This window comes from Streptomyces wuyuanensis (assembly GCF_900103455.1).
Taxonomy (GTDB): domain Bacteria; phylum Actinomycetota; class Actinomycetes; order Streptomycetales; family Streptomycetaceae; genus Streptomyces; species Streptomyces wuyuanensis.
Map to the genome: position 1 here is coordinate 55,984 of NZ_FNHI01000009.1, position 90,071 is coordinate 146,054.

A 90,071-nucleotide genomic window follows, 5' to 3' on the forward strand; every position below is an offset into this window, starting at 1 on the left:
GTGGGCGACCAGGAGTTCGCCGTCGACCAGGAAGACGTCTGCCTCGACGCTGGTGAAGCCGTGGTCCAGCGCGTCGTGGAGGGGCCGGGTGTGGAGGTAGTCGTTGTGGGCGTGGGCCCGGCGCAGCGGGCGTATGACGCCCGGCCGCGCCCCGGCAGGGGGCGCGGCGGCCTGAGCGGGCACGCTCGTGGCCACGGCTCCGGCGAGGGCTGCGGCGAACGTCGTGACGGCGCGGCGACGGGTGGTGGGGACCATGGTGCCTCCGGGCTCTGCGGTGCGGGCGGGGTGCCAGGACAGGGCGAGTATCGGTGCCGTGGGGCCGCCGGGGCAGTGGGCCGGGCAAGAGTTCGGCCGGAAGTCATCTGCTGCTCAACGGGGTTGTGCCGGGCGGCAGCCCGGTGACCGGCGTCGGGCCCGGCAGCACGGCCCCGTCCCGTCGGCGGCCGAAGGCCACGACGGCCGCTCCGAACGCGGCGCCGGCGACGGTGGCGGCGAGTGCGGCGACGAGCCCGACGAGCAGGGAGATCGGCAGCCCGTGGACGCAGCGCGGCAGCAGGTCGCGGCCGACGTCGCCGGTTCCGGGGAGGCGTTCCCGGGAGGGCGGTCGCAGTTTCGTCGACGCGTCGACCGCCTGCCCGTCGAGTCGCGCCAGGGGCGGCACGACGAGCGCGGCCAGGGCGGCCCCGGTCGCGATCGCGGCCGAGGCCGCCACCCGGACGGGTACGGGCCTAGCGGCGGTGCCAGAGTCGGTCGGGGCCCGGTCAGACGCGGTCCCGAGGCCCGCCGGTCACCGCGGGCCGGGCAGCGAAACGAGTTCCGCCAGCACCTCCTTGTGGCGGCCCGGAGTACCGAGGGCGATCTCGTCCGCCTTGGCCCGCTTCAGGTACAGGTGCGCCGGGTGCTCCCAGGTCATGCCGATGCCGGCGTGGAGCTGGACGCACTCCTCGGCGGCGCGCACCGCCACCCGGGAGCAGTGCGCCTGGGCGACGGAGACCGCGAGCGGCACCTCGGCGCTTCCGGTCGCCAGCGCGTCCGCGGCGTTCCGCGCCGCGGCGCGCGCTCCCGCGACATCGAGCCACAACTGCGCCATCCGGTGCTTCAGCGCCTGGAACGAGCCCACGGGCCGGTTGAACTGGTACCGGTCGCGCGTGTACCGGACCGTCTCCTCCAGGCACCACTCGGCGATGCCCAACTGCTCCGAGGCGAGCAGGCCGGCGCCGGCGAGCAGCCCGCGGCGCACCGCGGCCCGGGCCTGCTCCGCGTCCGCGATCCGCGTACCGGAGCCCTCCGGCGCGGTGACGGAGGCGAGAGGGCGGGTGAGGTCGAGGGGGACGAGCGGTTGGACCGCGGCGTCCCCGCGCTCCACGGCGTGGAGGCCGTCGGGCCGGAGCACGAGCAGCACATCGGCGGCAGCCGCGTCGGCGACCCCCGTCACGGTCGCTCCGTCCGGGAGGCCGGCCTCCGGGGAGGTGGAGAGGGGAAGGGCGAGCACCGCGACGCTCCGGCCCGCGGCCAGCCCCTTCAGGAGCCCCGTCGCCTCGTCGTCCGCCCCGCCGAGCGCGAGCAGCGTCTCGGTGGCGATGACCGAACTGGTGAGGTACGGCGCGGGGGTGACCGCCCGGCCGAGTTCCTCCAGGACGACCGCGGCCTCGCGGTGGCCGGCGCCCTGGCCGCCGAGTTCCTCGGGCACGAGGAGCCCCGCGGCGCCGATCCCGGCCGCGAGCGACTGCCACAGCCCGTCGTCGTAGGGCGAGCCCTCCTCGGCACGGGCGAGGGTGGCCGCCGGGTCGGAGCGGCCGGTGACCAGGGAGCGCACGGCGGCCCGCAGGTCGTCCTCGGTCTCGGAGTAGAGAAGGTCGGGCTGGGTGCTCATCGCGCGAGGTCCTTCCAGGGGACGTCCTTGTCGTTGCGGGGCTCGGCGGGCAGTCCGAGCACCCGTTCGGCGACGATGTTGAGCAGCACCTCGCTGGTGCCGCCCTCGATCGAGTTGCCCTTGGAGCGCAGATAGCGGTAGCCGGCGTCGCGGCCGGTGAAGTCGACCAGTTCGGGGCGGCGCATGGTCCAGTCGTCGTACAACAGGCCCTCCTCGCCGCGGAGTTCGACTTCGAGCCCGCTGATCTCCTGGTTCAGCCGGGCGAAGCCGAGCTTCATGCCCGAGCCCTCGGGGCCGGGCTGGCCGGCGGCGAGCTGCTGGCGCAGCCGTTCTCCGGTGAGCCGGGCGACCTCGGCCTCCACCCACAGGGTGAGCAGCCGCTGGTGGAGGTCGTGGGTGCGCAGTTCGGGGCGCTCGCGCCAGGTGCGGGCGACGGGCCCGATCATTCCGCCCTCGCGCGGCAGGCGCATGCCGCCGATGGAGACGCGTTCGTTCATGAGGGTGGTCTGGGCGACCTTCCAGCCCTCGCCGACGGGTCCGAGACGGCGGGCGTCGGGGATCCGCACATCGCTGAGGAAGACCTCGTTGAACTCGGCCTCTCCGGTGATCTGGCGCAGCGGCCGGACCTCGACACCGGGATCGGTCATGTCGCACAGGAAGTAGGTGATGCCGCGGTGCTTGGGCGCTTCCGGATCGGTGCGGGCGATGAGGATGGCCCAGCGGGCGATGTGCGCGCTGGAGGTCCACACCTTCTGGCCGTTGACGACCCAGTCGCCGTCGGCGCCGTCGCGGACGGCCCGGGTTCCGAGGGCCGCGAGGTCGGAGCCGGCGCCGGGTTCGCTGAACAGCTGGCACCAGACCTCCTCGCCGATCCAGAGCGGCCGCAGGAACCGCCGCTTCTGCTCCTCGGTGCCGTACGCGAGGATCGTGGGCGCGGCCATGCCGAGGCCGATGCCGATCCGGCGGGGATCGTTGTCGGGAGCGCCGGCGGCCTCCAGTTCGGCGTCGACGACGGCCTGCAGCGAACGGGCCGCGTCGAGTCCGCCGAGCCCGGCCGGATAGTGCACCCAGGCGAGTCCGGCGTCGAAGCGGGCCCCGAGGAACTCGCTGCGCCCGGTGGTCGCGGGCGGATGTGCGGCGAGGAACTCGCGGGTGCGTGAACGCAGTTCGGCGGCGCCGGTCATGCGGCCGCTCCTTCCGGGAGGACGACGAGGCGTCCGGTGGTGGTGCCGTCGGCCACGCGCTGGACGGCGCCGGCGGCGTCCTTGAGCGGGACCCGGTCGCTGACCAGAGGCTTGATCAGTCCCTCGGCGGCGAGACCGGTGAGGGTCTCGTGGCAGCGGAGCACGGCGCGGGGGTCCTTGCGGTTGTAGAGGCCCCAGTGCAGTCCGACGATCGAGTAGTTCTTCACCAGAGCGTGGTTGAGCGCCGGGCTCGGGATTCCGCCGCTCGCGAAGCCGACGACGAGGATGCGGCCCTCGAAGGCGACGCACTTGGCGGACTTGGCGTAGGCGTCACCGCCGACCGGGTCGTACACGACGTCGGCCCCGCGGCCGCCGGTGGCGTCCTTCACCGCGGCGACGACGTCGTCCTCGCGCCGGTCGACGACGACGTCGCAGCCGAGTTCGCGGGCCACGGCGGCCTTCTCCGGGCCGCCGACGACGCCGATGACACGGGCGCCCGCGGCCTTGCCGAGCTGTACCGCCGCGCTGCCGACGCCGCCGGACGCCGCGTGCACGAGCAGCGTCTCCCCCTGCCGGAGGTTCGCCCGGCGGTGCAGTCCGAACCACCCGGTCTGATAGCCGATGTGCAGTGCCGCGGCCTCCGCGTCGTCGAGCGCGTCGGGCGCCGGGAGCAGCGCGGCCTCGTCGGCGACCGCGTACTCGGCGAACCCGCCGTACGGCAGGGCCGGGGTGGCGATCACGCGGCGGCCGTCCTCGGTCTCACCGCAGATCTCCACGCCTGGCGTGAAGGGCAGCGGCGGTGTCACCTGGTAGTGGCCGCGGCAGAGCAGCGCGTCGGGGAAGTTGACGTTGGCGGCCCGCACCCTGAGCAGGACCTGCCCCTCGCCGGGCTCCGGGCGGTCCGTCTCCTCCAGGCGCATCACCTCGCCCGGCTCGCCGTTCCGGTGCACTCGCCATGCCTGCATTCGGGGCCTCCGCGGTGTGTAGGGCGTACCACTGCTCGCCGCATACTAAGCGGTCGCTTGCCCTCCTGTGAACAGCCTCTTCCGGCCGGTGTCCGGGCGCACCCGTCGATCCCCCGCCCGGCCCCGCCTCTCCCCTCCCCGGGGACTCCTTCCCGGACTCCCCCGGACCCCGCACGCGCCGCCGGGCGGCCGCACCCCCCTCGCCGCGTCGCACCTCTCGCCCGAACACGCCGCCGGTGCGGCCGCGTCGCGGGACGGCGGGTCCGGGAGCACGCTGGACAGTAGGCCGTCTCCCGAAGGGCGTGTCCATGAACGCCGTCGCTGACACCGAGGCCGGGCGCCGACTCGCCGGATTCCTCGACAACCCCGTCGTCGGGATGCTCCCGTGGATCGTGTTCTCGGTCCTGGTCGGCCCCGGCCGGTTCGAGTTCGCCGTGGCGATCTCGCTGGCGATCGCCCTGGTCGTCGTGGTCGTGGACCGGCTGAGGCGCCCCGGAACCTCGGTCAAGATCATCGAGGTCTCGGACGTCGTCTTCTTCGCGGCCCTCGCGATCGTCGGCCTCTTCGCCTCGGCGGGGACGCTGCGGTGGCTGGAGACCTACTCCGGGGAGCTCTCCAACTTCGCGCTCGTCACCATCGCCTTCGGCTCGATCGCGGTCCGCGTGCCCTTCACCGTGCAGTACGCGCGGGAACGGGTGGACCGCTCGCTGTGGCACACCCGCGGCTTCATGCACACCAACTACGTCATCACCGCGGTGTGGGGGCTCGCCTTCCTCGTGGCCGCGGTGGCGGGGCTGATCGGTGACCTCGTACTGCGTCAGCCGGACAACATCTGGACGAACTGGGTCGTCCAGATCGGGGCGATCATCGTCGCCCTGCGCTTCACCGAGTGGTACCCCCCTGTCGTACGGGAGCGGATCCACGGCGGCAGGCCGTCCCGTGGCGGCCCGACGTCGGTGGGCGCCCTGTTCGTTCCCTTCGCCGGCTATCTGGTGCCCGTGGGGATCGTCGTGCTCGCCTTCGGTTCCGGGCCGACCTGGCTCGGGATCGCCCTGATCGTCCTCGGCGCCCTGCTCGTACGGGCGTTCAAGCTGGACGAGAACGGCGACCGGACCGCGGAGCCGCGCCGCGATGCAGAGTGAGCGCCACGGCGGGAGCCGACCGGCACGGCGTTCGCAAGGACCGCCGTCGAGACCCGAGCAACCGCCGGGAGATCCGTCATGACCGCGCACACCGCTCCGCCCGCCGCCTTCGACCCGACCCGGGTGCCCCATCTGTCGGGGCTGTTCGCCCCGGTCACCGAGGAGGTCGACGCGGTCGACCTGGAGGTGTCCGGCGAACTGCCGGACGACCTGGACGGCGTCTATCTGCGCAACGGCCCCAACCCGCGCTTCTCGCCCATCGGTTCGTACCTCTTCCCGCTCGACGGCGACGGCATGGTGCACGGGGTCTGGCTCTCCGGCGGCAGGGCCCGCTACCGCAACCGCTTCGTCCGAACTCCCGCCCTGCGGGCGGAGGAGAAGGCCGGCCACGCGCTGTGGGGCGGCCTGGAGTCCATGATCATGCCCGGTCCCGACGAGGTGGGCCCCGAACTGGCGAACACCTTCAAGGACCTGCCCGACATCAACGTGGTCCGGCACGCCGGGCGGATCCTGGCGCTCGCCGAGTCCGCGTGCCCGTTCCGGATGACGCCCGGGCTCGACACCGTGGGGCGGGAGACCTTCGGCGGGCGGCTGCCGGCCGGCATCACCGCCCACCCGAAGATCGATCCCGTCACGGGCGAGCTGGCCGTCTTCTGCTACGACATCGAACCGCCCTACCTCACCTGGTCGTTGATCGGCCCGGACGGCGCGGTGCGCCGCGGCCCCACCCCGGTCGAGGGCGCCGACGAACCGGTGATGATCCATGACATGGCGCTGACGGACCGCTACCTCGTGGTGGTGCTCGCGCCCGCCTTCTTCGACATCGCCGCGGCCATGAGCGGTGGTTCGCTCCTCGCCTGGCGGCCAGAGCGGGGCACCAGGGTCGCGCTCATCCCCCGCGACGGCTCACCGGTGCGCTGGGCACACGACGACGCGTTCTGGATCTGGCACACGGCGAACGCGTACGACGCCGGGCCAGGGCCTGCGGACGAGGTGGTGCTGGAGTACGTCCAGTGGTCGAAGCTGAGCCTCGGACCGGGCGAGCCCGGGGCGGAACCGGCGAGGAGCGCCCTGGTGCGGGCCGTGATCGACCCCGCCTCGGGCACGATGCGGCGCACCGTGCTCGACGAGGCGCGGCTGGAGTTCCCGCGCATCGACGACCGCAGTCTCGGCAGGCGTCACCGGCACATCGCCATCGCGACGGAGTCGGGCGCGGTGGACCTGCTCCCCGGCGAGTACGACGGCATCTCCTGGTATGACACCTCGGCTCCGCCGGGCGGCGCCGGCGTGCGGAAGTGGTTCGCCGGGGACGACTCGGTCGGCGAGCCGGTGTTCGCGCCTTCGCCCGGCCGGCCGGGCGACGACCGGGGCCACTGGCTGGTGTTCGCGACCGACCGCACCGACGGGACGTCCCGGCTGCTCGTGCTCCCCGCCGAGGATCCCGCCTCCGGGCCGGTCGCCCGGGTCCGGATCCCCGTCCGGGTCCCGCTGGGGCTGCATGGGGCATGGCTTCCCACGGAGGAGTGAGGGGGCCTTCCCGGGAGCCTCGGGGCCGGTCGGGGACGCCGCCGCCCGGCGCCCCGTCGGACCCCGCCGTGGTGCCTCGGGGTCGCGCCGCCGGTCCGGAACCTCAGGTCCGCACCGCCGGTCCGATCCCACCCGCCGTACCCGCCACGGGTGCGGCGGCACCGCCGGCCGCCTGCGCGGACAGCGGGGTGGCGATGGACTCCAGAGACCTGCCCTCCGCCTTGACCGCCAGGAACAGCGCGACCAGCCCGGCCGCCGTCATCAGCGCCGCGCCCACGCAGAAGGCGAGGACGGTGTCGCCGACGACGCCGCTGGACGTCAGCTCGGCGAACAGCAGCGGCCCGGAGATACCGCCCGCCGCCGTGCCGACGGCGTAGAAGAACGCGATCGCCATCGCCCGCGTCTCCATGGGGAAGATCTCGCTCACGGTCAGGTACGCGGAACTGGCCCCGGCCGAGGCGAAGAAGAGGACGACGCACCAGCACGCGGTCATCGTCAGCGCGTCCAGCCTGCCGGTGTCGAACAGCCAGGCGGTGGCGAACAGCAGCAGTCCGGAGCTGATGTACGTACCGGCGATCATCGGCTTGCGCCCGACGGTGTCGAACAGGGGCCCGAGGAGCAGCGGGCCGAGGAAGTTGCCGAGAGCGATCACCGTGAAGTAGTAGCCGGTCGCGCCGGTGGGGACGTCGAAGAAGGTGATGAGGATGGAGGCGAAGCCGAAGGTGATGGCGTTGTAGAGGAACGCCTGGCCGATGAAGAGCGAGAGCCCCAGCACGGCGCGCCTGGGGTACGAGCGGAAGACGGTCTTCGCGATCGTGCCGAAGCCGATGCCGCGCCGCTGGTCGACGGTGATCGACGCCTCCGGTTCGGGCAGCGGCTTCCCCGTCTCCCGCTCGACCTCGCGTTCGACCCCGGCCACCAGGTCCTCCGCCTCGCGTTCGCGGCCGTGGATGAACATCCAGCGCGGGCTCTCCGGCACGTTGCGGCGGACGAGCAGGATGACGAGGCCCAGGACGACACCGAGGGCGAAGGTGAGCCGCCAGCCGACGTCCTTGGGGAAGATGCCGGTGTCGAGGGCGAGGACGGACAGCAGGGCGCCCGCCATCGCGCCGAGCCAGAAGCTGCCGTTGATGATGAGGTCGACGCGACCCCGGTACTTGCTGGGGATGAGTTCGTCGATCGCGGAGTTGATGGCCGCGTACTCCCCGCCGATGCCGAAGCCGGTGAGGAAGCGGAAGAGGAAGAACCACCAGGCCGAGGTCGACAGGGCGGTCAGCGCGGTGGCCGCCAGATAGACGGCGAGGGTGATGAGGAAGAGCTTCTTGCGCCCGTACCGGTCCGTCAGCCATCCGAAGAACAGCGCCCCGGAGCAGGCGCCGGCCACGTACAACGCGGCGGCCAGCCCGGTGACCTGCGCGCCGCTGATGGCGAGACCACTGCCCTCCTCGGCGAGGCGCCCGGCGACGTTGCCGACGAGGGTGACCTCGAGTCCGTCCAGGATCCACACGGTCCCCAGCCCGATGACGATCGTCCAGTGCCATCGGGACCAGGGCAGCCGGTCGAGACGGGCGGGCACCTTCGTGGTGACCGTTCCGGTGCCGGCCGTGCCCGTCTCACTCATCGCATCGCTCCCTGGGGACGCCTCCGTCGCGGTTCCTGCGCCGGTTACCCGGGGGCTTCGGCGACAAACGAGACGTCGTGTTCCGGCCGCCGGGTCGGACACGGCCCCGCGGGCGGGGCCACGGCCTCACCGGCGGGGCGCCGTCGGGCCGCACCGGCTCCGCCCCGCCCCTGCCGGGCCTCAGGCGGTCACCGGGCGAGGAGTTCGAAGGCGACCGCGGGCACCCCGCCGAACCTCGGAGCGACCGCTTCCGCGTTGCCGACCAGGAACTCCCGGCAGTAAGCCTCGGGATCCTTGTCCGTCAGGACCTCGATGTAGCTGCGGTGCTGGAGCAGCGACTGCACGGAACGCTCCAGTCCGGCCGTCGCGTCCACGGCATGGGTCGGGGTCGACGAGCCCGCGATCGCCACCCACCGGACTCCGTTCCACGGCTGGAGGCCCTGCTCGGTGAGGAGTTCGGGAAAGATCCAGCGGTTGCCCGCGTCACCTGCGGCGTCCAGCGCCGCCCTGCCGACGGCGCGATGGTCCGGGGAGTTCCAGGCGCCGCCGACGGCCGGGCCCCAGGTGTCGCGGTGGTTGAGCGTGACGACCAGGTCGGGGCGGTGCCGCCGGATCGCGGCCGCGATGTCGCGGCGCAGGGCCGTGCCGTACTCGACGACGCCGTCCCGGTGGTCGAGGAACTCCACCGCGCCCACCCCGACGACCGCGGCGCTCGCCCGCTGCTCGCGCTCGCGCAACGGGCCGCACTCGCCGGGGTCGATGGTGTCGATCCCGGCCTCGCCCCGGGTGGCGAGGAGGTACGTCACGTCCTTGCCCGCGTCCGTCCAGCCGGCGACTGCCGCGGCGCAGCCGTACTCCAGGTCGTCGGGGTGGGCGACGACGGCGAGCGCCCGCTGCCAGTCGTCCGGCACCGGTTCGAGCTGAGGTTCGGTCAGTTCGGTCATACGGGCAGGGTATCCGCGGTGCCGATCCGTCCCGGCGTCATCGCCGCGCACCGGACGGGAGTCGTGCCGCCGTGCCCGCCCGGTCGCCGGCGGTGGCGGTGGCGGTGGCGGTCACGGCATGCTCGTCACACCTCGTCGCGGACCAGCGCGAGCAGCCGGTCGAGCACTCGGGAGCCGGACGCCCGCACGCCGTCGTGCTCGTACTCGTCGGTCACCCAGGTGCGCAGTCCGCGGATGGCGCGTGCGGTCGCGAGGGAGTGCCCGGTGTCGACGTACATGTCGTCGTGGTACACGGCCGCGGCGACCGGGACCTCGTTGGCCGCGAGGCGCTCGGCGTCGTACAGCGCGGGCCAGTCGGTGCGGGCGGCCAGGATCTCGGCGGCCTCGCGCAGGGGCCGCAGGGCGGGGTCGGCCTCGAAGTGCCAGGGGTGGACGGACTCGCCGGTGAAGAGCAGCGGTCCGTCGCCCGCCAGCGCCTTCTCCGCGTCGAACTGCGGGAACTCCGAGCGCACCCGCTCGGCGGCCCAGGCCGTGGGGGCCTGGCCCTGGGCGTAGATGGCCTCGTGGAGCACGGCGTACAGCGGATGGGCCGCGTACGACAGCGCGGCGAGCACGTTCTGCCGGAAGGCGTCGGAGAGTTCGTCGCCGTCGGCGGCGCCGACGAAGGCGTTCTCCAGCAGGTAGTGGAGCTGGTGGCTGCCGTCGCCGGTGCCGAGCTGGATCCCCAGCGACTGGAACGCCTCGGGGGTGAGGACGTATCCGCCGGGCAGCACGGTCCGCCGGGACGCAAGATGCTCGGCGATGCGCCGGGCCCGTTCGACGTCCTGCGGGTAGCGGGCGTAGTGGGCGTCGTTCTTGCGCTGGATGCGGGGGTAGGCGGCCCGGTAGACGTCCTCGGCGCGGGCGTCCAGCGAGGGCAGTCCTCCGGTGATCAGGACCGCCTTCAGCCCTTCCGGTGCGGTGGAGAGGTACTGGGTGGCGCAGAAGCCGCCGAAACTCTGGCCGAGGACCGTCCAGCGCGCCCCGCCGGTCAGCTGCGCGCGGACCGCCTCGCAGTCCCGGACGATGCTGTCGGCGCGGAAGTGCGAGAGGTACCGGGCCTGCTCCTCCGGGCCGCCGCGCAGGGGCAGTGTCTGCCGGTTGGCGGGCGAGGACAGTCCGGTGCCGCGCTGGTCGAGGAGGAGGACGCGGAACTCCTGCACCGCGCGGCCCAGCCACGCCTGCTTGCCGGGGAAGCGCCGTGCCCCGAATCCGGGTCCGCCCTCCAGGTACACCAGCCAGGGCAGGTCGGCCCCGGACCGGCTGCTGGAGACGACCTCGCGACCGTAGAGGGATATCCGCTCCCCCGAGGGGTCGGCGTGGTCGAGGGGAACGGTGAAGTGGCGGTCCGTGAGGACGAGGCCCGGCTGCCGGTAGCTGGTCACTGCGCGCTCCTGCTGTGTTGTCGCTGATGGTGCGTTCCCCGCCCGCCCAGTGCATCACACGGCCGGGCGGGGGTCGCACCGAGGATCAGCCGGCCGGGAAGTCGTCCGGGGTCCTGACCCGCTCGCGGATCCAGACCCCGGCGGGCTTCAGGGGGCCGGTTCCGCTCCAGGGCCCGTTGGCGGCGCAGGTGCCGGGCTTGAAGACGGCGCCGCTGCGGTGGTCGTCGGAGAAGTTCCAGTTGACCCAGCCGATCTTCCTGGACGCCATGAGGTCGAGGTAGCGCTGGGACATGGCGAAGTCGTTCGCGTCCTCGCCGGCGTAGTTCTGGGTGCCGAATTCGGTGACGAACACGGGCAGCCGGTCGGCGGCGCGGGCGAGGGTGTTCAGGTACTCCTCGCGGTGCGAGGCGGCGTAGAAGTGGAAGGTGTACATGATGTTGGCGGCGTTCACGGGGTTGCGGACGACCTCGGTCTCGTCGGCCCCTTCGGAGACGCCGAACGAGGACCAGGCGCGGGTGCCGACGAGAACCGGGGTTTCGGGGTCGTGCCGGCGGATGACCGGGAGGAGCTGTTCGGCGTAGTCCTTGATGCGGGCCCACGAGACTCCGCTGGGCTCGTTGGCGATCTCGTACAGCAGGTTGGTCTTGCCGTTGTGGCGCTGGGCGATCTCGGTGAAGAAGGTCCTGGCGCGGGCGAGGTTGTGGTGGGGGTCGCCCGGGCTGAGCATGTGCCAGTCGACGATCACGTACAGGCCGCGGGCCGTGGCCTGCTCGATGGCCGAGTGGACCAGGTCGGTGAACCTGCGCGGGTCGGCCTCGTAGCCGCCCTCCTGGATGTACATGGAGACGCGCAGGACGTCGGCCCGCCAGTCGCCGGCGAGGGCGTTCAGCGAACCGGACGTCACGCACTGGCTGTACCACTGCAGTCCGTGGGTGGACATGCCGCGGAGCTGGATCGGCTTGCCGTGCCGGTTGCAGAGCTTGGTCCCGCAGACCGTGAGCTGTCCGTTGGCCTCGACGGGGGTGCTCGCGGCCGGTGCGGCGGGGGCGGGTGTCGTGGGGCCGGGCGCTGCGGGGGCGGTGGGCGCCACGCCGAGGCCGATCAGGAGGGCGAGGGCGGCGGCGGCCGCGGTGCGCAGGGCGCGTAACGAGAAGGGTGCGGGTCTCATGGGGTCTCCGCGAAGTGGGGGGACTGGAAGGAAACTTTCCTAACCGAGGAATAGCAGCGCCGATCGGAGCCCGCAAGGGTCAGGGAAAGAGACGCTGTTCAGCGGGCTGACCCGGACGGGCCGGTCGCCCGGTTGGGGCCCGGCCCGTGTGCGCACCGCCCGGGGCGCGCCTAGCGTGGACGCATGATCCGGTTCGAGGAGGTCGGCAAGGTCTACCCGGACGGGACGACCGCCGTGGACGGGCTGTCCTTCGATGTCGCCGAGGGCGAACTGGTCACACTGGTCGGCCCGTCGGGCTGCGGCAAGACCACGACGATGACGATGGTCAACCGGCTGATCGAACCCACGTCCGGGCGCATCCTGGTGGAGGGCGAGGACATCTCCCGGGTGGACCCGGTCCGGCTCCGTCGGCGCATCGGCTACGTCATCCAGCAGGTAGGCCTCTTCCCACACCGGACGGTCCTCGACAACACCGCGACCGTGCCGACGCTGCTGGGCTGGAAGAAGCGCAGGGCGCGGGCCCGCGCCGCCGAACTCCTCGATCTGGTGGGCCTCGATCCGAAGACCTTCGGAGACCGCTACCCCGAGCAGCTCTCGGGCGGCCAGCGCCAGCGGGTCGGGGTGGCCCGGGCGCTGGCGGCGGACCCTCCGGTCCTGCTGATGGACGAGCCGTTCGGCGCGGTGGACCCGGTGGTCCGGGAGCGGCTGCAGAACGAGTTCCTGAACCTCCAGGCGACGGTGCGCAAGACCGTGCTGCTCGTCACCCACGACATCGAGGAGGCGGTGCGGATGGGCGACCGCATCGCCGTGTACGGGCACGGCCACATCGAGCAGTTCGACACCCCGAGCGCGGTGCTCGGCACGCCGGCGACCGACTACGTGGCGCGGTTCGTGGGCGCGGACCGGGGGCTGAAGCGGCTCTCGGTGACCGAGATCGAGGAGGACGGTCTCGAACAGCCCCCGATCGCACGCATGGACGAACCGGCCGGTGCCGCGGCGGCCCGGCTGCGGGCCGCGGGCGCGCGCTGGGCGGTCGTGCTCAACGCCGGGGGCGAACTGCACGGCTGGGTGTCGGCCGAGTCCCTGGCACCGGCCGGCGACCGGGACACGGTCGGGGACCGGGCGCGCCGGATGGAGGCGTGGGTACCGCTCGGGGCGCCGCTGAAGCAGGCGTTCAGCGAGATGCTGCAGCACGACGCGGGGTGGGTGGCGGTGGTGGACGGGGCCCGTTTCGTGGGTGTGCTGACACCGGCGAAACTCCACGAGGCATTGCGCCGTTCGGTGGACGCCGAGGCCCGGGGCGTCGCACGGGACCAGGTGGACTTCGACTCGGTGGCGGACGCCTGAAGCCGCCCCCGGAGCGGCGCCCCGGCCCGCGGGAACGGGCGCTCGATGGCGGACGTCTGAGCCGCTCCGGGAACGGCCGCCCGAACGCCTCGCGGCCGGCGGCCCGGGTCACTTCGGGAGCAGGCCCTTGGACTGCAGGTACTGCCGGGCGACGTCCTCGGGCAGTCTGCGCCAGCTGTCCACCTGCTCGTTGAGCCGGGCGAGGTCCTCGGTGGTCAGGACCGCGTTCAGCTTGTCGAGGGCCTTCGTGACCCCGGGGCCGCCGGCCCGCGCCCGGTTGACGACGGGGACGATGTAGTCGGCGTTCTGGAGGTGTTTGTCGTCATCCAGCAGCACCAGGCCGAAGTCGTCGAGGGTGGCGTCCGTGCTGGTGGTGAGGACCATCTGGTCCTGGCCCGACTGGACCGCCTGCTTGGCCTGGGTGGTCCCGACGCCCTTGGGGTCGATGCCGCTGATGCGGATGCCGTACGTCTTCTCCAGCCCGGGCGCGCAGTACGGCCGCCGGACGCATTCGTCCCCGGCGGCGAGGCGTACGGGGATCCCCGACCTGCCGAGGTCGCTCAGCGTCCGCAGGTCGTGTGCGCGGGCGAACTCCTCGGTGACGGCGAAGGCGTTCTGGTCGACGGCCCGCCCCGGGTCGAGGACCTTCAGTCCGCGCGGGTCGGCGAGCGAGCGCAGCGCGCTCATGGTGACGCCGAGGTCGGGCGAGCCGGCGGCCGGGGCGCCGGGGCCGTGGGCCTTGGCTCCCAGCCAGTCGGCGAAGGTTGCGGCGTACTCGGGGACCACGTCGATCTGGCCGCTCTCCAGCGCCGGTTCGTAGAGCTCCCGGTTGGTGACGGAGATGATCTTCGTCTGGTACCCGGCGTGCTCGAGCAGCAGGGAGTACATCCGGGCGAGCAGGTCGCTCTCGGTGAAGCCGGCGGACCCGATCGTCAGATGTCTGCTGTCCCCGGGCGGGTCGGTCACCTCGCCCCGGTCCTCCAGCGAGGGGCCCGTGGTGCAGGCGGCCGCCAGGGCCAGCACGACCGCGCCGAGGAGGGCGGGGAGCCGCCTCATGACGCCTGTCCCCGGGCCCATACGGGCGCGGACCGCTCCACGGCCACGAAGACCCCCTCCACCATCAGGGCGAGGGCCGCGACGAGCACCGCACCGGCGACCACCTGCGGGGTGGAGGCGAGGTTGAAGCCCGCCGTGATGATGCGGCCCAGCCCCCCGCCGCCCGCCAGCGCCGCGACGGTCGCGGTGGCCACGAGCTGGACGGCCGCGATCCGCACTCCCGTCAGGACCAGCGGCGTCGCGAGGGGAAGTTCGACGCGCAGCAGCGTCTGGCTCCCCGTCATGCCCATCCCCCGGGCGGCGCGTACGACGTCACGGTCGACACCGCGCATCCCGACGTAGGCGTTGGTCAGCAGCGGCGGCACGGCGAACAGCACCAGCGCGACGACGGTGGGCCAGTCGCCCCACGTACCGATCGGGCTGAGCAGCAGCAGGACGAGGACCGCGAAGGTCGGCACGGCGCGGCCGACGTTGGAGATGTTGACGGCGAGGGCGCCGCCCTTGCCGAGGTGGCCCAGCACGAGGGCGACGGGAAGTGCGATCGCGCAGCTGATCACCAGGCAGACCGAGGTGAGGTACAGGTGCTGGCCGAGCCGTCGCCACACCCCGTCCTGGCCCGACCAGTTGGCGGAGCTGGTCAGCCAGTCCCAGGTCTGCGCGAGCGTGTTCACGCGGCGGCCCGCCGTGTGGGCCGCGACCAGGGAGTGAGCACCCGCTGGATACCCAGCAGGACGAGGTCGGCGGCCACGGCGATGACCACACAGAGCACCGAGGCCGTCAGCACCTGGGCCTTGAAGTAGGTGCTCATCCCCGAGTAGATGAGGTTGCCCAGTCCGCCGAAGCCGACGATCGCGCCGATGGTGACCAGCGAGACGGCGGACACGGTGGCGATGCGCAGCCCGGCCATCGCGGCCGGCAGGGCCAGCGGCAGCTCGACGGCCAGGAGCTGCCGCGTGGGACCATAACCCATGCCGCGTGCGGCCTGCCGGGCCTCCGCGGGCACGGAGCGCAGTCCCGCGAGGATGTTGCGGACCAGCAGGGTCAGCGAGTAGAGCACGAGTCCGGTGACGACCAGCGAGGCGGACAGCCCGTACACCGGGAGCAGCAGAGAGAACATCGCCAGGGACGGGATCGTGTAGAGGATCGTCGTCACCCCGAGCACGGGAGCGGCGGCCCAGCGCAGGCGCCGGGCGGCGACGGCCAAGGGCACGGCGAGGAGCAATCCGAGCGCCACGGAGACGAACGTCAGCTGGAGGTGCTGGAGAGTGGCGTCCCAGAGGATCTCGCGGCGGGTGGAGAGGTAGTCGCCGCAGATCCACTCGTTGCGGGCGAGGCAGTCGTCGGGGGTGGCCGTCACCCGTCCATTGCAGCCCGGGGGTCCTGGTCGCGCGCGCTGTGCACACCTGTCCGAGTGCGCGTCGGCGCCTCCGGACGGTCGCCGGCCGGGACGTACTGCGCGGCGAAGTCCCCCGAGGGCGGGATGGGGGTGATCACGTCGACGAGGACGCCGCCGGGGTCGGCGACGATGAAGTGCCGCTGCCCGAAGTCCTCGTCGCGCAGCTCCAGCTCCGGCTTCAGCCCCTCCCCCACGACCAGTCGCTCCCACTCGGCGTCCACGTCCTCGACTTCGAGGTTGAGCAGCAGTCCGCGCACGGGGGTGCGGTAGGCCTCGGGCAGTGTCGGGTGGGCGGGGTCGAGCAGGGCGAGTTCGTACGGGAGCGGGCCGGGGCGCCGGAGGCTGACGTACCAGTCGGCCTCGAACGTCGGTGCGAAGCCGAGCAGATCGGTGTAGAAGGCGCGGGACTCCTGGATCCGGGGCGTGCAGATCACGGGATAGAAGCTGGTCAGCATGGCGGACTTCCTTTCACATACCGATGGTATGTGAAGTACGCTATTCGCGTACCATCGGTATGTCAAAAGGCGGGAGCGGGAACCATGCCGGACGCGCACCACACCACACGGGCCAGGCAGCGGGAGCTGACACGCGGGGCACTGGTACGCGAGGGCCGCCGGCTGTTCGCGGCCGAGGGCTACGCGGCCGTGGGCCTCGCGGAGATCGTGCGCGCCGCGGGGGTCACCAAGGGCGCGCTGTACCACCACTTCGACGGCAAGGCGGCGCTGTTCCGCGCCGTCCTGGAAGTGGTACAGCAGGAGGTCGCCGGCCGGGTGGCGGCGGCGGCAGGCGCCGAGGACGACCCGTGGGCACAGCTGACCGCGGGCTGCCGGGCGTTCCTGACCGCCGGTACGGACCCGGAGGTCCAGCGGATCATGCTGCTCGACGGTCCCGCGGTGCTCGGGTGGAACGAGTGGCGGGCCCTCGACGAGGCGGCGTCCGCACGCCATCTCACCGAGGCGCTCGCCGGCCTCACCGCTGCGGGAGAGATCCCCCCGCAGCCGGTGGAGCCCCTGACCCGCCTGCTGTCCGGGGCGATGAACGAGGCCGCCCTGTGGCTGGCCTCCTCCCACGGCCCGACGGACCTGGACGACACCTGGGCGGCACTGTCACGGATGCTGGAAGCACTGCGGGCGGGACCGCCGGCCCGGTGAGCCGGCGGTCCCGGCCGCCCGTCAGATCTTCTCCTCCGGCGACCGTCCGACACACAGGGCCCAGATGATCGCGATGTACAGGGCGATCGCGACGAGGGACCACAGCGGGTAGTACGGCAGGGAGAGGAAGTTGACGACCAGCAGCACCCCTGCGAGGGCGATGCCGAGGATCCGCGACCACAGGGCGCCCTTGAAGAGGGCGAAACCGGCCGCGACGGCGACGATCCCGAAGATCAGATGCAGCCAGCCCCATGCGGTGAGGTCGAATCGGAAGACGTAGCCGGGCGTCGCCACGAACACGTCGTCGTTCGCGATTCCCATGATTCCGCGGAAGAAATCGAGGAATCCGGCGATGATCAGGACCACTCCCGCGAACATCGTCAGGCCTCCGGCCCAGGCGAAGTAGCTCTTGGAGTGTCCGGTGGTCGGTTGGGTCATGATGTCCCCTCGTCCTCAACTCAGGAGCTTTTGCTTGGCTCGCTGGAATTCCTCCTCGCTCAGGTCACCCTTGGCCTTGAGCTCGGAGAGCCGGGCAAGCTCGTCCCCCGTTCCGGTGCCCTTGGCGGTCTGCCGGATGTACGCGTTGAACGCTTCCTGCTGCTCCTGCGCGTGCTTGATCTCGCGCCTGCCCATGTCCTTGCCGCGGACGATCACGTAGACCAGTACGCCGAGGAACGGGATCAGCAGCACGAAGATCAGCCAGGCCGCCTTGGCCCAGCCGCTCATCTCGTGGTCGCGGAAGATGTCCACGAAGACGCGGAAGAGCAGCACCAGCCACACGACCCAGAGGAAGAGCCACATCACGGTCCAGAACGCGCCCAGAACCGGATAGTCGTAAGCGAGATAGACCGTGCCGTGCATAGCCGTCCTCCTGCCGTAGCCGTCGGACCTCGGAGTCCGCTCGCCGTCAGTGTGGGGCGGCGGGCGGACGGTTCCCTCACCCCGCACGGGTGAATCGGAGGCCCTGCCGGACCACGGGGGCCGGCGGGCCCGGGCCGTGTCGGTGCCGGGGCGGTACGGCGCCGTGCCCGGCGACGCGCCGGTGGGCCCGGGCCGTGTCGGTGCCGGAGCGGGGCGGCGACGTGCCCGACGATGAACCGGTCCGTGACACCGGCCGGCCGGGTGGGTGATGAGTGCGTGAGCGGCGGGAACGCCCTGACCGGGGTGGCCGTGGCGGCGGTGACCGCGGGGTACGCGCTGGTGTCGCAGCGCATCGCCGCGACCGCGGTCACCGCGCCGCTGTTCTTCACCGCCTGCGGGGTGCTCATCGGGCCCGCCGGGCTCGGGCTCTTCGGCCTCGAGCACAACGCGGGACCGGTGCTCGTCCTGGTCGAGACGGCGCTGGCGCTGGTCCTGTTCACCGACGCGATGAGCCTGCGCGGACGCCAGCTGCACCAGGGCCGCTTCCTGCCCGTGCGGCTGCTGGCGATCGGTCTGCCGCTCACGATCGCCGCGGGCTGGCTGCTGGCCTGGCCGCTGCTCTCCGGGCTGACCGTGTGGGAGATGGCGCTGATCGCCACCGTCCTCGCGCCCACCGACGCGGCGGTGTGCCGGACCGCCGTCTCCTCCCAGCGGGTGCCGCCGCTCGTGCGCGGCGGGCTCAACGCCGAGTGCGGCATCGGCGACGGCATCGTCCTCCCCGTCTTCATCCTCCTCCTCGCGGCCCTGCCGGGCGCCGCCGAGGAGGACCACGTGGGCATCTTCTGGCGCTCGCTGGTGCTCAGCACGGCGCTCGGGGTCGCCTCCGGTATCGCGGCCGGCCTGCTGCTGCGGCGGGCGAGCGCCGCCGGATGGGTGAGCAGGGAGGGGAACCAGCTGCTGATCCTGGCCACCGTCCTGGCGTCCTTCGCGCTCGCGCGGGTCGTCGACGGCAGCGGGTTCATCGCGGTCTGGGCGGCGGGCATCGTCTTCGCCGTCCTGCTGCGGCGCGGCGCGCCGCCGAAGACGTCCCCGGACGGCTCCCGGGACCACGGATTCGCCGGGAGCCGCGAGTTCACCGAGAACCTGGCCGCGCTGCTCGCGGCGACGAGTTTCCTGGTGTTCGGCGCCGTGCTGCTGGGGCCGGCGCTGGAGTACCTGGACTGGCGGACCGTCACCTACGCGCTGCTCAGCCTCACCGTGGTGCGGATGGTGCCGGTCGCGCTCGCCCTGGCCGGCAGCGGACTCCGGCTGCCGACGGTCGCGTACGTGGGCTGGTTCGGCCCGCGGGGCCTGGCGTCGCTGGTGCTGGCGCTGCTCGTGGTGAAGGAGTACGGCATCGGGGCGGCCCTGCCCGGCCGGGTCGTGGCCGTCACCGTCGGGCTGAGCGTGCTGGCGCACGGGGTGACGTCCGTACTGCTCAGCGAGCGGTACGGGGCCTGGTACGAGAAGGCGTCGAGGAGCGGTGCGGAGCTGCGGGAGCGCGTGGCCGACGGCGTGCGGACCGGCTGACGGCCCGGGCGCAGACCCGCACGCCGTGCGGGGCCGGGACGGGGCTGACCGTTCCGTGCGGCCCGGCGGCACCGCGGGGCTCAGTCGGGCAGTCGGCGCAGTTCCACCACGTGGAGGCCGAGGTCCTGGAAGCGTACGAGCAGCCCGTACAGATGTGCCTCGTCGGTGACGGGCCCGTACAGGACGGTCTCCTCCGGCACCGTCACTTCGTCGAGCTCGGGAAAAGCACCGGCGACGGCCGATGAGAGATGACCGGAGATGCGGAACTCGTATCGCATGCGAGCACTTCCCCGTGTGCTGAGGGCTCTTGCTGCATGGTCCCGCCGCGGGCGGCCGGGCCGCATCACCCGAGTGAGGTGACCCGGCACGCGGCCCGTCCGCCCCGGGCCCCGCGGTCCGGGATCGGGCCGGCGACCCGGGCGGCCTCAGAGCATGCCGGCGTCCCGGGCGCGGCGTACCGCCTCGCTGCGGCGGGAGACCGACAGCTTGCGGTAGACGCTCTTCAGATGCGTCTTGACGGTGTTGACGGACAGGAACAGCTCGGCGGCGATCTCGTCCGTCGACATCATCTGTGCGGCGCACCGCAGGACGTCGCGCTCCCGGGGACTGAGCTGTTCCACGAACAGCGGCGACCCGGTCGCCGTGTCCCCGGAGCCGGAACCGCGAACGGGCCGCTTCCCGGCGCCGGCGGACCGTCCCGTCAGCCAGGCCCCGGCGTCGGCGAGTCCCGGTACGCGGGCGAGCAGGTGCCGCAGCCACGGGCCGGCCTCGGTGAACGGGGCGCGCAGTCCGTGCGGCCGTGCGGTGCGCACGGCGCCGGCGACGAGCGACGCCGCCTTCCCGGTGTCCCCTTCGAAGGCCGTCAGCCGGGCATCGAGGAGCTCTGCGCGGACCCGGACCGCCGGGGCGACCGGCTCGCCGCCGGTGAGCCCGGCGAGCAGCCGGCGTGCCCGTGCGCCGTCTCCGGCCGCGAGATGGGCGGCGGCCGAGGCGACCGCCAGGGCGGGGCCGCCGGGGGGCGCCTCGCCCAGTGCGGCGAGCGCGGCTGCCGGATCACCGCGTCCGAGGTGAACGGAGCAGCGGGCCACGGCGATTCGGCCGGCGACCTCGGCACCGGCCGGACCGTCTGCGGCCACGGGGACGTCGTCGAGAGCCGACAGTGCTGCCGCCGCGTGTCCGTGGGCGAGTTCGAGGCGGGAGCGCAGCACCGCGGCCTCGGCGGCGGCCGGTACGTCACGGGCGGGCGGGTGGGAACGCGCGGTGGCGAGATGGCGGGCGGCGCTCGTGAGGTCGCCCCGGTCGGCCGAGACGGAGGCGAGGGCGAGGTGGCACCGCGGCGTGCGGCGGTCGACGGGGATCCCGTGCTCCTCGGCGGCCTTGATGCCGTCCAGGGCGTGCGCTTCCGCTTCCCTCAGCAGTCCGTCGACGGCCTCGGCGAGCGCCAGGGCACCGAGGCTGTGGTAGCGGACCGTCCAGGTCTGCTCGTCCGTGGCCGCGGCGAGGGCGGCGGCGAACGCCTCCCGTGCCTCGGGCCGGTGACCCGCCGCGAGGAGGGCGCGGCCGCGGCCGTAGAGCCGGAGCGCCTCGATCTCGGGGTGCCGGTCGAGCCGCTCGCGGTCCACCCGCTCCATCAGCGCCCTGACCTCGCGGTCGGGGTCCGGTGTCCCCCGGCTCGGGACCGGGGCCTCCGTCGCCGGCCCGCAGTCGTCGCCGCCGCGGTCGCCGCCGCTCGCGGAGGCGGGTGCTGTGGGGGCCGTGGTACCCGGGCCGGGGCCGGTGTCCGCGTCGGTGAGGAGCCGCAACACCGCCCGGGTGAGCAGGCACTCGGCTGTCGCGTCGCCGTTCGGACGGGCGCCCGCGAGGTGCTTGCGGCCGGCGGTGGCGTCACCGCGGGCCATGGCACAGGCCGCCGCGGCGAGGGCGGGCGCGGCGCCGGGCAGCCCGTCCGGCATGGACCTGAATACTCGTTCGAGGCGATGACTGTCCGGACCCGTCAGGAGGCGTCCGGCGGCGAGCCGATCGACGAGTAGCCCGGCGGCGTACGGCCAGTCGTCCGCGGCGGCCGCGTGCTCGATCGCGTCGGTCAGCCTGTCGTGTCCGTCGAGCCAGCGTGCCGCCTCGCGGTGCAGGGGCGCCCCCAGGGCCGGGCTGCGGCTGCGCAGATGGGCCCGGAGCACCTCGGAGAACAGCGGGTGGCAGCGGTACCAGGAGGTGTCGCCGATCGGCTCGACGAAGGCGTTGTCCCGGACGAGCCTGCCGAGGATGCGCTCCCCGTCGTCGCGTCCGGTGAGTGCGTCGGCCAGCCCGGGGTGGACGTGGGAGAGGATGCTGGTCCGGATCAGCAGGTCCTGGGTCGCCGCCGGCTGGGCCGCCAGGACCTCCGCCGTCAGGTAGTCGGCGACGGCGTTCTGCGAGGCGGCGAACGACTGGGCGAAGTGCTCGGCGTCGTCGGTCCGTTGCATGGCGAGCGCGCACAGCCGGAGTCCCGCGGCCCAGCCCTGGGTGCGGTCGGTGAGGGCGCCGACGCTCTCCTGGGAGGGGGTGAGCCCGTGGCAGCGCAGCAGCTGCGCCGCCTCCTGCGGGGTGAACGCGAGTTCGGATCGGCGGATCTCGCAGACCCGCGCCTCCGCTCGGTACCGGTGGAGGGGCAGCGCGGGGTCGACCCGGCCGATGAGGACCAGCCGGAGGGACGGCCCGGCGTGGGCGAGGACGAAGTCCAGTTCGGCCGCGATGCCGTGGACGCCCGCGTGTTCCAGCCCGTCGAGGACGAGCACCACCGGCTCGGGCAGCTGCGCGAGGGCCGAGGCGAGCCGCACGATCAGCGAGTGGTCGACGTTGTCGGCGCTCGACGGGCTGCCGACGCCGTCGGGAAGCGGCACCCGGTGATAGCGGAAGGCGCCGAGCACATAGGCCCAGAACACGCCGGGCGCGTTGTCGTCGCTCTCCACCGTGAGCCAGACGACGGGGCCGGGCGCCAGGTCCGCTTCCCGCCATGAGGCGGCCAGGGATGTCTTGCCCGCGCCTGCGGGGCCCGTGATCACGGTGAGGGGGCCCTGGGCTCCCTCGGTGAGCCGGTCCAGGAGGCGTTGCCGTGCCACGAAGGCAGGCGGTACGGCGGGTACCGCGAACTTCGCGGCCAGCAAGGGGTCGCCGCTGGGGTGCAGCTGGGCGTCCTCGGCCATGCGTTCCACCGCCGTGCCGTCCGTTCGTCAGCCCTCATGATCTCAGCGGCCTTTCATGATCGCCAACGGCGGCGGGCGTGCCGGGGCGGGTGGCCGGTGAGCGGGGGCGGCGCCGAGCGCCCGGACGGCCGGGCGCCGGCGCCGGGCGGGCGAGGGGTTCCTCGATCGGGCAGGGCATGGGCCGGGGCGGCAGGAGAGGCGGCCGTCTCCGCGCGGTTGTGCAATGGCGGTAGGACGGACACGGACCGGAGGTGCCATGGACGACGACGGGAAGACGCGCACGGTCCGGGTCCAGCGTTGGTGCGCACGGCTGGCGATCCTCGCGGCCGCCGCTGCCGTCGTGCTGCTCGTGGCCTCCGGGCTCGGCGGCCTCGCGATGGTGCTGCTGGTCCTCGCCGGGACGGTGGTGACGGCGGCGGCCCTGTGGTGGGCACTGACCCGGCGCGGGCCCGTGCGGATGCTGGCGGTGCTGCTGGCGGTGGCCGCCCCGCTGACCGTCATCTGGCTGCAGGTTCGTTCCGGGGTGCTGTGGGTCATGGTGCTCTGCCTCGCCCTGGGGGCCGTCGCCGCCTGGGCCGGGTGGGAGGCCCTCGCCCTGGACGTCCGGCGCAAGGGCCGGCCCGCGGTGGCGGCACGCCGCCCTGCGCAGCCGTTCCTGATCATGAACCCCCGCTCGGGCGGCGGGAAGGTGGAGCAGTTCGGGCTGAAGGAGAAGGCGGAGCGTGCGGGGGCGGAGGTCTTCCTGCTGGATCCGGACCACCCCAGCGATGTCGCGGCTGTGGCGCGAAAGGCGGTCGCCGACGGTGCGGACCTGCTCGGGGTGGCCGGGGGTGACGGTACGCAGGCCCTGGTGGCGGGGGTGGCCGCGGAGCGCGGTGTGCCGTTCATGGTGGTTCCGGCGGGGACCCGGAACCATTTCGCACTGGATCTGGGGCTCGACCGGGACGATCCCTCGCGGGCGCTGGACGCGCTCACCGACGGGGTCGACCTCACCGTCGACCTGGGCATGGTCGGCGACCGGGTCTTCGTCAACAACGCCTCGTTCGGGGCCTACGCGCTGGTGGTGCAGAGCGACGCGTACCGCGACGACAAGGTCGGCACGGCGCTGCAGTTGTTCCCCGACGTGCTGACGCACCGTGCGGGACCGCGGCTCACCGTGCGGGCGGCGCGGACGACGATCGCCTCCCCGCAGGCCGTCCTGGTGAGCAACAACCCCTATCGTGCCGGGGACCGGGCCTCGGTCGCCCGCCGGGACCGCCTCGACCGGGGCGTCCTGGGCGTCGTGAGCGTCACGGTCGAGAGCGCCGCCCAGGCCGCCGGGCTGCTGCGCGGCGAACGCTCCCCCGGGTTCACCGCCCTCACCGCGGACGAGGTCGTCGTGGAGGCCGACGCGCCGGAGGTGCAGGTGGGAGTGGACGGGGAGGCGGTGACGATGCCCGTGCCGGTGCGCTGCGCCGTCAGGCCCGGCGCCCTGCGGGTCCGCGTACCGCGGCGCCGGCCCGGAGTCCCCGCCGCCCGGCCCCGGCTGAACTGGCGGCGGCTGGCGATGCTGGCACTGGCGCGCTGACGGAGGGGCGCCGCCCCGGGCCCGGTGCGCCTGGGACGACCGCCCGGGCGCCCGCACCCGTTCGCGCCTCCCGGGACGGGCGCACCGCACGGACGCAGCGCCCGGGCGCGCGCACCCGTTCACGCGTCCCCCGAGAACGCCCCCAGGATGCGCTCCGCCGCGAGGGTGGCGGTCAGTTCACCGTCGCGGACCTGTTGTTCGAGGGCGGGGCCGAGGGCCCGTACGGCGGGATGGGCACGCAGTCGGCCGAGGAGTTCGTCCCGCACCATCGCCCAGGCCCAGTCGACCTGCTGCTCGCTGCGTTTGGCGGCGAGGCGGCCGCCCGCGTCGAGCAGTGCGCGGTGCTGCTCCAGGCGGTCCCAGACGGTGTCGAGCCCGCTGGACTCCCGGGCGCTGCAGCTGAGCACCGGCGGGGTCCAGGCGGCGTCGGCCGATGGGGTATCCCCAGGTCCAGCGGAGATGAGACCGTGGGGACGCATCAGCCGCAGCGCGCCGGCCAGTTCGCGCGCGGCGGCGCGGGCGTCGCGCTCGTGCGGCCCGTCGGCCTTGTTGACCGCGAGGACGTCGGCCAGTTCGAGTACGCCCTTCTTGATGCCCTGGAGCTGGTCGCCCGTCCGCGCGAGGGTGAGCAGCAGGAAGGAGTCGACCATCCCGGCGACGGCCGTCTCGGACTGGCCGACGCCGACGGTCTCCACCAGGACGACGTCGTAACCGGCCGCCTCCATGACCACCATGGACTCGCGGGTCGCCTTGGCCACCCCGCCGAGCGTACCCGCCGAGGGCGACGGCCGGACGAAGGCCGCCGGGTCCACGGCCAGCCGCTCCATCCTCGTCTTGTCGCCGAGGATGGAGCCGCCGGTGCGGGTGGAGGACGGGTCGACGGCCAGCACCGCCACCCGGTGGCCGAGCCCGGTCAGCATCGTGCCGAAGGCGTCGATGAAGGTGGACTTGCCCACCCCCGGCACTCCGCTGACACCGATCCGCCGGGCGTTGCCGCTGTGCGGCAGCAGTTCGGTCAGCAGCCGCTGTGCCGAGGCGCGGTGGTCGGGCCGGGTGGACTCGACGAGCGTGATGGCGCGGGCGACGGCCGCGCGCTTCCCGTCGAGCACACCCTTGACGTAGGCGTCGACGTCGACTTCCCTGGCCATCCGCGGCTACAGCTCGTCGTGGCCCAGCGCCGCGGCCAGGCGCTCGACCAGGTCGTGGGCGGCGTCGGGGATGACCGTGCCCGGCGGGAAGACCGCGGTCGCGCCCATCTCCAGCAGGGCCGGCACGTCCTGCGGCGGGATCACCCCGCCCACGACGATCATGATGTCGTCGCGGCCCTCCTCCGCGAGCTGCTCGCGCAGCGCCGGGACGAGGGTGAGATGGCCGGCCGCGAGCGACGAGACGCCGACGACGTGCACGTCCGCCTCGACCGCCTGCCGGGCCACCTCGGCCGGGGTCTGGAACAGCGGGCCGACGTCCACGTCGAAGCCCAGGTCGGCGAACGCGGAGGCGATCACCTTCTGGCCGCGGTCGTGGCCGTCCTGGCCCATCTTGGCGACGAGGATGCGCGGACGACGGCCCTCCGCCTCCTCGAAGCGGTCGACCAGGCTCCTGGTGCGTTCCACGGAGGGCGACTCCCCTGCCTCGTTGCGGTACACGCCGGAGATCGTACGGATCTGGCCCGCGTGCCGTCCGTACACCTTCTCCAGGGCGTCGGAGATCTCCCCGACGGTGGCCTTCGCCCGGGCGGCGTTCACGGCGAGCGCCAGCAGATTGCTTTCCAGGCCGGTGCCCGAGTCGCGTCCGGCGGCCTCGGTCAGCGCGCGCAGCGCGTCCTGGCAGGCCGTCTCGTCACGCTCCTCGCGGAGCCGGCGCAGCTTGGCGATCTGCTGGGCGCGCACGGAGGAGTTGTCGACCTTGAGGACCTCGATGGCCTCGTCGTTCTCGACACGGTACTTGTTGACGCCGATGACCGGCTGGCGGCCGGAGTCGATCCGGGCCTGGGTGCGCGCCGCGGCCTCCTCCACCCGCAGCTTGGGGATGCCGGCGTCGATGGCCTGCGCCATGCCGCCTGCCGCCTCGACCTCCTGGATGTGCTGCCAGGCACGGCGTGCCAGGTCGTGGGTGAGCCTCTCGACGTACGCGCTCCCGCCCCAGGGGTCGATGACCCGGCAGGTTCCGGACTCCTGCTGCAGCACCAGCTGGGTGTTCCGGGCGATCCGGGCGGAGAAGTCCGTCGGCAGCGCCAGTGCCTCGTCGAGGGCGTTGGTGTGCAGGGACTGGGTGTGGCCCTGGGTCGCGGCCATGGCCTCCACACAGGTGCGGGTGACGTTGTTGAAGACGTCCTGCGCGGTGAGCGACCAGCCGGAGGTCTGCGAATGGGTGCGCAGCGACAGCGACTTGGCGTTCTGCGGGTCGAACTGCTTGACCAGCTTGGCCCACAGGAGCCGGGCGGCGCGCAGCTTGGCGACCTCCATGAAGAAGTTCATGCCGATCGCCCAGAAGAACGACAGCCGCGGCGCGAAGGCGTCCACGTCCAGGCCCGCGTCCCGTCCGGCCCGCAGGTACTCCACACCGTCGGCGAGGGTGTAGGCCAGCTCCAGGTCGGCCGTCGCGCCGGCCTCCTGGATGTGGTAGCCGGAGATGGAGATGGAGTTGTAGCGCGGCATCTTCTGCGAGGTGTACGCGAAGATGTCGGAGATGATCCGCATCGAGGGGCGCGGCGGGTAGATGTACGTGTTGCGGACCATGAACTCCTTGAGGATGTCGTTCTGGATGGTCCCGGCCAGCTTCTCGGGCGGTACGCCCTGCTCCTCCGCCGCCACGATGTAGAGCGCGAGCACGGGCAGCACGGCGCCGTTCATCGTCATCGAGACGGTCATCCTGTCCAGCGGGATGCCGTCGAAGAGCTGCCTCATGTCGTAGATGGAGTCGATGGCGACGCCCGCCATGCCGACGTCGCCGGTGACACGCGGGTGGTCGCTGTCGTAGCCCCGGTGCGTGGGCAGGTCGAAGGCGACGGACAGGCCCTTCTGGCCGGCGGCGAGGTTGCGCCGGTAGAAGGCGTTGGACTCCTCGGCGGTGGAGAAGCCCGCGTACTGGCGGATGGTCCAGGGCTGGTTGACGTACATCGTCGGGTACGGGCCGCGCAGATACGGGGCCACGCCCGGGTACGTGCCGAGGAAGTCCAGGCCCTCCAGGTCCCGGCCGGTGTAGAGCGGCTTGACGCCGATGCCCTCCGGCGTCTCCCACACCAGGTCGTCGGCGCTGCTGCCGGTGGACTCCTTCACGGCGGCGCGCCACTGCTCCTCCGTGGCCCCGGCGGGCGGGGTGCCCGGGCCGAGGGCGACCTCGGAGAAGTCGGGGATCTGCGTCACGGGGCCACTCCCATGCGGTCGAGGACGGAGGACAGGACGCCGACGGCGTCGCAGCCCGCGAAGACGTGGGCGTCGACACCGGCGTGTTCGCCGGGCCGGCCGGCCAGGAAGATCTGCTCCGCACCGGCCGAACGGAGAGCCTTGGCGACCTCCTCTGCCTGCTCCTCGTACAGGGTGTCGCTGGAGCACAGGCAGGCGATCGCGGCGCCGCTGCGCGCGAAGGCGTCGGCGGCCGTCGCGGCGTCGACCGTCACGGGGTCGTGGACCGGTTCGACGCCGCCCGCCTGGAACAGGTTCGAGGCGAAGGCGACTCGGGCGGTGTGCGCGGAGGCGGGGCCGAGCGCAGCGAGGAAGACCCGGGGGCGGGCGCCGGTCGCGGCCAGGTGCGCGTCGGACCGGGCACGCAGTGCCTCGTAGGCCTCGTCGCGGCGGACGCGGGGCAGTCCGCCCTCGTGGCGGGCGGCCTCGGGCACGGGCTCGCGCTCGACGGGCTTCTCGGCGAGGAACGGGAACTCGCTGACGCCGGTGACGGGTTCACGGCGCTTGGCGATCCGGCGCTTGCGCTCCTGCCAGGTGGCGGAGATGCGCTCGCCGACCAGTCCGGAGCGCAGCGCCTCGCCCTGGCCGCCCGCGCGTTCCAGTTCCTGGAAGAACGCCCAGGAGGCGTGGGCGAGTTCGTCGGTGAGCCGCTCGACGTACCAGGATCCGCCCGCGGGGTCGGCGACCCGGCCGAGGTGCGACTCCTCCAGCAGGATCGAGGAGGTGTTGCGCGCGATGCGGCGGGCGAAGGCGTCGGGCAGGCCCAGTTCGTGGTCGAAGGGCAGGACGGTCACGGCGTCCGCGCCGCCGACGCCCGCGCCGAGGCAGGCGATGGTGGTGCGCAGCATGTTCACGTACGGGTCGCGGCGGGTCATCATCACCGGCGAGGTGACCGCGTGCTGGCGCTGGGCGGCGCCCGTGTCACCGGCGGCACCGGACACCTCGGCGACGCGCGCCCAGAGCCGGCGGGCTGCCCGCAGCTTGGCGACGGTGAGGAACTGGTCGGCGGTCGCGGCGTAGCGGAACTCCAGCTGCCGGAAGGCGGCTCCGGCCGTCAGTCCGGCCGCGGTGAGCGCCCGCAGGTAGGCGACGCCGGTCGCGAGCGACGCGCCCAGTTCCTGGGCGGCGGAGGCCCCGGCCTCGTGGTAGGGCAACGCGTCGACGGTCAGAGCGCGCAGGCCCGGGTACCGGTCGTGGGTGCTGCGGGCGAGCTCCACGGCCGCGTCGGTGTCCACGGGGTCCCCGGTGCGGGCGGACAGGCCCAGCGGGTCGGCGCCGAGGTTGCCGCGCGCCTCCTCGTGCGGAACGCCGCGCTCCTCGTACAGCCGAAGCAGTTCGGCGGCGGCGGCCGCGGTCTCCCGGCCGGCGTCGAGGACGACCGGCGCGAGGTCGAGGTAGACGCCCTCCAGCGCCTGGGCGAGTCCCGTCACCGGCACGCCGGCGGCGCCGGTGGTGAGCCACACGGACGTGACGCCGTTCTCGAGGTCGGTGAGGACTGCCTCGTTGGTGCGGGCGGCCTCGGGCCGTCCGTGGCGCTGGCGCACGTCCCAGCCGCCCACGGGGCGGCCGCCGCGCACGAACGGCGCGAAGCCGGGATGGCCGGTATCGGGCGCGGCGTCCCGCGCGGTGTAGAGGGGGCTCACGACGAGCCCGTCGTCCAGGGCTGTCGCCAGCGCCTCTTCCGCCGCCGCGCCCGACACGTCCTTGCCCGATTTGCGCAGCACACCCTCGACGAGGCGCTGCCACTGCTCATGGGTGGCGTCGGGGAACTCGGCGGCGAGCGTAAGCCCGTCATCAGGCAGAACCGTCATGCTCGGATGCTAGGGCAGGCTTCCGGATGAGCAGCAGAGGAGACGGCTGTGACCTTGCTCGCTGATTTGGCACTCAGTGCCGCGTTCACTGCCGGACACGGGCGAGATGTCCGGTGTGCGCCCCGCCCGGACCGCTTCTGATGCCCCGTCGGAGGACATACAGCGCGTTACGTGCTCAATGACCCACCAGCAGTTTCACCGCGATGACGCTCACCCCGATCAGGGTGTCGGCGAGCCCTGAGACGACGGCGCTCAGCGGGCCGTTGCCCATCCGCAGTCCGGTCCGGCAGCCCCAGACGAACAGGGTGGCGACTTCGAGCGCCGCACTGAGCAGCAGGGCGGACTCCAGCTCCAGCACTCCCAGCGCCGAGACGCCGATCAGCACGAGCGGACCCGCGGCGGTGAGCAGCAGCGGGCTGGAGACGTGCAGCGCCGCTCGGATCTCCTGGAGGGTCGCGCCGCGCCCCGTCAGCGCCCGGTGCGACTGCTCGTCGGCGACGAGAGTGGCCAGCCAGACCCCGAGCGCGGTCACTGCCACGGTGAGGGCGGACTCCAGGTGCTCCGGGTGCGCCGTCTCGGTGAGGGCGACCACGACGGCCGTGAGCGTGATGGTGGCGTAGATGCGTTCCTTGAGCCGCGCCGCCGCGGTGTCGCCCGCCCGCGCGGCGGTCGCCGCCTCCGGAGTCGCCCCCGGGCTCTGCCGTCCCGACGCCACCATGGATCACCGGCCCTTTCCGATGGCACACCGTAGGGGCCCCTGCGGTGCTCGTCCGCGGCGCAGCGCGGGGGTTGGGCCGCTCGGGGGATCCGCGCGGGCGGGCGGTCCGGCGCACCGCGCCGTGTCCGCGCGACGCCCGACCGCTTTTCCGTGCCTCGGAGTTGGCCGGAGGGACGGTCGCGGACCGGGGTCGGCTCCGGGGAGATTCGTCCGTCGCCGACCGGCATGCGCAACGACGGAAGCCGGGCCCCGGAGGCATCGGTCGATGCCCCCGAGTCGCAACGGCCGCCCGCTGTCAAGCCCCGAATGTCAGCGGCATGACGCGGACCGGCACGGCGGGCGTAATTGAGTCATGGGTTCACACGGAGCGGTTGGCCCATCCGAAGGTCCGCCGAACGGCGGCGGACGGCTCGCCCCCTTCCCCTGGAGGAGAATCCCATGACTCGCACCACCTGCACGCAGCGCATCGCCCTGATCACTGCCTCGACGGCCCTGGCCGCAGGAGGTGCCCTCCTCCCCGGCAGCGCGTTCGCCGCTCCGGCGGCCCAGACCGGCACCGCACCCGCCAAGGCCGCCGCCTTCGACCAGCACAAGCACCACGATCGCGACGACAACCGCGGCGAGCGGAAGAAGAAGACGAAGATCGTCATCAAGGTCAAGGACAAGAAGATCGTCATCAAGATCGAGTCGCGGAGGTGACGACGTCCCGCTCCGCGTGACGGTCCGGCCGGAGAGGCACCGCCCTCCGGCCGGACTCACGGGTTCTCGTCACGCACCGCATCCGGCAGGACGCCGGAACCGGTCACGCGACACCGGTCGGCCGGACGACGCCTGGCCGTTCGGCGCAGGGACGCGCGCTCCGCGGTCCCGCCGGGGCCGGCCCAGAAGTCGTGCCCGGCCAGGCGGCAGGACAACTCGATCAATCTCCTCCTCAGCGCCGTCGTGCTTTCCGTGGGCGCCCGCTGCGCCAGGGCCTCGTAGGTGCGGATCCAGTCGGTCTGCAAGCGCAGCAGGTCGGGTGGGAAGAGGTTTCGCGCCATGGCCAAATTAGAGCACGTGTTCGAATCTATCGCATATCGAGGTCCTGCTCCGGTGGCGCCCGTCGGGAACTTCACCGGCACTCGAGGGCGACGCCCTCGCTGAGGCGGGGCCGCAGGCGTCGAGTCGTCCCGGAAGGCCCCCGGCCCGCCACGCCGCCTTCGAGGCCGTCTTCGCCACGCCCGCCGGCCTGGTCGCGGTCGCGGCAGCCCTGGCCCCGTCGCGGGACGCCGGCTCGTCTGCGCCGGTCCGGCGGCCGTGGCCGCGGCCTGCGCGGTGAGCATCCGCGTGGCCGGGCGAGCGGCCTCACACGGCGTCACGGACTCGCTGCGGCCGGACTACGAAGAAGTCGGCGCCCTCGTCGCCGAGTTGGACGAGGCGGACCGTGCGGCCGTGCGCGCCGGCCCGGACCTGGCCCTGGAACGGCTTGCCGGCGCGGGCGTGATCAGCCGATCCCGGCTCCCAGAGGCGCACCGTGCGCCTCTGGGAAGTCTCGCGCGCCGGCTCCGGGCAGGGGAACGGTCGCCGGCCCGCCAGGCTCGACGAGACCGAAGCCCCCGAACTCCGCACAGCCGCAGGGTCCGCACGGAAACAGGTCCCGCCCGGCCCGTGGCAGTCCGCCGGGGAGCCGGGGACGGGACGCGTGGAGACGCGTGGAGACGCTTGGAACGGGCGCCGCCGTCGGCGCACACCCCGTACAGGTACCGGTTCCCGTCTACCGGTTCCCGTCGCCCGGGAGACGCGGACGCCCGCATTCCCGCTCGGACAATCGGGACGAAGTGATCAGTACGCTGGACCGCGTGGGTCACTCGGAGGCACGCGCAGAAGGCGCCGGACCGTTCACGACACGCCTGACCTGGCATCTCGCCGAGGGAGGTCTCGCCGTGTGGGAGTCGCGCCAGGCGCGCAAACGCGGCGCGCTCGGCGTCACGGCCGCCGGGCGCGCCGAGCCGGTCCCGCAGCGGGCGGACCGGGCGACACTCTCCCGGCTGGGCCGGCTGAACGTCGTCGCCTCGCTGTCCTTCGTCATCGGCGGGGCCCTGTTCGCGCTGGGCGCGGCGCTCGCCCTCCGGTCCGCCAGTGCCACGACGAGCGCGTCCGTGTACTTCGTGGGAGGTCTGTTCTTCACCGCCGGCGCCTATGCCTCGCTGCTCCAGGCGATCAACGCACCGCGCCCCGGGAGCAGGGCCGGGACACTGCACTCGGGCCGCTGGCACTGGTGGCGGTACGAGCCCATGCGGATCGACTGGGTCGGCACGTTCCTGCTGTTCGCCGGCACGCTGGTGTTCGGCATCAACCTGCTGAACTCGTTCCTCCACGGGCTGACGGCCCAGCAGGCGAACCGGCTGATCTGGGCCCCGGACATGATCGGCTGCCTGCTCTTCCTCGTCTCCGGCCAGCTGGCCCTGATGGAGGTCTGCCACGGGTCGCCGAGAGTGCTGCCGCTCGACCTCGGCTGGTGGATCGTCGCCGTCAACCAACTCGGGTCCGCGCTGTTCATGATTGCGGCCCTGGCGGACTTCACCGTGCCCGCCACCGGCGCTCTGGTCAACACCGGCATCGCCAACTGGGGAACGCTCACGGGCGCCGTCTGCTTCTCCGTCGGCGGGGTGATCCAGGCGTTCGAGCGGCCGTAGGCACGGCGGCGCACGCGCGACCGCCGGCGAGCCGCCTCGGCTCTCCGCCGCGCCCGCACGGTCCCGGTACGTGCCACAGGCCGGGCCCGTTCCGGCGGGTGGGTCCGTGTGCGCGGTCAGACCTCCGTGCCGCGCGGCACTGCGACGTCGGTGAGCAGGGAGCCCCCCGGAGCGGCCTCGGGCCACGACTTCTGCTGGGTGAGCACCGCGATGGCCGACGTCGGGAACTTCTCCTCGACTCGCTGGAGGGTGTCGCCGAGACCCTCCGCCGCCAGAAGCAGCACGAACTCCTCGAGGCCCGGGTTGTGGCCGACGAGCAGCAACGTGGCCACGTCGTCGGGGGTTTCCCTCACCACGGCGAGCAGGTCCGCGGGGCCCGCGCCGTAGAGCCGCGGGTCGTGGCGCGTCCGCGGACCCGTCGGGAGCTCCCGGGCCGCGAGGTCCCAGGTCTCGCGGGCCCGGACGGCGGGTGAGCACAGCACCAGGTCCGGGACGCAGTCGGCGTCCCGCAGCCACCGGCCCGCGGCGGGCGCGTCGCGCAGCCCGCGCTCCGCCAGGGGCCGTCGGACATCGGCCACACCTGGCGGGCGGGCGGACTTCGCATGCCTGAGGACGACCAGTCGTCGGAGAGTCATGGGGCCTCCACCCGTCGGGCCTCCACCCGTCGGTGAGCGGCGACAGTCTGTGCGCCGCCAGCTTTCCACCCCCCGGCGGCCCGGGCCAGTGCACGCACGCGGTTGCCGCTAACCGGCGGCCCGGAACGCGCTCGCCGGCGGCGCACCCCGGCCCGGCCCCGGCCGCACCACGAGCGAACCCGGCGCCTCCGCGGGTGTCCGGGGCAGCCGGAGCGGGCCGCTTCCGGGCGTGATCGAGCCGAGGACCCGCACCCCGCGCGCGCCGGTGCACGACGGCTCGTTGCCGGTCAGGCCGTGCAGCGTGAGGTAGCCGAGGACGGCGAAGGCGCAGGCCTCCTTCGCGGACGAGGGCAGGCCGAGTTCGTCCGACGTCCGCAGCGTGACCCCCGCCAGCTCGTCCCGGAGCATCGCCGTCAGCACGGGGTTGCGGGTGCCTCCGCCGGAGACGATCAGCTCGGTCGCGCCCAGGGGCCGGAGCGCGTCGGCGACGGTCCGCGCGGTCAGCCGGGTCACGGTCGCGACCACGTCCTCGGCGGCGATCCCGCCGAAGCCCGCCAGCGCGGCCCGCACATAGCCTCGGTGGAACAGTTCCTTGCCGGTGGTCCTGGGCGCGGGCCTGCGGTAGTACGGCTCGTCGAGCAGCCTGAGGAGCAGGGGCTCGTGGACCCGGCCGGCGCCCGCGAGCGCCCCGCCGCGGTCGTAGGCGAGCCGTCCGTCCGTCAGGTCGTGGACGGCGGCGTCGATGAGCGCGTTGCCGGGGCCCGTGTCGAACGCGATCGGCCGTCCGTCGCGCGGCAGCACGGTCAGGTTGGCGATGCCGCCGATGTTCAGTGCGGCGGGCACCCCCGGGCGCCCGCGCAGCCACATCAGGTCGACGAGGCTCACCAGGGGCGCGCCCTGGCCGCCGGCCGCGACGTCCCGGGTCCGGAAGCCGGAGACGACGGGGCGGCCGGTCGCCTCGGCGATCCACGCCGGTTCGCCGATCTGCAGCGTGCCGTGCACCCGGCCGTCTTCCGCCCAGTGGAAGACGGTCTGCCCGTGGGAGGCGACCAGTTCCGCGGCCCCGCCGCAGAGTTCGCGGTCGGCGCGTACGGCGACGTCGGCGAAGGCCCGCCCGATGAGCGTGTCCAGCCGGCACACGTCCGCCAGGGTCGTGGCGGACGGCGGCAGGGCTCCGGCGAGCAGCGCCCGCACCTCGTCGCCGTACGGCTCGCTCACCATGCCCAGCGGGGTGAGGACCAGGGCGCCGTCCTCGACCGCGAGATCGGCGGCGGCCGCGTCGATCGCGTCGTACGACGTGCCCGACATCAGTCCGACGACCCTCATCGCAGCGGCCGCCGGTGGTCGTCGCCGCGCAGGGTCAGCAGGGCCAGGGCACTGACGGCGCAGGCGCCCGCCGCGTAGTACGCGGGGATGTCGGCGTCGCCGGTGCGTTTGACGAGCTCGGTGATGACGAGCCCGGCACAGCCGGAGAACACCGCGTTGGACAGGGCGTAGGCCACGCCCAGTCCGGTGCAGCGGACCCTGGTCGGGAACATCTCCGCCAGCATGGCCGGACCCGGGCCGGCCATCAGCCCCACGACGGCTCCCGCGACGAGGACCGCCCCGCCCTTCGCCGCGGCCGAGGCACCGGTGTCCTGCAGCAGGTCGATCAGCGGCAGCGCCAGCATGACGACGAGGACCGCTCCGGAGAGCATGACGGTGCGGCGGCCGAAGCGGTCGCTGAGGAGCCCCGCGGGAATGATCGAGGCGGCGAAGCCGAGGTTCGCGAGGACGGTGGCGACCAGGGCCTCCCGGAACGACGCGCCGAGGGTGGACTGGAGGTACGAGGGGAGGACGACGAGGAACGTGTACCCGGCCGCCGCCCAGCCCATGATCCGCCCGGCGCCCAGCACGATCGCGCGCGCCACTTCCCCGCGGGACGGCGGGGGCGTTGCGGCGCCCTCCGCCTCGGCGCGGCGGAAGCTGGGCGTCTCCTCCAGCCGCAGCCGCAGCCACAGCGCGACCAGGCCGAGCGGGAGCGTCAGCAGGAACGGGATCCGCCAGCCCCATTCGTTCAGCGCCGCGTCGGAGAGCACGGTGGCGAGCACGGCGGCAGCACCGGCGCCGCCGAGCAGACCGAGGGCGACGGTGAAGGACTGCCAGGAACCGTAGAGGCCGCGCCTGCCGGGCGGGGCGAACTCCGTCAGCAGGGACACGGCACCGCCGAACTCGCCGCCCGCGGACAGTCCTTGGAGAATCCGCAGCAGCGTCAGGAGCCAGGGGGCCGCCGCACCGGCGGTGGCGTAGGTGGGCAGGAGCCCGATCAGCGTGGTGGCCAGTGTCATCAGGCCGATGACGACGATCAGCGTGGGGCGCCTGCCGATGCGGTCGCCGAGCCTGCCGAAGAGCACCGCTCCGATCGGCCGGAAGAAGAACGCCAGCGCGAAGGAGGCGTAGGTCTTGACGAGGGCCTCGACGTCGCTGCCGCCCTCGGGCGTGAAGAAGTTGGCTGCGATGACGGTGGCGAAGTAGCCGTAGACGCCGAACTCGTACCACTCGACGAAGTTGCCGACGGAGCCCGCGAGCAGAGCGCGGCGGGAGCGGGCGGGCGGGGGCTGCGGCGCTGATTGCCGCAGGGCTGGTTCGGTCATCCTTCCTACGTGCCCACGACAACAGCACCGGAATCGTCTCTTCCGGTGGCGTCGGGCCGACTCCGCGGGCCGTCCGGCGGGGCTTCTGCGGAGGAGGCCGGCGGCTCCCCCACCCGGCTCGGAGCCACCGAGTGACCGCGCCGTCCCCAGTGGTGACCTCCTCGTCGTGGAGGAGACTGGGAGCAGGGACCGGGAGCGGACGGGGCTTCGACTCAGGCGAGGCTGGTTGCGATGGGCACAAGCGGCGTCACCCAGCGCAGTGACGGGCGCGAGCAGACCGGGGCGCGGGGCTGGGCCAAGGTCGTGGTGAACGCGCGGGGCGTGGTGACCGGGTGGAGTTCGGCGGCCCAGCAGCTGCTCGGTTACCCGGCGGACCGGGTGCTGGGCCGTGCCGCCGTCGAACTGCTGGCGGGACCGCAGGAGACGGCCGCTCACGGAGCGGCCCCGTCGCCCGGTCCGTCCACGGGGGCAGGCGCGGAATCAGGCTCCGCATCGGACCTCGACGCCGGTGCCGTACTCCTGCGGCACCGGAACGGCGGGCTGGTGGCCTGCCGCATGGGCATCCGCGCCGGAGCGGCCGACGGGCCCGGCGCGGCCGACGGGCCCGGCGCGGGCTGGGAGGTGCTGCTCGGTCCCGCCACGGCGGGGCCGGCGCCCGAGACGGAGCTCGACAAGGCGCTGCTGGAGGCGCTGTTCAGCCGCTCCCCGCTGGGTCTGTTCGTCGTCGACCCCGAACTCCGACTCATCCGCATCAACCCGGCGGCGGAGGGCATGCAGGGCCTGGCCGTCGAGGAAGCCCTCGGGAAGCGGCCGGGGGAGGCGTGGCCCGAGTTCAGCGCGGACCTCGCCGAGCAGGTGATGGGGCAGGTGCTCCGCACCGGCCGGCCGGTCATCGGCTGGGAGAAGCGCGGCAGGCCGCCCGGGGACCCCGACCACGAGCACGTGTACTCGACCTCATCCTTCCGGCTGGAGGACGCCGGCGGCCGTGTCCTCGGGGTCGCCGACGCCGCGATCGACGTCACCGAACGCCACCGGGCGCAGGAGCGGCTGAAGCTGCTCGCCGAGGGCGGGGCCAGAATCGGGACGAGCCTCGAGGTCATGCGCACGGCACAGGAGTTGGCGGAGGTGGCGGTGCCGCGGTTCGCCGACAGCATGGCCGTGGAGGTGCTGGAGGAGGTCCTGGCCGGCGAGGAGCTCTTTCCGGGACCGGTGCGCTCGGGGGCCGTGCTGCGCCGTGCGGCGTCCCTGGCGAGCAGCCCCGCCCAACCCGCGGGCGTGTACGCGGACGGCGAGGTCAGCACGTATCCGCCCGCCGCCCCGTCCGTCGACGCGCTCACCGACCTCCGGCCGCGGCTGGTCGACTCCGTGAAGGCCGACAGCGCATGGGTGCTCCGGGACCCGGTACGCGGCCCGAGGATCCTCGAGGACAAGATCCACTCGCTGATGGTCGTACCGCTCGTCGCCCAGGACCGGGTCCTCGGCATCGCCACGTTCTACCGCTGGGGCGCACAGGGGCCGTTCCGGGACGACGATCTGACCCTCGCGACGGAGCTCGCCGGGCGTACGGCGGTCTGCCTGGACAACACCCGCCGCTATCTGCGCGAGCGCAACTCGCTGATGGCGCTGCAGCGCAGCCTGCTCCCCGGGGAACTCCCGCACCACCACGGCGTGGAGGTGGCCCACGAGTACGTGCACGCCGGTGCCGGAGGCGACTGGGTCGATGTCGTACCGCTGTCGGGAGCACGGGTCGCGCTCGTGGCCGGCAGCGTCCCCGGACGCGGTGTGGCCACGGCCGCCGCCATGGGACGCCTGAGGGCGGCGGTGCACACGCTGTCGGATCTGGACCTGGATCCGGAGGAGCTGCTCGCACGCATGGACGATCTGGTGCGACGGCTCGGCGGCGGCGACGGGCCCGAAGAGGCCCTGGGCGCACGGCGGGCCGACGGAAGCGCGGAGCCCCCGATACCGGCTGCCCTGGCGACCGGAGCCCCGGTCACGGGCGAGGAGGCCGGGTGCACCTGCCTCTACCTCGTCTACGACCCGATCTCCCAGCGCTGCTCCGCGGCGAGCGCCGGCCATCCCGCTCCGGCCGTGGCGCACCCGGACGGCACGGTCAGGATCCTCGACGTCCCGGTGGGCGCACCGCTCGGCCGCCCAGGAGCGCCGTTCCGCAAGACGGAGGTGGAACTGCCGGAGAACGCGATGCTCGTCCTCCACACCCCCGGGCTGCTGCAGGCCCGTCCCGGCGGGGCGCCCGGGGCCGGGGCGGGGAAACCGGGGCCGCCGGGCCGGCAGCGGGGCGAACGGGGTCACGGGGACGACGGGTCGGCCCGGGGGACGACCCGGCAGGCCGACGAGGAAGTCCGGTCGGACGAACGCGCTTCCGGCAGGGGCGCCTCCGCCCCCGAGCGGGAGGAGCCGGAAGCGGCCGACGGGGCGGGCGCGACCGTGGGCGAGGCCGGTGCCGGCGAAGCCGCCGAGGCGACCAGGGCACGGCTCCTGGGCGCGCTCGCGCGGGCGCCGGGCTCCGTGCGCGAGACGTGCCGGATGCTGCTCGAGGCGCTGGTCCCCGCGCATCCGCGCGAGGACGCGGCGCTGCTCGTGGCCCGTACGCACGCGCTGGGCCCGGGCCGCGTCGCGTGCTGGGACCTGCCGAGCGATCCGGCCGTCGTCTCCACCGCCCGCTCGCTGGTCACCCGCCAGCTGTCCTCATGGGCGCTCGACGAGGCGGCGTTCGCCACCGAACTCATCGCGAGTGAGCTCGTCACCAACGCGATCCGGTACGCGAGGGCCCCGGTCCGGCTGCGTCTGATCCGCGACCACGTCCTGACCTGCGAGGTGTCCGACGGCAGCAGCACCTCGCCCCGGTTGCGCCATGCCCGTACGACCGACGAGGGAGGCAGGGGGCTGCTGCTCGTGGCGCAGTGCTCCGAACGCTGGGGCACGCGCTACACGGAGGACGGCAAGACCATCTGGGCCGAGCAGACCGTCGCCTGACGGCCGCGGTCCCGCCGTCCGCGCTCGGGATCGGCGTACGACGGCACAGGCGGCCACCGCGCCGACCGGCTAACGGCGCGGTGCGGCCCGAGGCGGCCGGGCCGCCCCGCGCAGCACGCCGGCGCGGGGCGCTGACGGGGCGACGGAACAGGACGGTGGCGGCACGCGTCCGGGCCGGGCGGTCGGACCGCCCGTCCGGGCACGGCGGTCCCGGCACACGTCCGGGCATGGCGGTCCGGCCACGACGGTCGCGGCACACGTCCGGGCATGGCGGTCCGGGACACGTCCGGGCACGACGGTCGCGGCACACGTCCGGCCACGACGGTCGCGGCACGCGTCCTGGACGCGTGCCGGCGTGGACAGCCCCGGGACTCAGGCCGCCGGCAGTGGCCTCCGAGCGGCCCAGGGACGGGCCTTCTCCAGCTCGGCGGCCAGGGACAGCAGGGTCGTCTCGTCGTCGCGACGGCCCACGAGCTGCACGGCGAGGGGCAGTCCCCCGTCGGTGAATCCGGCCGGGACGGAGGCCGCGGGGTTGCCGGTGACGTTCCACAGCGCGCAGTACGCGATCATCGGCATGGACCGCAGGGACGCTCGCACCGTGCCGGTGCCCGCCAGCCGGCCGCCTGTGGGCGGGAGTCCGGCGATCGTCGGGGTGAGCAGCACGTCGACCCGGTCGAACACGCGGTTCGCCCTTGCCGCCGTCCTCTCCCCCTGGCGGATGGCCCAGCGTGTGACTCCGGGCCGGACCCATGCGCCGAGGCGGACGGTCTCGCGGGTGCGGCGCTCCAGCCGGGAGTAGTCGTCCATCGCGAACGCCTCGGTGCGCAGTCCGGCGAAGAACTGCGGCACGAACGCGGGGGTGGGGTCGGGGTAGCGGGGATCGATCTCCTCGACGTGGTGGCCCAGTTCGGCCAGCAGGCCGGCGGTCGCGCTCACGGCCTCGACGACCTCCGGCGCGGGCCGCACTCCCCGCGCGGCAGGACGGACGGACCAGCCGATCCGCAGCCGGGGCGGTTCGGCGTTCGCGGCGGCCGTGAAGGAGGCGGCCGGCTCGCCGGCGCGGAACATGTCCGCGGGAAGGGAGCCGCGGATCGCATCGTGGACGAGGGCGGAGTCCAGCACCGAGCGGGTCAGCGGACCGAGCACCCCGAGCCCCCACCACAGGTGCGGTTGCGGCGCGGTGCTCACCCGCCCTCGTGTGGGCTTCAGGCCGAACAGCCCGCAGCAGGCGGCCGGGATCCGGATGGAGCCGCCGCCGTCGCCGCCGATGGCGGCCGGGACCAGCCCGGCCGCGACCGCGGCGGCAGATCCGCCGCTGGAGCCGCCGGGCGAGCGGTCCGGGGACCACGGGTTGCGGGTACTGCCGTGCGCCGACGACTCGGTGAACGGGAACAGACCGAACTCGGGCATGTTCGTCTTGCCGATGACGACCGCGCCCGCGGCGCGCAGCCGGCGTACGACCTCTGAATCCGCCGGCGCGGGGCGGGTGTTGGCGGCGGTGCCGAAGCTCGTCACCCTGCCCGCGACGTCGTTCTCCTCCTTGATCGCCACCGGCACGCCGTGCAGTGGCCCCCGCTCCTCCGGGGAGGCGGCGTCCCTGCGGCCGGCCTCGGCAAGCGCCTCCTCGGCCATGACGGCGGTGAAGGCGTTGAGAGCGCCGTCGTGCCGTTCGATACGGGCGAGGAGGAGTTCGGTGAGCTCCCGTGCCGACACCTCACCGGAGCGGACGGCCGCGGCCTGTCCGGCGACACCCGCGTACGCAAGATCGTCCGTCATGGCGGGGAACGTACATCCCGCCCCGCCACGCACGGAGTGCCCACCGAGGGTGATGCTCGTCACACCGGGGCTGACGCCCGGGACCCGGCCTCGCGGCCTCAGGCCCAGGTCTGCGAGTAGTACTCCCGGTAGTTCCTGCGGCCCTGGGCGGACTGGATCCAGCGGCTGACGATCAGCAGGACCAGGCTCGCGCCGATGACACCGATGCCGGGGGCGACGGCACCGAGGGGCCCGAGTTCGGCGGCGATGTCGGTGACGATCCCCGGCCCGGAGGTGCCGGCCCACGGCGGCGCGGCACCGCCCCCGGCTCCCGCACCCGGCGCGGGGCCGTCGGTGGCGGGCGCCGACGGGTCGGCCGGGGCCGCGGGCTCGGCGCCCGTGCCGCCCTGCGCTCCCGGAGCCTGACCGCTGAGCGCCACCCCGAGCGACGCCATGGCGCTGGTGACCGGCTGGAAGTAGGTGGTGCCGCCGCTGTCGCAGTCGCCGGTGCCGCCCGAGGTGACGCCGAGCGCGATGCCCTGGGCGAACAACGGGCCGCCGCTGTCCCCGGATTCGGCGCAGACCGTCGTCTCGATCAGCCCTCCGACCGTGCCCTCCGGGTAGTTGACGGTCGCGTTGAGCGCGGTCACCTGCCCCGAGCGCAGTCCCGTGGTGCTGCCGCTGCGGAAGACCTCCTGGCCGACGGCGGGGTCGGCGGCCCCGGTGATCCGTACGCCCCTGTCCTCTCCGATGGCCACGATGCCGGCGCCGGACGGGCCGGGCGCCGCCCCCTCGTCGTACCGCACCAGGGAGAAGTCGTTGCCCGGGAAACTGCCGGCGACCGTGCTGCCGAGCCGGTCGTTGCGTCCGCGGTCGCCGAACCAGGTCGTGCCCACGGACCCGCAGTGGCCGGCCGTGAGGATGAACGAATCCTGCCCGTCGGTGACGTTGAAGCCGGCGGAGCAGCGGCTGTTCCCGCCGAACATCGGCGCGGCGCCGTTCAGCCGGGTGGAGAAGGTGCCCGGGTTCCGTTCCATACGGACGAAGCCGCCGATGTCCTCGGCGAGTTCCGTGAGCCGTGACCAGTCGGCGGCCGAGACGGTGCGGTCGGCGCGGACCACGACCTCGTTGGTTCGGTAGTTCACCGCCCACGCGGTTCCCGTCACCCGGGGCGAGCCGCGCAGGCTCTCGGTGGCCGAGCGGAGTTCGTCCATGCTGTGGCGCACGACCTTGGGGTTCGCACCGGCCCGGCGCACCTCGGCCGCGGCACCCGGGTCGGTCACGGCGACGACCGGGCGGCCGTCGTCCCCGATCCAGCTGCCTGCGGTACGGGACGTGCCGAGCCGTTCGACCACTCCCCCACCGGGCTGGGCGGCGCGTGTGGTGGGGACCGCCGCCGTCCCGGGCGCCGACGTCTCGCCGGCCATGGCGTCGGAGACCATCAGCGAGCCGCAGACCAGCCCGCCGACCGCCGCCAGCCGGGCGATCCGCTGAAGGTTTCGTCGTGCGTGCCTCATCCGCGGCCCCAAGTTCGTACCGACACGGTGTCACCAGGTGTGCGGGGCCCAGGAAGCGGCCTGGGCCCCACCGTCTATACGCGGCCCGGCGCGGCGCCGTTCAACCGGGGTATCCATGGCCTCACGGGAGGGGGCGCCATGAAGGTGTTCGGACGGGTGAGGGCGGCCGGAGCCGCGGTTTCCGAGAGCGAGCGGGAGCTGTTCGGCGGGCCGCTGAGGTACGACACGGGCTGGGCGGAGCACGAGCGGGCGCGGCTGGAGCTGTCGATGCTCGCCGCCGTGCGGGCGATGCCGCGACTGGTCGGCGGCACGCTGCGCAGGGCCTGGCGCGCGGACCGGCCGGCGCTGGTCGCGGTCGCGGTCAGCGAGATCGGGCAGGGCATCGCCGCCGCCGTGGGACTGCTGGCGGTGAACGCGGTGATGCACGCCCTGCTGGGCGGCGGCGCGCCGGTCGACCGGCTGTACGCGGCACTGCCGGCGCTGGTCACCGTCGGCGTGATCGGTGTGGTCAACGCGGGGCTGGCCTGCTGGTCCACGTCACGGGCGGGCCGGCTGGAGCCGCTGGTGGAGCGGCTCGCGACGACGGAGTACCTGGCGGCAGCCGCGGCGGTGGAGCTGGAGGCGATCGAGGATCCCGAGTTCCGCCGGCTCATCGATGTCGCCCAGTACGGCGCGGCCTCGGCCCGCCGGATGATCGGCGCCTGCGTCGCCGCCGTGAACGGAACCATCTCGCTGATCGCCGCAGGCGGTGTCCTGACGGTCCTTCACCCCGCGCTGCTGCCGATGCTCCTGCTGATCGCGGCGCCGCGCGGCTGGGGCGCCATGCGGGTGGCGCAGGAGCGGTACGTGTCGGTGATGGTGTGGGTGGAGCACATGCGGGCGGGCCGTCTGCTCGGCAGCCTGCTCACCTCGCGGACCGCGGCGCAGGAGGTCCGGGTCCACGGGGTCGGCGGCTTCCTGCTGGACCGCTACCGGGACATGGCGGAGAGCGCCGAGCGGGAGCAGAAGCGGCTGGCGACGGACAAGGCGTTCACCGAGCTCGTGGCGGCGGGCATGTCCGGGCTCGCCATGGTGGGGACGTACGCGTTCATGGGCTGGCTGATCGTGGCCGGGCACATGGAGCTGGCGGTGGCCGGCACCGCCGTGATCGCGGTCCGCTCCGGCTCGGCGAACCTCGGCGCGCTCGTCATGAACGTCAACCAGCTCCACGAGGAGGCCCTGTACGTCAACGACCACGACCGCTTCCTGGCGGAGGCCGCCGCGTACACCATTCCCGAAGGCGGCGCGGACGTGCCGGGCCGGGTGGGCGAGATCCGCGCGGAGGACGTCACGTACCGCTATCCCGACCGGGACACACCGGCTCTGGAGGGGGTGTCGCTGACGATCCCCATGGGCTCGGTCACGGCGGTCGTCGGGGAGAACGGCTCGGGGAAGAGCACCCTGATCAAGGTGCTCGCCGGGCTGCTGCTGCCCGGGCGCGGCACTGTGCGCTGGGCGGGAGTCGACGTGGCCGGGCTGGACCGCGGCCAGGTCTTCGACCGGGTCGCGCTGCTCACGCAGGACTTCGAGCGCTGGCCGATGACCGCGGGCATGAACATCCGCATCGGCCGGCCCCGACTGGGCTCGTCCGATGGGGACTTGGCCGGGGCGGTGGGTTTCGCGGGCGCCGGCGCGCTCGTGGAACGGCTGCCGCACGGGCTGCACACGCTGCTGGCCCGGATGTTCCGGGGAGCGTCCGAGATCTCGGGCGGGGAATGGCAGAAGATCGGTCTCGCCCGTACGCACTTCCGTACCGACCACTGCGGGGCGGACAGCCTGCTGATCGTCGACGAGCCCACGTCCGCCCTCGACCCCGAGGCGGAGATCGCGGCGTTCGACCGCATCCGGCAACTGGCCGGCCCGCGGCGCGCGATCGTGCTGGTGACCCACCGGATGTCCGGGGTGCGTCACGCGGACACCATCCATGTGCTCCACCGGGGACGGCTGGTGGAGCACGGCTCGCACGACGAACTGATGGCGGCCGGCGGCCGGTACGCGTCCATGTTCCGTACGCAGGCGGCACAGTACGAGCCGGGGCGGGGCGCGGGCACCGCGGCCGGGGTTCCGGGCCCGCGCCCGGCCACCGGGGCGGCGGCGCCCGCAGAGCACGCCCCGCAGGCGGGCCGGGCGGTGTCGGTGTCCACGGCCGCCGGAGCCGGTGCCGGAGACGGAACCGGGGCCGGGGATGCGGATCGGGCCGAGGGTGGGTCCCGGGACGGGACCGGAGCCGGAGTTGAGGCAGGTGGGGCGGAACGGGCCACACACCGCACCGGTACGGCCGTACTGCTCGTGAACGACGCCGGCCAGTACCTGCTGCATCTGCGGGACAACGTGCCCGGCATCTGTCATCCCGGAACCTGGAGCCTGATCGGCGGCAGGGCGGAGGGCGAGGAGTCACCGGAGGAGACCATCGCCCGGGAACTTCGGGAGGAGGCGGGCCTGACCCTGCCCGGTCTGCGGCGCTACGCCGTCGTTCCCGGGACCGGTCCCGGCGGCGTGGCCCCGGGCCTGATCCAGGTGTTCCTGGGACGGTGGAACGGCGACGCCGAAGCCCTGCCGATCACCGAGGGCGTCATGTTCCGCTGGTTCGACGCCGCGATGATCGACCGGCTGGTGATGTGCCCGTGGACGGCCGACGTCGTCCGCAGTCACGACCGCGCGCGGCGGCAGACGGCGAACGGTCACCTGGACCGTCCCTCGTGACCCGGCTGCGTCCACCGGGGGCGTGGTCAGGCGGCGCAGGTCAGGCGGCGTAAGCCCGGTGTCCGCCCGGGCCGGCGGCGTAGGGCCCGCCCGGTTTCCGTCGGCGGACTCACCACGCGCGGGCCGCGTCGAGGAGGCGGTCGCGGACGGGTGCGACGTGCGGGTTGTCCGGAGCGCCCGGACGTTCGACCAAGTAGCAGGTGTTGATGGGCGGTTCGTCGAGATCGTGCAGCAGGACGAGGGCACCGGAGGCCAGTTCGTCGAGGCAGAGATAGCGCGGAAGCACCGAGAAGCCGGCGCCGGCCGTTACGGCGGCGAGGACGCCCCGGAGATCGGGGACGGTGACGGCGGCGTGGCAGGAGAGGCGGGTGCCGAAGGCATGGCGCCAGTACCGCCGGGCGATGGGCAGGTCCTCGGCGTAGGTGATCAGCGGGACGGGATGCAGTGCCGATGGCCCGTCCGCGCCCAGGCCGCCCCCGACCCGTGCCGCCCACACGGGCGCGGCGACGAGGACGAACTCCTCGTCCATCAGCGGCACGGCGGACAGCGTCCGGCCGCGCGGCCGGGTGGTGGCGATGACGAGATCGTGGCGGCCGGCCCGGAGTTCGTCCAGGAGGGCGTCCGTGAGGCCCATCGTCACGCGCAGCCGCACTCCGTCGGCGACGAGCGGTGCCAGGACGGGCAGCACCCTGCTGCACAGCAGTTCGGCCGGACCCGCGAGGTGGACCGGCTCGGCGGGTGCGCCCTCGGGCGCACCCGCCCCGGTGGCGGCGGCGAGCGCGTCCAGGGGCGCGGCGATGCGGGCGGCGAGTTCGTCGGCCACCGGGGTCGGCGCGACGCCTCGCGGCAGCCGTACGAACAGCTCGCGTCCCGACTGCCGTTCCAGAGCGCGCATCTGGGTCGTGACGGTGGGCTGCGACAGCCCCAGCAACGGGGCGGCGGCGGTGAAGGACCCGGAGCGGTACACGGCGAGGAACGTCCGCAGCAGGTTCAAATCGGCGTGGGGGGCGGGCGCGAGCGGCGCGTCCGGCCCCGGGCCGCCGCCCCGATGCGGCTCGCGTCCGACAGGCTCTCCACCGGGGTTTCCTTCGTGTCTCACGCCACGAACCCTAGGCCGTCACCGGGGCCGGCGGCGCCTCGAGCGGGCATTGGAATTCCTATGTCAGAAATCGGTATCCCCATTGGCTTCCTATGGATGAGGGGGTCTACGTTCGGTGGCGAACGCATCTCCGGGCCCGTCGAAGAGGGCCCGCTCCTCACTGGGAGTACCAAGCATGTCGAAGATCCTTTTCGTGATGACCGGCGCCGACCACTGGACCCTGGCCGACGGCACCCGCCACGCCAGCGGGTTCTGGGCCGAGGAGGCCGTCGCGCCGCACGAGGCGTTCAGGGCCGCCGGCCACGAGATCGTCGTCGCCACCCCGGGTGGCGTCGTGCCCCCCGTGGACGAGGGCAGCCTGGCGCCCGAGGTCAACGGCGGCGCGGAAGGTGCCGCGAAGGTCGCCGCCGGTCTCGCGGCGCTCGCCGAGCTCCGGCGCCCGGTGAAGCTGGCGGACGTCGACCTCGCCGAGTTCGCCGCCGTCTTCTACCCCGGCGGCCACGGTCCCATGGAGGACCTCGCCGTCGACCCGGTGTCCGGCCGGCTCCTCGTCGACGCGCTGGACTCCGGCAAGCCGCTCGCGGTGCTCTGCCACGGCCCGGCCGCCCTGCTCGCCGCGACGCACGCCGACGGCTCGAACGCCTTCGCCGGCTACCGCGTCGCCGCGTTCACCAACGCCGAGGAGACCCAGGCGGGCTTCGCCGACCGCGCGAAGTGGCTGCTTCAGGACCGCCTGGCCGAGGCCGGCGTGGAGATCCGGGAGGGCGAGCCCTGGGCGGCGAACGTCGTCGTCGACCGCAATCTCGTCTCGGGCCAGAACCCGGCCTCTTCCGCAGGGGTCGCCGCCGAGGTCCTCAAGAAGCTGGCCTGACGCACGCGCCGGGTGAGCCGGGGCTCTTCCCCGGCCGCCGGCGACCCCGGCCGCCAGGGGCCTCCCGGAGCAGGACGGCGGTCATGCCCCCTGGGCTCAGGCCGCCCGCCCGGATCCCGGAGCAGACGCCGGTCATGCCTCCCGTGGGCTCAGGCCGCCCTCGGCCCGCCGGGTCTGCCTCGATCGGAGGGCCGCGGCTGTCCGGGCGCACCATTCGGCCGTCTCCTGTTCGAAGCGCAGGCCCCGCAGGCAGGTCAGGTAGGGCCCGACGCGGTCCGCGGTGGACAGGAAGGTGTCCTCGTCGAGGTCGCCGCGCAGCCGCCGCAGGAAGCGCTCGAAGATGTCGATCTTGGCGGCGGCCATCGCAGCTCGGTCGTCGAGTTGTTCGATCACCGGGCCCATGGGCGCACTGTCCACGGCCTGCACCTTGACCAAGAGGTCGTCGCGGATGAAGGACGGTTTCGCGGTGGTCTCCGCGAAGCGCGCGAGTTCTTCCAGGCCCTCTTCCGTGATGGTGAACAGGCGCTTCGGCGGACGCGACTCCTGGATCACCTGGCGGCCCTCGACGAGGCCGGCCTTCTCCAGTTTCGTCAGCTCCAGATAGAGCTGCTGGGGCAGGGCGTGCCAGAAGTTCGCCACCCCGAGGTCGAAGGTCTTGGCGAGCTGGTAGCCGCTGGACTCGCCGTCCAGCAGGGCCGCCAGCACCGCATGGCGCAGCGCCATGACTCCGCCTCCCGCTCCGTGTCGGTTCCCGTTCCGTTCCGTCCGCAGCGTACTCAACGGCATGAGTAGTCACATCCTTGACCGCGGGGGACCGGCTGCCCCGTGGGGGCCGTCTCCCGTACCGCGGCGGGCCGCGCATCCGCCCGCCGGGCCGTGACGTGGTGTCACGACCCGGCGGGCGAGGTGTCGCCGGGCGGCGTCGTGGTCCGCAACCGCACGAGAGCGTGGGCCTGGCCTGTCAGGAGCAGTACGGCGCCGGGGACCCGAACCCGTCAGGAACTGTGCGGGGAGACGTCCCGGCGCGAGCCGCCCTGGGCCGGGATTCCGTCGAGCGTGCCACCGGTCTCCCGCAGGGCCGCGGCGGCGCGCTGCTCCCGTCCCCAGGTCTCGCGGGTCGTCAGCACCCCGAGGAGACCGATCGCGGAGACGCCCACGTAGAGCCCGGCGGGTCCCCACCAGCCGAAGGAGCCGGTGAGGAGCACGGCGGCGAACGGGGCGAAGCCGGCCACCGAGGCGGCGGTCTGGTAGCCGAGCGAGGCGCCCGAGGTCCGTGTCCCGGTCCGGAACAGCTCGGCGAACCAGGCCGCCTGCGTGCCCGTCAGCGCCGCGTGGATGACACCGATGGCGATCAGGAAGACCAGCACGATCGGGAGGGCCGCGCCGGTGTTGGCCATGACGTACATCGGGATGCCGAAGGCCACGGCGAGCAGACAGCCGACCAGGTAGACGGGGCGGCGTCCGACCCGGTCGGTCAGCGCTCCGGACAGGACCGTGGTGCCCACGGCCAGCAGGCTGGCGATGACGACGCCGGTCAGCGCGATCCCGCGGTCGTCCGGGTCGCGGTCGGTGATGTAGGAGAGCAGGTACGTGGCCGTGAGGTAGTACGCGCAGGACTCCACGACGCGCAGGGCGATGATGCGCAGGATGTTGCGCCAGTCGTCGCGGATCACGGTCAGCAGCGGGTTGCGCACCGTGCCGCCCTCGGCCTTCGCCGCTTCGAACTCGGGCGACTCGCTGAGCTTCATCCGCACGACCAGGCCGACGACGATGAGCAGGGCGCTGGCGAGGAACGGCAGCCGCCAGGCCCAGTCTCCGTCGAGATTGGCGGAGAGCAGGAAGGCGATGTTGGCGAAGGCGATGCCGAGCGGATTGCCGGCCTGGGGTATGGCCGCGTAGAGACCGCGGCGGCGGCGCGGGGCGTGCTCGTACGTCATCATCACCGCGCCGCCCCATTCAGCGCCGAAGGCGAGACCCTGGATACAGCGGATGACGACCAGCAGGACCGGCGCGGCGATGCCGACCTGCGCGTACGTGGGCAGCATGCCGATGAGCACGGTCGCGATGCCCATGGTCAGCAGGGCGCCCACAAGAACGGGCTTTCGGCCGTGCCGGTCGCCCAGGTAGCCGCCGAGCGCGCCGCCGATCGGGCGCATCAGGAAGCCGACGCCGAGCGTGACGAAGGCGAGGAGGGTGCCGACCACGGGGTCGGAGTCGGGGAAGAACGCGTCGCCGAAGTAGAGGGCGGAGGCGGTGCCGTAGGCGACGAAGTCGTAGTTCTCGACGCAGGTGCCGGCCGCGGAGGCGAAGGCGGTCTTGACACGCCCGCGTGGGGCTCCTGGTGCGGGGGGATTGCTGAGCGCGCTCATGCCGGGGTCTCCTTTGATCGCGGTGTGCGCGGGGGACGGTGGCCGGCGGGAACACCGGCCGGTGTGGGGAGTTGGGGGTGCGCCGCGGCGCGGAAGGGGGCGGTCCGAGCGAGGCCGGGGCCCGAAGCGGGGCGAGCGGGGCGTTGGGCGGGCGTGCGACGGGTCAGTCCCGGTCGGTGAGCTCCCGTGCCGAACGCAGCTCCAGTTCCCGGAGCTTGGCGACGCGGCGCACGGTGTCGGCGTCGTTGTCGAAGGTCGCTCCGAGGAACGCCTCGAGGACCTCCGTCGCCGTCGCCGGGCCGACCAGCCATGCGCCGATGGCGATCGCGTTGGCGTCGTCGTGCTCGACGGCCTGGTGGGCGGAGTACACGTCGTGGCCGAGGCCGCACCTGATGCCCGCGATCTTGTTCGCCGCCATCAGGGCACCGGCACCCGTGCCGCACACGAGCACCGCCCGGTCGGCCCGCCCTTGGCGTACCTCGTCACAGGTCGCGAACGTGATGTCGGGGAAGTCGACGGGCGCGTCGTCGTCCACGCCGCGGTCGACGACCTCGTGCCCGAGGCGGAGCAGCACGCCGCGGACGTGCTCCTTGAGCCCGAGGCCGGCGTGGTCGTTGCCGAGTGCTATGCGCATGGATCAGTCCTTGGGGGTGGTGGGGCTGCTGGGGGTGGTGGCGTATGTGGTGTCGAGGGTGTCGGGGACGCCGGCGGTACCGGGCGCGAGTCGGGAGGCGGCGCATGCCCGCAGGACTTCGCTGCGCCCGGGGATGGCGGTCGTCGCACCGCGGCGGGTCACGGCGAGTGCGGCCGCCGCGGAGGCCCGGGCCAGGGCGGTGGCGAGGTCGTCGGCGCCCCCGGCGAGTGCCGCCGCCAGATAGCCGGTGAAGGTGTCTCCCGCGGCGGTGGTGTCGACGGGCACGACCGGCACGGCGGGGACGTGCAGCACAGTCCGCGCTCCGCCCGCCTCGGCCGCGTATGCCCCGCGCGCCCCCATCGTGCAGACGACGAGGGCGTCCAGCGCGGCAGCGAGGGCCGGGGCGCGCTCCTCGGGCGTGGCGGCGTGCTCCGGGAGGCCCAGCAACCGTGCGACGGCCCGCGCCTCGGGTTCGTTGACGACCAGCACGTCGATCCGGCCCGGTGCGAGACAGCCCGGATCGACGGGCGCCGGTGCCGCGTTGAGCACGACGGTGGCACCGCGTGCCCGTGCGGTCCGCGCCGCGTGGTCGACCACGTGCGGCGGGATCTCCAGCTGGAGCAGGACGACGTCGCCGGGCCCGACGCCGGCGAGTCCGGCTTCGGCATCGGCCCCGGTGAGGCTCGCGTTGGCGCCGGGAGTGACGATGATGCGGTTGTCCCCGCCGGGTTCGAGCATGACGACGGCGAGTCCCGTGTGTGCGTCGGCAGTCGTGCGCACCGGGCCGGTGGCGACCCCTGCCGCGGACAGCTCGTCCCGTACCAGTCGCCCGTGTGCGTCGTCACCGACGGCGCCGACCATGGTGGTGGGCGCGCCCGCCCGGGCGGCGGCCACGGCCTGGTTGCCGCCCTTGCCTCCGGCGGAGATCCGCATGCCGGAGCCGAGCACGGTCTCTCCGGCTCCCGGGAACGCCGTCACCTCCAGGAGCTGGTCGGCGTTGAGACTTCCTACGACGTGGACTGACGGCATGGTGCCTTTCCGTTCGGACGGGACAGCTTGGGGATGTGGGGGAAGGCGAGCCGGCGCGGGCGGCGGCGTCGGGGGTGCCGGCCGGTCACCGCTCCGGGGTACGGCTCGGGAGCCCCGGCGGGCACGGCGCGGTCGGACAGTCGGGATCAGGCCACCGCGCGCCGCAGTCGGGCAGCGCGGAGACTCGGGCGCCTGCGCGCCGCGGCGGGACGGCCGGTCCGACTGCGCCGCCGGTGGGACAGCCGGTTCAGGCGCCGGCCGCGCGGCCGGTGGAGGACTCGCGAACGACCAGGTGCATCGGCAGGACCACCGACTCGGCGGGTCTGCCCTCGATCACGTCGAGCACCAGCCGCATCGCGTGCTCCCCCAGTTCGCGCGCATCGTGGGCCACTACCGTGAGCGGCGGGGCCAGTTCGCCGAACCAGTCGATGTTGTCGAAGGCGACCAGGGCGAGGTCCGATCCGATGCGCCGGCCCTGTCTGCGCACTGCGCCCAGCGCGCCGACCGCCATCAGGCTGTCCGCGGCCAGGAGCGCGGTGGGCGGTTTGCGGCCGCTCAGCAGTGCGGTGGCGGCCGTGCCTCCGCTGGCCCTGCGGAAGTCGCCCGCGGTGATGAGTTCCGGGTCCTCCTCCAGACCGTGCCGTGCCACGGCGGCGAGGAACGCGTCGTGCCGGGCACGCCCGGTGGACACGGACCGGGGTCCTCCGATGTAGCCGATGCGGGTGTGCCCCTCGGCGGCCAGGTGCGCGACCGCGAGTTCGACACCCTGCGCGTTGTCGGCGGTCACGCTCGGCACGTCGAAGCCCTCGACGGTGCGGTCGACGAACACCAGTGGCGTACGGGCCCGTTCGAGGGCGCGCAGGTTGCCGCCGCCCTCGCCCTGCGGGGCGATGATGATGCCGTCGACGCGCTGGGTGAGGAACGCCTCGAGGTAGATGTCCTGTTGGGCGGTGTCCTCGTTCGCGTTGGCGAGGAGGGTCACGTACGACGCGGCGAGAGCGGCCTGTTCGGCGCCGTGCGCGATGTCGGCGAAGAACGGGTTGCGCACATCGGAGACGAGCAGGCCCACGGCATGGCTGCGGGCGGACCGCAGGGCGCGGGCCCGCGCGTCCGGCCGGTAGCCGAGTTCCGCCGCTGCCGCCCGTACCCGCTCGCGTGCGGCGGCGGAGGTGGCCGGGTTTCCCGAGAGCACCCGCGAGGCGGTACCCGCGGACACGCCCGCACGCTCGGCGACATCCTTGATCGTGACGGTGCTGTCCACGGTGGGCCTTTCGGTGCGGGCTGCGTGACGCCGTGTGGCACCGGGTGAGGCGCGCGGCGTGGAATCGATTCCATAGAATCGATTCCACGGGGATCATGGACGTCTGCCGGCCGGACGTCAAGGGGCTGCACGAGGTCTTCTCACACCGCGGTCCGCGCCGGGTGCCGAACGCAAGGACCCGCCCTGGCGAACGGGCCCGCGGTCAGGGCCGCTTCGGCCCATCCGCCGATCAGGGCCGGTTCGGCCCACGCCGGAGGCGGCTCGCGGGTTCCGGCGGACCCACGCCCGCCGCTTACCGGCGCGTGACCTCCCGGCCCGCTGCCGTCTCGCCCCCGGCCACGCGGGCGGCGTGTTCACGACGCCGTGCCGGGCGGGTATCCGTGCGCCCCGTAGAGCCGTACGAAATGAGCCGACACGACGGTCCGGCGCGGCGCGAGGCCCCCGGACGTCCGCTCGTAGAGACGCACCTGCTCCCGCCCGCCCGGACCGATCGGCTGGACCAGCCGGCCGCCGACGCGCAACTGGTCCACGAGCGGTTCCGGCACCTCCGGGAAGGCGGCCGACACGACGACGGCGTCGTACGGGGCCTGTCCGGGCACGCCGAGTGTGCCGTCGGCGGCCGTGACCGAGACGTTGCCGATGCCCGCCCGGGACAGCCGGCGCCGGGCCCGCCCGGCCAGGTCCGCCCAGCGCTCGACGCTGACGACCTCCCCGGCGAGGCGGGCGAGGACGGCCGTCTGGAAGCCGTAGCCGGTACCGACCTCCAACACGCGCTCGCCGCCGGTCAGGCCGAGCGCCTCCACCATCAGGGCCACGAGGGACGGCTGGGTGGTCACCTGACCGTGCGGAAGGGGAACGGGGGCGTCCAGGTACGCGGACCCGGCCTCCGCGCGGGGGACGAAGTCGGCCCTCGGGACGCTGCGCAGGGCTTCGAGGACGCGCTCGTCCCGCACGCCCGCTGCCCTCGATGCCCTGACCAGATCCTCGGGCCCCGGCCCTCCGCGGCCCCCTCGATCCGGCGAGAGCCCCGGCCCCGCGGACATCACGGCGCCACCGCCCCGGTCCGGCCGCCACGCCGTCTTCCACGGGCTCCCGGATACGACAGCCTCATCGCCGCTCCTCACCGCTCGACTCACCCGCGATCCCCCTTCGATGATGCGCTCGGGGCACCGGGCCGCTCCAGACGCAGCGGCCCGGGACGTGCCGGCAGGCATCGCGCGCACGCGGGGCAGGCGGCGGACACGACGTCCACGCGCCCTTCGGGAGCACGCCGGCCACGGACACGGGCGCCGCCGCGGCGGCCCCGCCGGCGGGGCCGTTCCCCCGTCCTGCGCGAGCCGTCGGCCCCCGGTGGAAGGGCCGGTGGACTCCTGGCGTACGGGGCGGTGGGCACCATCTGCGGCAACCGGCTGCACAAGGGTTCCTTTCCCGCCAGGTTGGCGCGTACTGTGCGCATCCCCGGCACCCGCCCGCCGGGGGAACGCGGTGCACCTCCCCCTTGCGCACCGCCGCGAGACCCCGCCCGCATCCGCACGGCGGGGCCTCGCCGCGTCCCGTCCCGCCCCCCGCCATCTCCCGGCCCGGCGACCCGCCTCATTCCGGCCAGTCGCCGCGCCCGGCCAGTGACAGCACCAGCGCCGCGATGTTCCAGGCGTCGTCCTCGCCGCTGTGGTGGCGGCCCTCCAGTGGAAGCCCGGCGATCCGCAACGCCTGCGCCATGCCCGGACGTTTGCGCAGGCCGCGGGCGTCCGTGAACACGGCCTTCGCGTTGGTGTGCCGGTGCCCGAACGGGTACGCCGTACCGGTCGCGGCGCACTGCCGCTCGAACTGCTTGCGGTCGTAGTCTCCCCAGCTGGCCCAGGGCCGCGACCCGGCGGCGTGCTCGGCGGCGAGCAGCCGGCAGGCGTCGGCGAACTCGACGCCCGTGTCCACCTCTGCCCTGGTGAGCCCGGTCAGTTCGGTGCAGAAGGCGCTGACCTCGGACCGACGCGGGCGCACGAGGACCCGGTGGCGGGCCACGCGTTCACGCGCCCGGAGGTCGACCACGGTCAGCCCGATCTCGATGATCTCGCTGACCGCTCCGGGCGGCGGTGTGCCGTCCCAGCAGGTCGCCTCGACATCGACGACATTGAGGAGTTGGTCTCTGTTCATGGCGTCGAGGCTATGGAGGCTGCCGGCCGTGCGTCATGCGGATTTCCACCGGTCCGGGCGGTGTTGCGGCCGGTCGTGCGCCGTTCGTGCCGGTCGGGTCGCCACCGGGCAGTACGGCAGCCGGAGGCGACCCGGGCCTGCGGACCGGAGTCGTCAAGCCGCCGGCGCCCGACCGTGCCCGTGCCCGGACGAAGCGGCCACGGCGACGCGTGACTCGGCCCTCGTCCCGTTCACCGTCACCGCGAGCACGGCCGTCCCGGGACGCAGCCCGGTGAGGAGACCCGTCGACGGGTCGTACGCCGCGATGTGCCACGGCCTCGCGCGGTCCGGATCGCCCACGTACACGTTCGGCGAACCGCTCCAGTCGGTGCTCATCGGGAACCGGGCCGGTGTCTCGCGGGCGCCGGCGCCCTGGCCCTGCCGGACGTGGGCCGTGGCGGGCGCCTCCGCGCCGACCGGCACCGACTCCGGGGCGTCGAGGGTCAGTCCGTCGACGTGGGCGCGGGTCTGGACGGTCACCCAGTCCGGCCCGCCGGTCCACGGCGAGTGCCGGGCCGCCGCCCGTTCCGCGTACGAGACCCGGTCGACGCCGACCAGGGACCACCCGGTGAATCCGCCCTCGTCCGCCGGAGTGGCGGGCGTCTTCCCGGAGTTGCCGTTGACCAGGTACGGGACGCCGTCCACGCGCTCCGCGTGGAAGGTGCCGACATGGCTGCCGACGAAGGCCGCTCCCTTGCCCGTCGTCCGGCGGAAGGCGGAGAGCCAGCCCTCCAGCAGGGCGGCCTCCTTGCGGTCCCCGAGCTGGCTGCCCTTCTGCGGCGTGGGGTCACGCGGCGGCACGTGCTGGACGACCGCGACGGATCCGATGCGCGGATCGGCGGCCGCGGCGTCGAGCTGTGCGCGCAACTCCCTGATCTGGGCGAAGCCCCCGCCTCGCAGCCCGAGGCTGGAGGTGTCGAGGGTGATGATTCGGGTGCCCTGATGATCGAACGTCCTCTGGGCGGGCCCGAACTCGGCCACGAAGTTGTCGATCCTGCCGCCCATGACCTCGTGGTTGCCCGGTACGTAGTACCAGGGCAGCCGGTCGCCCAGTTCCTCCTCGATGACGGTGCGGGCGAACGCCAGGTCCTGGGGCGAGCCCTCGTCGACCAGGTCGCCGTTGATCACCACGAAGTCGGGCCGGGCGGCTCTGATCTCCCGCAGGGTGCGGCGGGCCTGGGCGACGATCGGGCTGTCCGGACTGCGGGCCACGAACTGCGCGTCGGACATCACCGCGAAGCGCCAGTCCCGGCTCTGCGCCTGCACGGCGGAGCCGACGAGCGGGTCGCGGTGGACCGGCTCGGCGGGCAGCTCGACCGCGGGCGGGACCTTCGCGGTGAGATCGTCGATCACGATCCTCCCCGTGTACGAGCGGGTGGCGGCCGTCTCGGCCAGGTAGAAGCGGTGGACCCGCAGGGGGTACGAGACGCCGGGCGGCACCGCGAACTCGACGTGCCGCCACCCGGTCCAGGTCACATACGGCCCGCGGAGGAGCTGGTCGGAGCCGGCCGAGTCCTTCAGGTGCAGGGTCGGCCAGGCGCCGTTGCCGTCGCCCTTGACCCAGAGCCCGAACGACTGCGGCTGACCGTCGACGGCCATCTGTCCCGGCGGATTGGCGTATGCGGCCCGGGTCGCGGTGGACTGGGTGAAGTCGTAGGCGAGGTCCAGGCCGGTGCCGGTGTGCCCGTCGGCCGTCGGCGCGACCGAGCCGGAGGCGCGGGCGGCCGTGAACGTCCAGTCGCCGGCGTCGTCGAACGACGCGACCTCCCGTGCCGCCAGTCCGACGGTGACGGCGACGACCGTGCTCCTGCCCGCCACGGTCGCGGTGACGCGGCCGGCCGCGGGCTCGGCGGCCCGTGCCCTGACGGTGAAGCCGGCCTCGGCGTCCGGGACGATGTCGAATAGGGAGCGGTCGTAGTCGAGTTCGACGTCGGCGGGTTCGACGGGGGCGCTGGTGCCGTGCGCGTCGAAGCCGAGGATGCCGAAGTGCCCGGACGCCTGCGCGTCGGCGAGGCCCACGCGCCGGACCGTGGGCCGGATGCGGTCCAGGTCGCCGAGGACGGTCAGCCGGATGCTTCCACGGGCGTTCCCGCGCCGCGCGGTGACGTTCGTTTCGCCGCTGTGCCGGGCGGTGAACACCCCGTCGGGGCCGATCCGCCCGGTCCGCGGGTTCTCCGCGTACCAGTGCGGGGCCCCGGCGGCCGGTCCGTACGTCTCGTCGTACCCGGCGGCGGTCAGACGGCGGGTGAGACCGGGGAAGACCCGCTCGGGGTGGCCGCCCCGGACGGGGTCGGCGGTGGGCGCCGCGCCCGGGTCCACGGCGGTCTCGACCCGGTAGCCCCTGAGTCGTCCGCTGCCGTCGGGCGCGGTGAGGGCCAGGCCGTTGGGCACGGTCCGTTCGGTGCCGTCGGACGGGCTGTTCTCCACCTGCACGGTGTCGCTGCCCGGCTCACGGGCGACGAGGGTGGAGGAGCCGCCGCCGTCGAGGTTGATGGCGTTGTGGGCGCCCGCGCGCCGCATCATCAGGGCGAGTTCGGTGAGGGTCACACCGCCGCTGTCCGCCTGGCGGCCGTCGACGGTCAGGATCCGCATGATGCCGCCGTCCCGGGAGAAGCCGACCGCGGTACGGGGGGCGGCGGTGTTGTTGCCGCCGCCCTCGTGGTCCACGGGTTCGCCGTCCACCACGAGGAGTTCATTGGCGCCGATCGCGGTGTGAGGGACCTCCCCGGTGGCGGCGCGCGGGCGGTACTCCAGGGTGACCGGGTCGCCGAGGGCGAGTTGGGCGAGCGCGTCAGCTCCCGCGTCCCGGCCGACGAGCAGGGTCGTACCGGGCGGGACGGGACCCTTGCCGGGTGCGCCGGCCACGGCGGTCACCTTCCCGCCGGCGACGGCGACCTCCGCGGTGCGCTGCGCCCCGTCGACGGTGAGGGCCCGATCGGCTTCGCCCCACTGGGCGTTGTAGGCGCCCACGCCGTTCGCCGGCACATTGGCTGCGTTGAGCGCGGCGAGGGGGCGGCTACCCGCGGGCAGGGTCAGTGTTCCGTCGAAGTACAGCTGGAGGATGCGGCCGGCGTCCCCGGGACCGAGACCGACGGCCCGGTGGTAGCCGGGGGCGGGCGAGTTCACCAGCCGGCCGTCGCGGAGCGCGATGCCGTTGGGGGCGCCGGTCTGGTTGATGTCGAAGAAGTCCCCGTTGATCGCGGCGACGGTGCGCCGCCCGGGTCCGGGATCGTGCTCGGCGGCCATCTGGGACACCGTCTTCCGGGCGGCGACCTTCCCCGGGTGGAGGTAGTCCACCCGCGTGCCGCGGGAGAGGTCGACGGAGAGCGTGTCGACCCGGAGCCATTTGTCGGACTCCAGCCGGTCGTACGAGGTCAGTTCGACGCCCGGGGCCAGCGGGCGGCCGGTCCGGGCGGTCTCGAGCCCGTCGCCGTCCGCGACGGTGAAGCTCTCGAAGCCGGTGCCACCCGGGTCCGCGCCCGTGCGGTCCGCGTGGCTCGCGGCCGGCGGGGCGACGGGCCGCAGCATCTGGGCCGCGGTCCGCGGGAGGGGTTCCGGTGGGGGTGGGGATCCGGCGGTGGCCGGCCCGGCGGTTCCGAGCGCCAGGGCCGAGCACACGGTCACGACTGTCGCGTATCTTCTGAATCCAGCTGAAAGCACGGCGACTCCGGTGAAGGCGGGCGACCACGCGCACCCGGTGCGCACGTGACGGCGCTTCAGCATCGCGGCGCAAGTGGCGCCTTGCCAGAGGGCATTGAAGACATCCGGGAGAACAGCCGGTCTCCACAGGACCACCGGATCGCCGTTTCCGGGCGCCGGCACCGGGGGCACCGCCGGGGCGAGGACATCGCGGAGCTCGCGGCCGCTCGGCAGGCGCAGCCTCCGCCGGGCAGGCGGCGTCCCGGAGGACGGGCGAGCGGCCCGGGCGCGGAGCGACGACAGCAGAGACAAAGGCGCCCCCGTCGCCGCCGCGTGGCGGGGAACAGGGGCGCGTCTCGGCCGTCGGGAGCCCGCGGCGGGCACGGAGGTGCCGTCGGGCGCCGGGTGATCGGGCACGGACCCGGGGCTTCACCCTCGGTCCGGGCCCGATACCGCTCCGGGGGGAGTCCGGCGCGGCTCAGTACGCGGAGTCGACGTTGTCGATGGAACCGTAGCGGTCGGCGGCGTAGTTGGCGGCCGCGGTGAGGTTGGCGACCGGGTCGGTCACGTCGTGCTTGGTGCCCTTGACGTGGTAGGCGTCGAAGGTGGGCTGGATCACCTGCAGCAGACCCTTGGACGGGGTGCCGTTCTGGGCGTTGACGTCCCAGTTGTTCTGCGCGTTCGGGTTGCCGCCGGACTCGCGCATGATGTTGCGGTGCAGGCCCTCGTAGCTGCCCGGGATGTCCTCGGACTTCATGATGTCCAGGGCCTCACGGATCCAGCCGTCGAGGTTCTCCTTGTACTGCTTCTTTTCCTTCTTCGCCTTCTTCGCCGGAGCCTCGGCCGCCACAGCCTTCCCGGCCGCGACGCTCGCCGAAGCCTGCTCGGCGGCGTGCGCCGGCGAGGAGGCCAGCGTGAGGGCCGCTGCCGCGGCACCGGCGGTGGCGATGCCGGCGACGGAGAGCTTGCGGAGACGGGCGGTGCGGCCGGTGGTGGACTGCGTGCGAGCGGTCATGCGGGGGGACTCCAATGATGGACTGCATGGGGAGGAACCGAAGGGTGGTTCGGCAGGAGCTGAGCGGTCGGCGCGGGTGGCGACCCGCTCGGCCCGGCGCTTACTCCCCGGAACGTCAGCCATCGTGGAGGGCACCCCGGCCGGTACGCAAAGATGTGACGTACTACCGCTCTACGGAGAAATGTCCGTTTTCTTTTGGCGGGCGTGTTCCCCGAAGGGCCCCCGGGTCCCGCCGCTACTAGCGGCCCTAGGACGTGACGCGCCTCCTATGCCCGGCATCACACGGACACGGCGTTTCCGGCGCCCGCGGCGACGCGGAGTGGCCTGGCGGTCACACGCCGCCGCCGCTCGCGGCACCCGTTCCGGATGACGTTTCGGTTGCGACGCGGCCGGGACTCGTTCCCCCTCGGCGGAGTCGGTCGTTTCCCAGGCATGAACGCAATCGGCAGGGAGACCGCACCCGCTCCGGCCGCGTCCTGCGTCGACGCGTACTGGCTCGACTCCCACGACCACGACCCGCTCAGCTGTCTGTTCCGCGTCCAGGCCGGGAAGGGCGGGGACGGCCGCGACGCCGCGGACCCGCCCGGGCCCGGGGACGACCGCGACGGGCCTCCGCCCGGGCCCCCGTCGACGCACGGACGAAGACACCCATCGGCGCCGTGGATCGTGCCGCCCGGCCTCCCGCCGCGGCTGCCCTCATCCCCGTCGACACCCCCGTCGACCGAAACGGGCGCCCACCCGGGGACCGGCGCGGACCTGATCCAGACCTGACCGGGCCCCGGACCCGATCCGCATCCCACCCGTATCCGGCGCGAGCCGGAGCCGGCCCGGCGGGCGCCGTATCCGGCCGCGACCCGACCGGCGGGCCCCGCCGCACGACGGCCCGCGTGTCGGATCACCAGCCGGACCTCCGACCTGCTCGGTCGGTCGCGACGGGGTCGACCGGCCGCGCGTCCATCAGGGGCCGCGCGGATGCCGGCGGCGAGGCGGGACGCGAAACCGGCCATGGGGTACGGGCGGCCCGTCACCTGACCGGAGCCGGACGCTCGTACCCCCATCTGCCGGAGAGTCAGCCGCTCGGCGTCACGCGGCGTTCGCATGCAGATCGATCGTGAGGTCACGGCGGTGCTTGCCGTGGCCGGGGATGTTGAGGAACCCGAGGCGTTCGGTGGCACGCCGGCCACGGTGACGGCCGGTTCCCTCGGTCTCGGGTGCTGTGCGCAGGTGCTGGATGGCGAGGATGACGGTGCTCTTGAGCATGGTGGGCTCCGGATGACTACGGTTGCGGGCAAGGGTGCTGACGCCGGTGCGATCACGGCCGCGGCGGAGGACGGCGCCGCGCACGAGGGCGGACGGCGGTCCAGGACGGCACGTGGACACGAAGACGAACGCGCGGGTCCGGGACGGCGTGCGGGCGGTCGCGTGGAGCGAAGTGCGTTGCGGCGCGCGGCCCCCGCGCCGGTGCCGGGCCGACGGAGGAGTCCGTCGGCGAGGCACCGGCGCATGCAGCCCCTCGGCCCTTCGGCCCCGGAGGTCGCTCAGACGCGACGGCCGTCGTTCTGCCGGGCGTCGAGGACCTGGTCGAAGTACCAGCGATCGACGTCGTGACCGCGGTCGAGCAGGACGATGACCCACTTCCCGTCGATCCAGCGGGCGAAGCGGTGACCGTCGTAGCGGTAGTACGTGCGTCGGTCGTCGCCGTGCCAGTACCAGTGCCCGTCCTTGCCGTGGCGCCACTGCCCGTGCCCGTTGCGGTCCCAGCGTCCGTCACGGTCGTGGCGCCCGTCACGGTCCCAGCGTCCGTCGCGGTCGTGGCGAGGGCCGTCGCCGCGGTCCTGGCGGCGCTCGTCGCCGCGTTCCGTGACGGTGATGCTCGCGTTCCGCTCCTGCTGGACCGCGGTCCGCGACTCCGCGGACGCGGCGCCCGCGGTACCGATCAGGACAAGGCCGGCCAGGGCCGCGGAAGCGGTGGTGGCGGCGGTGAGCCGAATCAGCTTGTTCATGATGATGTCTCCTTGCTACGCCCGGTTGTCGGGGCGTCGAACGACGGGTTCCGCCGTGTAGGCGGGTCCGTCCACAAGGCGCGGTGCTCGAAGTTCTGCGAGGAGCCGCCGTTTCGGCGGATCTCCGCCGGCCGCGAGCTCCAGGCCATCGCGCTTGCATTGAAGCTATCAGATCGTTGATGCTCTTAAATGATTTGCCAGGTGTGATGGTTGCCTCACGCATGATGCCTCCCCATACGCCCCTCGGCGAGCACCGCGGTCGTACACTCGGGCACACGATAGAAATCGCGTAATGATTTACGCGTTGCAATCATTTGGCCGGCATTGGTAACGTGAGCGGATGACAGTGGACGAAACCATGGCCGCCGCGGCCGACAGCGACCCCCTGGACCGGCTCGGATTCCTGCTGGCCCGGCACGGCGCGATCGCGAACAGCCGCGTCCACCACGCCTTCGAGACCTGCGGACTCGCACTGCGCCAGGGCACGGCACTGATGCTGCTCGGCTCGTCCGGATTCATGAGCCAGCGGACTCTCGCGGCAACGCTCGAGGTGGACCCCAGCATCATGGTCGGGATTCTCAACGACCTGGAATCCGCCCATCTCGTGGAGCGCCGCCGGGATCCCTCCGACCGCCGCCGGCACATCGTGGCGATCACCCAGGAGGGCCGATGCCTGCTGGCCAAGGCACAGCAGGCCGTCACCGACGTCGAGGAGGGGCTCTTCGCCGACCTCGCACCGGAGGAGATCGCCGCACTCCGCGGCCTGCTGGCCCGGGTGCGCACTTCACCGCGCGACCCGGTCTGCTTCGAGCAGTGACGCGCTGACGGCACAGGCCCGGCACGCCGCGACACCGACACCGACACCGACACATCGCGAGCCACAGGCCCCGAGAAGAAGCAAAGAGGGCGGTGTCCGTGCACGCTCCCCATCGCATACACGGACACCGCCCTTTGCACGGGCAACGGCCGTCGCCGCACCCGACGGCCGCTCTCACCCCATTCCGGAGGAGCGGCCCCTGCACCGTCGCACCCCTGAGAGCAGTGCAGGCGTCTTTGGTGACTACGAGATGGAATCTACCTGATGATTTAAGATCATCAATGATTTCCAGTATGTGACGATCGTCTCTGCGTCATGGATCACGTGACGGCGCCGCGCGGAGGGAGAAACCGGCGCCCGGGCAGTCGGGCAGGCCCGGCCGCATACGGGGCGAGCCCGGCGCCCGTCGCATGGCACGCCTCCCGAGCCCGGCGCCCGCCGCGTCCCGAGTCCGACGCGGGCAGCCGGGCCCGCCTCGCCGCGGCCCCGAGCCTCCTGGGCCGCATCACAGGCCGGAGCGACCCCCTCGGGTTCGGCCCCGGGCACGGCGCGCACGCACAACGGCCCGCACGCACAACGGCGCGTCCGGAAGCGGCCGTACACCGGGGGCCGATCATGTGACGGTACGACAGATGCGGCAGGATGGCTCGTCGCGCCGGACGGAAGTCAACGGCCCGGTGCGACGCACAACGGCATCCCCCGACACGCACAGGTGGCTCGTGACGACACATCACATCCGGCTCACGGCGGCAGGCGCACCCGGCCGCACCCTCGCCCGCACTCCGGGAGGTGCGAGGTGACCCGGGCCCTCACACTGCACGACCTGATGGTCGCCGGTATCGCGCTCGTGGCCGGTACGGCGGCGGCCGTGCTGCTTCGGGTGATCCTGAGATGGCTCGGGGTACGAGCCGGGAGAACGAAGTGGAGCGGCGACGACATCATCGTCGACGGCCTGCGGACGATCGTCCCGTGGGCCGCTGTGACCGGCGGTGCGGCGGTCGCCGCCTCCGCGCTACCGCTGACGGCCCGGGTCGGACGCAACGTCACCATGACGCTGACGGCGGTGCTGATCCTGGCGGCGACGGTCACCGTGGCACGGGTCGTGGCCGGGATGGTGCAGGCCCTGGCGCAGTCCAGGTCGGGGGTCGCCGGTTCGGCCACCATCTTCGTGAACATCACCCGCGTCGTCGTCCTGGCCATGGGTTTCCTGGTGATGCTGGAGACGCTGGGGGTCTCCATAGCACCGCTGCTCACGGCGCTGGGCGTGGGTGGTCTGGCGGTGGCGCTGGCCCTCCAGGACACACTGGCGAATCTATTCGCGGGCGTGCACATCCTCGCGTCCCGCACCGTGCAGCCCGGGCACTACATCAAGCTCAGCAGCGGTGAGGAGGGCTACGTCGTCGACATCAACTGGCGCAACACCGTCGTGCGTACGCTCTCGGACAACCTCGTGATCATCCCCAACACGAAGCTGTCGGGCACCAACATGACCAACTACCACCGCCCCGAGCAGCAGATGTCGCTCAACGTGCAGGTGGGCGTCGGCTACGACAGCGACCTCGAACACGTCGAGCACGTCACGATCGAGGTCGTGAAGAGCGTCATGGCGGATGTCGAAGGCGGCCTGCCCGACCATGAACCCCTCGTCCGCTTCCACACGTTCGGCGACTCCCGGATCGGATTCACGGTGATCCTCGGGGTCGGCGAGTTCAGCGACCAGTACCGGATCAAGCACGAGTTCATCAAGCGGCTGCACAAGCGCTACCGCGCGGAAGGCATCAGTGTGCCCGCCCCTCGGCGCATCGTCTCCGTGCACCAGACGGAGATCCCGCAGCCCGAGCTGCCGATCCCCGGTCCGCGCCTCGCCACCGACGCGATGACCACACCGGTGAACCCGACGCCGCCGGTCTGAGGCGAGCCCGGGGCGGAGCGCCGGATCCGGCCGCTCCGCCCCGGCCCGGCAGAGCGGCGCGAGTCGCAGCGGGCCGCCCCGCGGACTGCGGGTGGTGCAACTGCCCGCCGTGCCCGACGGATCCGACGAGGGCCACGCGGTGCTGCGGCCGCTGTACGAGGCGGGGCCGTCGGTCGCCCGGACATGCGGAGGCGCCATGGCCGGGGCGGGTTCTCTCCGCGCCGGCCATGGCGCCCTTGTGTCCCTCGATGCCTCCGCGGGAGCACGACAGCCGAGCGTCGTCCACGGGTTCGTGGCGCCCTGCCGCCAAGGCAGTGGCGGCCAACCGGTTCGCCGTACGGCCCGGCTCTCAGGCGCGGTCGGCCGCGTTCCGGTCCGACAGCACCTCTCGGTCCGTCGCGGCGTCCGGTCCCGTCCCCGGTTCGCGGTCCGAGCCGTCCGTGACCTGTTCCCGGGCCTGCGGTACCGCCGGTGCCGTCCCCGCCGGCCTGCCGCGCCCGGTGAGGCGGGTGGCGAGGGGCTCGGTGTAGCGGGCGGTGAGGGGGCCGATCACGACGAGGATCAGGACGTACGCCGTGGCGAGCGGGCCCAGGGCCGGCTCGATGCCGGCGGTGACGGCCAGGCCGGCGATGACGATGGAGAACTCGCCCCGCGCTACCAGGGTGCCGCCGGCCCGCCAGCGGCCCTTGACGCCGACCCCGGCCCGCTTGGCGGCCCAGTACCCGGTCGCCACCTTCGTGCAGGCCGTGATGACGGCGAGGGCGAGCGCGGGAAGGATGACCGGCGGGATGCTCGCCGGGTCGGTGTGCAGGCCGAAGAAGACGAAGAAGACGGCCGCGAACAGGTCCCGCAGCGGGCTGAGGAGCGTGTGGGCGCCCTCCGCGACCTCGCCGGACAGGGCGATGCCGACGAGGAACGCGCCGACGGCGGCCGACACCTGCAGCTGCTGGGCGATGCCCGCGACCAGCAGCGTCAGCCCCAGCACCACCAGCAGCAGCTTCTCCGGGTCGTCGCTGGAGACGAAGCGCGAGATGACCCTGCCGTAGCGCACGGCCACGAAGAGCACCGCTCCGGCCACACCGAGGGCGATCGCGAGGGTGATGCTGCCGGCGGCGAGGCTCACACCGGCCAGCAGGGCCGTGACGATCGGCAGGTAGACCGCCATCGCGAGGTCCTCGAGGACGAGGATGCTCAGGATGACCGGTGTCTCGCGGTTGCCGATCCGTCCGAGGTCGCCCATCACCTTGGCGATGACACCGGAGGACGAGATCCAGGTGACTCCGGCCAGCACCACCGCCGCCACCGGCCCCCATCCGAGCAGCAGTGCCGCGACGGCGCCGGGTACGGCGTTGAGGGTGAAGTCGACGAGCCCGGCCGGGTACTGGGTCTTGAGGTTGGACACCAGGTCGCTGGCCGTGTACTCCAGACCCAGCATCAACAGCAGCAGGATGACGCCGATCTCGGCGCCGATCGCGACGAACTCCTCGCTCGCGCCGAGCGGCAGGAGCCCACCCTCGCCGAAGGCGAGACCGGCGAGCAGATAGAGGGGGATCGGGGAGAACCGGAGGCGGCCGGCGAAGCGGCCCAGGAGTCCGAGGCCGAGGATGATCGCACCGAACTCGATCAGGAAAAGGGCGGAGTGCACGCGGGTCACTCCCGTCCGAGGACGGCCGCTGCCGCCTCGATGCCCTCGCGGGTACCGATGACGATCAGGGTGTCGCCGCCGGCGAGCCGGAAGTCGGGGGTGGGCGACGGGATGGCCTCCGCCCTGCGCAGCACGGCGACCACGGACGCACCCGTCTCGGTCCGCATCCGCATGTCGCCGAGCACCCGGCCGTTCCAGTGCGAGTGGGCGGACAGCTCGATGCGCTCGGCGACCAGGCCGAGGTCCGTCGTGTGCAGCACGTTCGAGCTGTGGTGGTCCGGCATCAGCGCGTCGATGAGCGACGCCGTCTCCGTCGACGAGAGGTGCAGGGACTGGGCGCAGGCGTCGGGGTCGTCGGCCCGGTAGACATTCACCGTCCGGGTGCCGTCCCGGTGTGCGATCACCGACAGATGGCGGTGTTCACGCGTGGTGAGGTCGTACTGGACACCGATGCCGGGCAGTGGCGTGGTGCTCATCCGTGAGGCAGGCACGGCCCATCCCCTCTGGTATTGCGGACTGATGTGCGTACTGCGGGCCACCCTGTTCGGGCGGCACACGCGGCGAGGTGCAATGTTGCCACCTGCCCGCAGGCGTCGAACATGGGTGTCAGCACCTATGGACGCGGGGCCGGGAGGCGGCGAGGCTGACCGGGGGACTCGGATCCCGCCGCACGTCGGAGCCCGCGAGCGGAGCCCGACGCCGTCGGGAAGGCAATAGTGGAGGTGGGAGCCCACCGAGAAAGGCGCGCGCATGTCGCTGTACTGGCGGATCTTCCTGCTCAACGCCGCCGTGCTGGTCGTGGCGGTCCTGCTGCTGCTCGGACCGGTCACGGTGTCCACGCCCGTGCTGCTGGCCGAGGCGGCGGTCATCGGTGCGGGGCTGGCGGCCATGCTGATCGCCAACGCGGTGCTGCTGAGGATCGGGCTCGCTCCACTGCAGCGGCTGACCCGCGCCATGACCACGGCCGATCTGCTGAAGCCCGGCGCCCGGCCGGTCGTCACGGGACGCGGCGAGATGGCGGAGCTGACGACGACGTTCAACGCGATGCTGGACCGTCTGGAGGCCGAGCGCGCCACCAGCAGCGGCCGGGTGCTGTCCGCGCAGGAGTCCGAGCGCCGGCGTATCGCCCAGGAGCTCCACGACGAGATCGGCCAGACCCTCACCGCCGTTCTGCTCCAGATCAAGCACGCCGCCGACCGTGCCCAGGAGCCCGTACGGGGGGACCTGCACCAGGCGCAGGAGACCGTCCGGGCCAGTCTGGACGAGATCCGGCGCATCGCCAGACGGCTGCGGCCCGGCGTACTTGAGGAGTTGGGCCTGCACAGCGCCCTGCGGGCCCTCGCCACGGAATTCACGACACCCGGCCTCGAAGTGCGGCTGCACATCGGCCCGGGAATGCCGCCCCTGGGCCACGTGACGGAACTGGTCTTCTACCGCGTGGCCCAGGAGGGGCTCACCAACACCGCCCGCCACTCGGGCGCGAGCCGGGTCGAGTTGCATCTGCGGACCCTGCCGGGCGGGGGTGTGGGCCTGCTCGTACGGGACGACGGCAAGGGCATCGGCAGCGCCCCCGAGGGGGCCGGGATCCGCGGCATGCGCGAACGCGCACTGCTGATCGGGGCCGACCTGACCGTCGGCCCGGGCCGGGACGGCGGCACCGAGGTACGGCTGGACGTCACCGACCCGAAGGGGAACACCTGATGACCGCACCGGCTCGCATTCTGCTTGCCGACGACCACGCCCTCGTACGCCACGGGGTGAGGCTCATCCTCGACAACGAGCCGGACCTGACCGTGGTCGCCGAGGCCGACGACGGTGCCGAGGCCGTCGCCCAGGCCCGTTCCACGGACATCGACCTGGCCATCCTGGACATCGCCATGCCGCGCCAGACCGGGCTCCAGGCGGCCCGCGAGCTGTCCCGCCTCCGCCCCGAGCTGCACATCCTGATCCTGACCATGTACGACAACGAGCAGTACTTCTTCGAGGCCCTGAAGGCCGGTGCCAGCGGCTACGTGCTCAAGTCCGTCGCGGACCGCGACCTGGTCGCCGCCTGCCGGGCCGCCATCCGGGACGAGCCGTTCATCTACCCCGGAGCCGAGACCACCCTCATCCGCAAGTACCTCGACCGCGCACAGCAGGGCGACGCGCTGCCGGCCAAGCCGATCACCGAGCGCGAGGAGGAGATCCTCAAGCTCGTCGCCGAGGGTCACACCTCCAAGGAGATCGGCGACATCCTCTTCATCAGCGCCAAGACGGTCGAGCGCCATCGCGCCAATCTGCTCCAGAAGCTCGGGCTGCGCGACCGGCTCGAGCTCACGCGGTACGCGATCCGCGTGGGGCTGATCGAACCCTGACGGAGGCGCCTTCGGGCGCAAGCCCGACGGAGGCGTCCGGGCGGGTGCGCGCGGATGCCCACGGCCCGGGCTCCGGGCCCATTGCGTCCCCGGGGGCGGCCGGGCCGGTGTCCCACGGGCCGGAGGGCCGGTCCCGAACCGGACCGCGCTCAGCCGAGCCGTTCGGCGGTGGCTGACCGTTCCGTTGCGGGCCGGGAGGGACTTTCACCACACACGGCAGAACCGCTGTGCACCCGCCACGACGGCCTCGCGGATGCGGTCGCAGGTGCCGCAGCGGCAGATGTTGCGGATCTCGTCGCGGTCGGCCCCGCCGATCTCCCGCCCGGCCTCCCGGGCCTGCCGGACCTTGGCGACTGCGGCCGTGATCTGCCCGGGCCGGCAGGAGCCGCACTGCGACACGTCGTGGTCGAGCCAGGCCTCCTGCATCGGATGGAGTTCCCTGCCGACCGTGGCGGGCAGCCCCTCGACGGTGGTGACCTCGTCGCGGGCCGCGAGGTCGCCGACGGGTACGGTGCAGGGCGTGACCGCCCCGCCGTTGACATGGCTGGTGCGGGTCGCGGCAGACGCCCGCCCCGCAGCCGTACTTCGGCCCGGTCACACCGAGGACGTCCCGGAGCAGCAGCCGGACGTCGCTCTCTATGTCCACGGTGACGCATTGCCGTTGTCGAGGTTGTTCTCTCCAGCCTGGTCAACAGCCCCCGAGGGCGTCAGCTCCCCTTACTGCGCCCCGAGTTCACCGGCCGGTCAACCGCGCCACCATGCACGACCGCTTCTGGCCGGCTCCGACTTCGCCGGATCATGCGGCGGCGCCATGGTGCGGACGGCCGCGTTTGCGGATCCTGATCGGCGCGTTCCGATGGTGTGCGGTGCGGCTGCGTTCGACGGCAACGGTGACGGATCACATCCCCGGGCGGCGCGGGGTGGGGCGCGCCGCCATTACCGGCCCGTGGACCCGGTCGTACGTTCCGCGTAATCCGGGGGCTGCGCAACGGTGTCCGGCCCGTGTACCGGGTCACCGCGGTGCGGCCGCCGTTCCCGTCCGGCCGAACGACCAAGGCGGCGCCATGAATCCACCTCCCGCACGTTCCCTTCCCGGCAGGCTCCGGACCGGTCACGGACGGCCGTCAGGACCGTCGCTCCCACGGGTGACCGGGGGCCTGCTCCTCTCGCTGTTCGCACTTCTCCTGGGCCTCCTGCCCGCCCCCGCACAGGCAGCGAGCCTGACGGAGGTGTCCGGCTTCGGCTCCAACCCCGGCAATCTGCAGATGTTCCGGTACATCCCCGACGGTCTGCCGGCCGGCCGCCCGCTGGTGGTCGCGCTGCACGGCTGCACCCAGTCCGCCGCCGCGTACGACAACGAGACGGGCTGGACGCGTTGGGCGGACGAGTGGGGCTTCGCGCTGCTCCTGCCACAGCAGCGGTCCGCCAACAACGCCAACTCCTGCTTCAACTGGTTCCAGTCGGCCGACTTCTCGCGCGGTCAGGGCGAGGCGCTGTCCGTGAAGCAGATGGTCGACCGGATGGCCGCGGACCACGGCACGGACCGCTCCCGGGTGTTCGTGACGGGCCTGTCGGCCGGCGGTGCGATGACCGCCGTCATGGCCGCTTCCTATCCGGACGTGTTCGCCGGGGCGGCGGTCGTCGCCGGCCTCCCCTTCGACTGCGCCCGTACCGTCGCCGCGGCGTTCGGCTGCATGACCCCCGGATCCGACCTCGGCGCCCGGCAGTGGGGCGACAAGGTCCGGGCTGCGTACCCGTCGTACGCGGGGCCCTATCCCACGATGGCGGTGTGGCACGGTACCGCCGATGCCACGGTGGCGCCGATGAACATGACCGAGCTCGTCGAGCAGTGGACGGACGTGCACGGGACGGACTCGGTCGCGGACGTCAGCGACACGGTGCAGGGCCATCCGCACAAGGTGTACCGGGGCAACGGCGGGCGGGACGTGGTGGAGACGTACTCCCTGACCGGGATGGGGCACGGTCAGCCCGTCGATCCCGGCAGCGGAGAGGCCCAGTGCGGGATCGCCGGTGCGTACGTGCTGGACGCGAACATCTGCGGCTCCTACCGGATCGGCCGCTCCTGGGGGCTCGCCGCTCCCGACGGCGGCGGCACGCTCCCGGCGCCGTCCACGCCGGCGGTCACCGCGGTCTCGGACTCGTCGGTCTCCCTGACGTGGGACGCCGTCGCCGGTGCCGTGTCGTACCGGGTCCTCCGGGACGGGGCCGTGGCCGGTACCCCGACGTCGGCCTCGTTCACCGACACCGGCCTCTCTCCCGGCAGCACGTACACGTACACCGTCTCCGCCGTGGACGGGTCCGGTGCCGCCGGCACTCCGTCGGCACCGGTGCGGGCCACCACGACAGGGGCACCCCATGCCTGCTACACCGACAACAACTACAACCATGTGGCGGCGGGCCGTGCCCATCAGGTCCTCGGCACGGTCTACGCGAACGGCTCCGGCCAGAGCATGGGGCTCTACAACGTCTTCGTCACCCACACCCTGGAGGAGACGTCCCCGGGCCACTTCGTGATCGCCGATTTCGGCTGCCCCTCCTGACCGGTCCCTCCGCCCACCCCTCCCGACCTCGAAGCACCCCTTCCGACCACGAAAGATGGGTGCCGGCCCTGATGCGCCGGCACCCCTCCCCGTGTGACGGTGGGTGTACCGCGGCGACCGCCGTAAGGCCGGGAGGAGGAGCCATGACACGACGAGGCGACGAAACCCTCAACGACCTCGACGAGCGCATGCGGATGAGCGACCCGCGCTTCGCCCGCGGGCTGGACGCCGGGCGCCCCTGCCCTCCGAGGGAGTACCGGCGCGGGCCGGACTGGGCGCTGCTCGCCGGCGCGGTCGCGTTGCTGACGGCCGGACTGGTGCTCCCGCAGGGCCTGATGCTGGCCGCGGGACTGGTGCTGGCGGGGATCGCGGCGCAGTTCCTCACCGCCCCGCGTCGCCGTGCCGGACGCCGGGCGCGTCCGCACTGAGTGCGTCACGGCGTCACGGCTTCACGGCGTCACCGCGTCACCGTATGACAACGACTCAAGACGCGCGACGCACCAACGGGAAGACCGCATGACCGCCATGTGATCGCCCGTCCGGCTGCCGGGCCGCCGCCGCACCCGGGCAGGCGCGGCGGCGGCCCGACACTTCGCGGGTCTCCCGCACGAAGAACGACCGCCGCACGAACAAGGGAGTACGTATCCACCCCCGTCAGTCACAGCAGATCCGTTGCTCCGAGCCGCCGAAGGTGGTGACCCGTGGGACACGCTGACACGCTGCTCGCCATGGGCGGAGCCTTTCTGGCCGCCGCCTTCCTCGCTCGCGTCGGCAGCCGCATCGGACTGCCGACGATTCCGCTCTTCATGCTCGCGGGCATCCTGCTCGGCCCGCACACCCCGGGTCTGGTCCTGGTCGAGGACGCGCACGACTTCGAGATGCTGTCGGCGCTCGGCCTGGTCCTGCTGCTGTTCTACCTGGGTCTCGAGTTCCATCTCGACGACCTCAGGAGCGGCGGCAGACGTCTGCTCGCCGCCGGCGGAACCTATCTGCTGCTGAACGTCGGGGCGGGCCTCGGCTTCGGCTTCGCCCTCGGCTGGGGGGCCAGGGAAGCGCTGGTACTGGCCGGAGTCCTCGGGATCTCGTCCTCGGCGATCGTCACGAAGATCCTCATCGACACGGGACGCATCGGGCGACCGGAGACCCGGCTGATCCTGGGCGTCATCGTCGTGGAGGACATCTTCCTCGCGCTCTACCTGGCCGCCCTGCAACCGGTGATCAGCGGCGCGGAAGGCATCGCCGAAACGATTCTTCAGGCGTCGAAGGCCTTCGGCTTCCTCCTGCTGCTCGCCGCGGCGGCCCGGTACGGCACCCGGCTGATCGGCAGGCTGATATCGGTCCGCGACAACGAGCTCCTGGTGATCAGCTTCCTCGGAGCCGCGGTCCTGGTCGCCGGGGTCTCCGAGGTCCTGGGCGTCGCGGACGCCATCGGCGCCTTCATGGTCGGCCTGATCTTCGCCGGCACCCCATCAGGTCCGCGCATCCGTGAACTGGTGCATCCGCTGCGCGACGCGTTCGCCGCGATCTTCTTCTTCGCCTTCGGGCTCGCGATCGACCCGGGGGACATCGCGTCCGTCGCCGGGCCGGTCGCCGCCGCCGTGACGCTGACGATCGTGATGAACTTGGCCGCCGGTCTGCTCGTGGCCCGGCTGTACCACTACGGTCCGGGCCCCGCGGCCGACATCGCCACCACGCTGCTGGCGCGCGGAGAGTTCGCCCTGATCCTGGCGGCGATGGCGGCGAGCGCCAACCTCGACGCACGTCTCGCCCCGTTCATCGCCGGCTACGTCCTCGTCCTCGCCGTGCTGGGCCCGGTCCTCGCCGGCCGGGCGCATGTGCTGGCCCGCGCACTGCGGGCGGCTCCGGCCCTCCTGCCGGGTCGCCGCCGGAAGGGCGGCCGCGCCGTGGGGGAGCCGGAACCGCTCACCGTAGGACGGGACGTATCGGCCACGGCCACGTCCGTCGCGGCCTCCGCGGACGGTGACCCATCAGAAGTCGGGGCCGAGGAGCCCTCGCCGCTGCCCGTCGACGCCGAGCGCTGACGGAGCGACGGGACCCGTCGGCGACTGCGCGCCCGCGTCGAGGCGTTCGGCGCGGGCGTGGGCCGGGTGTCGACCGAGCGGCTGCGCGTACCGCCGTGAGGGGCGTCAGCCGTGAGGCGGCGTCACCGCGTCAGGCGGGCGGCGAGCACGGCGACATCGTCGTGGAAGGCACTTCACGGTGGGTGAGCAGTTCGTCGTACAGGTCCGCGAGCGGCTCACCGCCGAGTGCGGCGGCGACCCCGGCGGCCTGGTCCATGCCCTCGCCGATGGACCGGGCCCGGTGCTCCACCAGTCCCTCGGGGTGCTGATCCGACTGACGACGGTCGCGGCCGTTATGGCGTGTCCCGTGACGCCGCCGAGCATCAGACACGGCAGCTGGCCGGGCAGCTGGATCAGGTCGTACGCCGCCGATGCGCGGGGGCCTCGGTGGCGGGCTGGTAGCGGCCCTGCCGGTCGAGTCCGGGCAGGTCCGGCATCTCGGGCAGCAGCCGCCGCTGGAACTCCTCGGCGGCCTGACGTACCTGCCGGTAGAGGCGCGCGTTCTCGATGGTGGCGCTCGCGGCCCCGGGCCGGCGCCGTGAGCAGGCCCTCGCCGTCGTCACCGAACGGCTCTCGGCCTCCTTGGCGGCCGGCCGGCGATGGCCGTAGAGCCGGCCGCGTACCCGATCGGCACACCGATCAGGCCGGGCGTCCGCACCCACTCGCCGGGAGCCCCGTGCCGATGGCGGCCGGGTGGCGGACCGCCCTCCCCACGCAGCGGGCGCGGGTCGCGTGCCGTCTGACGGAGCCCGCTTCCAGCCGGTCCGGATGACGTCGGTCAGCTGCGGGACCGGCGGCACACCACCGGGACCGTGCGAGGCTCCACCGCCGAGCTGCGTCATGGTGGCCTCCGTCCCCTGTCCGCGGGCCCGGCATGGCGCGGGGAACGCTCAGCGTCCCGAGTGAGGAGTGTCCGGGTCCTGGGGGTCCACCCCGCTGAACGCCGACGAGCTCTTCGCACCGCTCGGCCGCTGCGACTTCCCGCGGGGACCGGTGTCACGCATGCCCTTCTGGCCATGCTTGCCGCCCTGGTCCTCGCCCCTGCGGCTGTCGCTCTCGACGGTCGTGCCCTCCAGGGATGCCGCCTTTTCCTCCTCCGTCGGACGCCGGCTCTGCTTCGAGTCACCCGCATACTTGTCCGGGTGGAAGGAGCGGTGGCCGCTGGGGTTGTCCTGGGCGGTGTCGTCGACGTCCTCCGCCCAGCCGTGCTGGTCCCGGCCCTTGAACCGGCTGGGGCCCTCGCCGTGCGACGGCTCTCGCGACTTCTCCGACATGATCTTGCCTCCTGAGTGATATATGCACATTTAAAGCTTTATCGACACTTCATGGCTTATGCCCCAACAGGTGGCATCCACTCGGCGGCCGGGGCGATCTCGTGAGTCGGGCCGACAGCACGACGTCCCGCGGACTGCCGACGGCCCGGACGGGTACCCGCCCCCACGACCGGCGCCCATCCGCACCGGCCACGCGGCTCCGGGCAGCGCGAACGGACCGGACCACGAGGCAGCGCGAACGGACCGGACCACACGGAGCACGGCACAGCGCGGCCCGACTGAGCGGGGGCCGCGCACGGAAAGGTGGAGACCATGGCACGGGCGGCACTCTTCGACGTCGACGGCACCCTCGTCGACACCAACCACCTGCACACGGTCACCTGGTGGGAGGCCTTCCGCCAGGGCGGTCACCGGGTGACGATGCACGCGGTCCACCGGGCCGTGGGCCTCGGCTCCACGGATCTCATCGCCCACCTCCTCGGCGAGGGACGGGACCGGGACGAGGACGACGCCCTCAGTGACGCCCACCGGACGCTGTACGGGACATACTTCGAACGCCTTGCGGCGTTCGAGTCCGCGGGCGATCTGCTGCGCACGCTCGCCCGGCGGGACTGGAGGATCGTCCTGGTGACCTCGGCGAGCGGCGCCGAGCTCGGGGCGCTGCGCCGCGCCGTCGACGCCGACGAGGCCGTTCTGACCACGACCAGCGCCGACGACGTCTCGTCCGGCAAGCCCGCCCCGGAGCCCGTGCTGCAGGCCCTGGAGCTGGCAGAGGCCCGCGCGGAGGACTCGGTGTTCGTGGGCGACACGGTCTGGGACATGGCAGCGGGCACTCGGGCCGGAGTCACCTGCGTCGGACTGCTGAGCGGCGGAATCCCCAGGGCGGCGCTGGAGGCCGCGGGGGCCACGGCGCTGTACCGCGACCCGGCCGAGCTGCTGGGGTCGCTGGACGACAGTCCACTGGGCTGAGGACCCTTCACGCCGGCCCCACGACCGGGCGGAAGGAGGGCGACGCAGTCGGGGCTATGGGGTGGTCGACCGCCCACCCGGCCGAGGGCCCGAGAACCTGGACGACCGCCAGGACCCGGCCTCCACGCCGCCACGGCTCCGTCGACGCGGCCTCCACGCCGCCACGGCTCCGTCGACGCGGCCTCTACGCCGCCACGGCTTCGTCCCCGCCGAGCGCATGCAGCTGGGGCAGCAGCTTGTCCTCCGCCCATTCGAGGAAGTCGTGCTGCGTGTTCCCGCCGATCTGGACGAGGGCGACCTCGGTGAAACCGGCGTCGACGAAGCCCCGGACCGCCTCCACGACCGCCTCCGGGTCATCGCCGCAGGGAATGGACTCGGTGACGTCCTCGGGTCGTACGTACCGGGTGGCCGCCTCGAACGCGTCGGGGTGCGGAAGTTCCGAATTCACCTTCCAGCCCATGCCGAACCATTTGAACTGCTCGTGCGCCCGCCGCACCGCGGCCTCGCGGTCGGTGTCGTAGCAGAGGGCCATCTGCCCGATGCGGGGCTTGCCCGCTCCCCCGGCGCGCTCGAAGGACTCCGTGAGGGAACGCTCGGGCTGGACCGCGATCATGACGTCGGCGAGCCGTCCCGCGAGATCGCAGGAACGCTCTCCCGAGACGGCGATGCCGATCGGCGGCGGTTCGTCCGGCAGGTCCCACAGCTTGGCGGAATCCACGGTGAAATGCCCTCCGCGCCGGCTGACGTGCTCCCCGCGGAACAACTCCCGGATGATCTCGACTGCCTCGCCCAGCATCTCCAGGCGCACATCGGCGGGAGGCCAGTCCCCGACGATGTGCTCGTTCAGGTTCTCCCCCGATCCCAGCCCGAGCCGGAACCGCCCTCCTGACAGGAGCTGGAGCGTGGCCGCCTTCTGCGCGACGACGGCGGGGTGATAGCGCATCGTCGGACAGGTCACGAAGGTCATCAGAGGAATCTCGGAAGTGGCCTGCGCCGCGGCACCCAGCACGCTCCACGTGTACGGGGAGTGCCCCTGTGCCCGCAGCCAGGGGAAGGCGTGGTCGGAGGCCACGGAGAAGTCGAACCCCACGTCCTCCGCGTGCATCACGTGATCGACCAGCTGTCGCGGGCCGGCCTGCTCCGTCATCATCGTGTATCCGATTTGCACCATATTGCCTGGTTGCCCTTCGCCAGTGCCGGGAAACGCCGCCGCGGGATCCGGCGGTGGGGTGCGTCAGGGCAGCGGAGTGCCTCCGGTGGCGTTGAGGATTTCCGCCGTGATGAAACGCGCCCGGTCGGAGGCCAGAAAGACATATGCCGGTGACATTTCCACCGGTTGGGCCGGCCTGCCGAGCGGCGCCTGCTTGCCGAACTCCTTGGTGTCGGGCATCGTCGCCGGGATGAGCGGCGTCCACACCGGACCGGGTGCCACGGCGTTCACGCGCACTCCGTCCTCGGCGACCATCCGGGCCAGCCCCTGGGTGAAGGTCACGATGGCGCCCTTGCTCGTCGCGTAGTCCAGCAGGTGCGGACTGGGCTTGTACGCCTGCACGGACGTCGTGTTGATGATGCAGCCTCCCCGGGGGATGTGCGGCAGCGCCATCTTCGACAGCCAGAACATGCCGTAGAGGTTGGTCTTCATCACCCGGTCGAACTGTTCCGTCGAGATCGCTCCGATCCCGTCCGGCTGGGACATCTGATAGGCCGCGTTGTTGACCAGGATGTCGATACGGCCGAACTCCTCGACGGCCCGTCCGATCAGGGCCCGGCACTGCTCCTCCTCACGGATGTCGCAGCTCACCGCCACCGCCTTGCGGCCCGCCTCCTCGACGAGCCGGGTGGTCTCCCGGGCGTCGGCCGCCTCCTCGGGCAGATGCGTGAAGAGGACGTCGGCGCCCTCGCGCGCGTACGCCAGTGCGACGGCCCTGCCGATGCCCGAGTCGCCGCCGGTCACCACGGCCGCACGGTCCTGAAGGGCGCCGTGGCCCACGTAGGACGACTCCCCATGGTCCGGGGGCGGATCCATCGGGCCCGTCCATCCGGGATGGGCCTGCTGCTGGTCGGGGAAGTCCGGCTGGGGGTGGGCAGTGACGGGGTCACGCCGCTCGGGGTCCCTCGCCGCCATGACACTCATCCTTCCGAGTCGTACGAACCTCCCGGCCGCCGCCGCGACGGCCGGTGGGAGCCGCCCGGTCTCTCGCGCTCCCCGGGCAGCCACCCGGCGGCTGCCCGCGCGTCCGGCCGCGAAACCGGCGCACGGCCGTCGCACCGCCGTGCACTCCGAACGAGGGACCGGCGGCTCGCGCGGTGAGTCCGGCCGGGGCCGGCGGAAGGGATGTCGAAAAGAGCCGCACGCGCCGGCGGCTGCCCCGGGAACCACCCCGTGGCGTCGGCCCGCCCCACGAGCGCCCGGCCCGCCCCGACAGCTGGGAGAGGTCCCTTGCACCGAGACGCCCTCCGCATCTATCTGAACGACCACTTGGCCGGTGCCACGTCCGGCGCCGAACTCGCGCGGCGCATCGCGCGCGCCCACGGTTCGTCACCCCGCGCCGCCGAGCTGCGCCGCCTCGCCGAGGACATCGCCGAGGACCGGAGCACCCTGCTGGACGTGATGGGGACGCTCGGCATCGCGCCCCACCGCTACAAGGTCTGCGCCGGCTGGGCCGCGGAGAAGGCCGCCCGGCTCAAGCCCAACGGTCGCGTGCTGCGCCGTGCGGGACTGAGCACGATCGTCGAACTGGAGACACTGCGGATGGGCATCCAGGGCAAGTACATGCTCTGGCGCGCCCTCACACCGGTGGCGCGGGAAACGGGAGGGCTCGGCACGGCACGGCTGGACGAACTGGTGGGACGTGCGAAGAGCCAGATGGCCGTCGTGGAGGACCTGCACCTGACCGCCGCCGACACCGTGCTGCGCCGGGGGGGTGCCTGAGCCGGGCGTGCGCGGGTCGGGCAGCCGCCACGCCCGGCCCCGGCCATCGCCCGATCAGGTGCCGTGTCCGGCTCGGTGCACGTGCCGGGCCGGGCCCGAGGGCGTTCCGTGCGTGCCCGAGGACGACGTGTGGCGCATCCGGGTCAGGGCTTGAGCACGGTCTTGATCATGCCATCCTCCTTCGCCTGGAACATCCGGTAGGCCCGGGGTGCCTCCTCCAACGGCATGGTGTGGGTCGCGAAGCCCTCGACACCGAGCGGGTCGTCGTCGCCGAGCAGCGGCAGGATGTCGTCCACCCACCGCCTGACGTTCGCCTGGCCCATGCGCAGCTGGATCTGCTTGTCGAACATCCTCAGCATGGGCATCGGATCGGCGGAGCCGCCGTAGACGCCCGACACCGAGACGGTGCCGCCTCGACGTACGAGTTCGATCGCCGTGTACAGGGCGCTCAGCCGGTCGACACCGGCGTGCTCCATCAGACGCTCCGCGACGGCGTCCGGCAGCATGCCGACGAGCCAGTGCGCGGCCTTGGCCACCGGTGCGCCGTGGGCTTCCATGCCGACCGCGTCGATGACCGCGTCCGTACCGCGCCCGTCGGTGAGGCCGCGGACGGCTTCGATCAAGTCCTTGCCCTGGGTACGCAGGTCGAACGTCTTCACTCCTCGGGAGGCGGCCCGCTGAAGCCGTTCGGGTACGAGATCGACGCCCACGACGAGCCGCGCACCGCGGTGCAGTGCGATACGGCACGCCATCTCACCGATCGGCCCCAGACCGAGCACGGTGAGGGTGCCACCGGGCGGGACGTCGGCGTACTCGACGGCCTGCCAGGCGGTGGGCAGCACATCGGAGAGATAGACGAACCGCTCGTCGGGCGGCCCGTGGGGCACCCTGACCGGCAGCGTGTCGCCGAACGGCACCCGCAGCAGCTCGGCCTGGCCTCCGGGCACCTGGCCGTAGAGCTTGGTGTAGCCGAACAGCGCGGCGCCCATGCCGCGCTCCTTCACCTGGGTCGTCTCGCACTGCGAGTGGAGCCCCTGGTCGCACATGTAGCAACGACCGCAGGAAATATTGAACGGAACAACCACCCGGTCACCCACGTCGACTTCGGCGACATCGTCGCCGACCTCTTCGACGATCCCCATCGCTTCGTGGCCGAGGATGTCGCCCGGATCCAGATACGGCCCCATGACCTCGTAGAGGTGCAGATCGGAGCCGCAGATGCCGGTGGAGGTGACGCGCACCAGAACGTCGGTGGACTCCTTGAGCCGGGGGTCGGACACGGTTTCCACCCGTACATCGCGTCGGCCCTGCCATGTCAGTGCACGCATGTCTCCTCCGTGCAGGAATCGGGAGTGGGGCGGCATCCTTGTCCAGCCCGCCTCGCTGACCGCCTGCCCGATGGGTGGTCTGCCACACATGCACGTTTCGCCCGCTTCGACGGGCCGCGCCGCCCAGTCTCCGGGCCGCCCACGGTCAGCCCTTGACGAGACGCCGGACGTTCTCGAGGGCTCCGCAGTCGGAGGCGAGCAGGTCCGCGCGCTCGCGCCGGAAGGCCTCGCCCAGTTCGGCCCGTCGTTCGTCGGGCACATTGCGGCGGGTCTCGTTGAGCAGGGTCCGCTCCTCCTCGTCGAGGTGGTGGCTGACGGCCTCGACCAGGTTCTCCAGCTTCTCGTCCCACTCGTCGCCACCGACGTCGTCCACCTCCAGCAGGGCGAGGAGCGCCTTGTTGCCCTCGGTGTGCTCCTCCGAGCCGTGCTCGACCTCTTCGTCGTCGATCTTCTTGTAGCGCTTCAGCGCGGGATAGACCTGCGCCTCCTCCGCCTCGCCGTGGGCGATCAGCAGCCGGGAGAACTCGCGGAGGGCCTTCGCCCGGTCCGCTTCGATGCTGCGCATCCGGCGGAGGAGGTCCTCCATCGTCCGGTGGTCCTCGAGAATCAGCTCCACCACGTCGTGGGTCGCCATCACTGCCTTCCTTCTGGGGTCGTCGATCTACGGCGCGGGCTCGTCGGTCGGCCGCCGCGCGGGGCCGACCGTGGGCCGCGAAGTCAGCCGTCGCGCGGGAGCAGCGGGCCCAGCGGGCCCAGGTCGATGTTCAGGTCCTCGGGGCGCAGCCCGAACTTCTCCAGCAGTTCGTCCATGCGCTCCTCGAGGAGCATCAGCGTGAGACCGATGCGCTCCTCCTGCTCTTCGGTGAGGTCGCCGGTCTCCACGCGGCGCAGGGCCTGGCGTTCCATGAGCTGACGCAGCAACTCCACCACCGTGAGGACCAGTTGGGCGAGATCCCGCTCGACGGTGTCGGGATCGAGGTCCACGTGCCGTCCGCTCATGACGTTCCTCCGGGCCGCTCGTCGGCGAGCGCTTCGTGCGTACGGGAGCCGCGGCCGTCCTCGAACGGCGAGGCGACCACCGGCCCGACCGAGCAGATCAACGCGTTGAGGTCGACGCGCACGAGGTCGACGTCCGCGATCCGCAGGGTGAGGTCACCCTTGATCACCACGCCGCCGGCGAGCAGCCGGTCCAGCAGGTCGACCAGCGCCAACTGCCGCTGCGCGAGCGGCCCCGGCTCGGCCGTGGCAGCAGGTGCGTCCCGCAGCGCGGCCGGATCCTTCGCAGACGTCACTCCGACCCGCCTTCCTCGGCGGCCGGTACGGCCGTGGTGACGGCGAAGGAGTAGGGCGCCCACGGCCCGGTCAGCTCCACGCGGATCCCGGTCCCGGGCGGCGTCAGCCGCCGCACCTCCTCGGCGAACGCCTCCCCCTTCTCGCGCGGTACCAGATAGGCGGCGTTGAGCACGTTGCCGCGCGCCGCCCCCGGCAGCCGGGGGTCCTGGGGGCGGTGAACCTGCTCGGCCTCGGCGTACCGGGAGAGCTCCGAGTGGAGGGTGCGCGAGACGGCATCGGCCTGGGCCCAGACGCCCTCGGTGGCATCGCGGCGGCGCATCCGCTGCTTCAGGTAGTCGCGGCCGGTCGCGGGGCGGCGGCCCTGTGCGGAGCCCCCGCCGGCGGCGCGCACAGCCGCCTTCCCGGGCCGGGCACCCGCGGCACCCTGGCGCTCCTGGGTTCCCTCGGCCCCTTCGGCGTAGACCTTGACCCCCCATTCGACACGTCCGTCGAGCCGTTCCAGGGCCCGGGTGAACTGGTCGCGACCGGAGTCCAGCATCCGCCGCACGCCGCCGTCGTCCCGGCACACCGTCACGAGACGCAGGGGCAGCGGTGTGGCGGCCGCGGTCAGTGCGCTCACCACGGCGTCATGGCCCCGCGCGGTGGCGGCGAGCCAGTCGAGGTCCTCCAGCCGCTCGCGCAGGGCGACGTCGGAGAAATCCTCGGCCGGCACGTCGCTCAGCACGGCGACGAGCCCGTCGTGGGCGAGCAGCCTCGCGGGGGCGCCGGCGACGCCCCGCACATCCTCGCGCAGGGGTGTCGCGGCCCCGTCGAAGGGCCGGGTCACGGCGTACACGTAACGCACCTCGGTCATGCGGTATCCGCCTCCAGGGCCGCGATGCGCTGTCGCAACCGCTCGTTCTCCTCGGAGAGTTCACGCCGGCGGGCCCCGGACGACAGCGACGGGTCGTCCTCCCACCAGTCGATGCCCATCTCCTTCGCCCGTTCGACCGAGGCGACGACGAGGCGCAGCTTGATGGTCAGCAGTTCGATGTCGAGCAGGTTGATGCGGATGTCGCCGGCGATGACGATGCCCTTGTCGAGCACGCGTTCAAGGATGTCGGCGAGGTTGGCTCCCGATCCGCCGGAGCCGTAGGGGTCCGGAAGCCGGCTCGGGGTGGTCATGGGGTTCCTCCGGTCCCGGCCTCAGCGCGGGCCGTGTCGTGGCTGTACGTCCCGTCGGCGTGAGCCTCGTCGTCGTACCTGTCGCGGTCGTACGAGTCAGGGTCGTTCGTGTCGGGGTCATACGAGTCGGGGTCGTCTGTCTCGTCGTCGTCTGTCTCGTCGTCGTCTGTCTCGTCGTCGTGCGATGCGTGGTCGTGCGATGCGTGGTCGTGGGATGCGTGGTCGTGGGACTCCTGCCCTTCCGGGGCTGACGCGTCGTCGTGGTCCGCGTCGGGCCGGTCGTCGTCATCACGCCGGCGCATCGCGACGCGGCGCGCGAAGCCCGTGAGGTCGAGACGTGCCCGGCGGCCCGGAGTGCCCAGCAGCGCACCGGCCCGCTCGACCAGCCCCCTGGGGTGGTACTCGACGACCAGCAGAACGCGGGTGAGCGTCTCCCCGATCGCGTGGAAGGTCACGACGCCGTCGACCGTCCCCTTCGCGCCGCGGGAGGTCCAGACGACCCCGTTCTCGTCCGACGCGGTCTCCTCCCTGACGCCCATCGCGAGTGCGGGCAGGGCTTCCTGACGAGCCCACAGCTCGTATGCCCGGGCCACGGGCACCCCGACGTCGACGGACTCCACCACCACGGCCGGTCCGTGGTCGCCCCCGGCGCGGGTGAGTCGCCTGGCGACGCGGTCGGAGATGTTGTCCTTCAGACGCGAGGCGCCGATCTCCACCGCCGCGCGCACGGGGCTCTTGCCCTGTGAGAGCTTGCGGCCGCCGTCGAGGGCGAGACGCGCGAATCCGGGGCTGCGGCCATCGGCTATGTCGTGCAGCGTGACGACCGCCTCACCGAGCCTGCGGCCAAGGGAGGCGAGCAGGTATTCGGCACGGGCGACGGCGTAGTTGCGCAGTTCCGCCTTCACCCGCTCGACCGCGTCCGGGTCCACGGCGGAGAGCATGCCCCCGGCGTCTCTCACGTCAGCCATCCGACCGGCCCTCTCGTGCGGAAGTGCTCTTCGCGGGCGCGGTGGCGCGCTTCGCCGTCGCGCTCTTCCGGGACGAGGCGGTATTCCTGGCGGCGGCCTTCTTGGCCGCCGTCTTCTTGGCCGGCGTCCTCTTGGCCGTCTTCTTCTTGGCCGGCGTCCTCTTGGCCGTCTTCTTCTTGGCCGGCGTTGTCGTGGGGGACTTCTTGGCCTCGGTCTTCCTCGCAGTAGTGGGCCGGCGCGACGTGGTGGACTTCCCCGCGTCGGCCGACTTCTTCGCGGCAGGCCTCCTCCCCGGCTCCGTCTTCGGAGCCGTGGGCCGCGTCGACCTCTCGGGACCGTCCTCGTCGAGGTCGTCCTCGTCGGGGTCGGGGTCGTCGTCCACGTTCCGGTCGAAGTCGTCGTCGGGGTCGTCCTCGAAGCCGCCGTGGAAGTCGTCCTCAAGGTCGTCGGGGTGCCGCTCCTCCCCCGGTCCGACCGCCCCGTACACCCGGTCCCGGACATCGAGCGTGCGTTCGCGCAAACGGTCCGCCAGCCCGTTCAGCTGACGGTTGACGACAGCGCCGACGGCGGCGCTGCCGACGCCCCTGAGGTCGTCGCGCAGCTGGTCACCGATCTCCTTGAACTGCGTATTGCTCCGGAACGGATGGGTGATCACACCGACCAGTGCTCGCGGACCCAGGTCGAGCCGCCTGCACACCACGACGGTGCCGACGGCCAGGGCGAGCTTCGCCTTCTTCGTCCGCCCCAGCACATAGCCCGCGCCGACCGCGAGACCCACTGCGAGCCCGTTGTTCATCGTGCCGCCGTCTCTCTGCTCATGACGCCCCCGCCGCCTGCTCCAGTCGGTCGAGGAGCTCGTCCTCGCGCCGGTCGAACTCCTCCTCGTCGATCTCGCACGCCTCCAACTGACGTTCCAGTTGAGAGAGTTCACGTCGAATCGTCGAAGGGTCGTAGTACCGCCGCTCCGCCTCGTCGGCGACCTGCCGGAGCACCCAGAAGGTGCCCCGGACCGGCGCCGCGGGCAGGAGCAGCAGCTCACCCAGCAGTCCCATGGGGGTTCACTCCACGAAGCTGTAAGGGGGCAGCGGACCGTTGAGCTGCAACGACAGGTGCGGATTGTCCTTCGCCAGCTGGTCGACGGCGGCGACGAACGCGTCCGCGCCGTCCCGCGCGACCAGGCACGAGATGTTGGCGAGCCAGCCGGTTGACTCCGGGCCGACGCTGATCGCCTCCGCCCGGCCGGTGAGTTCGCGGTGCACGACGTCGGCGTCGATCAGCTCCCGCTGCTGCACGGCGGCCACGATCCGCTCGCCGAGCCGGAGCTTCTGCTCCTGGGTGCCGCCGCCGGCCGCCTTGTTCGCCTCACTCATCGCGCGCAGCTCGGCGTTCTCGGCGAGGATGCGGTGCAGCACGGCCTCCTCGTCGTGGGAGGCCTTGACGTTGTACTCGACCTTGCCGTCCAGGGCCGTGAGCCGCTGCTCGAAGTGCTCCGCTCGTTCGGCGAGGACCGCCTTCACCGCGTCGTCGTCGGGCGACACCCCGCCGAAGCGCATCGGCAGCACCGCGCCGCTCGCGGACGCCTCCGCGAGGACGTTCTGGTGGGCAAGCAGATCACGGCGCTTGGGCCGCAGGTCCTCGGGCGCGTCGCTGACGATGGCGATCAACTCGCCGCCGGCGACGGTGCGTACGGGGAGCGGCGGATTGCCGACTCCGACGAGTTCCGTCGCCGGGCCCGGGTGGGAGCGGCGGGCGATGCCGTAGACGTACGTGCTCACTCCTGCTCCTCCTTCTTGCGCGACGTGGTGCGGCGGGTGCGCGGCCTGCTCTCCGAGCTGCTCTCGTCGCGGGCCTTCTCGAAGGCCTCGGAGATGGTCTGGGCGGCTCCCGAGAGAGCGCCCTTGGACTTGCCTCGCGCACCGGACTCGGTTATCTCGCCGACGAGGTCGGGCAGCCCGGGACTGGCGTTGCGTCCCGATTCCAGGTCGAGGCGGTTGCACGCCTCGGCGAAGCGCAGATAGGTGTCGACGCTCGCGACGACGACACGTACGTCGATCTTCAGGATCTCGATGCCGACCAGCGACACCCGCACGAACGCGTCGATCACGAGCCCTCGGTCGAGGACGAGTTCGAGAACGTCGTACAGTCCGCTGGTGCCGCCGCCGGAGCGGCTCTGTTGTGCCGGAACAACCGTCATGGTTGCGGTCCTCCCTCTGTGGTCGTCATGGTCCGTGCGCTCCGGGCCGGTCGTCGGGCACGCCGACGAACGCCTCGGTTCGGGCGCAGGCATGTGCACGCGGTGCGTGCTCGGGGTTCGGGTCCGTTTTCACCTCTGGGGCGTCGTCCCGGGCCCGTTGGTCCGGAGTCCTCGACCCGTGGGCCGGAGCCCTCAGGAGGAGTCCGCCCTCCCGCGCTCGTAACGCCGGACCCTTCGGTACGTGGTCAGCTCGCCGTCGGGGTCCAGGGAGACCTCGTACGTGGCGAGCAGACTGGTCGTGTCGGGGATACGGGCAAGCTCGACCACCTCGACGGCGAGCTCCCAGCCGTCCTCCGTCCGTGCGAAGGACGACACCGACTCGACCTGCCTTCCGGTGAGTTCGGTGAGCTGGTCACGGGCCGCCCGCATGACGTCCACCGCTGTCGACGGACGGTCCGCCCCGGTGTCACCGCCACCGGACTTTCTCGTTGAGTTGGTCATCGCGACCTCGTCCTCCCTCGGGTTACCGCATGTCGTCGGCGAAAACATGACTTCCCGTCATGGGTGCGCGCCGGCACCGGGATCCGGTGCCCGCGGGGGCATCGGCGGCGTCCCGGGTGGGACTTGCGCGGGCCCCGCGGGGACGGGCTCCTTCCGGGCGGCGGACCTGAGCAGGACCGCCGCGACCGCCAGCGCGACGGCGGCGATCAGTGCGGCGGCCCATGCGGGTAGCGCCGCACTGAACAGGAGTACGAGGCAGCCGACGAAGGCCGCGCCCGCGTAGAGGCCGGCGGCGCCCGCCGCGCTGTAGTAGAGCGCCGCACGCCGCTGCTTGGCCGCCTGTTCGCGCAGTTCGTCCGCGAGCGCCTCCCGGACGGCCCGGGCCATCTGGTCCGACGGGTTGGTGTCCATGGCGCTCGCGTACCCGGAGTCCTGTTGGACACGCGTACGGATGCGGAAGGTGGCCGGCCCCGTCCGAGCCGCCGGCTCCGATGGGCGCGGAATGGGCGCGCCGCTCAGTCGGCCGGCGGCAGCAAGGTGCCCAGGGGCCCGAGGTCGAGGTTGAGGTCCTCCATCGTCAGCCCGTACTGCTCGCACAGGTCCGTCATGCGGTCGTGGAGGATCATGAGCGTCGCCCCCAGCCTCTCCTCCTGCTCCTCGGAGAGGTCGCCCTGGTCGACCCGGTGCAGCGCCTGACGCTCCATCAGCTGGCGGAGCAGCTCCACCAGCGTCAGGACGAGCCGCACAAGGTCTCGCTCGACGGTGTCGGGGTCGGCGCTGATCCTGCGGGCGGGTGACGGCGTTGCCCGACCCGCAGCAGGCAGGTCCTGGGGCGCGGCGGGCAGCAGACTGAAGGCCCGGGCCGCGGCCTCGGCGACCTCGTCGAAGCGGCGCCCTGGGTCCCTCTCCGCCTCAGAGGCCAACGTCGCCGCCCCCTGCGAAGTCGCCGTCCTCCGGGGCGTCGCCGCCCCCCGGGAAGGCGCTGCCCCCGGACGCGCCACCGCCCTCCGAGGAGCGGATGGACATGATGAGCGCGCGCAGGGAGATGCGTACGAGATCGATGTCCGCGATGGACAGCACCACGTCGCCGGTCAGGACGACGCCGCCGCTGAGCAGGCGGTCCAGCAGGTCGATGAGGGCGACCTGGCGGTCCGGCAGGGCGGTGTCGGTTTCCGACGGCCGGGGCGACACCCTCGGGAGCGGGCGGGGCTCCGTCACGGCTCCGTGCCCCGCTCGGTGCCGGCGGGCGTGTTGGAGCGCGCTGTGGAGCCAAGTGGATCGCCCGTGCCCGTCGAGTCCGGGTCCGCCACGCCCACCCGATCGTCCGTGCCCACCGGATCGTCCGCCCCCGCCGGGTCGGCGGTGCCCGGCGGTGTGGCGAACGAGTACGGCGCCCAGGGGCCGGTGAGTTCGACCCGTACCCCGTCCAGGCCGTCCGCCGCACGGCTCACCTCGTCGCGGAACTCCTCGGCCCGGTCCCGCGGTACGAGGTACGCGTCGTTGAGGACGTTCTCGCCCGGCGCGGTGGCGAGTTCGCCCTGCTGCACACGGTGTCGGGCCCGGTCGGCGGCGTATCTGCGTCCCGTCTCCTCGATCCGCTCGGCCGCGGTCCGCGCCGAGCGGTGGGCGGTGTCCCGCACGGTGCGCTGGGCCCTGCGGGTCCGCAGATACGCCCGCCCGGGGCTGACATCCTCGGAGCCCGCCGGCTCTGCCGGCTGCGAAGCGGGTGCGGCCGACGGCTCGACGTAGATCTTGACCCCCCACTCCACATGGGCGGCGAGGTGCGACAGCCGTTGCGCGAGGACTTCGCTCTGTGCGTCCAGTGCGTTCGTCGCCCGCTCGTCGTCCAGGTACACGGTGGCCAGGCGCAGCGGGAGGACGGTGGTGAGGGCGGACAACTCCTCGATGACTCCGTGGTGGGCGCGGGCGACGGCCTCCAGCCACCGGAGGTCCTCGAGATGCCGTTTGAGGGCCTCCTCCCGGAAGTCCTCCGAGGGCACGGAACTGACCGCGAGCGACAGGCCGTCTCCCCCGGTGAGCGGGCGCAGCCGTACGGGCGCTCCGGCGGCGCCGCTGAGCCCGGCGACGGCCTCCTCCAGCCCGTCCGCCTCCCGGACGACGGCGTAGACGTAGCTGACCCGGTCACTCATCGCGTGTCTTCCCGGTACTGCGCCGGGCCGGCCGGGACTGCCGCGGCCGCTTCTCCCCGGCGGTCCGCTCCTCGGCCGACTCGGGCTCGGCGGGCTCCTCCTCGGCTCGGGACGCCACCTGGCGGCGCCCGTCCTCGGGCAGCGCCTCGCCCCTGCGCAGGGCCTCGACCTCGGCCCGCAGCCGCCTGTTCTCCTCGGCGAGGGACCGTTCGCCCCCGCGGGCGCGCGACGACAGTGCGGGGTCGTGCTCCCACCAGTCGATACCCATCTCCTTCGCCTTGTCGACGGAGGCGACGAGCAGGCGGAGTTTGATGGTCAACAGCTCGATGTCGAGCAGATTGATCTGGATGTCGCCCGCGATGACGATGCCCTTGTCCAGGACCCGCTCCAGGATGTCCGCCAGGTTGCTGGTGGAGTTCTGCCCGTACGGCGCGGCCCTGGACGGATAGTTGCCCATCCTGCCGGCCAGCGGATCGCTCACGGCCGACCCCGCTCGTCCCAGAAGGCCCTGATCTCCTCCAGCTTCTCCAGGAGCTCGTCCTCGCAGCGGTCGAAGGTCTCCTCGTCGATCTCGCCGGAGAGCAGCAGCGCCTCCAGCTCCGCCAGCTCCCGCTGGACGGGCTCGGGGTCGTAGTACTCGTTCTCCGCCGCCTCCAGCACCCGGTCCATCACCCAGACGACACCGCGCACGGGGGCCAGCGGAAGGGTCACGATCTGCGTGAGCAGGCCCATGGGATCACCCTCAGACGAAGCTGTACGGGGGGAGGGGGCCGTTGAGGCGGAACTCGAAGTCCTCCCCCATCTGGTTCGCGACGCTCATCTCGGTGGCGAGGAAGAGCTCCTCCTGCTCCTCGGCCACCAGGAAGGAGACGCTCAGGAAGTCCTCACCGGAGGGTTGGGAGGTCTGCTGGTCCCGGGAGAAGGGCCGGAGCGCCTCGACGACCCCGGCGGCGAGCGACGCGTGGCGCGCGTCCACTTCCCCGGCGACGAGTTCGCCGAGCGCGAGGGAGACATCGGGGCCGGCCGTGCCGCCGCGGACCGCGTCGTTGAGTTCCCTCGCCTCGGGCGAGTCCTCGAGGATCTGCCGCAGCAGGGCTTCCTCGTCCTGCTTGACCTTCAGGTTGTACTCGGCACAGCCCTCCAGTGCGCCGAGCCTGTCCGCGTACTCCGTCGCCCGCTCGTCCAGGGCCTCCCGGACGGCGTCGTCGTCCGGGGCGGTGAGGCCGAACCTCAGGGGCAGCACCGCGCCGTCGGCCATGAGCCGGGTCTGGACCTCCTGGTGCGCCGTGAGGTCACGGCGCTTGGGGCGCAGACCCTCGGGGGCATCGCTGACGACCGCGGCGAGTGATCCGGACGTCACCGTGCGCAGCGGGGAGGGCGGGTCGCCCACGCCGGCGAAGTCGTCCAGCCGCAGCGGATGCTCCTTGCCCACGATGGAGTACACGTAGACGGCCATGGGTCACTCCTCCTCGCGTTCCCTGGAACGCCGGGGCCTCCGGCTCGTCGTACGCCGCCGCCGCGCCGCGGGCTCCCGCTCCTCCTGCTCCTCCTCTTCCCGCTCTTCCTCTTCGTCCTCGTCGCCGCCGCCCTTCATGGAGTCGGTCACGGCTTCCACGGCGCCGGAGAGCGCCCCCTTGGACTTGCCGTGGGCCCCCTTCTCGACGGTGTCCCCCACCAGGTCGGTCAGCTGCGACGGCTGCTTGCCGCCTTCCAGGTCGAGGCGGTTGCACGCTTCGGCGAAGCGCAGGTACGTGTCCACGCTGGCGACGACGATGCGGGCGTCGATCCTCAGGATCTCGATCCCGACGAGCGAGACCCGTACGAAAACGTCGATGACGAGTCCGCGATCAAGAATGAGCTCCAGGACGTCGTAGAGGCTGCTGCTGCCACCGCCCCTGGCGACGCCGCCTCCGCCCTGCGGCACCACGGTCATGGCGCCTCCCTTCACCGGGCCGATCGCTCAGGGCCTGCGGTCGATCTGCCCTCTGGTGTATCTGCGCTTACGTTCGTAGGCCACCAGGTCACCCTCCTTGTCCAGGGTCACCCGGTAGCTGGCCATCACGCTCGTGGTCTCGGGGATCCTCTCCAGCTCCAAGACCTCCACGTCGGCCTCCCAGCCGTCCTCGGTCGGTTTGATGGCCGACACCGACTCGGGCGGCCGTCCGAGCAACTGCGCCAGCTGCTGCGCCGCGGAGCGCATGACCCAGGCGGCCTTCTTCTGGGGCTTCCGCTTCGCTGGCTGCTCTGCAGGGGCCATGGTCCTTCTCCGGGGACGGAGCGGGCGCCATATTCGACGCGCGAACCTACAATTTCACTATATAGGGACATATCTGTCGTGCGCGTCGACCTGCAGGTGTGGTGCGCCTGGGCGTCGCCCCTGCGTGGTGACGACCGTCCCCCTTTCTTCCCCAACGCCTTTTGCGAAGGGAACAGTTCATGAACGACACGACCAAGATCGCTCTCGCGGCCGCGGTCGCGGGCGGGTACCTGCTCGGGCGCGCGAAGAAGGGGCGACTCGCGTTCGCCATGGCGACCTACATCGCGGGACGTCGCTTCGGCCTGGATCCGCAGCAACTGGCGACGGAGGGGCTGCGCAGACTGAAGGACGTGCCACAAGTCGCCGAGCTCAACGAACAGATACGAGGGGAACTGCTGGACGCGGGGCGCAAGGCCATCACGGCCACCGCCGACCGAAAGCTCGCGGATCTGGCGGAGTCGCTCCATGAGCGCACACTCCACCTCGGAGGCAAGGGCAAGGAGGAGGACGAGGAGTACGAAGAGGAGGAGTACGAGGACGAGGAGCCGGAGGAGGAAGAGGAGGTAGAACCCGAAGCGGAGGAAGGAGAGGAAGAGGAAGAGCCGGAGGAGGAAGAAGAGGAGGAACCCGAAGCCAAGGAAGAAGAGGAAGAGGAAGAACCGGAGGAGGAAGAAGAGGAGGAACCCGAAGCCAAGGA

General features: G+C 72.9%; 87 protein-coding genes and 4 pseudogenes (1 of these 91 running past the window's edge). 22 read left to right on the plus strand and 69 right to left on the minus strand.

Annotated features, from left to right (window positions below):
• From BLT82_RS14905 to BLT82_RS14925, 5 genes and pseudogenes are all read right to left on the minus strand, one after another.
• A pseudogene (locus tag BLT82_RS14905) lies at positions 1-255 on the minus strand (phosphatidylinositol-specific phospholipase C/glycerophosphodiester phosphodiesterase family protein) (it extends 619 nt beyond the left edge of the window).
• Positions 256-358: 103 nt separating this feature from the next.
• Entirely contained in the window at positions 359-712 is a 354-nt protein-coding gene (locus BLT82_RS14910) for a hypothetical protein (RefSeq protein ID WP_404204133.1), read from the minus strand.
• Positions 713-787: 75 nt separating this feature from the next.
• Complete coding sequence (locus tag BLT82_RS14915) at positions 788-1,873, minus strand: acyl-CoA dehydrogenase family protein (protein ID WP_093654889.1); 1,086 nt, start codon at positions 1,871-1,873, stop codon at positions 788-790.
• The gene (locus tag BLT82_RS14920; protein WP_093654891.1) at positions 1,870-3,057 is read right to left on the minus strand and encodes an acyl-CoA dehydrogenase family protein; all 1,188 of its coding nucleotides are present in this window, start codon (positions 3,055-3,057) and stop codon (positions 1,870-1,872) included. Before BLT82_RS14920 ends, BLT82_RS14915 begins: the two co-directional genes overlap by 4 nt.
• Positions 3,054-4,022 carry an NADPH:quinone oxidoreductase family protein gene (locus BLT82_RS14925; RefSeq protein ID WP_093654892.1) on the minus strand — a complete coding sequence of 323 codons (969 nt, stop codon included), beginning with the start codon at positions 4,020-4,022 and terminating at the stop codon, positions 3,054-3,056. Before BLT82_RS14925 ends, BLT82_RS14920 begins: the two co-directional genes overlap by 4 nt.
• 308 nt (positions 4,023-4,330) lie before the next feature.
• Here BLT82_RS14925 and BLT82_RS14930 point away from each other — a divergent pair, with 308 nt between their 5' ends.
• Both BLT82_RS14930 and BLT82_RS14935 read left to right on the plus strand, forming a co-directional pair.
• Positions 4,331-5,164 (plus strand): hypothetical protein, encoded by an 834-nt coding sequence (locus BLT82_RS14930; RefSeq protein ID WP_093654894.1) that lies wholly within the window; start codon positions 4,331-4,333, stop codon positions 5,162-5,164.
• A 78-nt stretch (positions 5,165-5,242) separates the two neighbouring features.
• Positions 5,243-6,691, plus strand: coding sequence for a carotenoid oxygenase family protein (locus BLT82_RS14935; protein WP_093654896.1), 1,449 nt, complete (start codon positions 5,243-5,245; stop codon positions 6,689-6,691).
• 103 nt (positions 6,692-6,794) lie between these two features.
• On the opposite strand, the gene BLT82_RS14940 is transcribed toward BLT82_RS14935, so the two are convergent.
• The 4 genes from BLT82_RS14940 to BLT82_RS14955 all read right to left on the minus strand — a co-directional run bounded on the left by BLT82_RS14940 (position 6,795) and on the right by BLT82_RS14955 (position 11,848).
• Positions 6,795-8,312, minus strand: coding sequence for an MFS transporter (locus tag BLT82_RS14940; protein WP_093654898.1), 1,518 nt, complete (start codon positions 8,310-8,312; stop codon positions 6,795-6,797).
• 188 nt (positions 8,313-8,500) lie between these two features.
• Positions 8,501-9,256 carry a PIG-L deacetylase family protein gene (locus tag BLT82_RS14945; RefSeq protein WP_093654900.1) on the minus strand — a complete coding sequence of 252 codons (756 nt, stop codon included), beginning with the start codon at positions 9,254-9,256 and terminating at the stop codon, positions 8,501-8,503.
• Positions 9,257-9,381: 125 nt separating this feature from the next.
• Positions 9,382-10,680 (minus strand): alpha/beta fold hydrolase, encoded by a 1,299-nt coding sequence (locus BLT82_RS14950; RefSeq protein ID WP_093654902.1) that lies wholly within the window; start codon positions 10,678-10,680, stop codon positions 9,382-9,384.
• 85 nt (positions 10,681-10,765) lie between these two features.
• A complete protein-coding gene (locus BLT82_RS14955; protein WP_093654904.1) occupies positions 10,766-11,848 on the minus strand; it encodes a glycoside hydrolase family 5 protein in 1,083 nt (360 codons plus the stop codon).
• A 183-nt stretch (positions 11,849-12,031) separates the two neighbouring features.
• Here BLT82_RS14955 and BLT82_RS14960 point away from each other — a divergent pair, with 183 nt between their 5' ends.
• Positions 12,032-13,195 carry a betaine/proline/choline family ABC transporter ATP-binding protein gene (locus tag BLT82_RS14960; RefSeq protein WP_093654906.1) on the plus strand — a complete coding sequence of 388 codons (1,164 nt, stop codon included), beginning with the start codon at positions 12,032-12,034 and terminating at the stop codon, positions 13,193-13,195.
• 108 nt (positions 13,196-13,303) lie between these two features.
• Here BLT82_RS14960 and BLT82_RS14965 read toward each other — a convergent pair whose 3' ends face one another.
• The 4 genes and pseudogenes from BLT82_RS14965 to BLT82_RS14980 form a co-directional block, all read right to left on the minus strand.
• On the minus strand, positions 13,304-14,251 hold the full coding sequence (locus BLT82_RS14965; protein WP_167746015.1) for an ABC transporter substrate-binding protein: 948 nt from the start codon (positions 14,249-14,251) through the stop codon (positions 13,304-13,306).
• Positions 14,248-14,922, minus strand: a complete 675-nt coding sequence (locus BLT82_RS14970; RefSeq protein WP_208867903.1) for an ABC transporter permease — start codon at positions 14,920-14,922, stop codon at positions 14,248-14,250. The genes BLT82_RS14965 and BLT82_RS14970 overlap by 4 nt, the downstream gene beginning before the upstream one ends.
• On the minus strand, positions 14,919-15,608 hold the full coding sequence (locus BLT82_RS14975; RefSeq protein WP_093654909.1) for an ABC transporter permease: 690 nt from the start codon (positions 15,606-15,608) through the stop codon (positions 14,919-14,921). Before BLT82_RS14975 ends, BLT82_RS14970 begins: the two co-directional genes overlap by 4 nt.
• A 92-nt stretch (positions 15,609-15,700) precedes the next feature.
• A pseudogene (locus BLT82_RS14980) lies at positions 15,701-16,102 on the minus strand (VOC family protein); the annotation flags it as partial.
• A gap of 84 nt (positions 16,103-16,186) precedes the next feature.
• Between BLT82_RS14980 and BLT82_RS14985 the strand changes: the two are divergent.
• Positions 16,187-16,798, plus strand: a complete 612-nt coding sequence (locus tag BLT82_RS14985; RefSeq protein WP_093654913.1) for a TetR/AcrR family transcriptional regulator — start codon at positions 16,187-16,189, stop codon at positions 16,796-16,798.
• Between the two features lie 21 nt (positions 16,799-16,819).
• Here the strand turns inward: BLT82_RS14985 and BLT82_RS14990 are convergent, their stop codons facing one another.
• Positions 16,820-17,236, minus strand: a complete 417-nt coding sequence (locus tag BLT82_RS14990) for a DUF7144 family membrane protein (RefSeq protein ID WP_093654915.1) — start codon at positions 17,234-17,236, stop codon at positions 16,820-16,822.
• Between the two features lie 15 nt (positions 17,237-17,251).
• A complete protein-coding gene (locus tag BLT82_RS14995; protein ID WP_093654917.1) occupies positions 17,252-17,659 on the minus strand; it encodes an SHOCT domain-containing protein in 408 nt (135 codons plus the stop codon).
• Positions 17,660-17,935: 276 nt separating this feature from the next.
• On the opposite strand from BLT82_RS14995, the gene BLT82_RS15000 reads away from it, so the two are divergent.
• Complete coding sequence (locus BLT82_RS15000; protein ID WP_093655224.1) at positions 17,936-19,228, plus strand: cation:proton antiporter domain-containing protein; 1,293 nt, start codon at positions 17,936-17,938, stop codon at positions 19,226-19,228.
• An 80-nt stretch (positions 19,229-19,308) separates the two neighbouring features.
• Here the strand turns inward: BLT82_RS15000 and BLT82_RS15005 are convergent, their stop codons facing one another.
• Positions 19,309-19,506: a hypothetical protein gene (locus BLT82_RS15005; RefSeq protein ID WP_093654919.1), complete on the minus strand. Its 198-nt coding sequence runs from the start codon at positions 19,504-19,506 to the stop codon at positions 19,309-19,311.
• Between the two features lie 147 nt (positions 19,507-19,653).
• Positions 19,654-22,410: a winged helix-turn-helix domain-containing protein gene (locus tag BLT82_RS15010; protein ID WP_093655226.1), complete on the minus strand. Its 2,757-nt coding sequence runs from the start codon at positions 22,408-22,410 to the stop codon at positions 19,654-19,656.
• A 256-nt stretch (positions 22,411-22,666) separates the two neighbouring features.
• On the opposite strand from BLT82_RS15010, the gene BLT82_RS15015 reads away from it, so the two are divergent.
• Positions 22,667-23,977 carry a diacylglycerol/lipid kinase family protein gene (locus tag BLT82_RS15015; RefSeq protein WP_093654921.1) on the plus strand — a complete coding sequence of 437 codons (1,311 nt, stop codon included), beginning with the start codon at positions 22,667-22,669 and terminating at the stop codon, positions 23,975-23,977.
• Between the two features lie 119 nt (positions 23,978-24,096).
• Here the strand turns inward: BLT82_RS15015 and meaB are convergent, their stop codons facing one another.
• From meaB to BLT82_RS15035, 4 genes are all read right to left on the minus strand, one after another.
• Positions 24,097-25,125, minus strand: coding sequence for a methylmalonyl Co-A mutase-associated GTPase MeaB (gene meaB / locus BLT82_RS15020; RefSeq protein ID WP_093654923.1), 1,029 nt, complete (start codon positions 25,123-25,125; stop codon positions 24,097-24,099).
• 6 nt (positions 25,126-25,131) lie between these two features.
• Positions 25,132-27,342 carry a methylmalonyl-CoA mutase gene (gene scpA, locus BLT82_RS15025; protein WP_093654925.1) on the minus strand — a complete coding sequence of 737 codons (2,211 nt, stop codon included), beginning with the start codon at positions 27,340-27,342 and terminating at the stop codon, positions 25,132-25,134.
• Complete coding sequence (locus BLT82_RS15030; RefSeq protein ID WP_093654927.1) at positions 27,339-29,192, minus strand: methylmalonyl-CoA mutase family protein; 1,854 nt, start codon at positions 29,190-29,192, stop codon at positions 27,339-27,341. The genes scpA and BLT82_RS15030 overlap by 4 nt, the downstream gene beginning before the upstream one ends.
• A 175-nt stretch (positions 29,193-29,367) precedes the next feature.
• On the minus strand, positions 29,368-29,910 hold the full coding sequence (locus BLT82_RS15035) for a hypothetical protein (RefSeq protein ID WP_244291976.1): 543 nt from the start codon (positions 29,908-29,910) through the stop codon (positions 29,368-29,370).
• A 438-nt stretch (positions 29,911-30,348) separates the two neighbouring features.
• Here BLT82_RS15035 and BLT82_RS15040 point away from each other — a divergent pair, with 438 nt between their 5' ends.
• A complete protein-coding gene (locus BLT82_RS15040) occupies positions 30,349-30,609 on the plus strand; it encodes a hypothetical protein (protein WP_093654929.1) in 261 nt (86 codons plus the stop codon).
• A 56-nt stretch (positions 30,610-30,665) separates the two neighbouring features.
• Here BLT82_RS15040 and BLT82_RS15045 read toward each other — a convergent pair whose 3' ends face one another.
• Together BLT82_RS15045 and BLT82_RS37140 are read right to left on the minus strand one after the other, a co-directional pair.
• Positions 30,666-30,950, minus strand: a complete 285-nt coding sequence (locus tag BLT82_RS15045) for a hypothetical protein (protein ID WP_244291977.1) — start codon at positions 30,948-30,950, stop codon at positions 30,666-30,668.
• A gap of 304 nt (positions 30,951-31,254) precedes the next feature.
• Positions 31,255-31,422: a hypothetical protein gene (locus tag BLT82_RS37140; protein ID WP_167746016.1), complete on the minus strand. Its 168-nt coding sequence runs from the start codon at positions 31,420-31,422 to the stop codon at positions 31,255-31,257.
• A 326-nt stretch (positions 31,423-31,748) separates the two neighbouring features.
• On the opposite strand from BLT82_RS37140, the gene BLT82_RS15050 reads away from it, so the two are divergent.
• Positions 31,749-32,585, plus strand: coding sequence for a hypothetical protein (locus tag BLT82_RS15050; protein WP_093655230.1), 837 nt, complete (start codon positions 31,749-31,751; stop codon positions 32,583-32,585).
• A gap of 116 nt (positions 32,586-32,701) precedes the next feature.
• On the opposite strand, the gene BLT82_RS15055 is transcribed toward BLT82_RS15050, so the two are convergent.
• The 3 genes from BLT82_RS15055 to BLT82_RS15065 form a co-directional block, all read right to left on the minus strand.
• On the minus strand, positions 32,702-33,220 hold the full coding sequence (locus BLT82_RS15055; RefSeq protein ID WP_093654931.1) for a SixA phosphatase family protein: 519 nt from the start codon (positions 33,218-33,220) through the stop codon (positions 32,702-32,704).
• A 108-nt stretch (positions 33,221-33,328) separates the two neighbouring features.
• Positions 33,329-34,546: an anhydro-N-acetylmuramic acid kinase gene (locus BLT82_RS15060; RefSeq protein ID WP_093654933.1), complete on the minus strand. Its 1,218-nt coding sequence runs from the start codon at positions 34,544-34,546 to the stop codon at positions 33,329-33,331.
• Entirely contained in the window at positions 34,543-35,853 is a 1,311-nt protein-coding gene (locus tag BLT82_RS15065) for an MFS transporter (protein ID WP_093654935.1), read from the minus strand. Before BLT82_RS15065 ends, BLT82_RS15060 begins: the two co-directional genes overlap by 4 nt.
• Positions 35,854-36,084: 231 nt before the next feature.
• Between BLT82_RS15065 and BLT82_RS15070 the strand changes: the two genes are divergently transcribed.
• Positions 36,085-38,850 (plus strand): SpoIIE family protein phosphatase, encoded by a 2,766-nt coding sequence (locus BLT82_RS15070; protein ID WP_093654937.1) that lies wholly within the window; start codon positions 36,085-36,087, stop codon positions 38,848-38,850.
• Between the two features lie 372 nt (positions 38,851-39,222).
• Here BLT82_RS15070 and BLT82_RS15075 read toward each other — a convergent pair whose 3' ends face one another.
• Together BLT82_RS15075 and BLT82_RS15080 are read right to left on the minus strand one after the other, a co-directional pair.
• Positions 39,223-40,626: an amidase gene (locus BLT82_RS15075; RefSeq protein ID WP_093654939.1), complete on the minus strand. Its 1,404-nt coding sequence runs from the start codon at positions 40,624-40,626 to the stop codon at positions 39,223-39,225.
• Between the two features lie 98 nt (positions 40,627-40,724).
• Entirely contained in the window at positions 40,725-42,122 is a 1,398-nt protein-coding gene (locus BLT82_RS15080) for a S1 family peptidase (protein ID WP_093654941.1), read from the minus strand.
• A 138-nt stretch (positions 42,123-42,260) separates the two neighbouring features.
• On the opposite strand from BLT82_RS15080, the gene BLT82_RS15085 reads away from it, so the two are divergent.
• Entirely contained in the window at positions 42,261-44,864 is a 2,604-nt protein-coding gene (locus BLT82_RS15085) for an ATP-binding cassette domain-containing protein (RefSeq protein WP_093654943.1), read from the plus strand.
• Positions 44,865-44,973: 109 nt separating this feature from the next.
• Here the strand turns inward: BLT82_RS15085 and BLT82_RS15090 are convergent, their stop codons facing one another.
• Positions 44,974-45,858 carry a LysR family transcriptional regulator gene (locus BLT82_RS15090; protein ID WP_244292004.1) on the minus strand — a complete coding sequence of 295 codons (885 nt, stop codon included), beginning with the start codon at positions 45,856-45,858 and terminating at the stop codon, positions 44,974-44,976.
• A 280-nt stretch (positions 45,859-46,138) separates the two neighbouring features.
• Between BLT82_RS15090 and BLT82_RS15095 the strand changes: the two genes are divergently transcribed.
• A complete protein-coding gene (locus BLT82_RS15095; RefSeq protein WP_093654947.1) occupies positions 46,139-46,834 on the plus strand; it encodes a type 1 glutamine amidotransferase domain-containing protein in 696 nt (231 codons plus the stop codon).
• A 132-nt stretch (positions 46,835-46,966) separates the two neighbouring features.
• Here BLT82_RS15095 and BLT82_RS15100 read toward each other — a convergent pair whose 3' ends face one another.
• The 9 genes from BLT82_RS15100 to BLT82_RS15140 all read right to left on the minus strand — a co-directional run bounded on the left by BLT82_RS15100 (position 46,967) and on the right by BLT82_RS15140 (position 58,971).
• On the minus strand, positions 46,967-47,557 hold the full coding sequence (locus tag BLT82_RS15100) for a PadR family transcriptional regulator (protein WP_093654949.1): 591 nt from the start codon (positions 47,555-47,557) through the stop codon (positions 46,967-46,969).
• A gap of 272 nt (positions 47,558-47,829) precedes the next feature.
• Positions 47,830-49,203: an MFS transporter gene (locus tag BLT82_RS15105; RefSeq protein ID WP_093654951.1), complete on the minus strand. Its 1,374-nt coding sequence runs from the start codon at positions 49,201-49,203 to the stop codon at positions 47,830-47,832.
• 163 nt (positions 49,204-49,366) lie between these two features.
• Positions 49,367-49,837 carry an RpiB/LacA/LacB family sugar-phosphate isomerase gene (locus BLT82_RS15110; RefSeq protein ID WP_093654953.1) on the minus strand — a complete coding sequence of 157 codons (471 nt, stop codon included), beginning with the start codon at positions 49,835-49,837 and terminating at the stop codon, positions 49,367-49,369.
• A 3-nt stretch (positions 49,838-49,840) separates the two neighbouring features.
• Positions 49,841-50,866 carry a PfkB family carbohydrate kinase gene (locus tag BLT82_RS15115; RefSeq protein ID WP_093654955.1) on the minus strand — a complete coding sequence of 342 codons (1,026 nt, stop codon included), beginning with the start codon at positions 50,864-50,866 and terminating at the stop codon, positions 49,841-49,843.
• A gap of 247 nt (positions 50,867-51,113) precedes the next feature.
• The gene (locus tag BLT82_RS15120; protein ID WP_093654957.1) at positions 51,114-52,127 is read right to left on the minus strand and encodes a LacI family DNA-binding transcriptional regulator; all 1,014 of its coding nucleotides are present in this window, start codon (positions 52,125-52,127) and stop codon (positions 51,114-51,116) included.
• Positions 52,128-52,480: 353 nt separating this feature from the next.
• Complete coding sequence (locus tag BLT82_RS15125; protein ID WP_093654959.1) at positions 52,481-53,170, minus strand: protein-L-isoaspartate(D-aspartate) O-methyltransferase; 690 nt, start codon at positions 53,168-53,170, stop codon at positions 52,481-52,483.
• Positions 53,171-53,720: 550 nt separating this feature from the next.
• Entirely contained in the window at positions 53,721-54,278 is a 558-nt protein-coding gene (locus BLT82_RS15130; protein ID WP_093654961.1) for a 3'-5' exonuclease, read from the minus strand.
• 153 nt (positions 54,279-54,431) lie between these two features.
• Positions 54,432-57,845: a phosphodiester glycosidase family protein gene (locus BLT82_RS15135; RefSeq protein WP_404204163.1), complete on the minus strand. Its 3,414-nt coding sequence runs from the start codon at positions 57,843-57,845 to the stop codon at positions 54,432-54,434.
• A gap of 589 nt (positions 57,846-58,434) precedes the next feature.
• Entirely contained in the window at positions 58,435-58,971 is a 537-nt protein-coding gene (locus BLT82_RS15140; RefSeq protein ID WP_093654965.1) for a transglycosylase SLT domain-containing protein, read from the minus strand.
• A 432-nt stretch (positions 58,972-59,403) separates the two neighbouring features.
• Between BLT82_RS15140 and BLT82_RS15145 the strand changes: the two genes are divergently transcribed.
• Positions 59,404-59,742 (plus strand): hypothetical protein, encoded by a 339-nt coding sequence (locus BLT82_RS15145; RefSeq protein ID WP_093654967.1) that lies wholly within the window; start codon positions 59,404-59,406, stop codon positions 59,740-59,742.
• A gap of 312 nt (positions 59,743-60,054) precedes the next feature.
• Here the strand turns inward: BLT82_RS15145 and BLT82_RS37145 are convergent, their stop codons facing one another.
• Complete coding sequence (locus BLT82_RS37145; protein ID WP_167746017.1) at positions 60,055-60,231, minus strand: hypothetical protein; 177 nt, start codon at positions 60,229-60,231, stop codon at positions 60,055-60,057.
• Positions 60,232-60,509: 278 nt separating this feature from the next.
• Complete coding sequence (locus BLT82_RS15150) at positions 60,510-60,974, minus strand: hypothetical protein (RefSeq protein ID WP_093654969.1); 465 nt, start codon at positions 60,972-60,974, stop codon at positions 60,510-60,512.
• Between the two features lie 340 nt (positions 60,975-61,314).
• Here BLT82_RS15150 and BLT82_RS15155 point away from each other — a divergent pair, with 340 nt between their 5' ends.
• Positions 61,315-61,791 (plus strand): MarR family winged helix-turn-helix transcriptional regulator, encoded by a 477-nt coding sequence (locus BLT82_RS15155; RefSeq protein ID WP_244291980.1) that lies wholly within the window; start codon positions 61,315-61,317, stop codon positions 61,789-61,791.
• Positions 61,792-62,587: 796 nt separating this feature from the next.
• Complete coding sequence (locus BLT82_RS15160; protein WP_093654971.1) at positions 62,588-63,703, plus strand: mechanosensitive ion channel family protein; 1,116 nt, start codon at positions 62,588-62,590, stop codon at positions 63,701-63,703.
• Between the two features lie 349 nt (positions 63,704-64,052).
• Here the strand turns inward: BLT82_RS15160 and BLT82_RS15165 are convergent, their stop codons facing one another.
• On the minus strand, positions 64,053-65,348 hold the full coding sequence (locus BLT82_RS15165; RefSeq protein ID WP_244291981.1) for a cation:proton antiporter: 1,296 nt from the start codon (positions 65,346-65,348) through the stop codon (positions 64,053-64,055).
• A gap of 5 nt (positions 65,349-65,353) precedes the next feature.
• Positions 65,354-65,824 (minus strand): cation:proton antiporter regulatory subunit, encoded by a 471-nt coding sequence (locus tag BLT82_RS15170; protein WP_093654973.1) that lies wholly within the window; start codon positions 65,822-65,824, stop codon positions 65,354-65,356.
• Positions 65,825-66,098: 274 nt separating this feature from the next.
• Between BLT82_RS15170 and BLT82_RS15175 the strand changes: the two genes are divergently transcribed.
• Both BLT82_RS15175 and BLT82_RS15180 read left to right on the plus strand, forming a co-directional pair.
• Positions 66,099-67,049, plus strand: coding sequence for a HAMP domain-containing sensor histidine kinase (locus tag BLT82_RS15175; protein WP_093654975.1), 951 nt, complete (start codon positions 66,099-66,101; stop codon positions 67,047-67,049).
• Positions 67,049-67,702, plus strand: coding sequence for a response regulator (locus BLT82_RS15180; RefSeq protein ID WP_093654977.1), 654 nt, complete (start codon positions 67,049-67,051; stop codon positions 67,700-67,702). Before BLT82_RS15175 ends, BLT82_RS15180 begins: the two co-directional genes overlap by 1 nt.
• A 204-nt stretch (positions 67,703-67,906) precedes the next feature.
• Here the strand turns inward: BLT82_RS15180 and BLT82_RS15185 are convergent.
• Positions 67,907-68,348: pseudogene (locus tag BLT82_RS15185) on the minus strand ((2Fe-2S)-binding protein).
• Positions 68,349-68,859: 511 nt separating this feature from the next.
• On the opposite strand from BLT82_RS15185, the gene BLT82_RS15190 reads away from it, so the two are divergent.
• The 3 genes from BLT82_RS15190 (at position 68,860) to BLT82_RS15200 (ending at position 72,305) form a co-directional block, all read left to right on the plus strand.
• The gene (locus BLT82_RS15190) at positions 68,860-70,263 is read left to right on the plus strand and encodes an extracellular catalytic domain type 1 short-chain-length polyhydroxyalkanoate depolymerase (protein ID WP_093655234.1); all 1,404 of its coding nucleotides are present in this window, start codon (positions 68,860-68,862) and stop codon (positions 70,261-70,263) included.
• Between the two features lie 143 nt (positions 70,264-70,406).
• Positions 70,407-70,691: a DUF3040 domain-containing protein gene (locus tag BLT82_RS15195; protein WP_093654979.1), complete on the plus strand. Its 285-nt coding sequence runs from the start codon at positions 70,407-70,409 to the stop codon at positions 70,689-70,691.
• Between the two features lie 273 nt (positions 70,692-70,964).
• Positions 70,965-72,305, plus strand: a complete 1,341-nt coding sequence (locus tag BLT82_RS15200; protein WP_093654981.1) for a cation:proton antiporter — start codon at positions 70,965-70,967, stop codon at positions 72,303-72,305.
• A 130-nt stretch (positions 72,306-72,435) separates the two neighbouring features.
• On the opposite strand, the gene BLT82_RS37885 is transcribed toward BLT82_RS15200, so the two are convergent.
• From BLT82_RS37885 to BLT82_RS15210, 3 genes are all read right to left on the minus strand, one after another.
• Entirely contained in the window at positions 72,436-72,594 is a 159-nt protein-coding gene (locus BLT82_RS37885) for a hypothetical protein (RefSeq protein ID WP_244291982.1), read from the minus strand.
• A gap of 103 nt (positions 72,595-72,697) precedes the next feature.
• Positions 72,698-72,907 (minus strand): hypothetical protein, encoded by a 210-nt coding sequence (locus BLT82_RS37890; RefSeq protein ID WP_093654983.1) that lies wholly within the window; start codon positions 72,905-72,907, stop codon positions 72,698-72,700.
• Between the two features lie 327 nt (positions 72,908-73,234).
• Positions 73,235-73,618: a hypothetical protein gene (locus tag BLT82_RS15210; RefSeq protein WP_093654985.1), complete on the minus strand. Its 384-nt coding sequence runs from the start codon at positions 73,616-73,618 to the stop codon at positions 73,235-73,237.
• A gap of 312 nt (positions 73,619-73,930) precedes the next feature.
• On the opposite strand from BLT82_RS15210, the gene BLT82_RS15215 reads away from it, so the two are divergent.
• Positions 73,931-74,587, plus strand: coding sequence for an HAD family hydrolase (locus tag BLT82_RS15215; protein WP_093654987.1), 657 nt, complete (start codon positions 73,931-73,933; stop codon positions 74,585-74,587).
• Positions 74,588-74,771: 184 nt separating this feature from the next.
• On the opposite strand, the gene BLT82_RS15220 is transcribed toward BLT82_RS15215, so the two are convergent.
• The gene (locus BLT82_RS15220; protein ID WP_093654989.1) at positions 74,772-75,758 is read right to left on the minus strand and encodes a TIGR03557 family F420-dependent LLM class oxidoreductase; all 987 of its coding nucleotides are present in this window, start codon (positions 75,756-75,758) and stop codon (positions 74,772-74,774) included.
• 63 nt (positions 75,759-75,821) lie between these two features.
• Positions 75,822-76,712 (minus strand): SDR family oxidoreductase, encoded by an 891-nt coding sequence (locus tag BLT82_RS15225; RefSeq protein WP_093654991.1) that lies wholly within the window; start codon positions 76,710-76,712, stop codon positions 75,822-75,824.
• A 315-nt stretch (positions 76,713-77,027) separates the two neighbouring features.
• Between BLT82_RS15225 and BLT82_RS15230 the strand changes: the two genes are divergently transcribed.
• Entirely contained in the window at positions 77,028-77,519 is a 492-nt protein-coding gene (locus tag BLT82_RS15230) for a hypothetical protein (protein WP_093654993.1), read from the plus strand.
• A 143-nt stretch (positions 77,520-77,662) separates the two neighbouring features.
• Here the strand turns inward: BLT82_RS15230 and BLT82_RS15235 are convergent, their stop codons facing one another.
• The 21 genes from BLT82_RS15235 to BLT82_RS15335 all read right to left on the minus strand — a co-directional run bounded on the left by BLT82_RS15235 (position 77,663) and on the right by BLT82_RS15335 (position 89,374).
• Positions 77,663-78,847 carry an alcohol dehydrogenase catalytic domain-containing protein gene (locus BLT82_RS15235; protein ID WP_093654995.1) on the minus strand — a complete coding sequence of 395 codons (1,185 nt, stop codon included), beginning with the start codon at positions 78,845-78,847 and terminating at the stop codon, positions 77,663-77,665.
• A gap of 145 nt (positions 78,848-78,992) precedes the next feature.
• Positions 78,993-79,481: a hemerythrin domain-containing protein gene (locus BLT82_RS15240; RefSeq protein ID WP_208867905.1), complete on the minus strand. Its 489-nt coding sequence runs from the start codon at positions 79,479-79,481 to the stop codon at positions 78,993-78,995.
• A gap of 83 nt (positions 79,482-79,564) precedes the next feature.
• The gene (locus BLT82_RS15245; RefSeq protein ID WP_208867906.1) at positions 79,565-79,846 is read right to left on the minus strand and encodes a gas vesicle protein K; all 282 of its coding nucleotides are present in this window, start codon (positions 79,844-79,846) and stop codon (positions 79,565-79,567) included.
• Complete coding sequence (locus BLT82_RS15250) at positions 79,843-80,112, minus strand: gas vesicle protein (protein ID WP_093655238.1); 270 nt, start codon at positions 80,110-80,112, stop codon at positions 79,843-79,845. The genes BLT82_RS15245 and BLT82_RS15250 overlap by 4 nt, the downstream gene beginning before the upstream one ends.
• 23 nt (positions 80,113-80,135) lie before the next feature.
• Complete coding sequence (locus BLT82_RS15255) at positions 80,136-80,993, minus strand: GvpL/GvpF family gas vesicle protein (RefSeq protein WP_093654999.1); 858 nt, start codon at positions 80,991-80,993, stop codon at positions 80,136-80,138.
• Entirely contained in the window at positions 80,990-81,304 is a 315-nt protein-coding gene (locus tag BLT82_RS15260) for a gas vesicle protein (protein ID WP_093655001.1), read from the minus strand. Before BLT82_RS15260 ends, BLT82_RS15255 begins: the two co-directional genes overlap by 4 nt.
• The gene (locus BLT82_RS15265; protein WP_244291983.1) at positions 81,301-82,272 is read right to left on the minus strand and encodes an SRPBCC family protein; all 972 of its coding nucleotides are present in this window, start codon (positions 82,270-82,272) and stop codon (positions 81,301-81,303) included. The genes BLT82_RS15260 and BLT82_RS15265 overlap by 4 nt, the downstream gene beginning before the upstream one ends.
• The gene (locus BLT82_RS15270) at positions 82,265-83,068 is read right to left on the minus strand and encodes a hypothetical protein (RefSeq protein ID WP_093655003.1); all 804 of its coding nucleotides are present in this window, start codon (positions 83,066-83,068) and stop codon (positions 82,265-82,267) included. Before BLT82_RS15270 ends, BLT82_RS15265 begins: the two co-directional genes overlap by 8 nt.
• 19 nt (positions 83,069-83,087) lie before the next feature.
• Positions 83,088-83,324, minus strand: coding sequence for a gas vesicle protein GvpG (locus BLT82_RS15275; protein WP_093655005.1), 237 nt, complete (start codon positions 83,322-83,324; stop codon positions 83,088-83,090).
• Between the two features lie 6 nt (positions 83,325-83,330).
• A complete protein-coding gene (locus BLT82_RS15280; RefSeq protein WP_093655007.1) occupies positions 83,331-84,047 on the minus strand; it encodes a GvpL/GvpF family gas vesicle protein in 717 nt (238 codons plus the stop codon).
• Positions 84,044-84,466 (minus strand): gas vesicle structural protein GvpA, encoded by a 423-nt coding sequence (locus BLT82_RS15285; protein ID WP_093655009.1) that lies wholly within the window; start codon positions 84,464-84,466, stop codon positions 84,044-84,046. The genes BLT82_RS15280 and BLT82_RS15285 overlap by 4 nt, the downstream gene beginning before the upstream one ends.
• A gap of 192 nt (positions 84,467-84,658) precedes the next feature.
• The gene (locus BLT82_RS15290; protein ID WP_093655011.1) at positions 84,659-84,967 is read right to left on the minus strand and encodes a gas vesicle protein GvpO; all 309 of its coding nucleotides are present in this window, start codon (positions 84,965-84,967) and stop codon (positions 84,659-84,661) included.
• A gap of 57 nt (positions 84,968-85,024) precedes the next feature.
• A complete protein-coding gene (locus BLT82_RS15295; protein WP_093655013.1) occupies positions 85,025-85,378 on the minus strand; it encodes a phage holin family protein in 354 nt (117 codons plus the stop codon).
• A 104-nt stretch (positions 85,379-85,482) separates the two neighbouring features.
• Positions 85,483-85,890, minus strand: coding sequence for a gas vesicle protein K (locus tag BLT82_RS15300; RefSeq protein WP_093655015.1), 408 nt, complete (start codon positions 85,888-85,890; stop codon positions 85,483-85,485).
• Positions 85,880-86,158, minus strand: a complete 279-nt coding sequence (locus BLT82_RS37895) for a gas vesicle protein (RefSeq protein ID WP_244292006.1) — start codon at positions 86,156-86,158, stop codon at positions 85,880-85,882. Before BLT82_RS37895 ends, BLT82_RS15300 begins: the two co-directional genes overlap by 11 nt.
• A gap of 23 nt (positions 86,159-86,181) precedes the next feature.
• Positions 86,182-87,117 carry a GvpL/GvpF family gas vesicle protein gene (locus tag BLT82_RS15310; protein WP_093655017.1) on the minus strand — a complete coding sequence of 312 codons (936 nt, stop codon included), beginning with the start codon at positions 87,115-87,117 and terminating at the stop codon, positions 86,182-86,184.
• On the minus strand, positions 87,110-87,574 hold the full coding sequence (locus BLT82_RS15315) for a gas vesicle protein (protein ID WP_093655240.1): 465 nt from the start codon (positions 87,572-87,574) through the stop codon (positions 87,110-87,112). Before BLT82_RS15315 ends, BLT82_RS15310 begins: the two co-directional genes overlap by 8 nt.
• Positions 87,575-87,594: 20 nt before the next feature.
• The gene (locus BLT82_RS15320) at positions 87,595-87,849 is read right to left on the minus strand and encodes a gas vesicle protein GvpG (protein WP_093655020.1); all 255 of its coding nucleotides are present in this window, start codon (positions 87,847-87,849) and stop codon (positions 87,595-87,597) included.
• A gap of 10 nt (positions 87,850-87,859) precedes the next feature.
• Positions 87,860-88,573, minus strand: coding sequence for a GvpL/GvpF family gas vesicle protein (locus BLT82_RS15325; protein ID WP_093655022.1), 714 nt, complete (start codon positions 88,571-88,573; stop codon positions 87,860-87,862).
• A gap of 3 nt (positions 88,574-88,576) precedes the next feature.
• Complete coding sequence (locus BLT82_RS15330; RefSeq protein WP_208867907.1) at positions 88,577-89,050, minus strand: gas vesicle structural protein GvpA; 474 nt, start codon at positions 89,048-89,050, stop codon at positions 88,577-88,579.
• Between the two features lie 27 nt (positions 89,051-89,077).
• On the minus strand, positions 89,078-89,374 hold the full coding sequence (locus BLT82_RS15335; RefSeq protein WP_093655024.1) for a gas vesicle protein GvpO: 297 nt from the start codon (positions 89,372-89,374) through the stop codon (positions 89,078-89,080).
• 179 nt (positions 89,375-89,553) lie between these two features.
• Between BLT82_RS15335 and BLT82_RS37900 the strand changes: the two are divergent.
• Positions 89,554-90,071 (plus strand): annotated as a pseudogene (locus BLT82_RS37900) (histone protein); the annotation flags it as partial.

Bases quoted from the DNA above. Each gene is read 5' to 3' on its own strand.
- BLT82_RS14915 (WP_093654889.1), bottom strand. From the start codon at position 1,873: ATGAGCACCCAGCCCGACCTTCTCTACTCCGAGACCGAGGACGACCTG.
- BLT82_RS14920 (WP_093654891.1), bottom strand. From the start codon at position 3,057: ATGACCGGCGCCGCCGAACTGCGTTCACGCACCCGCGAGTTCCTCGCC.
- BLT82_RS14925 (WP_093654892.1), bottom strand. From the start codon at position 4,022: ATGCAGGCATGGCGAGTGCACCGGAACGGCGAGCCGGGCGAGGTGATG.
- BLT82_RS14930 (WP_093654894.1), top strand. From the start codon at position 4,331: ATGAACGCCGTCGCTGACACCGAGGCCGGGCGCCGACTCGCCGGATTC.
- BLT82_RS14935 (WP_093654896.1), top strand. From the start codon at position 5,243: ATGACCGCGCACACCGCTCCGCCCGCCGCCTTCGACCCGACCCGGGTG.
- BLT82_RS14940 (WP_093654898.1), bottom strand. From the start codon at position 8,312: ATGAGTGAGACGGGCACGGCCGGCACCGGAACGGTCACCACGAAGGTG.
- BLT82_RS14945 (WP_093654900.1), bottom strand. From the start codon at position 9,256: ATGACCGAACTGACCGAACCTCAGCTCGAACCGGTGCCGGACGACTGG.
- BLT82_RS14955 (WP_093654904.1), bottom strand. From the start codon at position 11,848: ATGAGACCCGCACCCTTCTCGTTACGCGCCCTGCGCACCGCGGCCGCC.
- BLT82_RS14960 (WP_093654906.1), top strand. From the start codon at position 12,032: ATGATCCGGTTCGAGGAGGTCGGCAAGGTCTACCCGGACGGGACGACC.
- BLT82_RS14965 (WP_167746015.1), bottom strand. From the start codon at position 14,251: ATGAGGCGGCTCCCCGCCCTCCTCGGCGCGGTCGTGCTGGCCCTGGCG.
- BLT82_RS14985 (WP_093654913.1), top strand. From the start codon at position 16,187: ATGCCGGACGCGCACCACACCACACGGGCCAGGCAGCGGGAGCTGACA.
- BLT82_RS14990 (WP_093654915.1), bottom strand. From the start codon at position 17,236: ATGACCCAACCGACCACCGGACACTCCAAGAGCTACTTCGCCTGGGCC.
- BLT82_RS14995 (WP_093654917.1), bottom strand. From the start codon at position 17,659: ATGCACGGCACGGTCTATCTCGCTTACGACTATCCGGTTCTGGGCGCG.
- BLT82_RS15005 (WP_093654919.1), bottom strand. From the start codon at position 19,506: ATGCGATACGAGTTCCGCATCTCCGGTCATCTCTCATCGGCCGTCGCC.
- BLT82_RS15010 (WP_093655226.1), bottom strand. From the start codon at position 22,410: ATGGCCGAGGACGCCCAGCTGCACCCCAGCGGCGACCCCTTGCTGGCC.
- BLT82_RS15015 (WP_093654921.1), top strand. From the start codon at position 22,667: ATGGACGACGACGGGAAGACGCGCACGGTCCGGGTCCAGCGTTGGTGC.
- meaB (WP_093654923.1), bottom strand. From the start codon at position 25,125: ATGGCCAGGGAAGTCGACGTCGACGCCTACGTCAAGGGTGTGCTCGAC.
- BLT82_RS15030 (WP_093654927.1), bottom strand. From the start codon at position 29,192: ATGACGGTTCTGCCTGATGACGGGCTTACGCTCGCCGCCGAGTTCCCC.
- BLT82_RS15035 (WP_244291976.1), bottom strand. From the start codon at position 29,910: ATGGTGGCGTCGGGACGGCAGAGCCCGGGGGCGACTCCGGAGGCGGCG.
- BLT82_RS15040 (WP_093654929.1), top strand. From the start codon at position 30,349: ATGACTCGCACCACCTGCACGCAGCGCATCGCCCTGATCACTGCCTCG.
- BLT82_RS15045 (WP_244291977.1), bottom strand. From the start codon at position 30,950: ATGGCGCGAAACCTCTTCCCACCCGACCTGCTGCGCTTGCAGACCGAC.
- BLT82_RS15055 (WP_093654931.1), bottom strand. From the start codon at position 33,220: ATGACTCTCCGACGACTGGTCGTCCTCAGGCATGCGAAGTCCGCCCGC.
- BLT82_RS15060 (WP_093654933.1), bottom strand. From the start codon at position 34,546: ATGAGGGTCGTCGGACTGATGTCGGGCACGTCGTACGACGCGATCGAC.
- BLT82_RS15065 (WP_093654935.1), bottom strand. From the start codon at position 35,853: ATGACCGAACCAGCCCTGCGGCAATCAGCGCCGCAGCCCCCGCCCGCC.
- BLT82_RS15070 (WP_093654937.1), top strand. From the start codon at position 36,085: ATGGGCACAAGCGGCGTCACCCAGCGCAGTGACGGGCGCGAGCAGACC.
- BLT82_RS15075 (WP_093654939.1), bottom strand. From the start codon at position 40,626: ATGACGGACGATCTTGCGTACGCGGGTGTCGCCGGACAGGCCGCGGCC.
- BLT82_RS15080 (WP_093654941.1), bottom strand. From the start codon at position 42,122: ATGAGGCACGCACGACGAAACCTTCAGCGGATCGCCCGGCTGGCGGCG.
- BLT82_RS15085 (WP_093654943.1), top strand. From the start codon at position 42,261: ATGAAGGTGTTCGGACGGGTGAGGGCGGCCGGAGCCGCGGTTTCCGAG.
- BLT82_RS15095 (WP_093654947.1), top strand. From the start codon at position 46,139: ATGTCGAAGATCCTTTTCGTGATGACCGGCGCCGACCACTGGACCCTG.
- BLT82_RS15100 (WP_093654949.1), bottom strand. From the start codon at position 47,557: ATGGCGCTGCGCCATGCGGTGCTGGCGGCCCTGCTGGACGGCGAGTCC.
- BLT82_RS15105 (WP_093654951.1), bottom strand. From the start codon at position 49,203: ATGAGCGCGCTCAGCAATCCCCCCGCACCAGGAGCCCCACGCGGGCGT.
- BLT82_RS15110 (WP_093654953.1), bottom strand. From the start codon at position 49,837: ATGCGCATAGCACTCGGCAACGACCACGCCGGCCTCGGGCTCAAGGAG.
- BLT82_RS15115 (WP_093654955.1), bottom strand. From the start codon at position 50,866: ATGCCGTCAGTCCACGTCGTAGGAAGTCTCAACGCCGACCAGCTCCTG.
- BLT82_RS15125 (WP_093654959.1), bottom strand. From the start codon at position 53,170: ATGTCCGCGGGGCCGGGGCTCTCGCCGGATCGAGGGGGCCGCGGAGGG.
- BLT82_RS15130 (WP_093654961.1), bottom strand. From the start codon at position 54,278: ATGAACAGAGACCAACTCCTCAATGTCGTCGATGTCGAGGCGACCTGC.
- BLT82_RS15135 (WP_404204163.1), bottom strand. From the start codon at position 57,845: ATGCTGCGGCCCGTCGCCCCGCCGGCCGCGAGCCACGCGGACCGCACG.
- BLT82_RS15140 (WP_093654965.1), bottom strand. From the start codon at position 58,971: ATGACCGCTCGCACGCAGTCCACCACCGGCCGCACCGCCCGTCTCCGC.
- BLT82_RS15145 (WP_093654967.1), top strand. From the start codon at position 59,404: ATGAACGCAATCGGCAGGGAGACCGCACCCGCTCCGGCCGCGTCCTGC.
- BLT82_RS37145 (WP_167746017.1), bottom strand. From the start codon at position 60,231: ATGCTCAAGAGCACCGTCATCCTCGCCATCCAGCACCTGCGCACAGCA.
- BLT82_RS15150 (WP_093654969.1), bottom strand. From the start codon at position 60,974: ATGAACAAGCTGATTCGGCTCACCGCCGCCACCACCGCTTCCGCGGCC.
- BLT82_RS15155 (WP_244291980.1), top strand. From the start codon at position 61,315: ATGACAGTGGACGAAACCATGGCCGCCGCGGCCGACAGCGACCCCCTG.
- BLT82_RS15170 (WP_093654973.1), bottom strand. From the start codon at position 65,824: ATGAGCACCACGCCACTGCCCGGCATCGGTGTCCAGTACGACCTCACC.
- BLT82_RS15175 (WP_093654975.1), top strand. From the start codon at position 66,099: ATGTCGCTGTACTGGCGGATCTTCCTGCTCAACGCCGCCGTGCTGGTC.
- BLT82_RS15180 (WP_093654977.1), top strand. From the start codon at position 67,049: ATGACCGCACCGGCTCGCATTCTGCTTGCCGACGACCACGCCCTCGTA.
- BLT82_RS15195 (WP_093654979.1), top strand. From the start codon at position 70,407: ATGACACGACGAGGCGACGAAACCCTCAACGACCTCGACGAGCGCATG.
- BLT82_RS15210 (WP_093654985.1), bottom strand. From the start codon at position 73,618: ATGTCGGAGAAGTCGCGAGAGCCGTCGCACGGCGAGGGCCCCAGCCGG.
- BLT82_RS15215 (WP_093654987.1), top strand. From the start codon at position 73,931: ATGGCACGGGCGGCACTCTTCGACGTCGACGGCACCCTCGTCGACACC.
- BLT82_RS15220 (WP_093654989.1), bottom strand. From the start codon at position 75,758: ATGGTGCAAATCGGATACACGATGATGACGGAGCAGGCCGGCCCGCGA.
- BLT82_RS15225 (WP_093654991.1), bottom strand. From the start codon at position 76,712: ATGGCGGCGAGGGACCCCGAGCGGCGTGACCCCGTCACTGCCCACCCC.
- BLT82_RS15235 (WP_093654995.1), bottom strand. From the start codon at position 78,847: ATGCGTGCACTGACATGGCAGGGCCGACGCGATGTACGGGTGGAAACC.
- BLT82_RS15240 (WP_208867905.1), bottom strand. From the start codon at position 79,481: ATGGCGACCCACGACGTGGTGGAGCTGATTCTCGAGGACCACCGGACG.
- BLT82_RS15245 (WP_208867906.1), bottom strand. From the start codon at position 79,846: ATGAGCGGACGGCACGTGGACCTCGATCCCGACACCGTCGAGCGGGAT.
- BLT82_RS15255 (WP_093654999.1), bottom strand. From the start codon at position 80,993: ATGACCGAGGTGCGTTACGTGTACGCCGTGACCCGGCCCTTCGACGGG.
- BLT82_RS15260 (WP_093655001.1), bottom strand. From the start codon at position 81,304: ATGACCACCCCGAGCCGGCTTCCGGACCCCTACGGCTCCGGCGGATCG.
- BLT82_RS15265 (WP_244291983.1), bottom strand. From the start codon at position 82,272: ATGGCTGACGTGAGAGACGCCGGGGGCATGCTCTCCGCCGTGGACCCG.
- BLT82_RS15270 (WP_093655003.1), bottom strand. From the start codon at position 83,068: ATGAACAACGGGCTCGCAGTGGGTCTCGCGGTCGGCGCGGGCTATGTG.
- BLT82_RS15275 (WP_093655005.1), bottom strand. From the start codon at position 83,324: ATGGGACTGCTGGGTGAGCTGCTGCTCCTGCCCGCGGCGCCGGTCCGG.
- BLT82_RS15285 (WP_093655009.1), bottom strand. From the start codon at position 84,466: ATGACGGTTGTTCCGGCACAACAGAGCCGCTCCGGCGGCGGCACCAGC.
- BLT82_RS15290 (WP_093655011.1), bottom strand. From the start codon at position 84,967: ATGACCAACTCAACGAGAAAGTCCGGTGGCGGTGACACCGGGGCGGAC.
- BLT82_RS15295 (WP_093655013.1), bottom strand. From the start codon at position 85,378: ATGGACACCAACCCGTCGGACCAGATGGCCCGGGCCGTCCGGGAGGCG.
- BLT82_RS15310 (WP_093655017.1), bottom strand. From the start codon at position 87,117: ATGAGTGACCGGGTCAGCTACGTCTACGCCGTCGTCCGGGAGGCGGAC.
- BLT82_RS15315 (WP_093655240.1), bottom strand. From the start codon at position 87,574: ATGGGCAACTATCCGTCCAGGGCCGCGCCGTACGGGCAGAACTCCACC.
- BLT82_RS15320 (WP_093655020.1), bottom strand. From the start codon at position 87,849: ATGGGCCTGCTCACGCAGATCGTGACCCTTCCGCTGGCCCCCGTGCGC.
- BLT82_RS15325 (WP_093655022.1), bottom strand. From the start codon at position 88,573: ATGGCCGTCTACGTGTACTCCATCGTGGGCAAGGAGCATCCGCTGCGG.
- BLT82_RS15330 (WP_208867907.1), bottom strand. From the start codon at position 89,050: ATGACCGTGGTGCCGCAGGGCGGAGGCGGCGTCGCCAGGGGCGGTGGC.
- BLT82_RS15335 (WP_093655024.1), bottom strand. From the start codon at position 89,374: ATGGCCCCTGCAGAGCAGCCAGCGAAGCGGAAGCCCCAGAAGAAGGCC.